At 45.3% G+C, this 115343-nt stretch carries 79 protein-coding genes and 1 riboswitch (2 of these 80 cut by a window edge); of the genes, 50 read left to right on the plus strand and 29 right to left on the minus strand.

The annotated features are described in order from the left end of the window. Nucleotides 1-294: the end of a gamma-glutamyltransferase family protein gene (locus AB4Z08_RS30225; RefSeq protein ID WP_441577522.1), read on the plus strand. It extends 1638 nt beyond the left edge of the window; the window shows 294 of its 1932 coding nt (coding positions 1639-1932); its start codon lies off the left edge, out of view; its stop codon occupies nucleotides 292-294. Between the two features lie 121 nt (nucleotides 295-415). Here AB4Z08_RS30225 and AB4Z08_RS30230 read toward each other — a convergent pair whose 3' ends face one another. Continuing rightward, entirely contained in the window at nucleotides 416-1129 is a 714-nt protein-coding gene (locus AB4Z08_RS30230) for a hypothetical protein (protein ID WP_441577523.1), read from the minus strand. A gap of 135 nt (nucleotides 1130-1264) precedes the next feature. Between AB4Z08_RS30230 and AB4Z08_RS30235 the strand changes: the two genes are divergently transcribed. Then, the gene (locus tag AB4Z08_RS30235; RefSeq protein WP_441577524.1) at nucleotides 1265-2338 is read left to right on the plus strand and encodes a saccharopine dehydrogenase family protein; all 1074 of its coding nucleotides are present in this window, start codon (nucleotides 1265-1267) and stop codon (nucleotides 2336-2338) included. 47 nt (nucleotides 2339-2385) lie between these two features. Here AB4Z08_RS30235 and AB4Z08_RS30240 read toward each other — a convergent pair whose 3' ends face one another. Next, entirely contained in the window at nucleotides 2386-3033 is a 648-nt protein-coding gene (locus AB4Z08_RS30240; protein ID WP_441577525.1) for a hypothetical protein, read from the minus strand. 91 nt (nucleotides 3034-3124) lie between these two features. Further along, nucleotides 3125-3490, minus strand: coding sequence for a winged helix-turn-helix transcriptional regulator (locus AB4Z08_RS30245; RefSeq protein WP_441577526.1), 366 nt, complete (start codon nucleotides 3488-3490; stop codon nucleotides 3125-3127). A gap of 159 nt (nucleotides 3491-3649) precedes the next feature. Here AB4Z08_RS30245 and AB4Z08_RS30250 point away from each other — a divergent pair, with 159 nt between their 5' ends. Continuing rightward, nucleotides 3650-3976 (plus strand): antibiotic biosynthesis monooxygenase family protein, encoded by a 327-nt coding sequence (locus AB4Z08_RS30250; RefSeq protein ID WP_441577527.1) that lies wholly within the window; start codon nucleotides 3650-3652, stop codon nucleotides 3974-3976. Between the two features lie 37 nt (nucleotides 3977-4013). On the opposite strand, the gene AB4Z08_RS30255 is transcribed toward AB4Z08_RS30250, so the two are convergent. The 3 genes from AB4Z08_RS30255 to AB4Z08_RS30265 all read right to left on the minus strand — a co-directional run bounded on the left by AB4Z08_RS30255 (nucleotide 4014) and on the right by AB4Z08_RS30265 (nucleotide 5352). Beyond that, nucleotides 4014-4529, minus strand: coding sequence for a hypothetical protein (locus tag AB4Z08_RS30255; protein ID WP_441577528.1), 516 nt, complete (start codon nucleotides 4527-4529; stop codon nucleotides 4014-4016). Between the two features lie 10 nt (nucleotides 4530-4539). Next, complete coding sequence (locus tag AB4Z08_RS30260; RefSeq protein WP_441577529.1) at nucleotides 4540-5031, minus strand: DUF4240 domain-containing protein; 492 nt, start codon at nucleotides 5029-5031, stop codon at nucleotides 4540-4542. A 75-nt stretch (nucleotides 5032-5106) separates the two neighbouring features. Then, nucleotides 5107-5352 (minus strand): hypothetical protein, encoded by a 246-nt coding sequence (locus AB4Z08_RS30265; protein ID WP_441577530.1) that lies wholly within the window; start codon nucleotides 5350-5352, stop codon nucleotides 5107-5109. A gap of 142 nt (nucleotides 5353-5494) precedes the next feature. On the opposite strand from AB4Z08_RS30265, the gene AB4Z08_RS30270 reads away from it, so the two are divergent. The 5 genes from AB4Z08_RS30270 (at nucleotide 5495) to AB4Z08_RS30290 (ending at nucleotide 13686) form a co-directional block, all read left to right on the plus strand. Next, nucleotides 5495-6094, plus strand: coding sequence for an RNA polymerase sigma factor (locus tag AB4Z08_RS30270; RefSeq protein WP_441577531.1), 600 nt, complete (start codon nucleotides 5495-5497; stop codon nucleotides 6092-6094). Nucleotides 6095-6184: 90 nt separating this feature from the next. Continuing rightward, complete coding sequence (locus AB4Z08_RS30275; RefSeq protein WP_441577532.1) at nucleotides 6185-7360, plus strand: FecR family protein; 1176 nt, start codon at nucleotides 6185-6187, stop codon at nucleotides 7358-7360. Between the two features lie 253 nt (nucleotides 7361-7613). Beyond that, complete coding sequence (locus AB4Z08_RS30280; protein ID WP_441577533.1) at nucleotides 7614-10889, plus strand: SusC/RagA family TonB-linked outer membrane protein; 3276 nt, start codon at nucleotides 7614-7616, stop codon at nucleotides 10887-10889. A gap of 27 nt (nucleotides 10890-10916) precedes the next feature. Further along, nucleotides 10917-12557 carry a SusD/RagB family nutrient-binding outer membrane lipoprotein gene (locus AB4Z08_RS30285; RefSeq protein ID WP_441577534.1) on the plus strand — a complete coding sequence of 547 codons (1641 nt, stop codon included), beginning with the start codon at nucleotides 10917-10919 and terminating at the stop codon, nucleotides 12555-12557. Nucleotides 12558-12723: 166 nt separating this feature from the next. Further along, a complete protein-coding gene (locus tag AB4Z08_RS30290) occupies nucleotides 12724-13686 on the plus strand; it encodes an endo-beta-N-acetylglucosaminidase H (protein ID WP_441577535.1) in 963 nt (320 codons plus the stop codon). Between the two features lie 279 nt (nucleotides 13687-13965). Here the strand turns inward: AB4Z08_RS30290 and zwf are convergent, their stop codons facing one another. Next, nucleotides 13966-15471, minus strand: coding sequence for a glucose-6-phosphate dehydrogenase (zwf, locus tag AB4Z08_RS30295; protein ID WP_441577536.1), 1506 nt, complete (start codon nucleotides 15469-15471; stop codon nucleotides 13966-13968). A gap of 155 nt (nucleotides 15472-15626) precedes the next feature. Further along, nucleotides 15627-17402, minus strand: a complete 1776-nt coding sequence (locus AB4Z08_RS30300) for a glycoside hydrolase family 9 protein (RefSeq protein WP_441577537.1) — start codon at nucleotides 17400-17402, stop codon at nucleotides 15627-15629. A gap of 159 nt (nucleotides 17403-17561) precedes the next feature. Here AB4Z08_RS30300 and AB4Z08_RS30305 point away from each other — a divergent pair, with 159 nt between their 5' ends. From AB4Z08_RS30305 to AB4Z08_RS30325, 5 genes are all read left to right on the plus strand, one after another. Further along, nucleotides 17562-18164 carry a Crp/Fnr family transcriptional regulator gene (locus AB4Z08_RS30305; protein WP_441577538.1) on the plus strand — a complete coding sequence of 201 codons (603 nt, stop codon included), beginning with the start codon at nucleotides 17562-17564 and terminating at the stop codon, nucleotides 18162-18164. An 84-nt stretch (nucleotides 18165-18248) separates the two neighbouring features. After that, complete coding sequence (locus AB4Z08_RS30310; protein ID WP_441577539.1) at nucleotides 18249-19028, plus strand: sterol desaturase family protein; 780 nt, start codon at nucleotides 18249-18251, stop codon at nucleotides 19026-19028. A gap of 234 nt (nucleotides 19029-19262) precedes the next feature. After that, entirely contained in the window at nucleotides 19263-21263 is a 2001-nt protein-coding gene (locus AB4Z08_RS30315; RefSeq protein WP_441577540.1) for a TonB-dependent receptor plug domain-containing protein, read from the plus strand. A gap of 4 nt (nucleotides 21264-21267) precedes the next feature. Continuing rightward, complete coding sequence (locus tag AB4Z08_RS30320) at nucleotides 21268-22341, plus strand: cytochrome-c peroxidase (protein WP_441577541.1); 1074 nt, start codon at nucleotides 21268-21270, stop codon at nucleotides 22339-22341. Nucleotides 22342-22346: 5 nt separating this feature from the next. Further along, on the plus strand, nucleotides 22347-22829 hold the full coding sequence (locus tag AB4Z08_RS30325; protein WP_441577542.1) for a molybdopterin-dependent oxidoreductase: 483 nt from the start codon (nucleotides 22347-22349) through the stop codon (nucleotides 22827-22829). A 19-nt stretch (nucleotides 22830-22848) separates the two neighbouring features. Here the strand turns inward: AB4Z08_RS30325 and AB4Z08_RS30330 are convergent, their stop codons facing one another. Then, nucleotides 22849-23184, minus strand: coding sequence for a winged helix-turn-helix domain-containing protein (locus AB4Z08_RS30330; protein ID WP_441577543.1), 336 nt, complete (start codon nucleotides 23182-23184; stop codon nucleotides 22849-22851). Between the two features lie 125 nt (nucleotides 23185-23309). Here AB4Z08_RS30330 and eat point away from each other — a divergent pair, with 125 nt between their 5' ends. The 5 genes from eat to AB4Z08_RS30355 are packed head-to-tail and all read left to right on the plus strand — an operon-like array spanning nucleotide 23310 to nucleotide 29202. Continuing rightward, the gene (gene eat / locus AB4Z08_RS30335) at nucleotides 23310-24626 is read left to right on the plus strand and encodes an ethanolamine permease (RefSeq protein ID WP_441577544.1); all 1317 of its coding nucleotides are present in this window, start codon (nucleotides 23310-23312) and stop codon (nucleotides 24624-24626) included. Next, the gene (locus AB4Z08_RS30340) at nucleotides 24623-25981 is read left to right on the plus strand and encodes a glutamine synthetase family protein (RefSeq protein ID WP_441577545.1); all 1359 of its coding nucleotides are present in this window, start codon (nucleotides 24623-24625) and stop codon (nucleotides 25979-25981) included. Before eat ends, AB4Z08_RS30340 begins: the two co-directional genes overlap by 4 nt. Nucleotides 25982-25991: 10 nt before the next feature. Then, a complete protein-coding gene (locus tag AB4Z08_RS30345; protein ID WP_441577546.1) occupies nucleotides 25992-27128 on the plus strand; it encodes an iron-containing alcohol dehydrogenase in 1137 nt (378 codons plus the stop codon). 2 nt (nucleotides 27129-27130) lie between these two features. After that, a complete protein-coding gene (locus AB4Z08_RS30350) occupies nucleotides 27131-27841 on the plus strand; it encodes a gamma-glutamyl-gamma-aminobutyrate hydrolase family protein (protein ID WP_441577547.1) in 711 nt (236 codons plus the stop codon). Next, nucleotides 27838-29202, plus strand: a complete 1365-nt coding sequence (locus tag AB4Z08_RS30355; protein ID WP_441577548.1) for an aldehyde dehydrogenase family protein — start codon at nucleotides 27838-27840, stop codon at nucleotides 29200-29202. Before AB4Z08_RS30350 ends, AB4Z08_RS30355 begins: the two co-directional genes overlap by 4 nt. Before the next feature lie 109 nt (nucleotides 29203-29311). Here AB4Z08_RS30355 and AB4Z08_RS30360 read toward each other — a convergent pair whose 3' ends face one another. Continuing rightward, complete coding sequence (locus AB4Z08_RS30360; protein ID WP_441577549.1) at nucleotides 29312-29596, minus strand: hypothetical protein; 285 nt, start codon at nucleotides 29594-29596, stop codon at nucleotides 29312-29314. A gap of 358 nt (nucleotides 29597-29954) precedes the next feature. Beyond that, nucleotides 29955-30164: riboswitch (cobalamin riboswitch) on the plus strand. A gap of 180 nt (nucleotides 30165-30344) precedes the next feature. On the opposite strand from AB4Z08_RS30360, the gene AB4Z08_RS30365 reads away from it, so the two are divergent. The 16 genes from AB4Z08_RS30365 to AB4Z08_RS30440 all read left to right on the plus strand — a co-directional run bounded on the left by AB4Z08_RS30365 (nucleotide 30345) and on the right by AB4Z08_RS30440 (nucleotide 60941). Next, nucleotides 30345-31475: a DUF5074 domain-containing protein gene (locus AB4Z08_RS30365; RefSeq protein ID WP_441577550.1), complete on the plus strand. Its 1131-nt coding sequence runs from the start codon at nucleotides 30345-30347 to the stop codon at nucleotides 31473-31475. Nucleotides 31476-31622: 147 nt separating this feature from the next. Further along, on the plus strand, nucleotides 31623-32081 hold the full coding sequence (locus AB4Z08_RS30370) for a hypothetical protein (protein WP_441577551.1): 459 nt from the start codon (nucleotides 31623-31625) through the stop codon (nucleotides 32079-32081). A 388-nt stretch (nucleotides 32082-32469) separates the two neighbouring features. Continuing rightward, nucleotides 32470-33063 (plus strand): RNA polymerase sigma factor, encoded by a 594-nt coding sequence (locus AB4Z08_RS30375; RefSeq protein ID WP_441577552.1) that lies wholly within the window; start codon nucleotides 32470-32472, stop codon nucleotides 33061-33063. Between the two features lie 115 nt (nucleotides 33064-33178). Continuing rightward, nucleotides 33179-34186: a FecR family protein gene (locus AB4Z08_RS30380; protein ID WP_441577553.1), complete on the plus strand. Its 1008-nt coding sequence runs from the start codon at nucleotides 33179-33181 to the stop codon at nucleotides 34184-34186. A 423-nt stretch (nucleotides 34187-34609) separates the two neighbouring features. Beyond that, entirely contained in the window at nucleotides 34610-38251 is a 3642-nt protein-coding gene (locus AB4Z08_RS30385; protein ID WP_441577554.1) for a SusC/RagA family TonB-linked outer membrane protein, read from the plus strand. Between the two features lie 10 nt (nucleotides 38252-38261). Then, nucleotides 38262-39749, plus strand: a complete 1488-nt coding sequence (locus tag AB4Z08_RS30390; RefSeq protein ID WP_441577555.1) for a RagB/SusD family nutrient uptake outer membrane protein — start codon at nucleotides 38262-38264, stop codon at nucleotides 39747-39749. Nucleotides 39750-39786: 37 nt separating this feature from the next. After that, the gene (locus AB4Z08_RS30395; protein ID WP_441577556.1) at nucleotides 39787-40686 is read left to right on the plus strand and encodes a zinc-binding metallopeptidase; all 900 of its coding nucleotides are present in this window, start codon (nucleotides 39787-39789) and stop codon (nucleotides 40684-40686) included. Between the two features lie 33 nt (nucleotides 40687-40719). Further along, nucleotides 40720-42018: a DUF4302 domain-containing protein gene (locus AB4Z08_RS30400; protein WP_441577557.1), complete on the plus strand. Its 1299-nt coding sequence runs from the start codon at nucleotides 40720-40722 to the stop codon at nucleotides 42016-42018. A 28-nt stretch (nucleotides 42019-42046) separates the two neighbouring features. Further along, nucleotides 42047-50968, plus strand: a complete 8922-nt coding sequence (locus tag AB4Z08_RS30405) for a gliding motility-associated C-terminal domain-containing protein (protein WP_441577558.1) — start codon at nucleotides 42047-42049, stop codon at nucleotides 50966-50968. An 11-nt stretch (nucleotides 50969-50979) separates the two neighbouring features. Then, nucleotides 50980-51336: a T9SS type A sorting domain-containing protein gene (locus tag AB4Z08_RS30410; protein WP_441577559.1), complete on the plus strand. Its 357-nt coding sequence runs from the start codon at nucleotides 50980-50982 to the stop codon at nucleotides 51334-51336. A 27-nt stretch (nucleotides 51337-51363) separates the two neighbouring features. After that, nucleotides 51364-55497: a PKD domain-containing protein gene (locus tag AB4Z08_RS30415; protein ID WP_441577560.1), complete on the plus strand. Its 4134-nt coding sequence runs from the start codon at nucleotides 51364-51366 to the stop codon at nucleotides 55495-55497. Between the two features lie 31 nt (nucleotides 55498-55528). Next, nucleotides 55529-56533 (plus strand): PorP/SprF family type IX secretion system membrane protein, encoded by a 1005-nt coding sequence (locus AB4Z08_RS30420; protein ID WP_441577561.1) that lies wholly within the window; start codon nucleotides 55529-55531, stop codon nucleotides 56531-56533. 27 nt (nucleotides 56534-56560) lie between these two features. Beyond that, nucleotides 56561-58558, plus strand: a complete 1998-nt coding sequence (locus tag AB4Z08_RS30425) for an OmpA family protein (protein WP_441577562.1) — start codon at nucleotides 56561-56563, stop codon at nucleotides 58556-58558. A gap of 33 nt (nucleotides 58559-58591) precedes the next feature. Beyond that, nucleotides 58592-59623 (plus strand): PorP/SprF family type IX secretion system membrane protein, encoded by a 1032-nt coding sequence (locus AB4Z08_RS30430; protein ID WP_441577563.1) that lies wholly within the window; start codon nucleotides 58592-58594, stop codon nucleotides 59621-59623. 56 nt (nucleotides 59624-59679) lie between these two features. Continuing rightward, nucleotides 59680-60267: a hypothetical protein gene (locus AB4Z08_RS30435; protein ID WP_441577564.1), complete on the plus strand. Its 588-nt coding sequence runs from the start codon at nucleotides 59680-59682 to the stop codon at nucleotides 60265-60267. A 98-nt stretch (nucleotides 60268-60365) separates the two neighbouring features. Next, nucleotides 60366-60941, plus strand: a complete 576-nt coding sequence (locus AB4Z08_RS30440) for an RNA polymerase sigma factor (RefSeq protein WP_441577565.1) — start codon at nucleotides 60366-60368, stop codon at nucleotides 60939-60941. Nucleotides 60942-60987: 46 nt separating this feature from the next. On the opposite strand, the gene AB4Z08_RS30445 is transcribed toward AB4Z08_RS30440, so the two are convergent. Both AB4Z08_RS30445 and AB4Z08_RS30450 read right to left on the minus strand, forming a co-directional pair. Beyond that, nucleotides 60988-62613, minus strand: a complete 1626-nt coding sequence (locus tag AB4Z08_RS30445; RefSeq protein ID WP_441577566.1) for a hypothetical protein — start codon at nucleotides 62611-62613, stop codon at nucleotides 60988-60990. 61 nt (nucleotides 62614-62674) lie between these two features. Then, the gene (locus AB4Z08_RS30450) at nucleotides 62675-64024 is read right to left on the minus strand and encodes a GDSL-type esterase/lipase family protein (protein WP_441577567.1); all 1350 of its coding nucleotides are present in this window, start codon (nucleotides 64022-64024) and stop codon (nucleotides 62675-62677) included. A gap of 177 nt (nucleotides 64025-64201) precedes the next feature. Here AB4Z08_RS30450 and AB4Z08_RS30455 point away from each other — a divergent pair, with 177 nt between their 5' ends. From AB4Z08_RS30455 to AB4Z08_RS30510, 12 genes are all read left to right on the plus strand, one after another. After that, entirely contained in the window at nucleotides 64202-64828 is a 627-nt protein-coding gene (locus AB4Z08_RS30455; RefSeq protein ID WP_441577568.1) for a sigma-70 family RNA polymerase sigma factor, read from the plus strand. 52 nt (nucleotides 64829-64880) lie between these two features. Continuing rightward, nucleotides 64881-65813 carry a FecR family protein gene (locus AB4Z08_RS30460; RefSeq protein ID WP_441577569.1) on the plus strand — a complete coding sequence of 311 codons (933 nt, stop codon included), beginning with the start codon at nucleotides 64881-64883 and terminating at the stop codon, nucleotides 65811-65813. A gap of 71 nt (nucleotides 65814-65884) precedes the next feature. After that, nucleotides 65885-69121, plus strand: coding sequence for a TonB-dependent receptor domain-containing protein (locus AB4Z08_RS30465; RefSeq protein ID WP_441577570.1), 3237 nt, complete (start codon nucleotides 65885-65887; stop codon nucleotides 69119-69121). A 16-nt stretch (nucleotides 69122-69137) separates the two neighbouring features. Beyond that, a complete protein-coding gene (locus AB4Z08_RS30470; RefSeq protein WP_441577571.1) occupies nucleotides 69138-69938 on the plus strand; it encodes a hypothetical protein in 801 nt (266 codons plus the stop codon). 744 nt (nucleotides 69939-70682) lie between these two features. Then, nucleotides 70683-70883, plus strand: a complete 201-nt coding sequence (locus AB4Z08_RS30475; protein WP_441577572.1) for a hypothetical protein — start codon at nucleotides 70683-70685, stop codon at nucleotides 70881-70883. A gap of 86 nt (nucleotides 70884-70969) precedes the next feature. Then, nucleotides 70970-72175, plus strand: a complete 1206-nt coding sequence (locus tag AB4Z08_RS30480; protein ID WP_441577573.1) for a hypothetical protein — start codon at nucleotides 70970-70972, stop codon at nucleotides 72173-72175. After that, nucleotides 72165-72584: a DUF1573 domain-containing protein gene (locus tag AB4Z08_RS30485; protein WP_441577574.1), complete on the plus strand. Its 420-nt coding sequence runs from the start codon at nucleotides 72165-72167 to the stop codon at nucleotides 72582-72584. Before AB4Z08_RS30480 ends, AB4Z08_RS30485 begins: the two co-directional genes overlap by 11 nt. After that, complete coding sequence (locus tag AB4Z08_RS30490; RefSeq protein WP_441577575.1) at nucleotides 72574-74916, plus strand: outer membrane beta-barrel protein; 2343 nt, start codon at nucleotides 72574-72576, stop codon at nucleotides 74914-74916. Before AB4Z08_RS30485 ends, AB4Z08_RS30490 begins: the two co-directional genes overlap by 11 nt. Nucleotides 74917-74976: 60 nt before the next feature. Beyond that, nucleotides 74977-76062 (plus strand): hypothetical protein, encoded by a 1086-nt coding sequence (locus AB4Z08_RS30495; protein WP_441577576.1) that lies wholly within the window; start codon nucleotides 74977-74979, stop codon nucleotides 76060-76062. A gap of 6 nt (nucleotides 76063-76068) precedes the next feature. After that, on the plus strand, nucleotides 76069-76887 hold the full coding sequence (locus tag AB4Z08_RS30500) for a galactosyltransferase-related protein (RefSeq protein ID WP_441577577.1): 819 nt from the start codon (nucleotides 76069-76071) through the stop codon (nucleotides 76885-76887). After that, on the plus strand, nucleotides 76877-77464 hold the full coding sequence (locus AB4Z08_RS30505) for a class I SAM-dependent methyltransferase (RefSeq protein ID WP_441577578.1): 588 nt from the start codon (nucleotides 76877-76879) through the stop codon (nucleotides 77462-77464). The genes AB4Z08_RS30500 and AB4Z08_RS30505 overlap by 11 nt, the downstream gene beginning before the upstream one ends. Before the next feature lie 21 nt (nucleotides 77465-77485). Next, a complete protein-coding gene (locus tag AB4Z08_RS30510; RefSeq protein ID WP_441577579.1) occupies nucleotides 77486-78742 on the plus strand; it encodes a glycosyltransferase in 1257 nt (418 codons plus the stop codon). A gap of 77 nt (nucleotides 78743-78819) precedes the next feature. On the opposite strand, the gene AB4Z08_RS30515 is transcribed toward AB4Z08_RS30510, so the two are convergent. The 5 genes from AB4Z08_RS30515 to AB4Z08_RS30535 all read right to left on the minus strand — a co-directional run bounded on the left by AB4Z08_RS30515 (nucleotide 78820) and on the right by AB4Z08_RS30535 (nucleotide 88114). Next, on the minus strand, nucleotides 78820-79836 hold the full coding sequence (locus AB4Z08_RS30515; RefSeq protein ID WP_441577580.1) for a GntR family transcriptional regulator: 1017 nt from the start codon (nucleotides 79834-79836) through the stop codon (nucleotides 78820-78822). Nucleotides 79837-79949: 113 nt separating this feature from the next. After that, on the minus strand, nucleotides 79950-81020 hold the full coding sequence (locus AB4Z08_RS30520) for a UDP-glucose--hexose-1-phosphate uridylyltransferase (protein WP_441577581.1): 1071 nt from the start codon (nucleotides 81018-81020) through the stop codon (nucleotides 79950-79952). A gap of 8 nt (nucleotides 81021-81028) precedes the next feature. Continuing rightward, nucleotides 81029-83236: an alpha-galactosidase gene (locus tag AB4Z08_RS30525; protein WP_441577582.1), complete on the minus strand. Its 2208-nt coding sequence runs from the start codon at nucleotides 83234-83236 to the stop codon at nucleotides 81029-81031. Between the two features lie 92 nt (nucleotides 83237-83328). Further along, on the minus strand, nucleotides 83329-84984 hold the full coding sequence (locus AB4Z08_RS30530; protein ID WP_441577583.1) for a RagB/SusD family nutrient uptake outer membrane protein: 1656 nt from the start codon (nucleotides 84982-84984) through the stop codon (nucleotides 83329-83331). A 40-nt stretch (nucleotides 84985-85024) separates the two neighbouring features. Next, nucleotides 85025-88114 carry a SusC/RagA family TonB-linked outer membrane protein gene (locus tag AB4Z08_RS30535; protein ID WP_441577584.1) on the minus strand — a complete coding sequence of 1030 codons (3090 nt, stop codon included), beginning with the start codon at nucleotides 88112-88114 and terminating at the stop codon, nucleotides 85025-85027. A 303-nt stretch (nucleotides 88115-88417) separates the two neighbouring features. On the opposite strand from AB4Z08_RS30535, the gene AB4Z08_RS30540 reads away from it, so the two are divergent. From AB4Z08_RS30540 to AB4Z08_RS30555, 4 genes are all read left to right on the plus strand, one after another. Then, on the plus strand, nucleotides 88418-89548 hold the full coding sequence (locus AB4Z08_RS30540) for a helix-turn-helix domain-containing protein (protein WP_441577585.1): 1131 nt from the start codon (nucleotides 88418-88420) through the stop codon (nucleotides 89546-89548). Nucleotides 89549-89736: 188 nt separating this feature from the next. After that, nucleotides 89737-93045: a SusC/RagA family TonB-linked outer membrane protein gene (locus tag AB4Z08_RS30545; protein WP_441577586.1), complete on the plus strand. Its 3309-nt coding sequence runs from the start codon at nucleotides 89737-89739 to the stop codon at nucleotides 93043-93045. Between the two features lie 17 nt (nucleotides 93046-93062). After that, a complete protein-coding gene (locus AB4Z08_RS30550) occupies nucleotides 93063-94649 on the plus strand; it encodes a SusD/RagB family nutrient-binding outer membrane lipoprotein (protein WP_441577587.1) in 1587 nt (528 codons plus the stop codon). Nucleotides 94650-94709: 60 nt separating this feature from the next. Further along, nucleotides 94710-95237: a DUF6886 family protein gene (locus AB4Z08_RS30555; protein ID WP_441577588.1), complete on the plus strand. Its 528-nt coding sequence runs from the start codon at nucleotides 94710-94712 to the stop codon at nucleotides 95235-95237. Nucleotides 95238-95308: 71 nt separating this feature from the next. On the opposite strand, the gene AB4Z08_RS30560 is transcribed toward AB4Z08_RS30555, so the two are convergent. The 12 genes from AB4Z08_RS30560 to AB4Z08_RS30615 form a co-directional block, all read right to left on the minus strand. Further along, nucleotides 95309-98107, minus strand: a complete 2799-nt coding sequence (locus tag AB4Z08_RS30560; protein ID WP_441577589.1) for a M16 family metallopeptidase — start codon at nucleotides 98105-98107, stop codon at nucleotides 95309-95311. A 58-nt stretch (nucleotides 98108-98165) separates the two neighbouring features. Next, nucleotides 98166-99479 (minus strand): MutS-related protein, encoded by a 1314-nt coding sequence (locus tag AB4Z08_RS30565; protein WP_441577590.1) that lies wholly within the window; start codon nucleotides 99477-99479, stop codon nucleotides 98166-98168. Further along, a complete protein-coding gene (locus AB4Z08_RS30570) occupies nucleotides 99476-100825 on the minus strand; it encodes a MutS-related protein (protein WP_441577591.1) in 1350 nt (449 codons plus the stop codon). Before AB4Z08_RS30570 ends, AB4Z08_RS30565 begins: the two co-directional genes overlap by 4 nt. A 12-nt stretch (nucleotides 100826-100837) precedes the next feature. Beyond that, nucleotides 100838-103138, minus strand: a complete 2301-nt coding sequence (locus AB4Z08_RS30575) for a Gldg family protein (protein ID WP_441577592.1) — start codon at nucleotides 103136-103138, stop codon at nucleotides 100838-100840. Nucleotides 103139-103160: 22 nt separating this feature from the next. Beyond that, entirely contained in the window at nucleotides 103161-104090 is a 930-nt protein-coding gene (locus AB4Z08_RS30580) for an ATP-binding cassette domain-containing protein (RefSeq protein ID WP_441577593.1), read from the minus strand. A 142-nt stretch (nucleotides 104091-104232) separates the two neighbouring features. Then, nucleotides 104233-105156, minus strand: a complete 924-nt coding sequence (locus AB4Z08_RS30585; protein ID WP_441577594.1) for a hypothetical protein — start codon at nucleotides 105154-105156, stop codon at nucleotides 104233-104235. A gap of 27 nt (nucleotides 105157-105183) precedes the next feature. After that, the gene (locus tag AB4Z08_RS30590) at nucleotides 105184-106605 is read right to left on the minus strand and encodes a RagB/SusD family nutrient uptake outer membrane protein (protein ID WP_441577595.1); all 1422 of its coding nucleotides are present in this window, start codon (nucleotides 106603-106605) and stop codon (nucleotides 105184-105186) included. Between the two features lie 11 nt (nucleotides 106606-106616). Next, nucleotides 106617-110204 carry a SusC/RagA family TonB-linked outer membrane protein gene (locus tag AB4Z08_RS30595; RefSeq protein WP_441577596.1) on the minus strand — a complete coding sequence of 1196 codons (3588 nt, stop codon included), beginning with the start codon at nucleotides 110202-110204 and terminating at the stop codon, nucleotides 106617-106619. Between the two features lie 258 nt (nucleotides 110205-110462). Further along, on the minus strand, nucleotides 110463-111680 hold the full coding sequence (locus tag AB4Z08_RS30600) for a FecR domain-containing protein (RefSeq protein WP_441577597.1): 1218 nt from the start codon (nucleotides 111678-111680) through the stop codon (nucleotides 110463-110465). 55 nt (nucleotides 111681-111735) lie between these two features. Further along, nucleotides 111736-112338: an RNA polymerase sigma factor gene (locus AB4Z08_RS30605; protein ID WP_441577598.1), complete on the minus strand. Its 603-nt coding sequence runs from the start codon at nucleotides 112336-112338 to the stop codon at nucleotides 111736-111738. 509 nt (nucleotides 112339-112847) lie between these two features. Beyond that, nucleotides 112848-113351 carry a hypothetical protein gene (locus tag AB4Z08_RS30610; protein ID WP_441577599.1) on the minus strand — a complete coding sequence of 168 codons (504 nt, stop codon included), beginning with the start codon at nucleotides 113349-113351 and terminating at the stop codon, nucleotides 112848-112850. After that, a protein-coding gene (locus tag AB4Z08_RS30615; protein WP_441577600.1) for a DUF6443 domain-containing protein crosses the window boundary here: on the minus strand, nucleotides 113352-115343 show its final stretch. It continues 6303 nt past the right edge of the window; only the last 1992 of its 8295 coding nucleotides appear in the window; its start codon lies off the right edge, out of view; it ends in the stop codon at nucleotides 113352-113354.

The following is a 115343-nucleotide window of genomic DNA, read 5'->3' on the forward strand; positions in this document are numbered from 1 at the left end:
GAATTTGGGATGACGGTACAACAGGCCACAGAAGCCGCCAACATTAATACCAACCAGTTGTGGTTATCACTTGGTGGCACTACAATAAAAGACAGGGAACCCCGTCCGGGAAGTATCCTTCTCAATAATAATACAACGGAAAAAACGCGTAACGCCCTGGAGCAGATGGGTTATCATCTCAGCTTCGGAGATCGTACCAGCGGGCCGGTAAATGCGATTTATATAGATCGGGTACATGGCAGCTTATGGGGCGGCAGCAGTAATCACGGAGAAGATTACGGAATAGGGTGGTAATAGTGAAAGAATTACGAATTACGAATTATGAATTACGAATTACGGATTTGTGGGTAGATCATAGCGATTGATCTTCTCACAAATCCGTAATTCGTAATTCATAATTCGTAATTCTCTTTTCTTATGGTTGATCTCTGCTCCATACTTCATGAATAGGTGCTCCTTTGGAACTGAGACCGCTATGATCCCAGTCTTTACCGGTTACTTTCCCTTTAAAGGAAAGCACGGCGCCTACCCGTGAACTATCGCGGGAGAAGAATTCTATTTTTTCTGTGTAAGTACCATTTTCAAAAGTATAGGTACCACCACCCGAGCCAAAAAACTCACCTGAGTCGAGATTGATGGCTATCCATTGAAAGCGGGTGCCTGTCAGAATTTTAAATGTTTGTCTGGGGCCGTTGGGAATGGGATTCATTTTTCCTTCGTTTTCCCGTGCGGTGATCTGCCAGTTGCCGGCCAGCGCGCCGGTGCCATCATCCAACCGGGTCCACTCCTGTTTGCCACCGCCGGCAGTGCCGGTTACGAGGTGTTCATTTTCCATTCCTACTGGTATATCTGCACTTTTTCCGGCCTGTGAAGGATTGGCTGTATTATAATAAACTGTCACCGTCACCAGGTTTCCGCCCGCAGTGCCGGCATCTTTCCAGGTGCCGCCATAACTGGCAACAAAATTTTTTGCGCCGTAGTCGGTCACGGTAAACCAGGTAGGTGTAATCAGTAATACACTGGTGACTTCACCGGATACAGATTTCCAGGCCCCTACTGCCGGGCTTTGTGCTTTCACAATACCAACGAAAGAAAGGAATAACGTGAAAAATATCAGGAGTCTTTTCATAACATAGGTTTTTGTCTATAAGATAATGTATCAACAGGAGAAAGGAAAGCTTTTTCCTGCCGCCTGCGCATGAAAATTAGCAGTTATTTCTTTAGGATCAGTGCGTTTGCATCGCGTTTCTTCGTACTTTCCAGCATGCAACAAAATTCTTTCCTGCTCTATGGCGCTAATGGATATACTGGTGAATTGATTGCCAGATATGCTGCTCAGTATCAACTTCAGCCTGTTCTTGCAGGTAGAAATGAAGCTGCGTTGCGTGCACTGGCATCCCGTCTGCAGTTACCCTACAAGGTAATTTCGCTGGAAGATACTGCTGCATTAGTGCAGGCATTGAAAGAAGTAAAATTTGTGATCCATGCTGCCGGACCGTTTCACTTAACGGCGCAACCCATGGTAGAAGCCTGTATACAGGCAGGTGCGCATTACCTGGATATCAACGGAGACATTACTGTTTTTGAAATGCTGCAACAATACGATCAGGCGGCTAAAAACGCGGGGATTATGGTTTTACCTGGTGCTGGCTTTGATGTGGTGCCTACAGACTGCATAGCAGTATTATTAAAAACATTATTACCCGATGCCAGTGACCTGAAACTTGCCTTTGCTACCACCGGTGGTGGTGTATCTCACGGCACAGCAATGTCCATGGCGTATAAATTAGGCGAAGGTGGTGCCGTGAGAAGAGCAGGACGGATCGTGCGTACGGCGCTTGGTCATCATGGGCGGTGGATAGACTTTGGGCCTAAAAAACTTTTCACCATGAGTATTCCCTGGGGAGATGTGGCCACCGCGTACGTCAGTACCGGTATTCCCAATATTACCGCTTACACCGGGATCCCGTTAAATATATATCGTTTACTGAAATTGCAGGGTTTATTTAACTGGTTGTTACGCACAACCATTGTCCGGAATTTTATTAAAAAGAAAATCGGTCAACGGCCTTCCGGTCCTACAGATGAAATGCGCAGCAGCGCTTACAGCCTGGTATGGGGGGAGGTATACAACACTGCCGGCAGAAAAGCCACTGTGAGATTAAAGAGTCCGGATGGATACACGCTCACGATGTACAGCTGTTTGCTGATGGCACAAAAAATCTGCAACGGTGAGTGGAAGGTGGGATATCAAACACCCGGCACTGCCTACGGTGCGGAGTTTGTAATGGAAATACCGGGTGTAGAACGGGAAATTATGATGGCAAATCATGCTTAATTACCGGGATTATGCCCATACACAAGCGCTGTTGTATCATAGATCATCTACCGGTAAAAGTTATCATGAAATTTTCGCGCCTGCTCCAGAGAAAAGCAATCAGTGATTAAACTATCCAATGTATGAATTGCTGTGCTCACGCCATTCAACTGAAAATCAGCAGGAGGCTCTTTCCAGGAAATATTTTTCAATGAACTGATGAACGCTTTTTTCTGTGAAGGATGGAATGGGGTGTTCTTCCAAGGCTGCTGCAACTCATATTCAGCATAGGCCTCAATCCGCCAGTACATATGTCCGAAATAGGTTCCTCCAAGTGCCTTAAAGGCTTCAAGACTATTCACTGCACGCATGATCTTTATAAGTCGGATTCTTGCTTCCTGCAACGGTGCAATTCCATTTTGCTGACGAAGGAAATAGGCGTAAAAACGGTAAAATTCGTCCTGTCCGGCTTCTGAGGAAAATCGTGATGAAGCAAAAGTACTGCTATCGGGAGGAGGATAAACGGATAATCCGAATGCCGGTTGTTCTTTAAGCAGGGTATCCAGGTATCCGGCAGTTACAAATATGGTGTCGTTTGCATCTGGTTCATAGATCACAGGTGCAATTGCTACTAAAGATTCCCGGGGTACCGGCTGCCGAGATACCTGCGCCTGGCAACCGAAGATGAATAGGAGACAACAAATGTATCTTGTCATAAGTAAGTTAAAGATACTTTTTACCTCAATAAGAGGAAGATTATATGTCACACAATGACCTGCAATTATCAACACGTTACACTATCCCTGTCTACTTATATAAATGCTGATCCTGCAGATAGTCGATGCCATTTGTTTTTAAATAGGCGATGCCCCATTCACTTGTAAACTCATACAATGGCGCCAGGCTTTTTCCGGCAGCGGCTAAAGCGTATTCTACTCTATAGGGCTTTTTTGACAGCACTTTTTTTTCGATGAGCAGGTCTCGTTCCAGTTCTTTCAATTGCTGGCTAAGCATTTTTTCTGAAACGCCCGGGAGGTTATCCCTGATTTCCGCATAACTTTTTTTGTCGAAGTGATGAAGTTGGGAAAGGATGAGCAGTTTCCATTTGCCTCCAATAAAGCCCAGGGTAACATCCACCGGGCAGGTATATACTTTATTGTTAAGTGTGATCATAAACAGGTCGTGAAATGACACTACAAGTTAACAAGTTTTAGTATTCCCACCCTACTTTTTGGTAAGGTATTTCCGGGCTAAAAGCAGGGCCCTACATTTGTATTCACGGGAAAGATGTATTATTCCCATCTCACAAAAAAATGCAAAAACTTAACAACGATGAGTGCGAACAAAAATTACACAGTAGAAATTATCAGGTACAACATCCGGGAAAACGATCAACAAAATTTTGAAACGGCGTACGTGGCTGCCGGTAAGCTGTTGCAGGCTTCGCCTTATTGTCTTGCTTACGAGGTAATACATGGAATAGAAGAACCTCACCATTACATCGTTACTATTCATTGGACATCCAAAGAAGATCATTTGAATGGGTTTCGTAAGGAAGCGGAGTTCCCTCCTTTCTTTGAGCTGGTAAAACCTTTTTACAATAGTATTGAAGAAATGAAACATTATGAAGTAACCAGTAATCAATGGCAGCGGTCATAAATATTACAGGGCATGATGCAGGGGAATCCTATTGCCCTTATGCGTCTTCCAGTGCGCGTTTCATGATATTCAGATAACCTATATGCTGTTCTGCATAGGACAAGCTTTCCGATAACAAAGCCCAGGCAATTTGTCGTTCCAAAGCAATGCTGATAATGGGTTTTGTTTCCGCATCCATCACACCTTCATCTACCAGTTGACCAAATCCGGTGGCAATGACAGCTGCGTCCAGTGCAAAAATAGAATGCCGGTAATCATATGCAGGATCTTCTATTAAATGCTTCATCAAATCCCTGTCGAGCAGGTCTTCATTGTATGCGTTGATGTCCATTTTCCCCACTGTTTCCATCACCCATTTCAAACAGTCTATTAGCGGGGCATCCGGGTTGGTTTTACGCCAAAGCCGGAATTTCACTAACGCCTGTTCCCCTTCGTCGGAGCCAAAAGGAGCCAATCCATCTAAGTCATCCCAGAAAAAATCTTCCGGAATCAATTCGATAGCCCGTGGATGTGCATGATCTTTATCAATACCATATATTTCCTCTTCGTCCATATATTTTATTTTATTCATTTTCCCACCCCCGCGCGTTTGAACAGGTTTCGGTACAATGCACAGTAAATCTTTCAAATTCTTCGCCAAATAATTCCTTATATACCATATACCCAATAAAACCTACAATCTCTGCTTCTGCATCACAGGTGGCTTTGGATGGATTTTCCTCAATCATTTCATAATATGTCCTGCCCATCCCAACAATAAAACATCTGCAATAAAGAAACCCATCATCGGAGCCATCAGTATATCTATGAATATCTTCCCGGTCTATCCGGAATAACATTTCCTCCATGATATGATTAAAAGCGGTCAGTTCTTCCTTATTCAGTCCCAGCAACAAATCCCTGATATTATTGGTAACAGGACCATACACCTCACCAGTCAGATCCTCTATCAATGCAGCATCGTTGGTTTTCAACGCAGTATTCCGCATTTCAAGTAAAGCAGGCGAGGCTGCCCAGGCATCTTCGATAATATGCCAGAATTTGAATTCATTCATAAGGTAGCAGTTAGTATTATGAGTGTAAGATATGCATACAAAACGCAGTGTAAATGCGTAGTGGTTAAACGCGTACTATTGGGAAACATTTACAAACCAGGCCGATACTGCGGCTACAATGGCACCCACATCTGCTTTGTAAAATCCGGCTGCATTCATACATCCGCATTCTACAGTCAACGAAGACGAAAAAGGAATGATATCAATTCCCTGGAAACTTACCCCCGCCGCTTCACAGGATAGTTGCAAACTTTCCAGATCTGTTTTACTGGTCAGGTTTCTCTGAACAACCCATTGTATTCCCGGATAGAGGCTTGACATGTGCTGAAATTACATAATTATTTTCTTAATTTAAAAACCGCTGCCTGCCCCATCTGCCTATATAAATTATTTTATTATTAATTTCGGGTCCCCTAAATTTACTTTGTTTATAGATTTTGTAAGGGCACATAAACCACCAACTTTGTCAAATTTCTCCTTACCAGATGAACATGAGCTACTGGAACAGGTTGCCACCGGCGACGGGGACGCCTATACCATTTTGTTCCGGCATTACAGTCAGCAGGTATTTGATGTAGCCATGCTTTACCTGAAGGATAATAGTCTGGCCAGGGAAATTGTGCAGGAGGTATTTATGAAGATCTGGTTGAAAAGAGCAGACATGCACCAGGTAAAGAATTTCAAAGACTATCTCTTTATCCTTACCCGCAACCATATTTATGATGGCTTTAAAAAACAGCTGGTACGACTAAAGGTCTATGATCTGCTTGGAAAAAACCAGCCTGCCACGCAAAACGATACGGACCACCTCTTACTGCAACGGGAGTACGATGCCATCCTCGACAAAGCTGTATCCGGGCTCCCTCCGGAACGTAAAAAAGTATATTTAGCCAGAAAACAGGGCTGGAGCAATGAAGAGATCTCCCTGCAACTGAATATTTCAGTACACACCGTTAAAAAGCAAATGAGCCTGGCGATGCACGCTGTACGCACTTTTGTTAAAGCCCGGATTCAGAATGATATTTTCCCGCTGCTGTTGATCCTCCTCACCTTACGCAAGTAATTTACCTGTTGAAAAAATATTTTTCCCTGGGATACTCCTTTTTTATTTGTCGCTCGTCTTTACCCACATCACCCTTCCTAAACTTTGTATATGTCCACGATGGAAGTGCAGTTACTGCTTGAAAAATATAAGCATGGCCGGATCAGCCAGGAGGAGCTGCAGCGTTTAAAAACGCTGGTAGCGACCAACGATTATGAGCCGGAAATCAAAGCAGATATCCTGTCTGCCTTATATGGACAGGTACCTGACAGTGGCTGGCAAAAGGAAGATGAAGCCGTTATTCTCCAACATATTTTACAATCCGCACCAGTAAAAACAACCGGCAGGATCCGGATCCTGCAATATGCTGCCGCAGCGGCCCTGCTGGGTGCCGTGTTCTTTGCAGGCAACCATTACTTAAAACGGTCCGTGCCGGTGGCTCCGATCGCCGCCACTACCATCGCTCCGCTTGCACCAGGCAGCAATAAAGCCATGCTGGTACTCGCAGATGGCAAAACAATTCCGCTTGACAGCGCCAACATTGGTGCGCTGGCAAAGCAGGGCAACACCAGCATTATGAATACCCAGCAGGGCCTTGCCTATAAAGCAGAAGGCATCCCTGCAGAGGTGGTATACAATACAGTAGTCACTCCCCGCGGAGGGCAATACCAGCTGACCCTCTCTGATGGTAGTAAAGTATGGCTGAATGCCGCCAGCAGTATCCGTTTCCCTACAGCTTTTACCGGAAAAGAAAGACTGGTAGAGATAACGGGAGAAGGTTATTTCCAGATTGCCGCCAATGCGCAACAACCTTTCCGGGTGAAAGTGAAAGGCACTCCGGACATGGAAGTGAATGTATTAGGCACCAGCTTCAATATCATGGCCTATCCGGATGAACAAACCATTACCACTACCCTGGAAGATGGCGCCGTACAACTGGTACATGGCAGCAGCAAAAGTTTGCTGAAACCCGGATTCGGGGGCACCCTGTCTGCCGGCGATAAAGATTTTGTCATTGAAAAAGCGGACCTGGAACAAACACTGGCCTGGAAAGAAGGCAAATTCCGTTTCCGTAATACCAGCATACAAACCATCATGCGCCAGATGGCCAGATGGTACAATATAGAAGTTACCTACCAGGGTGACCTCTCAGATGTACGTTTAACAGGGATTATTTCCCGGAGAGAGAATGCCTCCTCCTTATTCAAAATTTTATCAACAACGAAACGCGTTCACTTTGATATTAACGACAACCGGATCCTGGTAAGACCATACGATCCACAGTAACAGCTAGCTATTTGTCCACTTATGAATTCATCATTTTAAAATTATTGTAAGTTATGAAGACGTGAATAATTCCACTACCGGTTGTAAAAAAACCGGAAGCACTGCAATGCTCCCGGCGATAGATGGCAACCCAACTCCCTGAATCATTTAGAAAATTGAATTATTAAGCCAACAACACAAAAGTATGGAACTACTTGGTACCTTCAAAGTCCCCTGTAAAGGAGGGCGTATGCAAAGAAAATTACTGTTAATTATGCGATTAACTGCAATACTGACACTGGTATTCACCCTTCAGCTGAGCGCTAAAACCTACTCTCAGTCTGTTACCATCAAAGGAAAGCACCTCCCGCTTTACGATGTGTTTAACAGCATTAGCCGCCAGACGGGTTATGAATTTATCTATGATGAAAAGTTACTGGAGAAGGCAGCTCCCGTAAATCTGAATATGAGCCAGGCCTCCCTTACAGAAGTCCTGAATGCCTGTCTGAATAGTAAATTGTTTAACTACAACATTGTAGATAAAACGATTGTCATCAGCCCCAGGGCAAAAGCCGTGGAGCCTATTGCTGTACAACCTATACAAGGTAAGGTAACAGATGCCAAAGGAGCGCCGCTCATCGGCGTGTCTATCCAGGTAAAAGGTACCACCAAAGGCACCATGACCAATGTGGAAGGTGGTTTCACCCTGGCTGTTAATCCGGGCGATGTTTTGATTATCAGCTTCATTGGGTATGAAAGCAAACAAATAACAGTAGGTAATGACACCAATATCCAGGTAACACTGGCTATCCAGGATAGTCAGCTGGGTGCTGTAGTAGTAACGGCCCTGGGTATTAAAAGATCTGATAAATCCATTACTTATTCCACCCAGCAACTGGATGGACTGGAACTGACCAAAGCGAAAGATCCTAACCTCGTGAATACCCTGAATGGTAAAGTAGCAGGTTTAACTATCTCTTCCAGCGGTTCCGGTGTAGGTGGTTCTGCCAAAGTAATCCTGCGTGGTAATAAATCAGGCCTTGGAAGCAACCAGGCGTTGTATGTGATCGATGGGGTGCCCATGAACAATACCCTCACCAATCAGCCTACCAGCGTTTATGGTGGTAACCTCGCCTACGATGGTGGTGATCCGATCTCTAATCTGAACCCGGAAGACATTGAAAATATTTCCGTATTGAAAGGTGCTTCCGCCGCAGCACTGTATGGTAGCCAGGGCGCCAATGGTGTGATCATTGTTACTACTAAAAGTGGTAAAGCGGGTCGTACCCTGATTAATTTCTCTTCCGGCTTCAATATTACACAGGCAGCGTACAAACCGGAATTTCAGGACCATTACGGCTCCACCAGCCAGGGAGCTGCACAAAGCTGGGGCAACAAGATTACCAGTGCTCCCAATAACCTCTCTCCCTTTTTCCAAAATGGCACCAACTTTACCAACGCCATCAGCCTGTCTTCCGGTTCCGAGAAAATGCAAACCTATTTCTCTTACGCCAACACGTCTGCCAAAGGCATTGAAGCGGGCAATAAACTGGGACGTCATAACCTGGATTTCAAAGAAACAGGGCATTTCCTGAATGATAAACTGACTGCTTCCGCAGATATAAACTATATGACACAGAAGATTGACAATACACCGCTTTCCGGTTTGTACTACAATCCTCTCACCGGTTTATATCTTTTCCCACGCGGCCAGGATATCAGACCATACAAAGACCAGTTTGAAAAACCAGATCCTTCGAGGAACTTTCTGAATGTACAGAACTGGCCTTTCGACGAAGATGTACAGCAGAATCCGTGGTGGATCCTTAACCGCAATACCAACAGTCTTACCCGCAACAGGATACTGGCGAATGCTAATCTGAAATACGATATCAATTCCTGGTTGAATGTACAGGCAAGAGGAAGTATTGACCGGATCGCCGATGTATACGAGCAGAAGATATATGCCAGCTCACAAAAGGCGGTAGCGCCTGCGAATGGTTTGTATAATTACAACAACAGCACTACTACGCAGCAATATGGTGATCTGATTGCCAACTTCAACATTCCTGTAAACGATTTCAAAATTACAGGTGTTGTAGGGGGTAGTATCCGCGATGTAAAAACCACCGGTGTTTTCCTGAACTCTGGACAGGATGGTTTGTATATACCAAATGTTTTCACTGTTCAGAATATTAAAACACTGAATGGCCGTAATTCCGGCACACAGCTGGAAAATCACGGGCAGTGGCAATCTGTTTTTGCCAGCGCCAACATCTCTTATAAAGAGTGGTTATTCCTGGATCTGACGGCGCGTAATGACTGGGCCTCCAACCTGGCGTTTACACCACAGATGTCTTACTTCTACCCTTCTGCAGGGTTGAATGTATTACTGAGTCAACTGGTAAAACTACCGGAGCAGATTACCTATGCCAAAATACGTGGCTCCTACGCGATAGTGGGTAATTCCCCCTTAGTTTACCAGAGTAACCCTGCACCTAATACATTAGGGACCGGTGGTACTCCCATTGTTAGTATAGCAGAACCCTTCCGTTCACTGAAACCGGAAAAAACAAAATCACTGGAATTAGGTACTGAATGGCGCTTTTTTGACAGCAGGCTGAGTATAGATCTCACCTACTATAAAACAAATACAACCAATCAAACCCTGCAAATTAAATCACCGACTGCTACCTTCTTTGATACCTATTTTATTAATGCAGGTAACATACAAAACCAGGGTGTGGAAGCAGTATTGCGATATGATGTATTACGTCATACCAAACTGCAATGGAACACGGGAATTAATTTCGCTACCAATGATAATAAAATCATAGAATTATCGCCATTGTCAGACCGTTTCACTTTAAGCGGTGCCTCCGGTGCCAACTATGCTTCCCAATTTAAAGTAGGTGGTTCCTTTGGTGATATTTACGGTACTGTGTTAAAGCATGATGATCAGGGTCGTGTGATGATTGATGCAAGCGGCAAGCCTATTAAGCAGGGCGGAGATATGGTGTATCTGGGCAATGCCAATACCAAATGGCAGTTAGGCTGGAATAACAATTTTGTGTTTAACAATTTCACTTTGTCATTCCTGATCGATGGTAAATTTGGTGGTAAAGTGATGTCAGTTACCCAGGCGATGATGGACTACTATGGCGTTTCAAAAGTCAGTGGTGACGCACGTGATAACGGCGGCGTTCAGGTGAATGGAGTAGATCCGACCGGCAAAGCAGTGACCACCGTGAAAGCACAGGATTGGTATTCTGTTGTTGGTGGCAGAGAAGGTGTTTCATCAGAATATTTATACAGTGCTACTACCGTAAGATTAAGAGAAGCATCACTGGGCTATACTGTACCGGTAGCCAACTCATTCCTGAAAACGCTGAAGTTTTCGCTGACTGGTCGTAACCTGTTTTATTTCTCCAAGAAAGCGCCATTTGATCCTGAGCAAACCATGTCTACTGCAAATGGACTGGGAGGTGTAGATGTGTTTATGTTACCAGCTACCCGTAGTTATGGTCTTACATTAAATGCTTCTTTCTAAAATCATTCACGCAAAAACTGACAAAAGATGAAATTTCCAAATAAAATGCATGGCTACAAATCCCGTTTATGGGTAGCAGTAGCATTGCTGGTGGCTGGCCTGAGTGCATGTACAAAAAACTTTGAAAGATACAACACCAACAATACCGGTATAACGGAAGACCAGCTGGCGGCGGATTTTAACAACCTCGGTTTATATCTGAAGTCTGCCCAGATGTCTATTTACAATTTCTCCGGTGGTGGAGATCCGAACTCTTACCAGGTGCAGCAAAACCTGAATGCAGACTGTTTTTCCGGTTATTTAATGTCGCCCAATCCTTTTGGTGGCAATACCAATATGAACTACGGGCTGGTAAGTGGCTGGAATGAAGAAGCTTATAAAGTAGGTTATCTGAACATCATGTCGCCTATTGCCCGGCTCCGGAAAACAGGTATTGAAAAAACTTACCCGGCCGTATGGGCGGTAGCGCAAATTGTACAGGTGACAGGTATGAGCCGCGTAACAGATATCTATGGCCCTATTCCGTATAGCCATGCCGGTGAGTCCGGTACTGCTGCCTACGATAGCCAACAGGATATTTACAAACGTTTCTTCCTGGAACTGGATAGTGCCAGCAAAGCGTTGCGCACCCAGATCAGCAGTGGTGCTACGCTGCCATTTAATTTTGGGAGCTTCGACCTGGTATATGGCGGCAACTTTACACAATGGCTGCGTTTTGCCAACTCCCTTCGTTTGCGTCTGGCCATGCATATTTCCAATATTGATAAAACAACGGCAAAAACAGAAGGTGAAAAAGCACTGGACCCTGCGAATGGCGGCGTGCTGGCAGATAATGCAGATAACATGACTGTAAAGGTGACCGGTGATTTCACCAATCCACTGGTATTTGTTGCCCAGAACTGGGCAGACACCCGTGTGAGCGCCACCCTGCAATGCTTCCTTACCGGCTTCAATGATCCGCGTGTAGGTAAGTATATGGATAAATCAACTGATCCAGCTTTCCCACCAAGGTACATCGGTATCCGTATGGGCAGCATTACCGGCGCTAACGACAAAAAGGATTATGTTGGCTATTCTTCTATTAATACCAATGATGGAACTACACCATCTTTTAATTTAAAAACACCTGTACAGTTAATGACTGCCGCAGAAGTATATTTCCTGCGGGCAGAAGCCGCGCTCAACAGCTGGGCCAATGCCGGCGGAACAGCGCAACAATTGTATGAACAAGGAGTGAATATGTCTATGGCACAGTGGAAAGTGGACCCGGCAGGCTATCTTAACAATGATAGCAGCCGTCCTGCTCCTTCTGTGGATCCCAAAAAGCCGGGAGATACTATTGTCAATCCGTCTGTCATCACTATCAAATGGAATAGTGGCGTAAACGAGAACATACAACGTGAACGCATCGCCACACAGAAATGGCTGGCGATGTTCCCGGAAGGACAGGAAGCCTGGACTGAATTCCGTCGGACCGGTTATCCTAAGTTATTCAAGGTGGTTCATAACAATAGTGGTGGTACCATTTCTTCGGATGTACAAATCAGAAGGCTGCCTTATCCGCAAAATGAATACAACACGAACCCTGCTACAGTAGCGAAAGGCGTTCAACTGCTGGGCGGACAAGATAATGGCGGTACCCGTCTCTGGTGGGATAACGGCAAATAAAATAATACCCAATTCCCCGGTGGCTGGCTATTTCGTCAGCCACCGGTTATATATCATTCAACGTTAGCCTGAGTATAGTCTCCAACATATCTGTCGTTAGATCCGTTAGCCTGGAAACCCATAACCAAAACTGAACCCGGATTATTTAAACATCTAAAATGTTGTTATGAAAACAAAATTCCACTCCTGGCGGCTGATAGTCGCAGGTACCGCTACTGCTGTAACCCTACTCTTCGCAGTTGCCTGTAAGAAAGAAAGTCAAAAAAGTGTCGCCCCTCCTGATGCAAAAAATGACGGCAGAAAAGTCAGCACAGAATCTGTCACCAAAACCGGTGGCAAGTCTGTTTGCTATGTAGAAGTCAACAGTAACAGTTTACTGAACACCGGCAAATACACCCTAACCACCGGTGGGCAACAACTGTTTGATATTGCGATCATCTTTGCAGCCAACATTAATTACAATACCACCACCCATAAAGCGGTATTGTACAACAACCCTAATGTGTCCAATGTGCTGACTAACAAGGCCACACAAATTGTGCCCCTGCAAAACAAAGGCATGAAGGTATTGCTGTCTATTCTTGGCAATCACCAGGGCGCCGGTTTCTGTAATTTTACGAGCAGAACTTCTGCCCATGCTTTTGCACAACAACTCAGCGACACGGTGACGTATTATGGTCTGGATGGAATTGATTTTGATGATGAGTATGCCGATTATGGTAACAATGGCACCACACAGCCCAACGACAGTTCTTTCGTGATGCTGGTAGATGAACTGCGGAAAATAATGCCTTCCAAAATCATCTCTTTCTACTACTATGGCCCGGCTGCTTCCCGCTTATCATGGGGAGGTAAAAAAGTAGGTGACTTTGTTAACTACAGCTGGAATGCTATTTACGGCTCTTATTCTGTGCCCAACGTAGCAGGGCTGGCGAAGAGTCAGTTAGCTCCTGCTGCAGTAGATATACAGAGTACCAGTCAGAGCACTGCCAACTCCCTGGCTACCCAAACAAAGAACAATGGCTATGGCGTGTACTTATGGTATAACCTCACCAGCACCGACAAGCACACTTATTTCTCCGGCGTATCCAATATACTGTATGGCAGCAGTGTAACGTATACTCCGTAAATACGGAAGTTCATAAACGAACAAAGCCGTTTCCGATATGGAAACGGCTTTGTTCGTACTTCATTACTACTTCTCGTATACTTCTCCGGTACTTAGGACTCGTCTATCTATTACATTCCCCCTATATTGCTATTACTGTCCCACTGCACTCTTACTACTGTTACATTACTCTTTTACTACACTCTTACTACACTCTTACTACTCTTTCACCGCACTATGAGCTTTATAATCATTCCAATTCTCTCGTAACACACTGTAAATCAACCTGATTAATGCGTTTTACTTTATGCTTTCTTCCCTTGCAGACAACCGGAACCAATCCTTTGCATAAGGCTTCAGTAAAGCAGTGGCAGCGGTAGGTCCCCAGGTACCTGCTTTATACAAATGCAGTTCTTTTGCCGGGTATTTCTTCCAGGTATCTACAATCGGCATCACTACTTTCCAGGCAGCTTCTACCTGGTCGGCACGCATGAACAAAGTAGGGTTGCCATCCAGCACATCCAGCAACAATGCTTCGTATGCTTCGGGAATTGTTTCGGTGTAAGATTCCTGGTAAGTGAAGTCCATTTCTACCGGTTTCAGTTTCATTTTTAAACCGGGGACTTTACTTTCAAACAACAAACTTATTTCCAGTTCCGGTTGGATACTGATGATAAGCCTGTTCGGTGTAAGGTCATCTTTAAAAATTTTATGGGGAGAATCTTTAAACTGTACGACTATGACGGATGACTGTACCGGCATGGATTTACCCGTACGCAAAAAGAAAGGTACTCCTTTCCACCTGTCGTTGTCAATAAATAAACGTGCGGCTACAAAGGTTTCTGTATTGGAGGCAGATTGTACATGCTCTTCTTTACGATAAGGCAGACGTGGGGCGCCATGTACGTTACCAGCGGTATACTGTCCGCGGATCACATTTTTAAGCACCTGTGCCGGCGTGTATGGACGGATGGCTTTCAGTACTTTTACTTTGGCATCACGGATCAGTTCTGATTTATAAAACTCCGGGGAGTCCATAGCCACGATACACATTAACTGCAGCAAGTGATTCTGTATCATATCACGTAAAGCGCCGGCGCCATCATAATAACCGCCGCGTTTGCCTACGCCTACTTCTTCCGCCACACTGATCTGTACATGATCAATATATTTTTTATTCCATAGTGGTTCAAATACATAGTTGGCAAAGCGGAACGCCATGATATTCTGTACCGCTTCTTTACCCAGGTAATGATCTATGCGATAGATCTGTTTTTCAGCAAACCGTTTCGTTAAAAAACGATTGAGTTTTTTTGCAGTATCCAGGTCGGTACCGAAAGGCTTTTCTACTACGATGCGATCGAGGGCATCGCGGTTGCAGAGGGTATGTTTATATAAGCCATCTGCAATAATTTCGATAAAGCGGGGCGCCACCGCGAAATAAAAGATCCGGGTAGCATGCTTTTTCTGCTTCTTCTCAAAAGCATCCAGCTTTCCTTTCAGGCCGGTGTAGGTTTCTGTTTTCAGGAAATCGCCCTGCAGATAATGAATGTTTTCAGCAAATCCTTCCCATTCTTTTTCATCGGCCTTTCCGTTCCTGCTAAACTCGTTGATACCTGCCAGCAGGTCGAGTTTAAAGGCGGCTTCATCTTCTGCCAGGAAGTCCACACAATAGATGGTAAATACAGGCGGAAGATGCTTGTCTGTATACAAATTATAAAGAGCCGGAATCAGTTTTCTTTTTGTCAGATCCCCTTTAGCGCCGAAGATGGTAATAGCGGCGGGGATTATTTTTCCAGGTTTCATCTAAGCATCGGTTTATAGTGCTGTAATTTAAGCATCAATTCCCGGAATATGGCAATACAATTTTGTCAGCGACGGGTACCACCACCTCAACCGGCACTGACTGGGAAGATAGCACCCCGCGCTGTAACTATTTTTTTTACAATATGAACCGGTCATCAATGTTTACGGACGTATCCGGCGGGTAGCTTTAATGCTTCTATAGCATTGGCCAGGTATACCATGGGGGCATTCCAGTTGATCGCAATTTCGTTGGAAGCATAGGCCTGGTCGTGATCAATATAAGCAGTTTCCGGTGCTGTAAATTCGTACCGGACTTTATCCTGCATACCCGGATTAGGTCCCGCTACGAGTAAACCAGGTACCGGGTCTGTTATTCCATCTGCGATGGAAGGGCGATGGTGCGGATGCATAGGCGACTGTGTACCTGTTCCCGTTAAAAAAGAATAGTGGGTAGCATTGCGGCCCAGTAAATAATCCAGGTTAGTCAATGCACCATCTATATACTTCCTGTCACGGGTAAGCCTATACGCATTCAGCAACAGAACGCCCTCATTGGCGGCCACGGAATTACTGCCCCATATAAAATCGCGGGCGGTTTGTCCCATTACTGTCCGGAAAGCACTGCTGCCAGCCCTTTCTATATATGTATTGGCCAGCTCCAATACGCGTGTACGCATGAGCGTTACTGTGCCACTGGTATTGGCTGGTAAATCTTTACTGCGTAAAAAAGAATAATACCCCAGCATGGATACTTCCGCCCAGTCGGGCAATTTTATTTTATCGCTCATATGCTGCTGCACCACCTCAAAGTATTGAGGATCGCGGGTGGTAAGATATAGTTCTGATGCCGCCCATAACCATTCATCGCTAAAATATCTATCTCCATAAGGACCTGTGGTCACGGCCGGTGCATACATTTTATTCAGCTTATCCTGGTCATATGCCAGCGCGGGAAACTGTTTGGCCCAGGCCCATGCTTTGGCCGCAGCCTTGCTGCAACTATCTGCCAGCTGTGGGGCAAACGGTTTCAATACCCGTGCTGCCTGTGCTGCCACGGCCGCAAAGTCCAGCGTGGCAGTGGTACCTTTTGCCACTACATAGCGTGGTGCTTTGGTAACACCTGGCATCACCATACCATCAAAGGCCGCATTGGTGCATTTGTTATACACCCCACCATCGGCAGGGTCCTGCATAGTCAGCATCCAGCGGAGATTGTACATCACCTCATTCAGGATATCCGGTATGGCATCAGTGCTTTCCGGGATATTCGTCTTCAGCTGTTTAAAGTAATCAGGATAGTCCTCATAGGCAGAGAGCAAGGTCCCCATGGTGATACCGGAATTAACGATGTATTTGTTATAATCGCCTGCATCATACCAGCCTCCCGGAGTGGCGATCACGGTTCCCACAGGGCGTGACGAGCTGGCGGCACCGGCATGCACCAACACCTGCATATCCGGATGCCCGGCCGGCCGATGCCATTTGCCTGCGAAACGCTCTTCCAGTGGCATGTCGGAACGTTGATAATAATATCCTTTCAGACTGGCTATGCCAACGGCATGATGTATCTCGTTGCCAATAATAAAATTCCGGGAATCTCCCAAAGAGGCGGAATTCACCGGTTGTACACCGGATACGTATATGCGATAGCTTCCGGGTCTGGTCCACGCTGAAAAGTCGGCGATCCTTGTTTTGGTGGCAGACCAGGCAGACGTTTTCTCTTCACTTAACATACCCCGGAAAACAGTATCCCGGTCCTTAATAATATAAAAATGCGGGTCTGAAACAGGCACCGTCACCACCGCCACTTTCGGTGCGTAAGGATAAAACCCTGACTGATTTAACTGAATAGTAGTAACAGTTTGTTGTGCATGCCCGGAGAGTGCCGCCAATAATAGCAGGAAAGGGAGTGCCGCCTTATTTTTTAACATGGAATTTTATTTTAAAACAGACTGTTAATATAATCGATTTTTCAGCATTATTCCGGGCAATTACAATCTCCCCGAAATATATCCGTAAAAACATACCAGGCAGCAGTTTCGGGGAATTAAACTTACATTAGCAACTGGTTATTCCGGCGGTGATTTTATATGAGTACATCAAAAACAACCTTACAACAGCTATTATTTGAGTTATCAGGGGTATTGCCTGCTGACACTACCGCATTGTTTGCCATGACCAGGATGGTAAAGCTGGAGGCCAATGAGATATACATCCGCGAAGGAGATACAGAAAGACGCCTGGCATACATTGAACAAGGCATCATGCGGGCATATATCATCAAGGATAACGGTGACGAGGCTACGTTGTTTCTACGCTGGGAACATCAGTTCATTGCCTCTCACGACACCATTATAAACCGGCAGCCCTCCCGCTTCATTTACCGCGCGCTGGAACCCACCACTCTTTTGGAAATGGATTATGATGTACTGGAAGAAGTATTAAAAACACATCCTGAATATGAGCCTTTGCGGAATTTTTTCCTGATGCGCATGTTATCTGAATCCCTGAAGATGATGGAATCCTTTGTAACGTTGTCTCCGGAGGAGCGTTACCGTGCCCTGCTGACAGAACGTTTCGACCTGGTAAACCGGGTGCCTGATAAATATATTGCTTCCATGCTGGGCATTACGCCCGTATCACTCAGCCGCATCAGGAAGCGTATGCATACCAAAGGGAAAGCTGGAAATTAACCTTTGTTAAGACCGGAAGTTATCCTTTGTTAACCACATCTGCCGCGCCCCTGCGCTAATTTTGGGACATAAAACTCATGGCTTATGGACCCGATAGTAACGGCTGCAGGTAAGATTTTCGTCTTTTCCGCGCTCAGGTATTTTGCACTGGCAGGCATCCCCTTCGTATTATTTTACCTGTTGATGCCCACCAAACTTAACCGTTTTAAGATACAGCAGAAACTGGCTTCCAAAAAGGATTTTCTCCGGGAAATATGGTACTCCATGCAAAGCACCCTGGTATTTACCATCATTACGATTGTATTGTTATTTACACCGCTGCGACAGTATACCATGATTTATAGTCAGCTGTCAGATTTCCCGCTGTGGTATATAGGCGTGAGCGTGGTGTTGAGTCTTATTGTACATGATACCTATTTCTACTGGATGCATCGGATCATGCATCATAAAAAACTGTTTAAACTGACGCATGTGGTGCATCATGAAAGTACCAATCCTTCTCCCTGGACGTCTTATAGTTTTCATTTTGCCGAAGCTATTATCGAAGGTGGTGTGCTGGTGGTGATTGCCTGCCTGATGCCATTACATCCCTTATCTATATTGTTGTTTACGATCAGCGGCTTTGTCATTAATGTATATGGACATCTGGGTTATGAAATCATGCCCCGTTGGTTCCGCCATTCCTGGGCATTTGAGGTATTCAATACTTCCGTACACCACAACCTGCATCATAAAAAGTTCAGGGGCAACTATGGTCTTTACTTCCGGGTATGGGACCGGACTATGGGTACGGAGCATCCTGATTATGTAAAAGAATTTGACCGCTTACAGGCCGCCCGCTTTGGTGAGCCGGTGAGCGCATGAGCAATAAATAGCGATGGCAACTATCCGGTAATTCCGGATAGTTGCCGTTTAATAATTCCACATCATTGACTTTTCCCCATTTTCTCCCTATCATTGTACCCAATTCCTATCATACACCCTGACACTTCATTTTTTTCAAGCTTCCCTTTCTGGTCCCCGTGTTCATGTAATAGCAGTAGCGGAAAGCATTTTTTCATCGTTATTCAAAAAAATGAATAACGCCAAAGCAGGTACATGCAAAAAGCATTGATGACCGCCATTATCCTGATAGGCGGTATTACACAAGTCGGCGCACAGTCTAAACAGGACAGCAGCAAAGTATTTTCCCTGGGTGAAGTGGTGGCCTATGGCAGCCGGCATGATTCTGCCTGCACGATCAGCATGGAGCAAATCCGGCAGTTCCACCGCCTGAATGTAGCCACCACATTAAATCTCCTGCCCGGCATCAGTCAGTCCAACGTAGGACCCCGTAATGAATCCATGATTTACGTGAGGGGATTTGATCTCCGTCAAACACCCGTCTTTATTGATGGCGTGCCGGTATACGTACCTTATGACGGTTATGTAGACCTGGCCAGGTTTACCACTTTTAATCTCTCTAAGATAGTAGTGGAAAAAGGAGGCGCCTCCGTATTATATGGTCCCAATACCATGGGGGGCGTTATTAATCTCATCTCCCAAAAACCGGTACATGCACTGGAAATAAATGCTTCTGCCGGATGGCTGACTGGTGGGCACGAAGAAGCCATCAACATTGGCAGCCGCATGAAAAAATTCTACCTGCAGGGCGACCTGTCCCGCTATCAGCGTGATTATTATAACCTCTCCAATGATTTCAAATCTTCCAAAACAGAAGATGGCAATAAAAGAGATAACTCGTATAATAACGACTGGCGGTATGGATTCAAACTAGGCTTTACCCCCAATGAAAAAAATGAACTGGCCATCGGCTACTCTCATCAGGAAGGATCCAAGGGATCGCCGGTATATACGGGAACGGATACACTGAATTCACAGTACAAAAGCCCGCGTTACTGGCAATGGCCCAAATGGAATAAAGAAAGTATTTACTTCCTTTCCAATAGCAGTCTGAGTGCAAAGAGCAACCTCAAAACAAGGTTGTTCTATGATCGCTTTGTGAACCTGCTAAAAAGTTTTGATGATGCAACTTACAGCACACAGAAGAAACCCTATGCTTTCAGCAGCTACTACAACGACTATACGTTTGGTGGCAATATTGAATACGGGCAGGTGTTATCTGCTGCCAACAACTTAAAAGCAGCGGTGCATTTTAAGCAGGATGTGCACCGGGAACACAACGAAGGTGAACCGGAAAGAAAAGTGGCTGATAATAATTTTTCTGCCGGCATCACCGACCAACATACCTTTGATCAACACTGGACTTTGCAGGGCGGTGCAGCTTTTAACTATCGTCAAAGCCTGGAAGCACAAAATTATAACAGTCAGACGAAAACGATTACCGACTTCCCTTCCAATAACAGCCACGCCGTAAATGCACAGGCGAAGTTAATGTATGCCTTTATCACCGGGCGTATGCTCACCTTTTCGGTAGATCGGATGACACGTTTTGCCACCATCAAAGACCGCTATTCGTATAAGTTGGGCACCGCAATACCCAATCCTGATCTGCAACCGGAAAACACGTTAAATTTTGCTTTGCAGTATACCGATACGCGGATTAAAAATGTGAGCCTGGATGGTTCGATATTTTACAACCGCATTCAAAACGTGATTCAGAATGTGAATAATGTGATGTATGATACGACAAAGCGTCAATGGTTATCACAATCGCAGAACAAGGGTAAAGCGGTGTACTATAGTGCAGAAGCAGCTATCACCTGGAATGTATCGGCTGATTTTATTACTGGATTGAATTATACCTATATCAAACGGAAAAACGTTGATAACCCAAACATTCATTTTACAGATGTACCGGAGCACAAAGCGATAGGCTGGCTGCAGTACAATATTTCCCGCTTCGGCTTTTTATTGAACGGGGAGTATGATTCCGACCGCTACAGCAGCAGCTACGGCACCACTGCACCGGGCTTTTTCCTGTTGCATGGCAGTGCATTGATAAAAGTAACCAACTGGTTGAAAGTGCAGGGTGGGGTGAACAATATTTTTGATAAAAATTATATGCTCACAGAAGGTTATCCTGAGCAGGGAAGAAATTATTTTGCCAGGGTGCTTTTCAATTATTCCTATTTTTAGGGAGATGAATATGCGCTGGCTACTTATTTTACTGGGACTTGCTGCCCTTCCTTTCCTGGGCAGCAGGATGGCTTTTGTAACAGCGCCATATACTCCCGTGTACCCGGCTTATTTCGGCAACAGAACAAATATCCCGGCAGATAATCCGCTTACCCGTGAAGGCGTTTATTTAGGACGGCAGTTGTTTTATGAAACACAACTTTCTGCCGGCAATAAAATTTCCTGTGGCAGTTGTCACCAGCAAAAGTTGGCCTTTACAGATGGTAAGGCTTTCAGCACCGGTGTGGATAGTATCCGGACGGACCGCAGTGCCATGTCGCTGGCCAACCTGTTATGGGTACGGAACTTTTTCTGGGATGGCAGGGCGGGCAGTCTGGAGCAACAGGCTGTGACGCCGCTGACGGCTCCCCATGAAATGGGACAATCGCTGGAGCAATCGGTCAAAAAATTACGTCATACGAAGGGATATCCGGCCCTTTTCCGGGCCGCCTTTGGTGTGGACAGCCTCACCGGTGATCAGATCGTAAAAGCCCTGTCGCAATTCGAAAGAACGCTGATATCAGCTAACGCTCCATACGACCGTTACCTGGAAGGGAAATATCAACCGGATGCTGCTGCCATGAGAGGGATGCAACTATTTATGTCTGCTCCCGTGCCGGAAAGAAATATCCGGGGCGCCAACTGCGGGCACTGTCATGGTAGCCCGAAGCTATATATGGAGCTGTTTCATAACAACGGGCTGGATAGCCTCCCACCGGATGCCGGCAGAGAAAAGCTGACTGGCCTGGCTGCAGACAGGGGCCGGTTCCGGGTACCTACCCTTCGCAACATCGCCTTGACCGCGCCTTATATGCACGATGGGCGTTTTCAAACGCTGGAACAGGTACTGGATCATTACAGTGAGCATATTATCAGCAGCCCTTCCCTGAGTCCGGTGCTGCGTAATACCTCCAACGCTATTGGCGGCAATTCCCTTCAGCTTAGTAATAGTGAAAAGAAAGATATCATTGCCTTTTTACACCTGCTGACAGATTCTGCATTTATCAGCAATCCACAATTTTCAAATCCTTTTAATTAATCAGCATGACCTGTAAACACGTCGCTTTTTTTGTAACCGCTATGCTTCTTTCTGCTATGGTACGGGCACAGTCTATTTCCGTAGAAGGGGAAGTAACACATCCTTTAAAGCTGAGTGCAGCAGATATCAGCGCGATGAAAAAAGTAGAAGTGGTGGCAGCAGACCGGGATGGGAAAGCGCATCATTACTCCGGTGTGCCGGTATATGAAATCCTGCAACAGGCGGGTGTTACATTAGGGCCACAATTACGCGGTGAAAATATGTCCAAGTACCTGCTGGTAAAATCCGGCGATGGATATGAAGTATTGTTTTCCCTGCCGGAACTGGACAGCACATTTGCTAACCGGGTGATTATATTGGCAGATAAAATGGATGGCAACCCGCTCCCTGCAGGGAAAGGGCCTTTTCGTATAGTGGTGCCCGGTGAAAAGAAACCTGCCCGCTGGATCTGGGAGGTAACGACCATGACTGTACGATTTGCAAAATAAAGCGATGGCTATGCGGAAATTATTTATTCATCCTGGCCACTGCGGTGGCCAGGAACTCCTGGAAAGCCTGGTTCAGTTCATGAAATAACCGGATGGCCTGCTCTCCTTCCTTTGTCAGCAAAGCGCCTCCCCCATTTTTTCCTCCTCTTTCAAATATCACCAGCGGTTGGCTGGTCCGCTTATTCATCTGATCTACAAAATCCCAGGCTTGCCGGTAGGAAATCTTCATGGCTGTTGCCGCCTTTCTCAATGAACCCAGTTCGCTGATTTTTTCCAGCAACTCAATTCTGCCATAGCCCAGAAAAGGGCCCTGTTCCGTTTCAATCCATATGCGCCCGTTTGCAATCAGTTTCATGTTGTAATGTGTGGGTATGCGCCTAAAGATAGACGACCCTATCTTAAAATTCTCCATCAAAATACTTACTGAAATAATATTTTATTTTATGTTATATTACGGTACACACAATCGAGATCTTTCTAATGACACAAAACAAGGGCTTAAAGAAAACACTGACTCCCTTTATGCTGTGGGGGCTTGGAGTAGGGTATGTTATTTCAGGTATGTACTTTGGTTGGAATCTTGGACTTGAAAAAGGTGGCACCGGAGGTATGGCCATTGCCACCCTTGTGATCATGGTGATGTATGTAACCTTTACATTCAGTTATGCAGAACTGGCCTGCGCGATCCCAAAAGCAGGCGGCGTATTTGATTATGCCAACAGGGCCATGGGCAAAAATGTCGGCTTTATTGCGGGCATCGCCCAGGTAGTTGAATTTATATTGGCGCCTCCCGCCATTGCCTTTGCCATCGGCGCCTACTTCAATGCTTTTTTTCCACAGGTCCCCGTATTAGTCAGTGCTATTGCCATCTATTTTGTGTTTACCGCATTAAATGTATATGGTGTAAAAGCAGCTGCTTCGTTTGAAGTGATTGTCACCATTTTTGCCGTAGGAGAGTTACTGCTTTTTTCGGGACTGTCGCTACCAAAATTCCAGGTAACGAATCTTACCAGCAACGCCTTCCCGAACGGGTGGGGCGGCGCCTTTGCTGCTATCCCTTTTGCCATCTGGTTTTTCCTGGGCATCGAAGGCATTGCCAACGTAGCCGAAGAAACAAAAAATCCGCAGCGGGATATCAGCAAAGGTTTTGGATGGGCCATCCTCACCCTTGCCATATTATGTATACTCATATTTGTGGCGGCCACCGGTATTGCCGGCTGGGAAGCCATCGTATATAAAAACGGTATCAGCGGAGAAACCTCCGACTCGCCCCTGCCATTGGCGCTCGCCAAAATAACCGGCGCCAACCACCTCATGTATCACCTGCTGATTACGGTAGGCTTATTCGGGCTGGTGGCCTCCTTTCACGGACTTATCCTGGCAGCGGGACGATCTACCTATGAAATGGGCAGGGTGCATAATTTGCCATCTTTGCTGGGCAAAATATCGCCCCGTTTTCATACCCCCGCCAATGCGTTGATTGGTAACATGGTAATTGGTATTTTAGCGTTACTTTCCGGTAAAACGGCCGAGATCATTATCGTGTCGGTTTTTGGCGCACTCACGCTTTATATCATTTCTATGGTGTCAATTATCATATTGAGAAAACGGGAGCCAGCATTACCAAGGCCATTCAAAGTGGCTTTCTACCCGGCATTCCCGGTGATATCGCTGGTCATTGCCACCGTATCCATCATTGCCATGTTCCTCTACAATCCATTGCTGGGGGGCATCTATTTTTCCATATTGGCCATCGCCTTTTTGTTGTACAAAATATTTAAACCCGCCAATACATGACTACATCAGAAATATTAGCGTACGTAAAACAACACCCCTCCGGTAAAGTAAAAGTAGCGGTGACAGATATCGATGGCGTACTGAGAGGTAAATACATAGCGGCAGAGAAGTTTGCCTCTGTTGTAGAAAGCAGGCTCGGATTCTGCGATGTGACCTTTGGCTGGGACATGAGCGACGTGGTATATGATAATGTGAAGTTCACCGGCTGGCATACCGGCTACCCAGATGCACAAGTAAAAATAGATCTCAGCACCTTCCGTAAAATTCCCTGGGAAAATGATGTTCCTTTTTTCCTGGGAGATTTTGTACAGGAAGATAATACCGCTACCTATACCTGTCCGAGACAGCTGTTGCGCAAGGTAATGGCAGACGCCACAGCAAGTGGTTTTGTACCTTATTTTTCGCAGGAATTTGAATGGTTCAATTTTACAGAAACACCAGATACCGCGCATCAGAAGCAATTCCGGGACCTTACCCCTTTAACACCAGGTATGTTTGGTTACTCCATTTTACGGAGTGCGTTGAAGAATGAGTACATGAGCAGCTTATTTGAACAACTGGTAAAATTTGACATACCGATAGAAGGTTTGCATACCGAAACCGGACCAGGCGTATATGAAGCAGCCATTAAATACGCCACCATATTACAGGCCGCCGATCAGGCCGTGCTGTTTAAAACGGCCGTAAAAGAAATTGCCTATAAGCATGGAGTAATGGCTACTTTCATGGCCAAGATCAATGAAAACCTGCCCGGCTGCAGCGGGCATGTACACCAGAGCTTATGGGATAAGGATAGTAAACACAATTTATTTTATGAGGAGAAAGATGCCCTCAAAATGAGTGCACTGATGAAAAGCTATATAGCCGGACAGCTGCACTGTTTGCCGCAGATACTCCCCATGATCGCACCTACTATCAACAGCTATAAACGCCTCGTAGAAGGCGCCTGGGCACCTACTACACTCACCTGGGGTATCGACAACAGAACAGTGGCCCTAAGGGCATTACCCGGCAATATAAAAGCCACCCGCCTGGAAACAAGAGTAGTAGGATCGGATACCAATCCGTACCTGGCCTTGGCGGCTTGTCTCGCTGCAGGCCTGTATGGCATCAGAAACAACCTTACCCTGGAAAAAGAAGCCACTATCGGCAATGGGTACAAAGACACCTCAAATGGTGTATTACCTCAGAACCTTCATATTGCCACGCAGCAAATGAAGCAGTCGGCGCTGGCGAAAGAATTGTTCGGAGCCTCCTTCGTAGAACATTTTACGGCAACGCGGGAGTGGGAATGGAAACAATACGCTAAAGCAGTCACCGACTGGGAATTGAAAAGATATTTCGAAATCATCTAAGCATCAGCATATGGCATTTCAATACAATTTTCCAACGACCATCCGTTTTGGCGCAGGCGCGATCAAAGAACTGCCGGCCTATTTACAAAAGAACGGACTCAAACGACCCATGATAGTCACAGATCCTACCGTAGCAAGTCTCTCCTTTTTCAAAGGCATTGTGGCAGACCTGCACGCACATCAGTTTTCGGTAGAAGTATTCAGTGACATTCATAAAAACCCGGTCAAGAGCGATGTATACAAAGGCACGGAACTATGGGATGAAACTAACCGCGACAGCATCATCGGTATAGGAGGCGGCGCCGCCATAGATGTAGCCAGGGCCATTGTGTTACGGGTAAATCACCGCGAAGATCTCTTTAAATACGATGACCTCATTGGTGGTGACATCTTTGTCACCAATGATGTTCCGCATTTCATCACAGTTCCCACTACCGCCGGCACCGGCAGCGAAGTAGGCAGAAGCGCCATCATTGCGGATGATGAAACCCACCAGAAAAAAATACTCTTCTCGCCCAAACTCATGGCAAAAATAGTGTTTGCCGATCCCGAGCTGACGATGGAATTACCACCCTTTATCACGGCAGCCACCGGCATGGATGCACTCACACATAATATGGAAGCATTCCTCGCAAAAAATCCCCATCCGTTATGTGATGGCATTGCGCTGGAAGGTATCTATCTTATCAACAAATCACTGATAAAGGCCACCAATCGTCCGGACATCGAAAGCAGGAGCAATATGCTGATGGCCTCTATGATGGGCGCCATCGCCTTTCAGAAAGGACTGGGTGTGGTACATTCGCTGGCACATCCCCTGTCCTCCCTCCTGGATACCCATCATGGACTGGCCAATGCTGTTAATATTCCATACGGGATGCAGTTTAATATTGCCGGATTTGAAGACAAATTCCGCCGCATCGCCAGAACACTGGAGCTGAAAGAAGAAACCGGCGAAGCTGTGGTGCAGTACCTGTTTGAACTGAATTCAGAAGTCAACATCCCTCACCATCTCCGGGAAATTGGTGTGAAGGAAGCACATATCGAAACACTGGCAGACCTGGCCCTGGCCGACTTTGCCCATCCTAATAATCCTAAACCGGTGTCCAGGGAAGACTTCAAACAGTTGTACCTAAATGCGCTATAGACATGAAGAAAAAGATAGGGATCAGTCTTACAGAAGCCAGTGCTCCCAATTATGAAAACTGGTTTACGCCTGCTGACCTGGGCGATGACCTGGAACTGGTGATTCTCTCCTACCTCCGTAACAACGTAGCAGACATCTCCACCTGCGATGGATTTGTATTAACAGGTGGGGTGGATGTATTACCATCTTACTATGGTGGTGCAGAAAATTATCCGCACCAGCCAGCTCACTTTTTACCGGAAAGAGATGCGTTTGAAAAAGTGATCTACGAATATTCACAACAACAACGCATTCCCATACTGGGCATTTGCAGAGGGCTGCAATACATCAATATCCTGGAAGGTGGTAAAGTATATGAAGACATAGGAGAAGCGGCCAACAAAATACATAAAAAGGGAGATGTGGATAAAATACACGAGGTCCATATCCGGAAAGATACGCTGCTCCATACCATCACAGAAGTGGAAGCCGGGCAGGTAAACAGCGCACATCACCAGGCCATTCATCCGGAGCATCTGGGCCATAACCTGATGGTGAGTGCCACTTCCGGCGACAACATCATTGAAGGCATTGAGTTCGAAGATAAAACAGACAAAGCGTTTATGCTTTGCGTACAATGGCATCCGGAAAGAATGCCAGAAAAAGAGGAGAATCCCCTCTCTCAAAAAATCAAAATACAATTTATTCAAGCAGTAAGAAACCATCAAAAATGAAAATCATAAATCCGGCTACAGGCGCAACTATTAAAACTATCCGGGATGACATGGATACGAAGTTGATAGACAAGTATATGTTCCTCCGGGTAGGACAGGAATACTGGGTAAAGGTGAGCCTGGCTGACCGCATAAAAATCATTGAAAAGTTTAGTGTGTTGCTGGAAAAAAACATTGAAAAACTGGCTGCCATACTTACGTCTGAAACAGGGAAACCATTGCAACAGTCCCGCAATGAAATCAATGGCGCCAGAACACGGATACAGTGGATGCTGGAGAATGCAGAAAAATACCTGGCAGATGAATGGGTCACCAATACCGATGCACTCAAGGAAAAAATATCCTACGAGCCACTGGGCGTTATCTGCAATATTTCTGCCTGGAATTATCCTTATCTCGTAGGCGTAAATGTGTTTATCCCCGCGTTGTTAGCAGGTAATGCGGTGTTATACAAACCTTCTGAATACGCCACGCTGACGGCAATTGAAATAGATAACTTACTCAAGAAAGCCGGCGTGGAGGAAAATGCATTTAAAGTAGGTATCGGTGGCAAGTATGCAGGAGAACATCTGTTGGGTTTAAGATTTGACGGCTTCTTTTTTACTGGCTCCTATAAAACCGGCAAATACATCTATGAAAAAGTAGCGAAGAAAATGGTGCCTTGTCAGCTGGAACTGGGCGGCAAAGATCCGCTCTACGTAGCAGACGACATCACCGACATTGCCGCGGTAGCTGAAGCCACCGCCGATGGCGCCTTTTATAACAACGGACAAAGCTGTTGTGCAGTAGAACGTATATACGTACACGAAAATGTATACGATGAATATGTAGCAGCCTTTGTAAAAGCAGTACGCTCCTGGAAGCTGGGGTTACCTACAGACGAAGGCGTATACTTCGGTGCCTTAACAAGGTATGAACAACTGGAAGTACTGGAAGAACAGGTGAAAGATGCCAAAGCAAACGGCGCGACGGTATTGCTCGGTGGCAAACGTATTGTGCATGATGGAAATTTCTTTGAACCCACCATTATCGTAGATGTCAACAACAAGATGAAGGTGATGCAGGAAGAAAGCTTTGGCCCCATCATCGGTATTATGAAAGTAAAGACCGACAAAGAAGCCATACAATTCATGAATGATACCGACTACGGACTCACCGCTTCCGTATATTCCAGCAGCCAGGAGAGAGCCGAAACCATTCTCTCACAGGTAAACAGTGGCACCGGCTACTGGAACTGTTGCGACAGGGTTACAGCAGGATTACCCTGGGCCGGCAGAAAGCATTCCGGTATCGGCGCTACCCTATCACATCAGGGCCTACGGGCTTTTACAAAAACAAAATCGTGGCAAATGAAGGGCTGATCATTTTTTCACCACCACATAACAACCATCCAGTGCATGTTTGTCGGAGGTATCGAATCCGGCTGTCAACAGCTGAAAAGGTAATTGCGGGCGGCAGAAAAAATTGAGATTACTCTTGTAATAAGGCCCGGGAATACGCGGACTTACGATCCGGGTAATAATTCACCGGGTATTTAAAATACCACGTATTATCCGGGAATGATAAGCCGTAGTACACGGTCCCTCCCCAGCGGGATGGCCGCATCAACTGATCTGGTATCAGGATGAGAGGATACTGTCTGCCATTGTACGATGCTTTCGGAAAATAATTGCTCTGCATAAAGCTGCCAGGATTCGGCATAGCGCTTAAATTATCAGGTGCCAGGTCATAAAACGCCTTCCTCTTGTCCTTCATCAGTGCCCATCTTATACTATCTAACTTGCTACCATCATATAAAGAGTCTGGTAACTGCCTTCCAGCGGCGCTTATAAGATCTGCCCTGGTAAATTTTTCCGCTGGAACTAACCTCATGCAGGCATCGGAACGGGTAATTTGTGTAAAAGCGCACATGGGATTAAGTATACAAAACAATACTTTTAAAAACGTTCTCAATGTATAAAGGAATTAAGTTGGAACTATTGTGAAAGTAGTGTTTAAAAGGTTAATAAAATGTTGTCGGCGACAACACTGGAAAAGATGCGTTGATATTTTTCGATGGTGATGCTGCGCATTGCGCCATTCTTTCATTTTGGATTTTACTAATACTTCACGTACGTTTGCATCCACAATTGGTTCCGCCTGCGGGCGGATTAAAAGGGAATCCGGTGCAATACCGGAGCTATCCCCGTAGCTGTGATCCTGCATTCATTTTTGAATGAATTGATTTTCCGGATACTCCATACCACTGTCTGTATGTCCGCAGATGGGAAGGTTCCCGGAAAAGCAGGAGAGCCAGAAGACCTGCCAGATGTTATCAATCATTCAGCGCTTTCGGGTGAAAGGCCAGGAATGTAAGCCTAACGGCATATATTCTATTGTGTAAATATTATTTACCCCTGGGCGCATTATGCAGGTGTGATATCACCGGCTTTTGAGTTTTGTTTTTTTCCGGATACGGTATCCGGACAGGGAAAGGTATGTCATCAATCCAAATATCTATTATATGAAAAAACAGTTATTATCCTCCTTGTTTCTGGCTTTTGCCTTGTTGGTGGCTTCCTGTAAAAAAGAAGATGCACTGCAGTCATCACAGTTACAAAAGTTGGACGCCAATAACAAAACCGGCGTTACAACATCATTGATTACCGGTAAATATGCAGATGGTTTCTTTATTGCCAATGAAGGATGGTTCGGTCATGGCACCGGCGATCTGCACTTCTATTCGTATAGTGGTGACAGTTTGGTGCAGGACGTGTATCACCTGGAAAACCCAACCGGTGCATTAGGCGGGTCATCCAACACATTGCAGTTTGCGACTTTCTTCAACAATAAGCTGTACATCGTAGTGAAAGCTGGTGGACCGCTGGTGGTAACAGATGGTGGCAGCATGGTGGAAACCGGCCGTATTACTACCTTACCGGGCAACGATGGGCATGCCTTCCTGGGTGTTGATGCCACGCACGGACTGTTGAGCGCCAGCGATGGTGTATATCCTATTACACTGCCATCTCTGGTGGTAGGCACTAAAATCAGCGGGGTTGCTGGTTATACCGGCGACATGCTTAAAATTGGCAGTTATGTTTTTGTATTATCTCAAACAGATGGTATCGTAGCACTGAATAGCAGCACTTATGCAGTAGTGAAAAAGTTCGGCGCTGCTAACCTCGCTTTTGCTGCGGGTAAAGATGGAGCGGTATATGCGACCAATTCAGATTCACTGATTCGCATTGTTCCGTCTACCCTGGCACGTACTGCGATCAAACTGCCGTTTACCGTACCTTCTCCATGGGGAGCATGGCGTCATGCAGGTATTACTGCGTCTACACAGGACAGTGCTATTTTCATTGTGCGTAACAACGGTTTTGCTGGTGGTACACAATTATACCGCTACGTAATTGGCAACGCTGCTTCATTAACTACGCCATTTATCACCCTGCCAACGGGTCAGTATTTCTATGGTGCAGGAGCGGCATATAACAAGGAAAAGAATGAATTAGTAGTAACTACGCTGAATGGATCATTCACCGGCAGTATCAACCGGGTGCTGATTTATGATGCCACCACTACTACCCTGAAAAAAACGCTGACCTACAACGGATGGTATTTCCCGGCCATGCCAGTGTTTCACGAATAAAGAACTATAAAATAAAGAAATCCCCCGCTTGCCAATGGCAGGCGGGGGATTTTTTTATCCCGATACTTCACTAGGATATTCAGGATTTTCTGGTTATTTTAATACGATATTTTTTTTCCACGTATTTCACTCTTAAACCATTGTAAAATGAGCGTTAAACTCACTCAGGTATCCACGTTTTTTTGTGCCCTGCTATTGCTGTTATGTTTGGGCGGTAGCAAAGTTGTTGCCCAGGTAGGACCCGTTAGTATTTCAGGACCCACTACTGTGACGCCCGGCAGCGTTGGCATTTATTCACTGGTACCCACCGTTAGTGGCAGCACGTATGTTGCCTGGAATGTCACCGGAGATGGACAGATTATTTCTGCACCACCTAATACCGGTCTGGAAGGCTATGGCATCAACACCTGCTATGTCACCTGGGGGCCCAACATTCAAACCGTTTATCTGACGGTAACACTGGCCCGGAATACTCCGATACAACAGTACACGCTGCGGATAACACGGGGAACGGGACTGAATGGTGCAGATAGTTATGAGGTGGTGAAGCAGATACCTGCTGCGGAAAAAACAGCGGCGGCCAGGGAAACACCGTTAAAACGGTAAGGGCGGAAATTTTCAGCGTATATCCATTGGTGTTGTTATGCGGCATCAATGGATATATGTCATTATTCTTCTTAAAAACTGTGCTCTTTCAATACCGGATTCCCTGCTTAAGTATAAATTCATACTATTTCTTCTGCCTTATACACATATACATAATTAATAATACAAATGCCATTGTGCGGCTACGCTGCTTTTCCCACTTACGCTGATCCTTCTGTATATGCTTATAACAATTAATAATTATAGTTAATACGAATTTATTTATTAAATAATAATATTTGTTACTAATTTATGCAGCAGAATAGATGGCCATTGCCTTTGGGAAACCTGGCTTTTTTCTAGCCATATAAATTGTATTCCACGATATGATTTATATAAAAGAAGAAATATGAATATACTAGATGCTGAATTGGTAGTACGGTTACAAAACCACGAAGTAGACGCCTTTGATACCTTATACTGGAAATATCACGAGGCGGTGTACCGGAATATTTTCAAGTTTGTGAAGGATGAAGTGGTAACAGAAGATATCCTGCAGGACGTGTTTGCACGCCTATGGGAAAAACGACAGGATATCCAGCCAGATCAATCGGTCAGTGGATGGTTGTTTGTTATCAGCTTTAATATGTGCGTATCCTTCGTCAGGAAGAAGCTCAGGGAACAGGCTTTTCACAAAAACATCTTCCAGTCGGACGAGGATGATCCGGTAGCTATTGAACGTAAGAACATAGACGAAGAGCAATATCATTTGCTGGAACAGGCGATTTCAAAATTATCTCCCAAAAAAAGAACTATTGTTACCCGCTGTAAACTGGAAGGGAAAACCTATGAGGAAGTGGCACACGAACTGAATATTTCCCGAAATACTGTAAAAGAACATTTATCAGCCGCGATGATCAAACTCAATGACTATATACAACGCAACGGAGATCACAAGTATATTGTGTTGCTGTTGCTCTTCTTAAATTATCACGATTCATAATCACCAATCATTTTCATATTATATTTAAATTAATATTTTTATTTTCCAAAAAAAGTTCAAAAAGGACCCACCCGTTTTTATCAACTGCGCGTATTTAGATTAAACCATCACGCTAGTGCCCAACAGAAAGGAATATCTCAAACAACTGTTAAATAAAGACAACTGGACTGCCGCAGAGCAGGAGTGGATGATGGAATACCTCGATGCCAATGACTTTGCTGAGCTGGAAATGGTAGCCGCAGAATATTTTGAAGCTGATATCATAACGGTAAAGCATATATTAGATAAACGCCTGTCCGACAGAATGCTGAAAAACATTCATCAACGTATAGGCATAAAGGATAGTTCTTTCAAAGGTATTTTCAGGCTCTACAAACAGAAGATCGCTGCTGCCGCCGTGGTACTACTGCTGGCGGGAGCCGCAGGGTACATGCTGTTACAGCACCGGGTAAAACAAAAGGTATTTGCCACAACTTCAGAAAGACAAACAGTGAAATTGCCGGATGGGTCAGTGGTATATCTTGAAAAGAATTCCAGTATTACTTTTCCGGAGATATTTGATAAAAAAAACCGCGAAGTAACATTGAAAGGAGAAGCTTTTTTTGAAATCAACCATGACGCCCAACATCCTTTCATTATTTCTTCTTCGTTAATAAATACAACCGTATTAGGAACCTCCTTTAATATGGAAGTACATGAAGGAAACATTGCCAGAGTGGTAGTGGTATCAGGAATGGTACAGGTAAATACCAGGGAAAGTCAACCACATAAAAATGAAGCACTGGTACTGACCGCCAACAAAAGCGCCGTGTATAATCCGGCTTCGGACGACCTGCAGTTACAGGATGCCACTGATGACGCCAGGTTTTTCGCACAAAAAATGAGTGGTAAATTTATCTATAAGGGAGATCCTTTAGCCAAAGTAGCAGCCGACCTGCAGAGATATTACAATGTGCCGGTAGTAACCGATCAACGGTCCGCTCAGTGCAGGTTTTACGGATCATTTAACACCGTGGACGATTTGGAAAAAGCGCTTTCATTAATTGCCTTTTCTTTAGATGCCCGCGTGAAAAAAGACAATGCCAACAGCGGGTATATCATTGTTGGTGGGAATTGTAAATAAGAACAGATGACCGCGATATCGTTAACCAAACTATATTCAAGATGATGATGAATAGAAACTGCTATCAACAAAGCTGAACCAAAATTTAAAGAAAGAACGAAACCATTTAAGTCTGGTATACTATCCTGGTGACCTTTAGCCTGAATGACATTCATGCTGGTTAACTAATTGATCAAATGCAAACCATTTGATCATACGGCCACCTATTGCCCATACTTACCGAATCAATAATCCGTAGCAATCACTCAACCAAACTGAATCGTCCATGAAACAGCATACATCCTTATTGTCCGGCTAGTGTATTGCCATTATATGACTGATTAAAAAACACCCTGCATATGCAGAAGGCCTTCTATTGCCCGGTTTTGTCCAGAAACCGGAACGGAGATCCTATGCCCAGAACGAAACCAATAAACTATAACTATGTTCAAAAGAAAACTATCATTTATTTATTGTTTACTGCTCCTGCTGGCAGTGACGCAGGCCCAAGCCGGCAACAGTTTGCAGGATGCTCTCGACAAAAAAATATCCATCGAACTAAAGAATGTCATTCTGAAAGACGCATTGGAAAAGATCAGTAACCTCGCCGAAGTATCTTTCGTGTATGTAGGCAATGAAGTACTGGATGCCAACAAAGTAAGTGTGAATGCACATAATGAGAAAGTCGGCGATCTGCTGAACAAATTACTTACCCCCTACTCCCTTTCCTATAGCGTGATGTATGACCGTGTAGTCATTAAACACGATAACGGAAAAAAGCCGGCACTACTCACTGTAACGAATACACTATTACGTATTACCGTTCCCGTTACCGATGTAAAAGGAATTGTTACCAATGAAAAGAAAGAACCGTTGCCAGGTGTAAACATCATCATTAAAGGCACCTCCCGCGGCGTCACCACCAACGATAAAGGCGCATTTGAACTGAAAAAGATAGCCAACGATGCCATCCTTGTATTCAATTTCACCGGCTACAAAACAGAAGAAGTCAGCGTAGCCCAATTCAGAAGCGGCGCCATCACCATCGTAATGAAAGAAAAACCCACCCGCCTGCAGGAAGTGGTGGTAACAGGCTTTCAGAGCATCGACAAAACTAAATTCTCCGGCGCAGCTACCAGGCTGAAAGGAGAAGATGTAAAAATAGACGGGCTTACAGATGTGAGCCGTATGCTGGAAGGAAGAGTAGCCGGCGTTGCCATTCAAAATGTATCCGGCACATTTGGTACGGCCCCTAAAGTACGTATCCGCGGTGCTACCTCTATCAACGGTGATAACAAGCCGCTATGGGTAGTGGATGGTGTTGTACTGGAAGATGTGGTGAATATCTCCAACGACCAGCTTTCCAGCGGCGACCCTACCACCCTGCTGGGATCCGCCGTAGCAGGACTGAACTCCAATGATATTGAAAGCTTCGACATCCTGAAAGATGCTGCGGCAGCGGCCTTATACGGTGCCCGCGCCATGAACGGCGTAGTGGTCATCACTACTAAAAAAGGGCGTGCAGGCAAGCCCGTTATTGCCTACAGCGGCAACTTCAGCACGCAGCTGAAACCCAACTACAACAATTTCAATATCATGAACTCCGGCCAGCAAATGTCTGTGCTGGCGGAACTGGAAAGAAAAGGAATCCTCAACTCCGACATCCTTTCACAGGGTGATATCGGCGTTTTCGGCAAGTTGTACGAAAAACTGGATGCAGATAAAAACGGCAACTTCCCTGTGGAAAACGATCCGGAACACCGCAAAGCATTTCTACTCCGCTACGCCAAAGCCAACACCGATTGGTTTGGCCTGCTGTTCCGTAACAACTTTGTACAGGAACATTCCCTCAGCATTTCATCCGGTACCGATAAATCACAATCTTATTTCTCTACCAGCTTCTACAGCGATAACGGCTGGACGCTGGCTGACAAAGTAACCCGTTATACACTTAACTATCGCAATACCTATAAATTTTCAGACAGACTTACTGCAGGCTTCTCTACGCTGGCTTCCGTACGCCGGCAGAAAGCTCCGGGAGCACTGACCCGCAGCAGCAACCCTGTAGAAGGGCAATACGACCGCGATTTCGATATCAATCCATTCAGCTACTCCCTCAATACCAGCCGTACACTCACCGCCTATGATGAGGATGGCAAGCTGGAATACTTCCGGAGAAATTATGCACCATTCAACATCATCAACGAACTGGAAAACAATTACCTGGACCTGAATATGATGGATTTACGTTTACAGGGAGATCTCGGCTGGAAGCTGACAAAGCATCTCCGTTACGAATTCACCGGCGCTATCAGGTATGTAAAGTCTTCCCGTGAACACCAGATCACAGAAAATGCCAACATGGCCAATGCCTATCGCTCCGCAGGAAATGCTACCATCGCAGAAAGAAACAAATTTCTTTACCGCGATCCGGAAAATCCGGATGCACCACCAGTGATTGTATTACCTGCCGGCGGTTTCTACAATCGTACAGAAGATCAGCTCTTGAATTATGACTTCCGCAATGGTCTTAACTATACCGACACTTTTGCGCAAAAACATAACGTCAACATACTGGTAGGTCAACAGGTAAAGTATGCTGACCGCCAAAATGCGTCCAACACCGGATACGGCTACCAGTACGACAATGGCGGCGCCAATTTCACCGATTATCGTATACTCAAACAAACAATTGAAAGCAACTTCCCTTACTTCGGCATGGGCAGAGATTACGATCGCTTTGCAGCCTTTTATGCTACCGGTACCTACGCCTATAACAACAAATATAACTTTACCGCTACCGGACGTTATGATGGCTCCAACCGTTTAGGACAGTCGCGCAAAGCACGCTGGCTGCCCACCTGGAGCGTAGCAGGATCCTGGAATATAGACCGTGAAGATTTTGCGGCCCGCATCAAACAACTGGATTATCTCACCCTGCGCGTGAGCTATGGGCTCACTGCCAGCATGGGGCCTGCTACAAATTCCAACATTGTTTATCAAACTGTAAATACCAACCGGCCGCACCAGACAGAAGTGGAATCAGTGATCAGGTTATCACACCTGCAAAACGATGAACTCACCTGGGAAAAATTATATACTACCAACATAGGATTGGACGGTGGATTCTTCAACGGACGTCTGAACTTCAGCCTGGATGCATATACCCGCAAAAGCTTTGACCTCATCAGCCGCATCAAAACTTCCGGCATCGGTGGCGAAATGTACAAAGCGGCCAACTATGCTGACATGGACTCAAAAGGATTGGAAGTAATGATAGGCGGAGATGTCATCCGCAGTAAAACGTGGGGTTGGAAATCTAATGTCACCTTTGGTTACAGCGTTAACAAAATCACCAACGCAAAAAATATTCCCGGCATTTTTGACCTGGTAGTAGCAGAAGGCGGCAACACAGAAGGCTATCCCGTACATAGCCTGTTCTCACTGCAATACACCGGGCTGGATGGCAAATCAGGCGCACCCTCATTCATCAATCAGGATGGCGCCAACAGTGGTGATGTGAATCTCCAGTCATTGAACACCAGCCACCTGGTATATGAAGGTCCGGTAGATCCACCTGTTACCGGTGGCTTCTCCAATACATTCCGCTATAAAGCTTTATCACTGAACATATTTTTTACTTATCAGTTTGGCAACAAGATCCGCCTCTATCCTGCTTTCAAAACTACCTACTCTGATCTCGATGCCATGCCCAAAGAGTTTTACGACCGCTGGGTAATGCCGGGAGATGAAAGCAAAACATCCGTGCCTTCTATGCTGGATGCCTTTGAACAATTGCTGATAAGAGGTGCACACCCTTACAACAATTACAACTTCTCCACAGAAAGAGTGGCAAAAGGCGATTTCATTCGCCTCAAAACCATCTCTCTCACCTACCAGTTACCAGGTGAGTTAAGCAAACGTGCAGGGCTCAGCAACATCGCGGTAAGCGCGGCTGCTATTAATCCCTGGTTGATTTATGCAGATAAAAAATTACAGGGACAGGATCCTGAATTCTTTAATGCAGGTGGGGTGGCACAGCCTATTCAAAAGCAATTCACTTTTTCATTAAAAGTTGGTATTTAAAAAAGGAACTATGTCAATCTACCATATAACATCTACCCATACACGCAAAATGAAACCCGTATTTATCGGGGCATTTGCATTGATGACCCTTCTGGCAGGCGGCTGTAAAAAATACCTGGAGCAGGTACCTGACAGCACCTGGACAGACCTGAGTTCACCGGCCAAGGTGAGTAAATTACTGGGCACTGCCTATCCGCAATCCAGCTACATTACTATGTGCGAAGCCATGTCGGATAATGTTGGCGACAAAGGAGTGGGCGCATACTACCGCCCTAACGAAGACGCCTATTTGTTCAACGACATTCAATCAATAGATGAAGACTCGCCGGAAGATTACTGGAAGGCTTGTTATACCGCCATTGCCGCAACCAACCAGGCCCTGCAGGCATGTAACAATGCAGCCGATCCGACATTGTATGCACACCAGCGTGGCGAAGCACTGGTAGCCAGAGCCTATGCACATTTTATGCTGGTCAATATTTTCGCTAAAAGTTACGATGCCACTACTGCCGCCAATGATCCCGGTATTCCTTATGTAACGGAACCTGAAACAGTGGTGATGAAACAATACGACCGCAAAACCGTGGCCTATGTGTATGAGATGGTGGAGAAAGATCTGCTGGCAGGACTGCCGCTAATCAGCGATGATGCGTATAGTGTTCCCCGTTTTCATTTTAACCGCAGTGCTGCCTATGCATTTGCCACACGTTTCTATCTGTTCAAAAAAGATTACGCCAAAGTAGTAGCCTATGCCGACAATACATTTTCCAATAATGATGTGGCCAACAACATGCGCGAATGGAATACCGTGTATGGTAGTATGTCACCTGCTCAAATCTTTGACCTCTATGCCAATGCCAACGAAAGAGCCAACCTCCTGATTGCTGAAGCTCCTTCTCTCTGGGGACGCAATGTAGGCAGATTACGCTATGATCTCGATTACGCACATGAAGCCCAGATCATAGGCCGTAATGTAACCGGCGGCACATGGGTGTATCCGATCTATTACTATGGTTCACAGGATTACTTTGTTCCCAAGCTGACTGAATATTTTGTGAAGAACTCCGTCAACGCCACTATTGGCCAACCCTATGTGATGGTGCCACTGTTTACCACAGAAGAAGTATTGTTTAACCGCGCGGAAGCCAATACTTATCTCAATAACACCAGTGCAGTAGTTAAAGATCTCAACCTTTTCGCCAGCAAACGTATCAGGAATTACAATCCCTCCCAGCATAATATTTCTCTCTCCGACATGCAGAACTTTTACGGCATCAGCGATGTCAAAAACGCCTGCATCCGCACCATCCTTGATTTTAAGCGGGCAGAGTATTTACAGGAAGGACAACGCTGGTTTGATTTGCAACGATACAAAATACCAGTTGTACATAAAACCCGGGAAGGACAAACACTGGAGCTGAAAGCAGATGATAAACGCCGCCTGTTCCAGATACCGGCATCTGCTACTACCTCCGGCTTATCATTAAATCCAAGATAACAATACAGCGATCGTATCAACATAAATACCTATTCAAATGAAAGCATTCTTACTCATCATTCCCTTATGCTTGCTGATGGCTTGCAGCAAGAAAGAAGACCTGGGCAATGTAGAAGATATACCCGGTCTGGGTGGAGACACCTGGGCAGCTTCTCCGTTGGACAAATGGCTGCATGACACGCTTACCGTGCCTTTTAACATTGCAGTAAAATACAAATGGGATCAATTCGAATTTGAATTGAATAAAACACTCGTACCACCTAAAGAAGAAAAAATAATCCCAGTGATGTCGGCCATCCGGAAAGTATGGATGAATACCTATATCGCCGAAGCCGGCAACCTCTTCTTTAAGAAGTACTGTCCCAAGTACTTCATTCTTTCCGGTAGCGCCAGCTGGAATGAAAACGGCACCATTACCCTTGGCACCGCAGAAGGTGGACGCAAAGTAGTGTTGTACCTGGTAAATGATTTCTTAACGAAATCTATGGATGGCTACAAACTCTCTGACTCTGCCAATGTGAAACAGATGTTTCATGTAATAGAACATGAGTTCGGACATATCCTGCATCAAACAGTGATGTACCCGGTAGCATTCAAGCGGATCTGCGCAGGCTTTTATACCGGTAACTGGAACAACATTTCCGATATGGAAGCACGCCAGGATGGTTTTGTAACACCCTATGCGATGTCTGCTTTTGATGAAGACTTTGTGGAAATGGTATCTACCATGCTGGTAGAAGGTAAGAGCGGATTTGATGCGATCGTCAACAGCATTCCGGAAGGAACCAGTATCAATGGGGTGACAAAAGCAGTAGCACAGTCCCGTTTACGCCAGAAAGAAGCCATGGTGGTCAGCTATTTTTTAACAGTTTGGAATATCAATTTCTATAGTCTACAAACACGCACCAGGAAAGAAATTAATCAGTTACTCTATTAAATGCAAGGTTTCGCAAGGCGTAAAAATAATAGTATGAAAAATAATCTGATCTGTTTATTATTCATCATGACCGGGATGTTTGCCTGTAAAAAGGAAACGGATCCCGTTTTTGATAAGTCACCCGATGAACGTATCAATGAAGCGTTGTCACACTATCAGCAGGTACTCACCAGCGCGCCATATGGCTGGAGAGCGCTGGTATATCCCGCAGGTGTACCCGGCAGCGTATACGGCTTCTATTTCAGTTTCTCTGATGCCAACCGGGTACAGATGTTTTCTGATTTCACGGCAACCAGCACCAATGCTGTAAAAGAAAGCAGCTGGCGCCTGAAAGCATTACAGCAGCCCTGTCTCCTGTTCGACACTTATTCCTATCTCCATGTACTATGCGATCCGGATGCCAGTCATAATGGCGGACAGGATGGTCAGGGACTGGGATCTGACTTCGAATTTGCTATCAATGGCGCCGCTGGTGATTCTGTTTGGCTCACCGGTCGTTTCAACAAGAGTAAAGCTGTTTTGATAAAGGCTACCCAGCAGGAAAAAACAGCCTATTACCAGCAGCAAATCAACCGCTCTATCGATAGCATTGGGGCGATACTCACCTACTTTCACCGGCTGACAGTAGGCTCCAGTAGCTATGACATCAGCATCAATAATTTCCTGCATCAAATAACTTTTACCTGGATAGCCGATGGGAAAGTAAAAACGAAAACTACCGGTTACACCTATACGTCCACCGGCATTTCATTATCACCGGCGTTTAACGACAACGGCATTACCATCAGCAGTTTTGATCAGGTAAAATGGGAAAACGGTGCCATCAACTTTACCGCTGGCGGTAAAACAGCCAGTATCACGGAAACGGTTACACCGGTTGCAATTGACTATGCTGCCCCGAAAAGATGGTACGAGTATGCCGTGCAAAACGAAAAGTATTGGGCCACTGACGGCGGCTTTCATGTAAACGGTCAGGACAATGCGTTCCATCTTAATTCATTACCCGGTTATGCTTTTCTCACCTACTATCCGCAGATAAATGGTCCGGGTACAGACCTGGATTTGCTGGGTTTTGTATTGAGGGGAGATGACGGAAACATCATCGCTTATGGCCCCGGTTACAGCGCACCTACCTACACCTCCGATGGCAGGATCATCTTTAATGATATCGGTTTTTCCGGTAGCATGCCTGCCAATAAAACCCCGGTAGAAAAAACAAGATCATTGATGGCGGACCCAATGGGGTATTACCTCGTACAACTCCGCCCACTTACCTATGCCATGGTAAGCGCCAGGGATGGAAAATCCTGGATCACCTGGCAAAGCTTTTAATCGCATCAACCAAATTTAAATACCTCATATGAGAAATTGTACTGTTCATTATCTATATAAAACGACATTACTTGTAGGAGTACTGCTGATGCTGGCATGCCGGCTATCAGCACAAACAGATATCAGTGTTGGTCACGGTACTTCCGGTAATACTGATCTGGGCTATCCTTGTCCCCTGCAGGATTACTATGAAGGCACCAGGACACAATACCTGTATCGCGCTTCAGAACTCCATGCAGCAGGAATGAATGCCGGCGTTATCAACGGCCTTAAATACAAGGTGCTCAACCTCAATGCGACAGATACCATTGAGCAATACACCATTAAAATTGGTACTACTACAGATACCACCCTCAGCGATGCCACCTGGATCACGATCAGTAACCAGGTGTTTGGTCCTGTTAACTACCTGCCTGTGGTGGGTACCAATACGCTCAACTTCCTTTCAGGTTTCTTCTGGAATGGTTCAGATAACATTGTGATAGAAATCTGTAATGGCGCACCTGATTCAGATACCCGCCTTACCTACACCCATAACCCCGAAGTTCCCTGGACAACAGGACTTCCTTTTAATGGTTCACATACTTACCGTACGGATGGCATGAACTATTTATGTGGTACCACCTCCACCAGTAACTCTGGTACCATGACAACCCGCCCTGACGTTATATTTTCCTGGACGCCCGCAGTAGCCTGTACAGGAACACCTTCAGCAGGTACAGCTACTGCCAATCCTGCTACCGTTTGTATGAACGGGCAGGTAACAGTTACCCTCACTGGCGCGACCATTGCATCTGGTCTTAAATACCAGTGGCAATCATCTGCCGACAATACGAATTGGTCCAATATCGTTAATGATACTACCAACAGACTGGTGACTACTCAACCAGCCACCAGGTACTACCGTTGTAAAGTAACCTGTGTAACGACTAACCTCACAGCTACTTCCAACAGCGTTACCGTTACCTCACCGCCTGCAATATCAGGTACCTTCACCATCAACAAGGCGTTGCCTACCGGTGGTACCAACTTTGCCTCTTTTAATGATGCGTACAACTGGATCAAATGTGGTATCAATGGTCCTGTTATTTTCAATGTGGCACCCGGTGGTACCGCCTATAGTGAGCAACTGGTAATCACTCCTGTACCAGGTGCCTCTGCTACCAATACCATTACATTTAACGGTAACGGAGATACGCTCACCTATGCGGGTACATCGTCTTCTCCGGCAGTGATCAAACTGTCTGATGCGGACTATTTCACATTTAATAACCTGGTTATTAAAAACCCTGTCACCAACAATGGCTGGGGTGTACACCTGACAAATGATGCAGATTATAATGCGATCCGTAACTGTACATTTATCCTGGATACCACCAATACTTCCAGCAGCAATGCAGGTATAGTGATCAGCAGCAGTGCTACATCGGCTACTTCTACCGGTGAAGCAAAATGTGATTTTAACATCTTCTCTGATAATACCATCAACGGTGGTTATTATGGAATCGCATTAACCGGCAGCAATACTTTTGCCAATGGTAATAATAAACTAACCAATAACAAGATCAGTAACTTCTACAGTTATGGTATCTATGTAACCGGTTCCTTCAACACCCTGATAGAAAACAATATCATCAGCAGGCCCACACGTAGCAACGTCAGCACCTTCTATGGTATTTATTTTACCAATCTCAGTACAAAAGCAAACATCACCCGCAACACTATCCGCAATCCTTTTGGCGGTGCACCGAATAATACCAATGCTGCCTACGGCATTTACTTCAGCAGCACGGATGCATTGTCACAACTGGAAAATGTGGTGAGCAATAACCTCCTTTATAATTTTACAGGTAAGGGAGATGTTTATGGCCTCTACAATTCGAGCTCGGATAACGTTTGGTACTATCATAATACTATTGCGCTGGACGGAGCTTCCACTACCAGCGCTACTTATACTACCCGTGGATTTTATCAGACCTCCCAGGCAGATGGGGTTGAATTCCTCAATAATATTATTGCAGTAACACGCAGTGGCGGCGGCAATAAATATTGTATTTACTTCTCGTCTACCAGTGGTACTATTCATGCCAACAGGAATGACTACTATCTCGTTGCTAACGGCGGTACCAATAACATTGGTTACTATGGCGCTAACAACAGCAGTCTGCTCGACTGGCAAACCGCATCCCATCAGGATAGTAGTTCTGTCAGCTCCAATCCATTGTTCGTAGGAGTTGCCAGCGGCAACTATCAGCCTGCAAACGCTTCTATCGATAACAGGGGAGTTCCGGTGAATATTACGGTGGATATTAAAAACGCTACCAGAAGTACCACCACACCTGATATAGGCGCTTACGAATTTACACCCGGCCCCTGTACTGCGCCACCACTGGGAGGTAACGCACAGGTAAGTCCCGCAGTGATTTGCGTAAACAGGAAGGTGTCATTAACATTAACGGATAATTCCATTGGATTGGGACAAACCTACCAGTGGCAAAAGTCTGCTACCGCCAACGGTACCTATACCAACGTAGGTGGCATACTGACCAACCCGGATACAGTCATTACTTCGGTAATTACCTCCTGGTATCGTGTAGCCGTTACATGTAGTGGGAATACATCTTACTCACAACCCATACTGCTTACGGTTAACCAGGCTTTCCCGGCAGGTACTTATACCATTAATAAAAACGTACCGGCCAGTGCCACCAACTTTATCAGCTTCAACGCTGCCAAAGCTGCGATGGAATGTGGTATACAAGGTCCTATTGTACTGAATGTAGTATCCGGTTCCGGTCCTTACCTGGAGCAACTGGTACTCGATTCCATTGCAGGTACCTCCGCTGTCAATACCATTACTTTTAACGGTAACGGTAACAAGATAAAGTTTGCACCTACCGACAACAATGAAAGAGCAGTGATCAAACTGCGCGGTGCAGATCATATCACTTTTGATAGTCTTACCATAGATGCCACCAGCGATGACTATGGCTATGGTGTACAAATGCTCAATAATGCAGATAGTAATACCATTACCCGCTGTAACATTATTGCTGACCCCGAAGGCACTTATTCCGACTATGCCGGCATCGTGATTAACGGCAGTGAATCCAGTGCAACTACTGGTACCACCAATAATTGTGACGGCAATATCATCTCCAAAAACACCATCACCGGTGGCTACTACGGGGTGATCATCTACAGCCAGACCAATGGATCTGCTACCGGCAATATCATCAGTAACAATACCGTAAAAGATTATTATGAAACCGGTATTAATATAAGCTATGTTACCAATACCAAAATAGATCATAATGATGTTTCAAGACCTTCCCGCACAAATGGTAGTTGGTCTATCTACGGCATCAGCGTGGAAAACAAAGGAACGGACGTAGTAGTCAGCAATAACCGTATCCACAACCTGGCAGGCGGCATGCTAACCACCACCTCTTCTCTTTATGGCATGGAAATGTCTTATGCAGATGCTACCGCCACTAATCCAGCCAGGGTATTCAACAACGTAATATATGATATCCGTAATCAGAGCACACAATATGGATTCTCCAACTACAGCGCTGATTATGTTTACTACTACCACAACACCATCGTGCTGAACGATGCAAAGAATACTTCCAACAGCAGTACTACCGGTTTTTATCAGTCAGGTAGCGCCAGCGGTATTCAGTTCTTTGATAATATTCTTGATATCAGCAGAGCAGGCAGAGGAAGCAGAACAGGTATAACAATTGGTAACGGTACCGTACTCACTTCCAATTATAATGACCTCTATGTAAAGAGCAGCTTCAATACCGCCTTTGTAGGTGGCAACTCCCCTACCCTGGCGGCATGGACAACGGCTACCAAACTGGATAGCAACTCCCTGTTCATTTCACCGGTATTTGCAGATCCGGTAGCCGGCAACTTTGCCCCCGTTATTTCTCCATTGGATAATACAGGTAAAGCAGTAGGTATCACCAACGATATCCTGGGCGTTACCAGAAGTACCACCAAACCAGATATGGGCGCTTATGAAGTAAGTGTTCCCAACTGCAGTAAACCGGTAGTACCAGGTACATCCAGCGTATTCCCGCTTACACCGGTATGTATGGGTACCGACATCAAACTGGACCTCACCGGCAACAGCACGGGTGGTACACAAACCTATCAGTGGCAACGTTCCAAATCGGCCACCGGCCCTTGGGTAAATGCCAGCGACACCCAGTTTGTGAGTGCATTTAATACTACCATCAGCATCGAAAACTACTATCGTTGCTTAGTGGTGTGTGGCGGCACAGACAGTGCTTATTCTACTACGGTAATGGCTAACCTGAACCCGCCCCTGCTGGCAGGTACCTATACCATTAACCCGGCATTGCCGAGCAGCCTCACCAACTTCCAGTCATTCAGCAGCGCTGTTTCCAAACTGGAATGCGGTATAGCCGGTCCCGTTACCTTCCTCGCCAAAGCAGGTACCTATACTGAGCAGATCACCATGCATCATATACCTGGTGCATCTGATGTAAACAGGGTTACCTTCCGCAGCGAAACAAACAGTGCTGCAGCGGTTACGCTGACCTACACCGGCACTTCCGCTTTAAACTATGTATTGAAGCTGGACAGCGTAGATTATGTTACCTGGAAAGCGATCACTATTAAACCAGCGGGTACCACCAATGCAAGAGGTGTGGTGTATACCAAAGGATCTTCTTACGACAGCATTGCTGCATGTACTATTCCATTACCAGCTACTACCAGCACCGGCTCTTCCTTGAGTGGTATTTACGGTGATGACTGTATAGGTACCGGCAACGTGATCACCGGTAACACCATCACCAATGGATCAAATGGTATTTACTGGGATGGCTCTTATAATGCAGTTACACCAGGATTGGTGCTGGATAGCAATATTGTGGAAACACCGTATGCGAAAGGTATCTATGCTACCTACACAGACAGCGTGATGATACTCCGCAACCGGGTGAACCTGAGTGGCAATCTGGCCGCTGATGCTTATGGTATTTATACCGATAACACTAACGGCTACTCGATTTCACATAACAACGTTCACGCTACCAATACCACGGATGATGTACACGGCATATATCTCTATTATGCAGAAGCAAATGCCGGTGTAAAAGGTATCGTGTCCGGCAATACTATTGTGGCCAGAAAAAATCTCACCGGAGAAATACGTGCACTCGAGCTTTACCAGACGGATGCGGCCACCATTTCCAATAACGTAATCAGCGTACAAGCCACCGGCAGTGCTGCTTATGGCATTTACAGTGAAAGCAGTCTTAATCTTAACTACTATAACAACTCCGTACTGAACAGTTCTGTCACCACCGGTGATAACTATGCCGCTTACTTCCGGCATACTGCTTCTTACTACGGAAATGTTAAAATCAAAAACAACATCTTCGCATCAGATACCAGTGGCGTGGCCATGTACGTGGCAGATCCGCTTTACCTGAAAAGCGATTACAATACCCTGTATACAAAAGGTACTGTACTGGTGAAACAATTAACACCGGCAGGTTCCTATGCTACGCTGCATGATTACATCGCAGCAGACACACTGGATATAAATTCCATTGTATACAAACCTGCCTTTACTAATGACACTACCCTGCAACCTGCTATCGCAAATCCGGAAGTTTGGGCGATCCATGGTCGTGGTGTGCAGATAGAAGGCAATGATAAGGATATCAACGGCGCAGCCAGACCGGTTAGACTCACTGAAGGAGTACCGGATATGGGTGCCTATGAATTCCTCCCTACGTCTGTACCTCCGGTACTGCCTGCATTCCCTGCTGTAGCAGCACCAGGTGTTACCCAAACATTTATGTTTGGTACGGATACGGTTACAAAAATTACCTGGAACCCCGGTACCGCTATACCCAATAATATAGCTGTAAGACGCTACTCCGGTATTAAGCCGCCTAACCTGGCTACCGGTGCCGCCTATATGTATTTTTATACAGATGTAGATGTTACGCCTGCAAATGGCACCTATAATTTTAACATCGATCAGTTCTACCTGGATCCATGGCAGGGCTTTATCAAACGCCAGAAAGACATCCGTTTGGCGCGTACAGATGCTGCCAATGCATGGATGGTGGATTCACTCAGCCACGTGTATGATATCCCGAATGTGATCAGGGATAGCTCACTGCACTTCCTGGATAAATTCACCGGTCTTAATGGTGGCGGTACTAATACACAATTACTGCAGCCTTCAGACAGCTCCAACAGGGGTACCCGCTTCTGGGTGGGTTATGGTCACCACCAGTTCTTCCCGGGCAACAACTCGCAGAACATGGTATTGTACCTGAATGCACAGGATTCTTCCAACGTAACAGTACGTATTAATGGTACCAGCTGGGAACGTGTATATCACATTCCTGCCAATAAAACCATCACTACCGAAATAATACCAAAGAGCGGACTGAATGACGCCCGCCTCATAGAAGAAGGATTCTCTGATAAAGGCATCAGCATAGAAAGTGATGTGCCCATTGTTGCCTACGCACATATTTATGGCAGTGCCTCTTCCGGTGCTACCATGCTATTGCCGGTAGGTACTTACGGCTATGAATATGCTACGCTGTCATCCAGACAGAATTACAGCACCGATACTTATTCCTGGTTCTATGTAATAGCCGACTATGATAATACCAAAGTAGAAATCACCCCTTCTGTACCAACCCTTGGCGGTAAACCGGCAAATACAACGTTTACGGTTACACTGAATAAAGGAGAAGTATACCAGGTACTCGGTGCTATGATGCCGGGTGGCGGCAGCGAAGGATACGATTTATCCGGCAGCCATGTGAGATCCATCATCAACGAAGATGGAAAATGTTACCCGATGGCGGTGTTTTCCGGCAGTAGCCGTACAGGCATCGGTTGCGGCGGAGATGTCGGCAGTTCAGGAGATAACCTGATTCAGCAAAACTTCCCGTCACAGGCATGGGGTAAAAAATATCTCACAGCACCTACTTCCAACAGTTCAGCTGCGAGCTCACTGATGACGAACATCTACCGTGTGCTGGTGAAAGATCCTGCCACTGTGGTAAAAGTAAATGGCTTCAAGTTAACAGGTTTAGTCAATAACCGGTTCTATCAGTTTGAAAGTAATACGGCTGATAAAATTGAGGCAGACCAGCCAATCATGGTAGCCCAGTACATGGCATCCAGCGGTAGCTGCGCTAATACAAACGGCGATGGCGACCCTGAAATGATTTACATCAGTCCTGTAGAACAGGGTATCAAAAGAGTAGGCCTGTATCGTAATACACGGGAGTCTATCAACGTCAACTATCTGACCCTCATAATACCAACAGGAGGTCTGTCCTCCCTGCTGATCGATGGTAGTGGTACCTTCGACCATACTTATCCCCATCCTAACGCCAGTGGTTACACGGTAGTGGTAAAACGTTGGGCAGCGGCGCCTGCACAGTGTACCGTTACCAGCGACTCCGCCTTTACTGCGGTAACCTATGGTTTGGGTAGCGTGGAAAGCTATGGCTACAATGCCGGTACCCTGGTGAAAAATCTGAATATCCTGCCTGCATTCAACAACGTGTTGAATAATACAGGACAGAACAACACCTATACCTGCGCCAATACACCGTTCCGGTTCTCGATGCTGATACCGGTGAAACCAACGGCTATCACCTGGAAATTCAGCCAGGTAGCAAACCTTGCGCCTAAAGCAGATATCCTGCAAACCAACCCGGTACCACTGGACTCTGTGATCCGCAACGACCGGAAGTATTACCGCTTCGTGTTACCAAACGACTATGTGTTCAGCAAACCAGGTATCTATTATGTACCCATCCTGCTCACACATCCTGATATAGAAAGTTGCAGCAACAGTTTTGAAAGCATCCTGGAAATAAAAGTAATCCCGGCGCCGGTGGTGAACTTCACCGTTGATTATACCGGCTGTGTGAATGATGCTGCATTGTTCAAAGGCACTGCAACTACCAGCAACGGTGTGGGTATCAGCAGCTGGAAATGGAATTTCGCTGACTCTACAGGTTCGTCCGCAAAAGATACCACGAAGTATTTCAAATACCCAGGTATCAAACAGGTGAAATTAAGCATCGTGGCAGCTGAAGGTTGCGTGGGTGATACGACCAAAGAAGTGGAAGTATATGCACCTGCTGTGGCACAGATCGTGAAAGACTCTTTCACCGTGTGCAACGGATCTGATGTGACGCTCTCTGCTAAAAATCCTGAACCAGGTGTATTATACAACTGGTATGACGCACCAGTAGGAGGTAATCTCCTGCATACCGGCAACGACTACACGATTAACAACATCGCTGCCGATGGCACTTATTATCTCGAAACACTTACGCACGGATGCCCCGGCCTGTCACGCGCCAAGGCGATTGTATATGTACTGCCTGTACTCACCACACCAGTGGTAACAGTAGACAGTGTAGGAGTGAATATGATCCGCTTCAAATGGAAGGCGATCGCCAATGCTACGGGATATGAAGTATCTGTAGATGGTGGTACTACCTGGACATTGCCGTCTTCCGGCAGAGAAGGGCTGGTACATATTATCACAGGCTTACAACCGGTGCAAACCGTGAAACTGATCGTACGTGCCAAGGGTTGTGAAGACAAAGTATCGCTGCCAGCTGAAGGTAAAACCTTACCAGACGGCATTTACATCCCGAATACATTCACGCCTAACAATGATGGCAAGAACGATGTGTTGCTGGTATATGGTTATATCATCAAACAACTACACCTCACCATTTTTGATCAGTGGGGCGAAAAAGTATTCGAATCCAATACCCAGGCAACAGGCTGGGATGGCAACTACAAAGGAAAAGCATTGCCTTCCGGCGTATACATCTATGTATGTCATCTTACCCTCATGGATGGAAGTAAAACAGAAAAGAAAGGAGTTATTAACCTGATCCGTTAAAAAGCAGTTCTATGAAAAAAATCAGCATAGTGAAGTCGTTACTGTTTGTCATCGGATGTTTAATGTTGCATTGGCCTACGGCCAATGCAACCATCCGACCGACACGACAGGGAATAGACAGTATAATGATGGACAGAAGATCTGTACTCGTATATCCTAACCCGGTAATTGCTGCACTGAATATAAAGTCCCGCCAACCCATTCAACAACTGGTACTCTATACCATGGATGGCAAACCCATTAAAAAGATGACAGCTACCGGAAAAAATAACCAGATGTATGTGCGGGATATACAACGCGGCGCTTATATGCTGAACACCATTTTTGAAGATGGAACCAGGACGTCGAAGATGATCATCAAACAATAATCATTTCAATATGAAAAATTGAAAAAGATGTCAACCAAACTAACATATTATAAGGCTTGCATGTCGGCAAAACAACTTTGCATTGCCATATCCCTTATCTTGATTTCCTCCGTAGCCAATGTTGCATACGCCCAGAATCTTTCCAACAAGGGGAAAGATTTCTGGGTGGGCTACGGACACCATCAGTTTATGGAAATGGGACAGAGCAACAGCCAGGAAATGATCCTGTACCTCAGTGCAGAACAGCCGGCTACCGTAACTGTCAGCATTACCGGCACCAGCTGGACGCGTACCTATAGTATTCCCGCTAATACTGTTATCGCTTCTGACCTGATTCCGAAATCAGGTGGTATAGATGCAAGATTGTATTCCCTGCCTCCCTCCTTTGGTGGTACCGGTGGAGAGGGCGTATTCACAGGTAAGTCTATACACATACAGAGTAATGTGCCCATTGTAGCTTATGCACATATTTATGGCAGTGCCTCTTCGGGTGCTACCATGCTGATGCCGGAAGAAACCTGGGGATACTCCTATATCTCCGTCAACAGTATGCAGAACTATGCAGACGACTGTTTCTCCTGGATGTTTGTGATTGCCAATCAGAATAATACCGTGGTAGAAATCACGCCATCGGTATTAACGCGCAATGGACGGCCGGCAGGTGTGCCTTTCACCGTTACGTTGAACCGCGGCGATATCTACCAGCTGGTAGGCGCTTCACTCGGCAGCGGCGTTGGGCGGCAACTCACCGGTACTACTATTAAATCTATCGGTAATCCGGCGGGGCAATGTTATCCCGTAGCGGTATTCTCCGGCAGCAGCCGCACCGCTATCACCTGTAATAACAGTGGCAGCAGCGGAGATAATAATATTCAACAGATCTTCCCTTTCCAGGCATGGGGCAAACGTTATCTCACAGCGCCTACTTCTGAAGATGATGTAGCATCCAGTCTACAATTTAATATCTATAAAGTGGCGGTGAAAGATCCAACCACAGTGGTAAAAAGAAACGGCGTGATCCTGCCAGCCGCCAGCCTGATTGCCAACTCCTACTATGAATTTGTGAGTAATACCGCCGATTATATTGAATCGGATAAACCGGTACTGGTGGCGCAGTTTATGTCTTCATCAGGCGCCTGTGGCAATACCGGTGGTCTCGGTGATCCGGAAATGATATACCTGAGCCCTGTGGAACAGGCCATCAAACGGATTGGATTTTACCGCAACAACCGGGAGTTTATTGAAACCAACTATCTAACAATGATCATACCTACGTTAGGTGTTCCTTCCCTGTTGATAGATGGCAGTCCTTTGTATGACTTCTCTTACCCGCATCCTAACCTCCCCGGCTATACGGTAGTCATTAAGAGATGGGCGGCAGCACCGGCACAATGTATTGTAAAAAGTGACTCTGCCTTTACCGCCGTTACTTATGGCCTTGGAAGCGTAGAAAGCTATGGCTACAATGCTGGTACCCTGATCAACAACCTGAATGCCGTAGGGTCTATTCATAACAGTTACGATACTTCAAAAAGTTCCAATGATTTTACCTGTACCAATACTCCTGTGCAGCTCTCCATTTTAATGGCCTATCAGCCTACCAAAATGGTATGGAAGCTCAGCGCACTCGGCACGGCAGTTACGCCGAATGCCGATGTAACAGATAACGCACCGGTAAGTGCCGGCACCGTATCGATCAATGGTATTACTTACTATAAATATACTTTACCAGGCACCTACCAGTTTAGTGCCATCGGAGAATATGACGTGCCGGTGCTAACCACACATCCAAGTATTGAGAACTGTACGCACACAGAAAAGGTAGGATTCACGGTCAGCGTAAAAGGTAAGCCCCGTGCGGTGATGACCTATACCTACACCGGTTGTACCCTGGATACGGTTTATTTTAAAGGCGACAGCAGTTTAAAAGATCCTTTGATTGATCGCTGGCAATGGGAATTTCCCGGCGCAGTAAAAGATAGTGGCGTAAGAGTAGGTAAAGTATTTCCGGTTGGCAATGCTGCAGTAAAACTCACCGTTATTTCAAGAGATGGCTGCGTAGGAGATACTTCCTTCACCGTAGCAGCAGTAGCGAAACCCGTGGCCACCTTTACCACTGATATGGCCGCCATATGCGAAACAGGTGCATTAAAAATTACGGATCAGTCGACCTATGGAGGTACTGCTCCATTAAAATCCTGGTACTGGAATTTCGGCAACGACTCCGTATTAAATGCGACTACCGGTGCCGTACAAACGATTACTTACAAAGATCACAACTCTTATACCATCAAACATGTGGTAAAAGTAAGTGACCTGTGTATAAGTGATACCGTAACAAAGGTGGTGACCGTATATGCCAAGCCCACTCCACTGTTTGCTTACCCGGGCGATTGTTTGCCTGTAGGTGGCCTGGTACAGTTTACCAGTGGCGCCGTGGTGCCTGATGCACAAACCATCAGCACCCATGCCTGGAACTTCGGAGACGCCAACGCAACAGGCGCCAATCCCAATACTTCTGTACTAAAAGATCCTACGCATAACTATACAAAGTTTGGAACGTATAGTATTAAATATAGTGTGACTACCGATAAAGGCTGTACGAAAGATACAACCGTTACGGCCACGTTTAAACTGAAACCACAACTGGCTTACGCTGCATTAACCGGTGTTTGTGTAAATGTACCTGGCACCATCGCAGTAGGCAAAGCCACTGTACAAAACGGCGTGGCGGGTAAAGGTTTCTACCGTGGCCCGGCAACGGATTCCGCTGGTAACTTCACACCTGCCACCGCCGGCACCGGTACACATACGATCTGGTATGTATTTAATACAGACAGTGGTTGTACCGATTCCATTTCCACTACCATGGTGGTATATCCTAAACCTGCAGCTGCTTTTACCGCAGCAGCCAATCTGTGCCTGGGACAGAATACTGTTTTCACTGACCAATCCACTATTTCAGCTGGTAACATCACCAACTGGAAATGGGACCTGGCTGATGGCACCTTAAAAAACAACACCAACAACAATCCGTTTACCATCACCTATCAGAAAGACAGCAACTACCTCGTGAAGCTGGTGGCCGTGAGTGATCATAACTGTATCAGTGACACCGCCCAAGCTATAGTAGCTGTACATCCTTTACCAGCAACAGATTTCAGTTTGCCGGCTAAAGTATGTATGCCTGATGGCACTGCTGTTTTTGCCAACCTGACCACGGTGAAAGATAAATCAACACTCACCTACCAATGGAACTTTGGCGATGGTGGTACCGGCTCAGCCGCTAAAGATCCCACCTGGCAGTACAAAGCCTTTGGTCCGTTTAACGTGAAACTGATCGCCACCACTGCCAGTGGTTGTAAGGATTCTGCTACGAAAACATTAAGCGCCTTCTTTGGTCAGCCGGTAGCTTCCTTTAAAGTAACACCGGATACCCTTTGCCAGGGCGCCGATAACGTGTTTACTGATCTGAGTACAGATCCTACCAGCACCATTAATAAATGGCAATGGAGTTTTGGTGATGGCACCACTTCCACAGAGCAGCATCCGGTAAAAAAATATACTGCCCCTGGTGAATACAGTGTGCAGTTGCAAGTAGCAAATCAGTCGGGTTGCGGTTCTTCTGCTTATAGCAGCAAGGTAATCGTATACCTGCAACCCATCATCGATGCAGGGCCATCCTTTGTAGTTGCGCAGGGCACCATCATCAGCTTCAAACCAGTTGCCAATGATTCGGTTAACCTGCGCTTCAACTGGGATCCCCCGGCAGACTTCCCGGACCCTACCCTGCTGTCGCCCGTAATACCTGCGATGCACGATGCTACCTATACGCTGACAGCTATCGGCAAACACAGTTGCATGGCGCGTGATGCCATGACCGTAAAAGTATTGAAACCCGTGGCGCCACCCAATGCGTTTTCGCCCAATGGTGATAATATCAACGATACCTGGATCATCACCAACCTGGCTGATTATGCAGAAAGTACCGTGGAAATATTCAACCGGTATGGCGCAAGAGTGTATCGCTCCACCGGCTACAACGTCCCCTGGGATGGCCGGTTCAAAGGGAATCCGCTGCCGATGGCCACGTATTACTATGTCATCCGGCTCAGAGCAGGCATGGCACCCATTACAGGTTATGTAACTATTATCAGGTAAAGTAAATCATTCACATAAAAATATATTGTAAATGAGAACAATCATTGCAACCCTAGTCCTCTCTGCAGCTGCTTTATGTACCGGTACCCGGTTAATGGCACAGACAGATCCGCATTTTTCGCAGTATTACGTATATCCGTCATGGTTAAATCCTGCACTCACAGGCGTATTTGACGGCGACTACCGCGTAGCAGCTATTTACCGCACCCAGTGGGGAAATATCAGTCCCTTTAAAACATACGGGGTAAGCGGGGAAATACCTACTGCAAAGAACATTAACATCGGTGCCAGCGTATTAAATCAAACTGCCGGCGATGGTGGATACAACTATACCACTGCTTACGTAAGCGCTGCCTATACCGGTGTAAAGCTGGATGCTCATCATTATCATCAGCTGAACTTCGGGTTACAGTTGGGTTTTATTCAACGCAAATTTGACCCTTCCAAGCTGACCTACGGTGAGCAATGGAATCCCGTTACCGGTTACAATCCCGGCAATCCTATATCTGATGGGCTTACCCGCAACTCAGCGGCTTCTTTTGATGCCGGTGCTGGTGCCTTGTACTATGATGCTACCCCCGGGAAAAATTTCAATATCTATGGAGGCTTCTCTGTTATGCATCTCACAAAACCACAGGATCAGTTCAGCGCCAAAGGGGATGCCCGGTTTCCAATGCGCTTCAATGTACATGGAGGAGTGAAACTAACGTTGTCGGATAAACTCAGTATTACGCCCAATTTCCTTTACATGCTGCAGGGACCTGCCCAGGAAAAAATGATCGGCGCCTACGGCCAGCTGAATGCTGCTCCGGGTACAGATTTCCTCCTTGGTTTGAACTACCGGTATAAAGATGCGATTACTACCCACGCAGGATTTATTTATAAAAATATGATGCTGGGCGCCAGCTATGATATCAACACTTCTGATCTCAGCAAAATGGCACATGGGTCCAACAGCTTTGAAATATCGCTGACGTTCATTGGCCGCAGATCTGTCAGAACACCGGACGTAGAATTTGTTTGTCCAAGATTGTAATCAACTTTTAAACGCAACAGGTATCTCATGAAAAAAATATTTTTTACCTCCGCAGTGTTGTTATCGGGTATGGTGTCGTATGCACAATTTACGTACAACTACCTGAAAGCTGCAGATCAGTACTATAGTAAGGAAGACTACAACTCCGCCGCTACCTATTACGAAAAGTACCTGGGCTCCCGCACTAAAACCGTGAAGCCGGATACTTACAAGCCTTATGCAGCAGTGTCTGTACCGAAAAATAAAACGGTAAAAGTTAGCAGCGAACAGCAGGCCGTGTACAAACTGGCTGAAAGTTACCGCAACCTGCATAACTATGGCAAGGCAGCCCCTTACTACGAATCTGCCATGGAAATGGATAAAACCAGTTTTCCGCTGGCTGCCTACTATTATGCTGTTTCCCTGCGGGCACTGGCTAAATATGAAGACGCCGCACAAGCCTTCCGCAATTTCCTGAATAACTATACCAGCAATGATAAATTCTCAGAAGCGGCGAAAAGAGAATTGCAAAACCTGGAATTTATTACGGCACAGTTAAATAAAAAAGACCTATCGGAGTATAAGGTAAGTAAAGCACCGGCAGCGCTAAATACCACCGGCGCCAGCTATGCACCGGTGTGGAACAGCGGCAGCAATCTCATATTTACATCTACCAGGCCGGATAGCTCTTTCCAGAAAAATCATACTTACATCAACCGTTTATATACGGGCGATTATGAAGCGGGACAAATATCCAATATCCGGCTGCTGAAGCTGAATCAGCCGGAAGGACTGCATCAGGGGGCCGCTTGTTTATCGCCGGATGGACAATTATTATTCCTTACCCGCTGGCATATAGATCACGGCAAAAAAACTTCTGCTATTTATATTGCCCGCAAAAACGGCGATGGCTGGAATGAGCCGGTATTAATGGATGCCCTGGTAAACACTGCAGGAAATAATACCCAGCAACCTTATCTTCTGGGAGATGGCAAAACATTATTGTATGCCAGTGACAGAGCCGATGGATACGGTGGTTTCGACTTATGGTATGCAACGCTCGATGAAACCGGTAAGCCATTACAGGCGGCCAATCTGGGTAACGTTATTAATACTCCCGGCAACGAGCAATCACCGTTTTATCATGCAGCCACCGGCACACTAATATTCTCTGCCGATAACCGTATCGGCATGGGAGGCTATGACTTTTTTTCCAGCAAAGGAAACATTGGCAGCTGGAAAGCCCCGGTGAATATGGGATACCCGGTAAACTCCGTAAAAGATGATATCTATTTCGCCAGCAGAAGCAATAATAAAAACCTGTTGGATGAAGTATTGCTGGGAACAGACCGTGCAGCAGCCTGTTGCCTGGAACTATTTTTTGTGCATAAAAACCGTCCGTTAAAACAACTCAGCGGCATTGTTATCTCCTGCGACAACCAGACCCCGCTGGCCGGCGCCGCTATCAATATTATTGATACGGTCAACAATAAGGTCATATTCACGCAGCAAACCAACACTGATGGCAGCTATGCTTTTACAGTAGAAGATTATTTGCCGTTAAAAGCAATAGCTAACGCCAATGGATATACGACCAATTCACAACAAATCACTGTTCCCCTGAATGAAGATACCGCAGCTATCACCGCGCCGGTATTATGCCTTACCAAAATCGTCACACCGGAAGCGCCGGTAGTACTGGAGAACGTGTATTACGATTTCAACAAGGCTACGTTGCAGGAAGCTTCTTTTGCATCACTCGACAAACTGGCGGACCTGCTGGCTGCTAATCCGTCCATGCACATAGAACTCAGCGCACATACCGATAGTAAAGGTAAAGCAGCATTTAACCAACGACTGTCTGAAGCCCGTGCAAAAAGTTGCGTCGAGTATCTCGTGAGCAAAGGCATTGAATCATCCAGACTTACTTATATCGGTTATGGCGCTACACAACCAGTAGCTCCCAATACGCTGGAAGATGGCAGTGATAATCCGGAAGGAAGACAAAAGAACAGGAGAACGGCATTTACCATTATTAAAAAGTAACAGCCCGGCTGTTTAATCCAAAATCGCTGATCCATGAAAAACATTGTGCTCACAGGTTTGCTTGTTTTGCTGGTGCATTTTACCCATGCACAGCAACAGCCACATTACACGCAGTATATCATGAATCCTTTTATTATCAATCCGGCGTTGGCAGGTATTGAAAATTACTGGGACCTGCGCCTGAGTCACCGGCATCAGTGGGTAGGTATGAAAGGAGCACCGGTCACTACGTACCTGACCCTGCAGGGGCCACTGCGTAAATCGGATTACAATACCGCCTCTCCTACCGGTTTTGATCCGGAAGGAAACAATCCAAGAGGTAAAGCGTACTGGCAGGATTATACCACTCCGCCCCCACATCCGGGTGTAGGGCTCACGATCCTGAACGACAGAACCGGTCCGCTGAATCGTTTCTCTGTTACGGGTGCATATGCACATCATATTAACCTGTCGCCCAGAACCAGCATCAGTGCAGGCATAGGTATAGGTATGCAACAGGTGAGTCTCGATGCCAGCAAAGTATCATTCTTTGATCCCTCCGATCCCGTGTTGGGCAGTAGCTCCGGCGTATTGAACAAATGGAAACCGGAAGTAAATGCAGGATTGTGGCTGTACTCAGCCGATTTTTTTGCAGGCTTATCAGCCCAGAATATTATACCGCAGCAAATCGGATTTGATAACGGTAAACTGGTTGGCGACTCTGTATACAGTGGTAAACTGGTGCCGCATTTATTCTTTACTACAGGCTATCGTTTATGGATAAACGATGACCTGAATGTAATGCCATCAGTGATGCTGAAAATGATTACCGCCATGCCACTAAGCGTAGATGTGAATGCCAGGTTCATGTATCGCGACCGGCTCTGGCTGGGTGCTTCCTATCGGCTGCACGACGGCGTAGCGGCCATGTTTGGGCTGAATATCAGTTCACAGTTTAACATCGGTTACTCCTACGACTATACGGCATCATCTTTAAATACGGTGAGCAAAGGATCACATGAAATCATGATTGGTTTTCTGCTGGGCAACAAGTATGGAGATACCTGCCCACGTAACGTCTGGTAGTATTTTTTAATTGATTCATTCTTTCATTAATAAATAAAAACAAAACAATTGTCATTATGAAACAGGTTACACGTTTTATGCCCTATGCATTGATCACTGCTGTTGTACTATTTTTTGCTGCCTGCTCCAAAGACGGCGCCACTGGCCCTGCAGGCCCAGCGGGTCCTGCCGGCCCTGGGGGTATACCGGGTGCCACTGGTCCTAAGGGCGATTCAGGTGCCGCTGGTAGCGCGAACGTTATCTATTCCACCTGGCAGGATGTAAAATTTGCACCGGCAGATACCATCTTTAATCAGAATGGTACTATCAACACCATCATTTACGGTGCTACGCTGACCGCTGCAAAATTAAATGCTGCTTTGCTCGCCAATGCGTCTATCAATGTATACATCAATCTCGGTACTGCTGCCACTCCTTTCGTACAGGCATTACCGTATGTAGATGAATATGGTTACCTGGTGAGGTTTGTAGCCTACCTGGGTAAAATTGATCTGATCGGCAATGCTCCTATCAGTACCACTACTGACAAACGTTACCAATACAGATATGTAATTATTCCAGGCGGTGTTACCGCCAGAAGTGCTGCCGGCATTGACTGGAATGACTACAACCAGGTAAAAAAATATTTAAACTTAAAGGACTAGGTTGGCTATACCAGCCACCAATATGTGTCAGGGCTGCCCTATTCAGGGTGGCCCCATTTCAAAAAACATTCATTGACCAACAATACACGATCACGCGCATGAACCCATATAGCAACCTGACGGATCAGGAATTAATCCGCCTCTATATTTCAGGAAATAACCCGGCCTTTACCACCCTGGTACATCGCCATAAAAACAGGATCTTTACCACCATCGTTCTATTGGTAAGAGATAGAAACCTGGCAGAAGATATTTTCCAGGAAGTGTTTATCAAAATTGTGAATGCACTGAAATCCGGCCACTATGTGGATAACAGCCGTTTCCTTGCCTGGGCAGTAAGAATAGCCCACAACGCCTGTATCAGTCATTTCAGAAAAGCACATACCATGGTCATCTCCTACAATGATGCACTGGGCGATAGCATGGAGTTGTCTGAACACAGCCAGGAACATCTTATTATCAAAGCAGAAGTGAGTGAGGAAATCAACAGGATGCTCGATCGTTTGCCCGGCTTACAACGCGAAGCATTGATACTCCGGTATTATGCTGACCTGAGTTATAAAGAAATGGCGCAAACCATTGGTATCAGCATTAATACTGCATTGGGAAGAGTAAGATATGCACTGATGAATTTAAGGAAACAGGAAGGTGTGGAGAGCCTGGTATCCGTGTAGCCCGGTAAAGTAACCGACCCGGATCTGCATCCAGGCCGGCCACCTGCTATTGAACTTTTACAGAAGATACCTGGTCATTGGCACTTGGACTCAGGGTAAGGAAACTAGGTGTATCACTGGTGCTTGTCCAGGAGGTACCCGTAAAATTATCCCCCGCATACATGATCACGGTCCGGCCGGAAGGCACCTTAACAGAAGAAGCCCAGTCGTTGGTGATGCCAAGTGCTGTCAGCTGCGCCGTTGTATAGTTACCCACTGCCAGCGGCTGACCGGCAGCACCACCATAATTAATGTCCGCATAAAAAACAATGCCGCTGCTCCCACCGCTGTTTACATGCGGTGTAGGATGCGACCATACCAGTCCGGTTTGTCCCTTTATCATTTTAGCACCATCGCTGGTGAGACGGAGATAGAAGTCTGCTGAAACAGCTACGCCATCTGCATCCAGCGATAGAAAATACTGATTCGTTGGTTTCATGGACGCGTTTTCTGCAGCTTTGGCAATGGCCGTGGCTTCATCATATTCATCAAACATACCCACATATACGCTGGGCACACCCGCATTACGGATATTGGCAAACTGCTGCCACATAAAATCACCGTGTAATCTTGGTATTAAGTTCTGCGCACCACCTTTCCAGTTAGACCATGCAAAGCCGGGGAAGGCTTCTGCCTGGTAATCGATGTTATGGGAATTGCAATAGGCAAAATCAGCAGCTACTACGCTGGCATAATTATTAGCCCCTGTAATGTTTGAAAACGTGCCGGTAGCCCAGGGCATAATCATATTACTGGCATCGAAAGCCGGCAGATTGGCGGTTTGTGTGCGCCAGTCTCTCGGACCACCCACAATTACATAACAGCCCTGGTTCTTGAAATAGTTAATGACATCCAGCCAGGAAGTAGCATTGCCCGGCCGGTTGCTGACACCTACTCCCCAGATACAGATCACCGGTTTACCATTCTGTTTGGCATAGGCAGAAGATGCCGTCAGCTGCAGCGTGTTTACGATCACGTTAGTCCAGTCCGTTTTTATTTCCGTCTGGAAATTTGTCCAGCCGGAGATGTCATACATCACGTAAAACTTCCTGTTGTACGTTTGCGCGGCGTCCCTTACTCTTTGTGCAATGCCATCTTTCTGCGCATCACTTTTCCCAAAACGCTGCATGGCAGCACAGTCAATTCCATACTCCTGCATCCAGCGGAAATGGGTGTTCACCGTTTGCGGTGTCCAGGAAGAAAACAGGTTGGCCGGCTGCCCGTTGCCCAGATTAGCATAACCCGTAGCAAAGGTGGTAGTGTACTCTCTTGTATCCGGCCACAGCTCAAAGGTCTGATTGCCGGGAGAAGGTGCATTGCCGCCAGGACTGCTGCCCCAGTGTACCCAGCTATTGCGTGGAGAGCCATCATTTTTGCAGGCAAACCAGCCCTGGTAACCTACCACCAGCTTACCCACCACATCGCCGGCAGGAGACACCGGAAAAGCTGCTGCGCTCACATTGGCAACAGCCCCGTCTTTCGCCGTATCTACTTCCGGCGTCATCTTTTTTGTGCAACTCATAACAATGGGGAGCAACAGCCCATAACAGCTCACGAGGTTAAAGCTCCGGAAAATAATCTGCCACCTGGAACGGGCAACAACAGAGCTATCATTTTTTGATAGTGCTTTCATAAAAACGTGGTTTGAGATGGTTAAAAAAAGAGCAGTTCATTCGGGTCGGGAATGAATGATGCTACTGGATACGTACAGAAGATATTTTATCGTTTGCGTTGGGCGACAAAGTGGTAAAATCCGGTGTGTCGGCGGTTCGGGTCCAGGAGGCGCCGCTGAAGTTATCATCTCCATAAAGTATTACCGTGCGCCCTGCAGGCACCTTTATGGAGGAAGCCCAGTCGTTGGGCACACCCACTGCCGCCAACTGCGATAGGGTATAGTTACCTGGCTGCAACGGCTGACTGGCAGCACCACCATAGTTGGTATTTTGGTAGAAGACAACACCGCTGGCAGTTCCTCCGCTCAGGTAAGGTGCCAGGATGGGTTTTATCAGGTTAGCTGCTTTGATGTTACCACTTACACTGGGATGCAGACCATCGGTATAGTCAGCAGTAGTGAGCCAGCCGTTGGTATCCACATAGTGTAATTTATTATCCCCCCCTGCTATCCTTGCGTTTACAGCAGCTACGGTAGGCGCGGTTTTTACGCCTATAAATGTTCTCAACACAAAGATTTCGGCTTGAGGAAATTTACTACGCACATTAGTCAGAAAAGAAATATAGGTCGTTTGAAATTGCGCATCTGGCACCTGCTTATTGTTATCGTTGGTACCGAGATTAATTACAATGATCTTTGGCGTATACCGTGTAAAGTCCCAATCAGGAGAATTGGCATACGATGAATTCTGCAGTTTAAAATATTGTACCTCCATACTTCCCTGCATAGCAAAACCACTTACCAGCGTAATACCCGGATAGGCGATCTGTGTATGCTCTGTACCCAACAGTTCCGCACATACCCACGGATACCCGGATACATTTGCCTGCGCATCCGTGTAGCCGGCAGTGATAGAGTCTCCGATCCATTCAATCAGGTTGGTGGCCACTGCCGGTGCGCTGGTAGTAGCACCTGGGTCGAGTACAAATCCCTGGAAGCTGAACAGATAGTTATAGTCTTTCCCCTGCGCCACGCTGACAGTATGTGTTCCGGCCGGCAACGGTGTGGGTGTAAGATTGATGGTACCACTGGCATTGAGGTAACTTACCCAGGGACCGTTATCAATCTTTGCAAAATAATTGGTGGCATTCCCTACTTTAATTTTCACCGTGGTACCGGTAAATTTCATCCGGAGGTAACCACCTCCCCAGTAATTCATATACTGACTGGTATTACTGAAATCCCAGCGACCAAAATACCGGATATTGGGATCGCCCAATTCTCCGGGCAACGCCGCAATGGCGGCATTTGCTTTTACACTCACTGCATCGGCAGCAGAACGGGGTGATGATTCTTTTAAATACGATTTGCTACAGGCCCCCGACAGACAGGCCGTGAGCAATAGTACAAACAGATAGATGCTCGTTTTCATATACGCGGAATTTGGTGAACGGTTTATTAAAAGCAAAGAAAGACGGGCACGATTAACAAATAGCTTAACAGATCCGTTAACATCCCGGCTAACATCCTTTTTTCTTCAAAAAAGCCCTGTAATATCTTAATGGTTTGGTAACATTGCCCGATTACATTTGCAGAGATATATCAACACATGAACGCGAACTTCGGGGAGGATATGGAATTGTTGCAGGGTATCCGTCAAAATGATGCCGGAGCTTTCAGGCTGCTATTTGACCGGTACTGGCAGCTGCTATTTCAGCTCGCCGCCCGTAAAACAGCCGATGCGCAGGACGCGGAAGATATCGTACAGGAACTTTTTATAGAATTATGGCGCAAAAAGGAACCATTGGTACTGAGTGTAAGCCTTCAAAGCTACCTGGTATCCTGTGTCTACCTGAAAATATTTCAATACTTCAGGAAAAAAGGGTTCCAGGAAAAACACTATGAAGACTTTGCCCGTTATGAGGCACAGATCAAAGGGGCACCGGAAGCAGCAGATCTCCCCCATGCTTCTTTTGAAACAGAATATGGCAAACTGCAGGATATTATTACGCAGACCATCGCCATGATGCCACCGCAAATGCAAACTGTATTTTCCCTGAAGCATTACCGCGGCATGACAACCAATGACATTGCGACCGAATTGAATATTTCCCCGGAATCGGTAAAAACGCACCTGAAGCTCGGCATGATCCGCCTGCGTAAAGCCGGAGAACAATACCCTGCCGGCATCATCCTGTTGCCTGCTTTTTTAACCATCCTGGAGAGTTCATATTAAGTTAACATAGAAAGCTTCCCCCATTATTCCGGTTTGCGCAATTACTACCTGTATGGCGCAACATAAAAAACGATTAGACCTGCTGCTGCATAAATTCCTGCACCGGCGCAGTAGTCCAAAGGAAACATCTTTACTATGGCAATGGCTCTGGCAACTGGATATCCCGGAAGAGCATATCGCAACAGGGCAACAAGAGCGCCTCTGGCAAGCCATTTCCCGGGAAACAATCTCGGCGGCGCCTAAACAAACGCACCGGTACCGTCGGCCTCTTTTAGCCGTAGCCGCCCTGCTGCTTTGCCTGATAGCCATCGGCTGGCTGCTGCTAAAACCAACCACCCAACCCATCCAACAATATGTGGTAAACAGTGACGACCAGCATATGAAGTCTATCGGTTTACCCGATGGTAGTACCGTCATACTCAACCGCTCTTCTACCCTCACCTGGTCTTCTGACTATAATCATAAAGTACGGCAGGTAATACTTACGGGAGAAGGATACTTTAAAGTCGCCACCGATGATAAGCGACCTTTTATCGTGCAGTCAGCCGGGCTGGAAACCCACGTACTCGGCACGGCATTTAACATTGAAGCGCACAAAGGCGCCGCACAAATACGGGTAGCACTCACGGCAGGCAAAATAGCGGTGTATCCGGCAGGTAGGCCGGAGCAGCAAAGTCTGCTGGAACCAGGACAGCTACTGCGTTATGAGCCAGCCACCGGCAAATTATCTACCAGCACCTTTACCAATGATGTAGTCTGCTGGACCACCGGCGGGCTTTCTTTTAACGGCATCCCACTATCGGAAGCACTTCAGCAACTGGAAACACATTATCATATCCGGATACAGTATCACCCACAGCAGCTCGCACATAAAACGGTGACCGCTTCTATGGGAAAAACCAGCTGGCAGAAAGCATTGTCGGCCATCCTGTTTCCGCACGATTTAAAGTATAAAGTAAAAGACAGCATCGTCATTATCCAATAAGCGCAAAAAAAGGAGGTGCGACCAACACCCCCTTTTGTAATACCTGCATTTAAAAAAACACAAGTACCAGTATGAACTACAATTTTACCCAAAAAAGGGGGAAGTACAAAAGTCACAAAAAACAGGGCCGGTTATTTTATTGTTTCCTGCTCACTTTAACATTGCTCCAGCTATCCGCAAGAGCACAACTTAATCAGTTAACAGAAAAAATAACCATTCACCTGCAGGCCACTACCGGCTTAAAGGTCATTGAGGCACTCGACAAACAAAGCAGTTACGGATTCACTTTCGCTGCAGAACAATTAAATGCAGTGACCATTTCCGCCTTTCATGCCGCCAATATTACGCTGGGAGAAGCGTTGCATCAGCTGCAGCAACAATATGGACTGCAGTTTTCCCTGCAGGATAAAAACATATCTGTAAAAGCAGGACGGACGGCAGCAGGCAAACAACAACAGGGAAAAGTAACGGGCAGGATCCTGGATGATGAAAATGGCAAACCTGTTATTGGTGCTACTATCCGGATCGCCGACAAAGGAGCAGTTACCGATGCTGATGGCGCCTTCACCATATTACTTTCGCCGGGCAAATATGAAGCCATGATCAGCTCTATCGGGTATGGCACCAAAGCCATCACCGATGTTGACGTAAAAGATAATCCGCCTTTTATACTCAATGCCTCACTTAAAAGAAGCAAAGGACAATTGCAAAGCGTGGTAGTTACCGCCAATGCCCGCAAAGAAAGCGTGAACGCCCTCCTGCTGCAGCAAAAGAAAGCAGCAGAAATTACGAACGGCATCAGTGCAGAAGAAATTTCCCGTACCCCGGATAAAAATATCGGCGAAAGCTTAAAGCGTATCAGTGGGGTAAGCACCAACGAAAATAAATACGTAGTTGTACGCGGTATCGGAGAACGCTACAACACCGCTATGCTCGATGGCATTACGCTACCCAGCACAGAAGCACAAACCAGGAATTTTTCCTTCGACCTCATTCCCTCCAACCTGGTGGATAATGTAGTGGTGAGTAAAACCATCACACCGGATATGAATGCCAGCTTTGGTGGTGGCCTGATCCAAATCAACACCAAAGATATTCCTGCCTCCAATTTCACTTCCATTAGTGTGGGTACCTCCTACAATGATCAAACCACCGGAAAGGATTTTTATAGCCGGCCCAGAGGGAAATATGATTTCCTGGCATTCGATGATGGCCACAGAGGACACTATCCTGCCAACCTGCGACCAACAGAAGAAATATATTACGAGGCACATAAATTACCATTTGATATTTTCGAGCAAAGCCGACAGTTTAAGAACAACGACAATTTCAACACCTATCGTTACAAAGCGATGCCCTCGCAGAATTATCAGTTTACGATCGGCAGGGCGATAAAGCTGGATACCACCGGGCACAATAAACTGGGATATACCGGTTCCCTCAGCTATCGCAATACACAAACAACTACAGAACACCAGGACCTGCGACGCGGCTCCTGGCTGGCTACCGACAGCAGTGTAAATAATTATGGCGCCACTTATAGTTTTGTGACAACCATTGGTGCGCTATTAAATGTTGGCTGGCAAACAGGCAACAACCGTTTTAGTTTCCGTAACACCTATACCCGGATGTTCGATAACGCACTGGTAAGAACCTTTGGTTATGATAGAGATAATGGCAGACCATATAAGGATGATCCTCCAATACTACGGGAAACAGATGATCCCACCTTCCTTGATCTGCTACAGAATAAACTGAGTGGGCAACACCTTGCAGGAAAAGTGAAAATAGAGTGGAACCTCGCCAGAACCGCCATACACCGGAATGAAAAAGATGTGATCTACACGGCAGCCGGACCTGAAAAAGTAGGGGATACCTACATTTATGTTTACGGTCCGGGCAGTAGCACTGAACCTAAAGAACTACCAATATCCCGGTCGTATTTCCGGAATAATGAAACACATTACAACTGGGCTGCCAGCGCCTCCATCCCTTTTCGTGTAGGCAGTATTTTCAGCACCGTCAAAACAGGATATGCCGGGAACTCAAAAAAGAGCCGGTTTCGCTGGCAAATAGCACCGCTTGCGGCCACCACCAAATTTGCGGACAGCCTGCACTACCTGCCTGTTGGTGAATGGGGCAATCATATGTACGACTCCACCGGTTTTCTGTATGCATTCACTCCCTATGGTCTGGACTACTACGAAGGTAAAAGTGAATCCCACGCAGGCTTTGTGATGTTTGATCACCAATTACTCAGCAACCTGCGACTGGTATGGGGCCTGCGTGCAGAATATTACGCATATACGGAGCTCAACAACCCCACCAATACCAAGTTAAGTTTTTATGTGCCAAAAGATGATCCGAAATGGCAATGGATGCCATCGGCCAATCTTACCTGGAGCGTTACCCAACAGATCAATCTCCGGGCTTCCTGGAGCAATACCACCGTACGCCCGGAACTGATGGACAACGGCCGGTTTAACCGCTATAGTCCTTACTACGATGGACAACTGATGACAGGAGGTATTACCTCCACCCGCATTGCCAGCTACGATTTTAAAGCAGAATGGTATCCCGGCGCCGGAGAAGTACTCTCCGCAGGTGTTTTCCATAAATATTTTGATAAACCGGTGGAATTGGTCATCAATGCTAATTCCGGCAATCCTGCCTATGTATTGCAAAACTCAGAATGGGCCAAAGTGTATGGACTCGAATTTGAAGCCAGGAAAAACCTGGGCTTCATTGCACCGGCAGTATGGCTGGAAAACATTACCTTATTCGGTAACCTCACGTTACAAAAATCTACCGTACAAAGTCAATACTCTATGACGGATCCTGATACCAAAAAAGAAATCACTTATATATATAGTAGCAAGCGGGAATTATACGGACAGGTACCTTTTCTGTTAAATGCCGGTATCACGTATAGCGGTAAGCATGTGGGGGTTAATATCGCCTATAATAAAGCCGGTTATAAAACCAACCTGGTATCCGACGATCCTCAATTAATGGAACGTGAAATGCCCCGGGAGCAACTGGATGCACAGATCAGCTACAGAATGCTGCATGACAAACTGCAATTAAAATTCAACATGGGTAATTTATTAAATGGTCCGTTCCAGTTCTATAAAAACCTGCACTGGAGACAAAAAGCCGACTTCGTGGCACCCGATCACCGGTATGAATGGAGCGATCGGTTTGAATGGTTGCCTGGATACAGCGAAAAATATGAAGCAGGCGATACCCGTACCTTCACCCGCTTCATGGGTCGTACCTATAGCTTATCTGTTTCCTATAATTTCTAAATAAAAAAATAAAATCATGAAACGCATCTGCAGATCATTTATATACATGTTCACCATTGCTTCTTTTCTTACCGCCTGCAACAAAAAAGAGCTAGCCATCCCCCCGGTATCCGTGGTAAAAATGATGCTTCAAGGCTATAATGCTGATGATACGCTGGAAGTAGTAAAAGGTAATGAAGTACTGACTATATTGAAAGCCAACAGTACATTTCAATCCATCGCCCTGGTAGTCATCCGGAACGATAAAGAACAAATTGGCCTGCGTAAAAAAAGAACAAAGGAAATTATCAGCACGATTGACGTAAACAGGACGCCTTTCGAACAAAAGAAAAAAATATTTTTCGATGGCAAAACCATTACCGATAAGATGGAAGTGACGCCTGTCACCAACCCGGAAAATATAGGCTTCCGCCTGTGGTTCACCACTGATTTCCCTTATTTCTACGGCGGTCCGGTAGATTTTGCTATTTCGAAATTGACCTATGATAATATTACTTATGACTTCTCTTTTACACCAGTAAAAACAATAAAAAACGTTGGCAACACCTTCAGTGAGTTTATAGAATTACCCCCGCTCACCAGCACTGAGCAGGAAACAAGTTTGTATATAGTAAGAATATTCAAAGCCGGCACTACGGAACTGCCTTATAAAGAAGGGGTGGACCTGTCTGCCGTACCGGAGCCTCAATTTTACTATTGTCCCATTGATGGGCTGAAAGCAGGGCAGAGCGCCTTATTCAAGGTGAGTCCGTACTATTCGGAAAAGCAATTGGGCGAAAGCTTCGCGCTGGAAGATATTGCTTACTTCTTTCGTTAAATTTATTTATCCTTATAAAAACCGGAAGCCGTTTCTATTTGGAAACGGCTTCTTTATTTTTATTAACCAGGAGCCAAAGGAAGGGTACGTTATGCCTTGATAATAACGGTGTGACGCAGCAGTATCCGGGCATATTATCAATCTTACCATTAACTAGAAAAAAATTAGCATAATTAAAGATCTTTCTTAAAAAAAAAGATATATCTTAGACATACAACCAGTGTAAACCCGACTATGTGTAACCCGATATAAGAAGAGAGCTTCAGATAAACCCGAAGAATTATTTACGATAGACACAATGAAAAAACAATAATTCCAGTGAACATATAATCATTAAATTATGACCTGTAAAACCGCTACCTGTTTGCGTAAAAGAGCATGTTGTAAAGCCAGCTCAGGAGTTTTCAGAAATCAATAAAATTGTGAGCACGTCGAGGAATCTGAAAAACAGCCTTGTAATTCTTAAACCCTTACTCTTATGTTTAACCAGTCAATAAATCAACTAATATGTCATAGGTGATTTCTTCCTGATTTTTATTAGCGCTTTATACACCTACCCCTGGGGTAGTTGAGGGTATTCTTTTTCCATATTTATTGCATGTCACACTGCAACTAACTATAGTGGATACGGTCTTTCTATGCGCTATACTTTCACCGTGGGGTACCCCTCATCGGATCGGGAAGCTATTGTCTACACGCGATAAAATCTTTTTTTCTTTTTCTTAATCATTTAAAACTTCACGTATGTTGAAACAAAAAAATGCCCTGAAAAAAATCAGCATGGCAACAGCTGTTACTGCAATGGCAGTAGGTCTGGTATCTTCTTTCTCTTTTGAATCACAAGCTATTGCTACCACCGCCAAAAAACCGGGTGCAATTGTAGTGGGTATTCCTCCTGCATGTGATTGCACAGCGCCTGCAAGCACTTGCTATTGCATCAGCTAACTATGATGAAGGAATGCTTCCCATAATACCGGGAAGCATTCCTCATTTTAAGAACGCCCACCTCAGCATGAATAATATATTATAAAATGAAAGGGAACTTGCTTAGAAATCTTTTTTTTACATTAACGATCACTGGTTCAATCTTCTCCTGCAAGAGCGGCTGGGATACAAAACAAGGTGCTGTTGACGGCACTGGAACAGATACAAAATCTGCACTTAATATAGTGGACTCCTTTGTATTAAAAGATAAAGTAACCGGCTTCAATGAATATATCCCCGTAGCGCTGTCAGACAATAAACAGCAACTATTAATTATGCCGGCAAGAGGGTCTAAAACAGTGATTGTATATGACCTGGTTTCCCGTTCTGTTTCAAACAAAATTGACTTTTCCCAATACCTGAATCCTTTAGATAGTAAAGAAGGTCTGTATAATGTGGCCTTATTTCACGACAACATCTACGTTACATATAGAAATGAAATACTTGTATACAATCTCGACAATAAGAAGCTGATAAACAGATTTTTCTGTGGAAAGATTTCGGGGGTTTATTCAGCTTATAACAAAGCTGGTATGGTTTACACAGATGGGCCCGATACCGCTATGCTATCTCAGCTTTTTTCCAAAAACAAACCTGCCTACAACTCAGAAACAGATGCAGTTGCCGAATTATCTCCCTTATCGCTGTATTTATTTCATGATAAGAAATATGCCACCTGCAAGTTGCCCGATATATCCTGCTTCTCGCGTAAAAATATGGGGCAATCATCTGTATACTTTGATTATGACAGAAAAAAGAATACAGGTATAATGGCGGTTTCTCCTGATACCCTGCTGTACTTTTTTTCATTGAAAAATCACGCCATATCGAGGGATTCCGTCTGGAGTCTCCGGCATCTCTTTAATACTACAGTGAATGGATTAGACCGCAGCAACAAAGTAAAAGATATCATCGCATTAACCAGCTACAATCCACAGATAACAGGCATGCAGATGACAAATCAGGGAATTTTCCTCTCCTATGCCCGGGGCCTCGATTCCATGCAGTATAACAAACTATACGATTATACCGTAAGTACGGTGGATAGAGGAAAGTTATTTGCAGGATACCGGAAATGTTACCTGATGGTAATTGACAACAATATGAACTGCCGCGGGTCAATGCCATTGCAGGAGGAAATAGAGGGGGTTTCGTTGCCGTTGGATGATACGAAGTTTATTTGCAAGCCCAAAGCCTCCGCTTACTTTAACCAGGATTCTATAAAATTTTACATCGTAAAATATGAGAGATAAACTATTTTTCGTGACTTCATTCGTCATGCTTCTGGCCAGCATTGGATACTTTTTCCACAAGAAATCAGTCAGCGAAAGAATAAAAGCAGCCTCCTTTAACCCGGTTATTTTTTCTTCCAGAGAATATAACCTCGGCTCTGTAAAAAGCGATTCATTGTATCCGGTAAATTTCTTTTTTAAAGGTGATGAGCGAATGCAAACATCCCGGACAATCAACTTTGAGCCATCATGTGGTTGCACATTATTAACCGGCAACAAAACAAAGTTATTGCAAAGGAATGTGGCAGATACACTAAAAGTAATTTTAAATACCCAGGGCAAAAAAGGCGCATTTATAGTGGAAATTGCGGTAAGAGACACTGCATCCAATATAATAGATAACTTAAAAATTCTCGGGAATGCGAATTAGCCTATTGGTAATTTTTTTGATGCTGGTCAGCAAGGTCGATTATGCCCAGATAGTTGTAAAAGGAAGAGTTGTTGACAGCAATAAAAAACCGATAGCAGGTTGTAACATCTGCGCCAGGACAGCTGGTGCTGACACATTGTGGAATTGCCATATCACTGATTCATCCGGATACTATACGTTTCGGCTAAACGCAACCAAAGAAGACCTTATTACTTTAAAAGCAACACATCTTTCGGCAGAAGCATATGTGAAAACAATGCCAATTCCTGTAAACGAAAATATTGAAGACATTATTTTAAGTCCTAAATCCACCTATTTGAATACCGTTACCGTAAACGCAGTCACGAAATCAAGCATCAGAAAAGTGGGCGACCTGCTGGAATTCATACCGGGCAAATCCCTCCTGGCGCCACAACTCAAAGCCGCCAGCATTATCCGCTCTATACCAGAGGTATATGTACAGGACGATAACATCTCCGTCAGAGGCAACGCTATCCGTTATCTTTATCTGCATGCTTCAGATACGTCTGCCGGCATTCCGATAGACAAAGCAAAATTATTACGGTTACCAGCCAAAAATATTGGACGGGTAACCATTCAATACAACTCCTCTGAAATGCATGTATTCCTCAGGTCCAGAAGTACACCAGGCTATATTATTGCAGCAGATGGAAGCGTAACAATCGGAAAAATGATGTTTGGCTCTATCAACCCCTCCTTTAAATTACAAAGCAACCACTCCAGCTTACAGATCTATACAGAAGCAGGAACAGACAACCGTAAACCCGACACGGAGAGTAGCTTCTATTCTAAACGGGACGAAGTTGCTGAGAAATTCGACAACAATGCCAGGTATAAATCCGAAAAAAAATATGCGGGATCTTATGCCTTATTTGAGCAGTCACTTTCCGGTACCACCACCATTGGCATTCAGCAGGAATTAAAGATGGAACATAATACCAATTCAGGTACTTCAACATCTTCCGGCACCCATGAACAGATCAATAGTAGCAGCTTTGACAAAAGCAGGCTATTCCTTATCACACACAATCTCTACCTGGCTAAATCAATTGACTCCGGTAAACTGAATATAGATGTAAATGGTGGATTCACCTCCACCAATAGCACACTCAACAACACCAATCGTTACTCCTTTAATAATACTTCAGGAAACCAGTTAACAGATCAGGATAACAATTCTGCTTTTTATTTTGGTAAAATTGAAATCACCAACAGTAAGATAAAAAACCGGGTAATAACATTCCGGGCAGAATACAATCATTTATCAAACCCCGTAGGTACCCAGTATGCCTACCATCTACCTGGTATCGTCGCTATTGACTCCGCCTTTAACAACCGTATTATTCAGTCACAATTCAGAAGCTATCTCTCCCTGAATAATACTTTCCGCAATGGAAATATCCTGAACGCTTCGGTTGAAATAGTAAACTATAACTATAAAAACAACGACGATAATGGATATAGCCCAAATGCCTTCAATGCTACCAAAGTATTGCCTGCCATCACTTATTCCATTGCCACAAAAAGCCATCATTATGTGACGTTATTCTATAACAAAACTTTCCGTCCGCCATATGCCGGTTCGTTTGCATTTGCCAGCGATTCAAAAGACGGACTATCGGATAAAGTCAGCAATGCTGCGATAATGCCTTATTCCCCGCATCAACTGGGAATTTCCTATCCCGTCCTAAAGGATCTGACTACAAGTTTATACTGGACTCATACGAATGATAAGATTATGCATTATACGTTGTTTGATTCCGCGTACAACTTCGTTGGTGACCGCCTTATTAATTTAAAAACTGCCAATGAGATTTCATTAAGCGCATCCTACAATAAATCTTTCGGAGAAAGTATTTATACTGCTATCAATGCAGTAATGCAGTACCAGCACTGGAACAACAATGGCGGCAGCTACCCCTTCGATATCTCTTTTTTCTCAGAAGTTATTAACGGCGGTGTTTATTATACAAACACCGGGGGATGGTCCCTGAGTTCTGAGTTTTATTTTATCAGCGGGCAAAAGTTAACCGATGTTGTCCGCCTTCGGCCATATGGGCAACTGGAACTTGGGTTTTCTATGCCCGTACACAAAAGTATCAGCCTGTCTCTCAACTGGAGTGATGTACTATATACCAATAAATTTTCTCTTAAATCGGAAAGGAACGTTTTCAGATCCTATTCTGTTAACGATGTGATGAACATCCGCGCAGGTGTATCTTTTAATTTTGACAGGAAGTATGCGGATAGAAAAGTAAAGGGAAAATCAGCCTTGGAAGATGCCCGTAAATTTATTATCAACAAAAATTAAGCAGCAACATACTTACCATCTGCTGCCGATTGAATTTATTACCAGCATAATTATCGTACCATGAAAATTGATATCGATCTGGACCTTGCCTGCCGCCATCGCTTTATTAATTATCTTGTCCTGAATACGAGCTTCAGCGACACCATTGGTTTATTGGATGGTAAGTCTGCCGCCATATTATACCTGTATCTGAACAGGTCGAAGTTTGAAGCGGACTGGATTGATCATATTGCCTATACTCATCTGGAAGAGATGCTCGCGCAAACCAGTGTATTTACTCCACTTACTTTCGGCAATGGATTATCCGGACTGGGCGCAATGCTTGAATTTCTGTCCACCTCCGGATATCTCGAGGAAAACGTGTCAGACCTGCTGGAAGACGTGGAGCCTAAACTATTGGGACTGGTATATGGAGGCGCACTAAAACAGGCCGGCATTGCTGATGGCCTTAGCGGTCTGGGCCTCTATTTTATTCACAGGATCAGGTCTTCTTCTCCGGCTGCACCAATGATGAACCTAAGATATAAAGAAGCAGTGATTGCATGCGTAGAGCAAATAGGCATGCTGTACAAGGCTGGCCGGATGTCAGCCATGAGTACCGATTTTTTTTCCGGGCTGCCCGGCACCCTGTCTTTCCTATATAATGCAGCTGCTGAAAATATTTACGAGCCGGAAACAACCTCCTTAATAATTCAACTGGCCAATATACTGCTGGATAAACTGACTGAAAATGATAACCTGCTGTCGGCTGCTGCCGGCTATCTTATCCTTTCAGAAATTGCTGGTCACTACGGAGAACTGATCAGGAACGAAGAGTTGATGAACAACCAACGTGACTGGTTTAACAGGATGGAGTCTGCTGATTTCGGAATGCTTGGCGTGACCGCTCCGTTACAGCTTTTGTTTGTACGAAAACTTGCTACACGATATGAAAGGGAAACATCTATAACACAGTGTGATAAAATTTTCGAACAACTGTACGATAACATGAAAGACAGATCCCTGAAAGAGATATTTCCATTTGACCGAGGTGTAAATGCTATCCACACTGGTCTTGAAAACGGAGTCGTCTCGCTTGCATTGCCACTGCATAGCATTGAGTCCGGAGACTATTCCTGGCTATCCATTTTTGGTATTAATAACTGATCTTTTATGAATAATCATTTGATCAATTTACAGGATGTTGCCTTTCTCATTCCTGTTCGTATAGACAGTATCAGCAGACTGGAAAATCTAACGGGGGTGGTAAATTACCTGCAGTCACATTTTTCTACCACCATTTATCTATGTGAGAATGATCAGGTATCAAGACTGAACGATGCGCTGAAAACAGCTTGTACCTACGTTTTCCAACACAATAACAATAAGTTGTTTGCCCGTACAGCTATAAACAACCAGCTGATTAAAATGTCGGCCGCACCGATTTGTGTATTGTACGATGCCGACGTTATTATCCCACCCGCACAATTGCTTTCCGCTATTGACAATATCAGATCTGCTGCAGTACATTTCTCCCTACCGTATGATGGCACATTTACGGAATTGGATGTGTATAGCAAACGGTTATTTCTCCGTCACGGAGATTTAAATCTCCTGCAGGGTGGCAACAGCTATTATAATGTTAATACCAGGAACTCTGTGGGCGGTTGCTTTGTTTTCCGTAAGACAACATATCTCAAATGCGGTCTCGAAAACGAATATATAAAAGGCTGGGGCCATGATGATGCGGAAAGGATAAAAAGAATCAGAAAGCTGGGATACCAGGTGCATCGCCCTGATGGCAGGCTTTATCATCTATGGCATGAAAGGACGGACAATTCCTGGTTCCTGGATGATACACATGAATTAAACAGCTATACCCAATATTTAAAAGTTTGCGGCATGAACAGAGAACAGCTGGAAAAAGAAATCACCGGATGGGCATGGGCAGACGGATTAAGCTATCATAAACAACAACCATATGCCATTTAAAATAAATGAAACCGGATACTGGGAAAGCCCTGATCTTGAAGGCCATTGTTTTGACCACCGCCTGTGTGATAGCATTGGTGCACTGCTGAAACTTCAGCAATGTACCAATGTGATTGATCTGGGATGTGGCCCTGGCTGGTATGTCAGGGAGTTAAGAAAACAAAACTTTGAAATTGCGGGATTTGACGGAAATCCAAATACGGTAGCTATTTCCAGGGAAATACTGAATGATGGCACCACTTGTTCTGTATTGGATCTTACCATCCCCATGCTCCTGGAAACACCGGCAGATTGTATTCTCTGCCTGGAGGTAGGTGAGCATATTCCTGAACAGTTCGAAACCGTATTTATCGAAAACCTTGTCCATAACGCATCGGGAATGATTATCCTCAGCTGGGCGGTAGAAGGACAGGATGGAGACGGGCATGTGAACTGCCGCAATAATTCATATATCATCAACCGAATGAAAACATATGGATTCAGGGAAAATATCCGGGGCAAGAATAAACTGAGACTGGATGCGTACTATGAGTGGTTCTGTCAATCTTTAATGGTTTTTGAAAGAACTATTTTGTAAAAAATAATAAAGCTGATATAGATGGATAAGAAAATAAACCTGGTACTTTTTTACTGTGACAGAATGCAGGGCTTCTTCGGAATTGGCACCCATATGTTTGAACTCGTAAATTACCTGAAACATAGTTCTGACATCAACATAACAATTGTGTTTACCGAAACCGACAAGTACAGTGAATGCACCACTATGATGCAGGATGGAGTTGAAATGATTTACATTCCCTGCCCGGAAAACGGATTATTTCTCGCCAACGAGGATACAAAAATTAACCGGTCTTTAGCGCAAAGAGTCATTCAGCTGTCTTACCCCTATTTGAGAAATAAGGAAAATATGGTATGCTGGTTTAATTCTTTGGGGGAGCTGCAATTACTCCACCAGATCAGGGATTATTATCCTTGTAAAGTTATTTATGTTCACCATGGCTGGCTATGGAAGGATTACAGGAATGTTGCGGATGAAGTTTTTTCCAGCGAATGGCAAAACGGGAACGTCAGTTTCTCAAGAGAAGCTTTCAGAATCACCCTCGATCAACTCGAACTGGTAGATGGTTCGGATAAAACTATTACCGTAACCAATCATGCGAAAAACTTTTTTAGCCGGGATCTTGATGTACCATCGGATAAATTAACAACCATTTATAATGGAATAAAAATGCCCGACCTGACAAATATCGACAGGGAATCCATCAGGAAAGAACTTGGTATTGGCCGGCAGGAGAAAATTATCCTTTATTCGGGAAGAGTAGCCCCAAACAAAGGTATTATCCCCCTGGTAGAGGCATTTAAGAAACTGCTGGTAAAACATCCTGATGCCAGGCTGGTAATGGCAGGTACCGGCACGTTGAATGAGGTATTGAAAGCGGCCATGCCATATTGGTCAAAAGTAACATTGACCGACTATCTGACCAGGGAATGGGTAATGAAATGGTATGCCATTGCCGATATCGGGATACTACCCTCTTATATGGAACAATGCAGCTTCACAGCTATCGAAATGAGATCATGGAAAGTACCCCTGATAGTTAGCGGAGTAGATGGATTGGATGAAATGTTTGATGACCATGTGGATTGTTTGAAGGTGCCGGTAAAGTATAATGAAAAAGGCAACCGGTACCTGGATCCTGAAGACATATGCTCCGCAATGGACCTGTTATTAAGCAACGACCACCTCCGCTTACAGCTCACAGCGGCAGGCTACAACAGAGCCAGGGAGACCTTTTGTCTGGAGCAGATGGGAAATGCTTATATGGAAGTACTTAGTGAAATTATACAACAATAAACGGAATAGAGCTTACTTTGGCAGCAAAGAAAATTCTGATAAAACTACCAGGTGCCCTGGTAGTTTTACTATAAGCGTCACAGGGATTTCCTTCTTATCAACACCGTAGGCAGCACTTCCTGTACCTTTTCCCGCGTTAATACAAAAACAGCGGCCTTCTCTGCCATCAGTTTAAAGTCCGTAGAGTAAGTAGTGATACCGTTGCAGATAATTTCTTTTACTACATCATCATTGTGAGACAGGATGCCCACATCCTTTCCGGGTACCAGTTTCTTTTCCACACAATCTTTCAGGATGGCCCATAACTCTGTATTGTTAATGGTGTAATATACTTTCCCTTTGGCAACGGTACCGGGCACATATTCTGTTTTAATTACCCCGTTGATTTTATGATCTTTAATAAAGCGTTTAAATGCTTTCAGAATTTCTATCGGCGTATCGGTAGAAGGCCGGTAGTAGAAGATCATTTCATCAAACTTGCGGATAGTATCTTTTAAAGTGGTAAATGCATGGTACGATGAATCTCCAAACTCCTGAACAATGTAAGAGTAATCTGCCGTCAATGGCTCATACCGGTCTATCATCAGGAACTTATCCATGGGCAGGCCTTTCAGGATCTCACTTGTTTTGGGATGCGGAATCGGCGCTACCACATACATCCCGTACCGGCCTTTGATAGTAGCCACGATGCTTTCAAATACCTCGATGTTATTATGGTGGAAGAATACATCCAGCTGAATATTTTCACCGAGGTTAGCACGGAATGTTTTATAAAATGTTTCCTGGAAGGTATCAAATGCAAATAACAGCAATGCTACTTTCAGTTGCTGCCCGGTATCATCGCTACTTACAAAAAAGCCCTGCCGGTTGCGTGCCGTCACAATACCTCTTTCCACCAGCTCTTTATAGCCTTTGGCGATTGTTTCCCTTGCAAATCCAAGTTCACCGATCAGGTTATTCACGGAAGGCAATGCGTCCCCCCTCGATAACAATTTCGAATTGATGGCATTGATAATGCCCTGAACGAATTGTTCGTGTTTGGAAAGGCCTGGAATTCCTTCCAGTTCGTGTATCTGCTCGTATATGTCCTGCATGTAAGGAAAATTAATCAGGGCGCTGCCAGTAGGCCACTCTTTTATGGTTATCAATTGTTCACTGTAAAACGACAGCATAGCACGTTACTGTACTATGCTGTCCTACTAAGCTATCAACTTTTTTCTACACTTACAAGTTTTTGCAGGGAATAATGCTCTTCCGGCAGTGATTGCAATTTTTTTGCAGCCCATTCCGGTGTGATATCCCGTTGCGGACTCGCCAGCAGTTCATACCCTACCATGAACTTTTTCACGGCAGCAGAGCGCAGCAATGGCGGATAAAAATGCATGTGCCAATGCCATTCCGGATGTGCGCCGCTATTCACGGGTGCCTGGTGCATACCGGCAGAGTAAGGGAAAGATGTTTCAAAAAGATTATCATACCGGGTACTCAGTCTTTTTAAAATATCTGCCAGCGCCAGCTTTTCTTCTTCCGTGAAATGCGTCATATCCGGTACATGCCGCTTACTCACTACCATCGATTCAAACGGCCATACCGCCCAGAAAGGTACCAGCGCCACAAAATGTTCGTTCTCCACAACAATTCTCTCCTGCTTATCAAGTTCCAGTGCTACATAACTTTGCAGTAAGCTTTTCCCGGTACTTTCATAATATTTTTTCTGGTGAGATGTTTCCTTGATCAGTTCTGCCGGCAAATCGCTGGCGGCCCAGATCTGGCTGTGTGGATGGGGGTTGCTGCATCCCATAATCTCGCCTTTGTTTTCAAAAATCTGTACATACTTTATATCCGGATCTTTCGCCAAATCGCGGAACTCGTTCTCCCATAATCCAATCACTTTACGGATATCTGCCACTTCGAGCAATGGCAGGGTGAGATCATGCCGGGGCGAAAAACATACTACCCGGCAAATACCTTTCACGCCGCGCGCATGTAATAATTGATCTATCTGCTCTGCTCCGGCCGGCGTATCCGCCATCAGTGCCCCAAAATCATTGGTAAAAGCAAAAGGCTCCTTATAATCAGGATTCAGCTCTCCCCCCATCCGGGCGTTACCCGGACACAGGTAACAGGTAGCGTCATATTCAGGCAACGGATCTCTGTCTACTTTTTCTACTTTACCGTTCCATGGTCTTTTTGTACGATGTGGTGATACCAATACCCATTCACCCGTTAATATATTTAACCGTTGGTGTGGGTGTTCTTCTAACTGGAATACGCTCATAAAATGGTTTAGGGTGCTTCGTTAATCTGGATCACCACACTGGTCCTTTTAAGATTCAGTTGTGGATTAAATCCAATGGTCATTAAAAAATCTCCCGCAAAAGTAACATTATCTGGAATAGTGGAAACTTCTTCCGGATAAAGATTGATTTCTTTTAACTGGTATCGTTTGCAGGGATCCAGTCCTTTCAGCCGGATAGGTAATTTACTGCCTTCCCCGTAGCGGTAATTCACCAGGTAGTTGAACATCACGCCGCTGCTTTGTTTTTCATCCAGGTACATCACAGCAGCTACGCTGCCCTCGTGTGGATCTGCGAGGCGGTATTGGTCGCCATGCCAGATCACATCTTTCAAAGCACTATAATTCGTCAGCGCTTCTTTACAGAAGGTCCGCTCCTGCTCTTTCAGGTCTTTTACCACAATATCAAAGCCCAGCTTGCCCATCATGGCTACATCCACCCGGAACTTAATGGACTGCTTACCCCAGTCGGTAACATGATTGGCACTGGCAATAGCCGGATAGAAATAGGAATTTTCCCATTGAATAAAAATCCGTTCCAGCGGATCAGTGTTATCACTCGGCCAGTATTCTGTAAAATATTGTAAGGCGCCGTAATCCACCCGCCCGCCACCACCCGAGCAAAGCATCATCGGCACTGTAGGATATTTGGCGCGTATCCTCGCCAGCACTTTATACAGTCCTCTTACGTACTCTACATACAGCTGGGAAGACTGCTTCCCCTGGTAAGCAGACCATGCATTATAAATAACAGCATTGCAATCCCATTTGATATAAGATAATTTCGGTGCTTTGATAAACAGCGAATCCACGATCTGAAAAACAAAGTCCTGTACTTTAGGATTGCTTAAATCCAACACCAGCTGATGGCGGAAATAATGCTCCTCCCGACCGGGTTGCCTTAACACCCAATCCGGATGCTTCGCGTTCAGCTCACTTTGCGGACTCACCATTTCCGGCTCTATCCATATGCCAAATTTCACCCCATTGCGTTGTGCCATGCTATCCAGTGCCGCGATACCGTTGGGGAGCTTTTTGCGGTTCTCCTGCCAGTCGCCCAGCGCTGCATGATCACTGTTGCGCGGAAATTGATTACCAAACCAGCCATCATCCAGCAGGAAAAGGTCCACCCCCAACTCTTTGGTATCTTTTAATAAGCCTTTCAGTTTTGCTTCGTCAAAATCAAAATAAGTGGCTTCCCAGTTATTCAATAAGGTGAACCGCTCTCCTTTTCCATCCAGTATTTTATAGTTCCTGGCCCAGCGTTGCAGCTTGCGGCTGGCATCTCCTTTTCCTTTGTTAGAAAAGGTATACAGGAAAGGCGGTGTTTCAAATGCTGTGTTAGCGGGTAGTATATAGGGAGATGCATAATTATTGATACCGGCGATGATACGCAGGTTATCCAGATTGTCCAGCTCAAGATCTACCCTGAAATTACCACTCCATTCCACGGAACCATATAACACGCTGCCCTGGTCTTCTGTAGCCGGTTGATCCAGCGAAATCATAAATACTGATGGCTGAAATAAATTAGCACGGGTACCCAGTTTAGAATCCAATGTTTTAATACCATGCGTCAGCTGTGATTCTTCAGGTTGCATTTCCTGGACCCAGTCGCCATGATATTGCTTCAGCCAGTAACGGGATGCTTTTAAATACAGATTAGCAGACGCAAATTTCTGCAGGGTCACATTACCTTTTTCAGTGTGTCTGATCACCGACCATTGTTCTATTACATCTGCTGCTTTATACACTTTGTAATGCAGCGTTACTTCAAACGGATACAAGGGGTCCTTTAGCAAAATGCTGGTTTCTTCCACATCCGGGCCACGGGAAATCGTTTTATGACTTACATACCGCAGATCCAGCCCATTATTACCATCGGCATGGACCACCGCAATCGCTGGTTCGAAAAGATTTTTTGAACCGGCGGCAGTATACGCGGCATTGGCTACTCCGGAATAATCCACTGTTTGTTGGTAAGTAGCAGGGATCTGCTGATACGTGGCGCTGTTGGATAATTTAGTCCCGAAGTAGATGGTCGACAGTTGCCCTTTTGCATCTACCTGTAGAACCACTGCGTTTTGTTTTGATTCCACGGGTATAATCATTGGCCTGGAATCCTGTGCGGTGGCATATCCGCAACAGCCAATAACAAATAACCAGATACTGTGTCTTACATGGATGAATCGCCTCATGAACAAAAACCTTTTATTTAAACGATAGCTACAAGTATTAAATGCAGTACGGATAACGTTAACCCGTTATCTGTACTGCATTTAAAGAAATATTAATACCCGTCATTCTGACGGAGTTTTTTGCCGGAGGCATTAATTTCCGATTGAGGAATAGGCGCCCAGTAATTTTTTGCCGGATCAAAATTACGGGCCAGGGCAGTGATGATGCTGTAGGTAACAGACCCATCTGCCTGTTTGGTAGGGCGGATACCATAAATAGGCACCTTCTCTGTTACACTGGCAATCATCCACCTGCGTACATCATAGTACCGGTGTTCTTCAAAGGCCAGCTCTATACGGCGTTCATTACGGATACGGGTACGCATATCGGCTTTGGAAAGTCCCGCCGGCAATTCCGGCATACCTGCTCTGAGACGGATACTGTTCACCGCCTTATACACACTATCCACCGCTCCCGCAACTTCGTTCTTTGCTTCCGCATAGTTGAGCAGCACTTCTGCGTACCTTAAATATTTCCAGGGCTGGTAAGCCGTCTGGTTAGGATTTTCTACCGGATTACTTTCATTGATATATTTTCTTACGTAATAACCGGTAGGGCTGGTATTCCAGTTACCGTTACCATCTTTACTGTCTTTTCCCCCAGGCAAAAATGTTTCCACATTACGGGTTCTGTACGGCGCGCCATTATACAGGATGCTGGCATAAAAACGCGGATCCCTGTTTTCGTAGGGCTTTGCCTTTTGGGTGGCATTATTCCAGTCGAAACGGGTACCATCTTTCATTTCATAATCATCTACCAGGTTTTGCATCGGTGTATTGCCTCCCCAGCCACCATAGCCGTTAGGACCATTCACCAGCTCCAGGTTCGTATGTTCATTGGTAGGAGAATATACGCGTTCAAAAATATCTTCCGAAGTACCACTGATCGTAAATAATGTTTTGTAATCGTTGTACAGGGAAAACTTATTCAGCGCAATTACTGCCTGTGCAGCATTGGCGGCGGCGGTCCATTTGCTGGCGTTATCAACATTCTTAGTATATAAAGGACTGGCTGCATATAGCAACAGGCGTGCTTTCAGGGCCAGCGCTGCTTCATAGGAACCACGGCCAATAGGATACTTTTTATGCTGCATCAGGACTGCAGCGTTATCCAGTTCATTCACAGCATACTGGATACATTCCTGTACCGGTTTGCGGATAAACAGCGAATCGAAGTTGGTATCTTCCAATGTGTATACGCGGTCTCCCACCAACGGCACATCACCAAAATTGCGGATCAGGTCCTGGTAACGGTAAGCACGGATAAAGCGTAATTCCCCTTTCAGTCTGTCTTTGCCATAACCGCTCATCGGTACTTTGTCGATGTTGGCCAACGCATAGTTCACCTCTCTGATACTACGATAACTTCTGATCCAGGTATCACTGATCCAACCTGTTCTGTCGGGCGTAAGTGCGCCCTGTTGCACAAACCAGGTGTTGTTATCCCACACCACCATAGACTCATCAGTCACAGAGCTCATCCAGGCATCTTCGAAAGCCCTGCCAAATCCGGGTTTGCCGCCATCATTGTTACCGCCTACACCAATATATCTACCGGTTACGTAGGCCTCTGCCAGTGAGGAATCGCCCCACACCGCCGCATCGGTGATGATGCTGGTAGGTGTGGTATCCAGAAAATCCTTTTTACATGCTCCCAGTACTGCGAGGCCAGCTGCTGCCAGGATCAGTACTATATGTTTCGTTGTCATTTCTTTGCAATTGAAATAGTAAATGAATTGTTGCTCCCTCTTAAAAATTCACATTCACACCTACGTTAAATACCTTCTGCTGCGGATAAAAATATCCGCTGCCATCGGTGCCTTCCGGATCTATTTGTTTCACACGGGTAAAGGTGAGCAGGTTAAAGCCATTCAGATAGAAACGCGCCGCTTTAATAGATGCTTTGGATAATAAAGATGCTGGCAGGTTGTAGCCGATCTCTACGTTCTTAAGACGGATAAATGAGGTGTTCCAGTTCCAGAAAGTGCTGGGGTAGGAACCCAGGTTGCTGGAATTAGGTCTGGATACAGCACGTGGCCAGGAAGCATTGGTATTTTCAGGCGTCCAGCGGTTATCTGCCCACTCTTTCAGGAAGGAACCAAATTCACCGGATTCCCAGAGGAGGTATTGCGCTGAATTACCTTGTCCCTGCAGCAAAATATTTACATCAAAACTTTTCCAGGAGGCTCCTAACGTGATACCATATACGATTTGTGGAATATTGTTCTGATCTACTCTTACCCGGTCGTTAGCGGTGATTTTTTTATCGCCATCAAAATCTTCCAGGATCAGGTCTCCAGGCTGCGTGCCGGGCGCATGCGGTGTAGCATCAATTTGTGCCTGATCTTTGTAGATCCCTATACTGCGGTAATATAAACCTGCATTGATCGGATGGCCTTCCACTTTCTGGTGAAAGGGAGTGCTGGGAGCTTCATCCAGGAAGATGACTTTATTTTTGATAAAGCTGAAGTTACCACCAATGTTGAATTTCACTTCATTGAACTTCGTTTCATACATCACGGATGCTTCAATTCCCTTGTTGCTCACCTTACCGATATTTTCGTCCGGTATCTGGCTGCTGCTGATACCACTCACTCCCGGGATACTTAAGCTTCTTGCCGCGAGGATGTTATCCCTGGTTTCACGGAATACATCTACCGTTACATTGAAATGATTTAACAATGATAAGTCCACACCAATATTGGCTTTCTTCGCTGTTTCCCAGGTGATATTAGGGTTCGCCAGTTTAGCCCAGAAGATGGTAGGGATGTTGGCGCCATAAGGCTGCCCGGCATTATTCACGGTGCTGAGTGCGCCGGTTTGCAGATTCAGATTTTGCAGGTACTGATAACCTGGCGCCTGGTCTGGCGCAATATTTTCATTTCCCAGCAAGCCATAGGAAGCACGCAGCTTTAAGCTGTTCACCACATTTTTATTAAACCAGGACTCTTCCGAAATACGCCATGCGGCCATCGCGCTGGGGAAAAAGCCATATTGTTTTCCAGGTGCAAAAATGGAAGATCCATCTTCCCGCAACTGTACATCCAATAAATATTTTTCTGAGTAGTTATAACTGATACGACCAAAATAACTTCTGCGGGTAATGCTATAGCTGCTGCCGTAGTTACTGGCATCCGTTGGTAAAGCGCCACCCTGGCTCAGTTCCGGCAACTGCGTAGTGATGTAGTTCTGACGGCCGGCGCCAAAAGTTTCGTAAGTTGTTTTGGACTGCTGTACGGCCGCAAATGCGCTGAGTTGATGTTTGCCAAAGTGCTTATCATAGCTCAGGCGGAGAAAGGAGTTCAGGAGAGTATAGTTAATCTGGCTTTCAGACATAGAAGGATTATTCGGTCCGCCTTTCACCGGATCATAGGTCTTATCTCCTTTATCATACTGGTATACAATCCAGTTTTTAGCCAGCTGTTTATCAAATTCGAAACGTTTATCGATAGATACCATTCCATCTAAAGACAATCCTTTGGCCAGCTCGTAACTTGCTTTTCCAATCACGCTTCCGGTGGTAATGGGTCTTTTATCAGCACCTGACAACTGCGCCATGGCCAACGGGTTCTTTCCCATTTCCACGCCGGCGCCCATGAGTCCATTCGGGTAATACGCGGGGAGGGTAGGGTAAGTACGATATAAGAATTCGAACACGTTAGATGCCCCAAAACCTGCCAGTGCGGTTTTTTCTTCCTGGCGACCAGACACCTGTACCGTTGCCTTGAATTTAGGCGAGAAGTTGATATCAAAGTTCGCGCGGATATTATACTGTTTATAGTTAAGCGGACTATTACGATACAATCCATCCTGATTCAGGAAGCCACCGGAGATATAATAATTCAGTTTCTCGCTGCCGCCGGAGAAGGATAAATTCGCTGACGTTTGTGAAGACAATGGTTTAAACAGTTCCTTTTCCCAGTCTGTATTAGGATAGGAAACCGGATCTTTCCCATTTCTGAACAGTTCTATTTCTGCATCAGAATAGCGTTGATTTTTGCCTTGTGTAGGGCTGTTATAATAGGCTATTTCATTGAGGATGGTAGCATAGGTGGAAGCATCTACAAATTCCGGTAAGCGGGTAGGTTTAATAAACCCCTGGTTGAGGGTAAAATTGAAATTTGTTTTACCGGCTTCTCCTTTTTTGGTAGTAACGAGTATAACACCGTTTGCCGCCTGGGAGCCATAAATGGCCGCAGAGGCATCTTTCAGCACAGTAATACTTTCAATGTCGTTAGGATTTAACCGTGAAAATCCACCGAGTGCATTGGGTACACCATCAATTACTATCAGGGGAGCAGAGTTACCGGTGGTGGCCACGCCGCGGATCAACAGGCGGGCATCATCGTAACCTGGCTCTCCGCTGGTGTTAGGGGCGATGAGTCCGGGCATGCGGCCTACGAGTGAATTCGAAATATTTGGCTGTGGACTTTTTAAGAGTTCTGCACTTTTCACTGCCGTCACCGAACCGGTTAAAGTGGCTTTTTTAGCCGTACCATATCCTACTACCACCACATCACTGAGGTTTTCTATGGTAGATACCAGGGAGATGATGTTAATGTCGTCTGTCAGCACTACTTCCTGCTGCTGGAAGCCGATACCGGAAACCACCACCGTATTTTTACCGGCTGGTGCGGTAAGAAGAAATCTGCCTTCCTCGTCTGTTTTGGTGCCGGTGGTGGTGCCTTTCACTACTATATTGATAAAAGGTAGCGGTGATTTGTCTGTGGAATTGATGACTTTCCCTTTAAACGGTTTTTGCTGGGCGTATCCAGGTACACACAAACAAAACGCAGAAAGAAACGCTAGGACGCATTTCACCAAATGTCTGGCAATCATTTTTAAAAATTTAAAACGTAAATGGAATACGAACGGTGGAAAAAATGAATCGTGGATGGCGCGGTGCTCCAATATTCATAACGTGCTTGTTTTAGTTGACCTATACTATACTGTTCTATACTATACTATTCTATACTACAAATATAATTTCCGGGAGTGAAACCGCCAAAAAATAATTTCACAGTTTATTAACAAGGCAAAAGCGACCACTGGTAAAGCTAATTGACCACTATAAATAAATCGAATCCTTAAACTGCCGGTAACATTGTAATCCTACATTAGCGGAATAACTCTACCTGATATATGGTCAGCATTATACTTTTATCCTGCGTCAACTTTCAAACTGGCGTTGCACTTTATCTATTTAATATCCTGAGACCAAAAGATAAATTTGAGAAGGCACTCAACGCTTTTCTCATCATCCTGTTCATACACCTGGTCATCAAACTGTCACTGCTGGTCCTCTTAAAAAATAACTTCCTATATAACAACAACTCCAGCGGCTTCGGCGTAGCCTATGGTCCCCTACTCTATCTCACTACACTTTTTTTCCTCTCACCCAATACCGTAAAGCGCCGCACCATTGTGCTGCACATGGCTCCCCTTCCCTTGTTTACCCTCGTATTTTTTGTTAACAGCGCAGGATACCTGAGAGGAGTTATCTCACCGGGGTTTATTAATACCTACTCCCTTATCTATCAGTTATTCAGCTCAGTTTCACTGATCATCTATCCACTGGTATCCTGGCACCTGTTAAACAAAAGGGAAAGGAACGATGATCCACAAACTCTCCACAAACTAAAACTGCTCGATTCCATCATCCACATTCTCCTCACCGGTATCCTGCTGGGACTTTTTTTTATTATTTCCTATTACGCGCAAACGGGTAAGTGGGATCTTAATCCGTGGATATTGACTTATATCTGTTTCCTCGTATTATTGGTGCTGATTCTCCGGTATAAAATGGAAACAGTGCCCTCTTTTCAAAAGGCCCAGGAAACGGTGACTCCCCAGGCTGTTGTTGATGGACCGCCTGATCGCCACTACAAAAAATCGGCGCTGGATGAAACGAAACTGGATGCCTATGAAGCAAGTATCCGCGCCTTCATGGAAAAAAGTAAAATATACCTGGAACCGGAAATCTCTTTGGAAGATCTTTCCGAAAGCGCTAAAATCCCCAAACATCATATCACACAATTACTCAATGAGCGCTTCCATAAAAACTTCTACACCTTTATTAATGAATACAGGATACAGGAAGCTGTGACCAAACTAAAAGATCCCGGGCTGGACATAAATATTTTATCCCTCGCCTACGATTGTGGGTTCAATTCAAAATCTTCTTTCAATAGCTATTTCAAAAAAATAACGGGTCTGACCCCTTCCGGCTATCGCAAAAAAGTACAGGAAAACATTCCGGTAACAATTCAGTAAGAATTAGGTAACATCGCCTTTCTCCTCTAATCAATTGATTTTAAACACCCTGAGAATAAGTAATCGTGCTAACCACATGGCGCGTACCTATTTCTGACCTTCCCGCGTGGCGCTGTCGTAATAGTTTGCCAGCCTGCCCATTTTTGCGGGCAATACCTATTCAAACTATTACTTAAACCAAAATGAAAATGAGATTATCTACTTTACGCAGGACATTTATCCCGCTATGGCTGGCCCTCGTCCTGATCGCAGGCAATGCCATTGCGCAGGAAAGAATAGTAAAAGGGAAAGTATCAGGAGCTGACGGCATCGGTATTCCGGGTGTAAGCATCCGTGAAAAAGGAAAAACCGGCGGCGCCTTTACCAATGATGGTGGAGAATTTTCCATCAAAACCAGCGGTACTTATGCTATCCTTACTTTCTCTTATGTAGGTTATTTATCCCAGGAAGTAAATACAGGAAGTGAAACCACTTTTAATATCACATTAAAGGAAGATAACAAACATCTTGATGAGGTAGTAGTCACCGCCATGGGTATCCGGAAAGAAACAAAAAGACTGGGCTACTCCGTACAGGAAGTAAAAGGAGCCGACCTGGTGAAAGCCCGTGACCCTAATCCCATCAACTCACTGGCAGGTAAGGTAGCCGGTCTCACCGTAGGCGCCAATCCGGAAATGTTGGGACGGCCGGAAATGGTGCTCCGTGGCAGCAAAGACCTGCTGTTTGTAGTTGATGGCGTGCCTATTAACTCCGATACCTGGAATATCAACCCCGATGATGTAGAGTCCTACACTGTACTGAAAGGTGCCAATGCCGCAGCACTGTATGGCTTCAGGGGTATCAACGGCGCGATTGTCATCACCACCAAAAAAGGAACGAAAAACAGTAAAGGATGGCAGGTAGATGTGAATAGCAGCGCCATGCGGGAAAAAGGATTTCTCGCCCTCCCAAAAACCCAGACAGAATACGGCCGCGGAACCACTTTTAAATACAGTTACGGCGACCAGCTATATGATAACGGTCAACGCCTGCCGGAATGGGGACCACGCTTCGAGGGGCAGCCGGTAAAACAATATGACAGTCCATATGATCCGTTAACGCACGTGAGAACCGCAACTCCCTGGACAGCTCGTGGGAAAGACAACTTCAGCAACTTTATGGAAGCCGGACTCGTGAACACCAATAACGTATCACTCTCCACTACCACCGATCGCTCGGATATCAGGATCTCCCTCTCTAATATGAACCAGAAGGGCATGAACCCCAATACCAAACTGCATACCTACGCACTGGCCATCAATGCAGGATATAAAATTACCGACAAACTGAAAGTTGAAGCCAGCGCCAATATCAACAAACAATCTTCACCTAATATCCCTGACGTAAACTACGGTCCCAATTCCTATATCTATATGTTCCAGGTGTACGGCTCTGCGGATTATGATATTAATGACCTGAAAGATATCTATAAAGGTCCCCAGGGAGTTCCCGACCTGATCCCGTATGCACAGGAATACGGACGGGAAAACAGCGCCTGGTTTATCGCTAAAAAATGGCTGCGTTCCCACGACAAAACAGATATCAACGCCTATGCAAAAGCCACGTATCAATTCAGTGATGCGCTGAACCTCAGTCTCCGCTCACAGATTACTACCTGGAACCAGTTAAGAACAGAACAGGTACCTGCCGGTACTAACCTTAACACCTATACGCCCTGGTATTACTTCGGATGGTATGGTGACTATCGTGAAGACCGTCGTAACCTGTTCGAAAACAACACCGACCTGCTCCTCAACTATGATAAAAAGGTAGGTAAGTTCAATATCTCCGCACTCGCCGGTACCAGTATGCGTTCCTTCAGCTACAACTCTACCTGGGCTACTACCAAAGCATTGGCGGTTCCCAATATCTATATACTTACGAACTCCAAAGAACAGTATTCCACCTATTCCTGGAACTCTAAAATGCAGGTATACAGCGGATTTTACTCTTTTGACATTACCTACGGCAATTTCCTGACTTTATCTCATACAGGACGGGTAGATCATGTATCTACACTGGCGAGTGGTTATAACACATTCTATTATCCATCCGTTTCCCTAAGTTCTGTGATCAGTGATTATGTAGATCTGCCTAAAGCAATCTCCCTGTTGAAAGTGCGCGCTTCTTATGCAAATGTAAAAGGAGCACTCACCTCTCCCACAGTAGCATCTGCTTTCACACAATCCACCGGCAAAAGTACTAACAGTGGTTTATTGGGATACGGTACCGATCTGTACACATCGTACGACGGCCCAACCTATGCCAACCAGATGACTTATACGCTGGCCAACTATTACAATAACCAGCCTTCTGTTGACTTTTCCAGCACTATCAGCAACCCTACACTGAAGCCTTTCAGCGTCACCTCCTATGAAGCTGGTATGGACCTGAGATTACTCAACAACCGCCTGGGTGTTGACTTTACATATTTTTCCAGTTTGAACGGACCCCAGATCTTTGCGCTACAGGTGGCACCTTCTACCAGTTACAGTGCACATAACGTAAATGCTATCACTTCAAAAAAGAATGGTTTTGAAATTGCATTAAACGCCAGCCCCCTGAGAAATCCCAAAGGACTCAACTGGGATCTGTCGCTGAACTATGCTACTTATAAAGAAACGCTTAATAAGATCTACGGCAATGAGCAGGCAATCACTTTAAACAACCATAACTACAAAGTAGGAGAACGCCTCGATGCGATTTACGGTCCGGGCTTCGTACGCGATGGATCCGGCAACATTGTATACAGTGGTGGGTTACCACTGAGAGCCCCTTCCGATATCAATAACAACGTTTTCCTCGGACATGCCAACCCCGATTTCACCTTCGGTTTCAGCAACCGCTTCTCTTACCACAACTTCACTTTCAGCTTCCAGATAGATGGACGCATTGGCGGTAAAATATATGACGAAGTATACAAAGACGGTATGAACGGTGGAACGGCCTGGGAAAGTGCTAACGGAGACTTTGGCGTTGCCCGTTTGGCTGACTGGCAGTCTACCAACAATGGTACTGTTGCTCCCGGCAGACATTATGTTGCTCCCGGTGTGAAAATCATTTCCGGCACACCGGCATACGCGGGAGGCCAGATAACAAACCTGAAAGATATCCAATTCGGAAAGAATGACGAAGCTACCACCGTACAAAGCTTCATTTCATCGGGTATCGGTAACGTGAATGAATACTGGATGACCGACCGCTCCTTTGCCAAACTGCGTGAAGTAACTATTGGATATAGTCTCCCTGCAAAATTACTGGCTAACGGAAAGTTTATCAAAGCGGCTACTTTTTCACTGGTAGGCAGAAATCTGTTGTACTGGGCCAAACGTAAAGACATAGACCTTGACCAGTTTGCCTCCGGCTACAACGATACAGACCGTTCACTGGGCAATGGCGGCATCCTGCAAAGTATGACTGCCAGAAGAATGGGCTTCAACATCAATCTTAGTTTCTAATTATTCAAATCATTTGTATGAAGATTTCTTTCCAATACATCATCATCTTACTGATAACCTTGTCTGTTATCAGTGGCTGCCAGAAAGGCGATCTGTTGTCTAACCCGAATGCGGGGTCAGACAACTCCACCGTACCGGTATCGTTACTGCTTAATCACCTCACCACCAACCTGATGCGGGAAGAGGAACCCGTGATATCTCCAGTGTACCGGTTTAATCAGAATATCGTCTCCAATTATTCTTATTATTTCGGTAGCAACACCTATAACTGGTCCAATACCAATCATACCTACGATATGATTCGCTATTGCAGCAAGATGGAATCACAGGCCATCAAACAATATGGTAATTCCACCAATGTGTACTTTGCCTTGAGTAAATTTTTTAAAGCTTATGCATTCCTCTGGTTGTCGCAACGGGTGGGTGATATTCCCATGTCTGATGCCGGTGATATCAATAAGCTCACACCTGTTTATGACAAGCAGCATGATGTTTACAAAAACTGTCTCCTGTTGCTGGATTCCGCCAATACCATGTTTGGCAACCTCACCACTCCATTAAATGCCGGCACCAAAGTAGATGCTACCGGTGATATATTCGGGCTCACCTACCTGCAGTGGCGCAAGGTGATCAATACTTACAGACTGCGCATACTGATCAGCATGAGCAAAAGAGCAGATGATAACGCTGACCTGAACATAAAGCAACAGTTTGCGGCCATCATCAATGACCCCGTAAAATACCCGGTGATGACTTCTAAAGATGATAATATGGTATACCGTTATACCGCTATCACGCTCTATCCTCCTAACCGCTCCGGTAATGCGCCTTATAACAACTGTGAAAATATCAGTCAGACTTTTCTCAACGTAACAGCTGCCTACCAGGATCCCCGCGTATTCGCACTAACCATTCCCGCACCGGCGCAACTGGCTGCTGGCAAGCAGGTAAGCGATTTCACCGCATACGTTGGAGAAGACAATGGCAGATCACAGGGCCTCATGTCTAACTTCTCCGCCGATGGCAAGTACTCCTCTCTTAGCTACAACCGGTACATGTCGTCTTCGTCAGGCGCCAATGCAGAACCTTATATCCTGATCGGCTACACGGAAATGTGTTTCAATATCGCAGAAGCAGCCTTCAGAGGCTGGACTACCGGTGTAAATGCATCTGATTGGTACCTGAAAGGTATTAACGCCTCCATGGACTGGTATGGCTTAAAGCAAGGACAAACTATTACCATTGGTAACGTAGACGGGTCCAAGCCCAACATCGGCAGCGCGACAATAGATATCAACGCCTTCCTCGCCGGCCCCAATGTAGCCTATGATCCGTCCAAAGGATTAACCCAGATCCTCACTCAGAAATTTGTAGGATTTTTCATGAACTCCGGATTTGAATCTTACTACAACTGGCGCAGAACAGGTATTCCTGCCTTCAGCCAGGGTGGCGTGGGCATTGGCACTGCTAATAACCTGATTCCACTCCGCTGGGAATATCCACAGGATGAGATGACATATAACAAAGAAAATTACAATTCAGCTATCACCAGCCAATATGCTGGTACTGATGATGTAAACGGAAAAATGTGGCTGATTAAATAACTTTAAAATTTATGAGAGAAGGCAAACCGGGCGGTTGCCTTCTCTCATAAAATAACCAATATGGAAAAACTTTACCACATCAGCGAAGACCCAAGAATTAAAATATTTGAACCACGCCCTGCCTCCTTCTACCCGAAGCATGTATTACGTCATGCCGTATTCGCCATATCCGGACAGCTACTGCATAACTACCTGCTTCCCAGAAATTGTCCGCGGGTTACTTTCTACGCAGGACCCGACACCACTGAAAAAGATAGAATACGGTTCATGGGTAACAGCACCGCCACCTATGTGGTGGCCGTTGAATCGGCCTGGTTACGGCATATACAACAGGCCATTATCTACTGCTATGAATTTCCTCCCGATACCTTTTCCCTGTTCGACCAATGCGCCGGTTACTATGTTTCCCTGGTGCCGGTAACACCTGTTTCAGTAAGACCGATATATAATGTGATGGCAGAAATGCTGCAACAAAATGTGGAGCTACGGTTCATGCCATCACTTACAGGATTGGCAGATGCCGTGAAATATTCTACGCTCAATTTTTCACTGATCCGGATGCAGTATGCAAAAACAGGTGGCACATAAGAGGAGCTGTAATAATATAAAAACCGCCTCCCTTTTGAGGAGACGGTCTTTGTATAATCCATCAAAAACAACTACTTTTTTTTCTCCGGTAAGGATACAAACCGAATTACATTTTTACCACTCAGGTAGTTCTTTGAAGCTGCCTTGATGGTAGCTCCATTGATTTGCCCCAGCAATTTCTCCATATCAGGTACTGGTTTCAGCGGCTCCTTACTTTCCAGTTTACTGGTGAGATATTGCAACCAGAATTCATTACTTTTTATCTCCAGTTCAAACTGTTTCATATAGCCGATTTTAAACTTTTGCAGTTCATCCGCCGTAGCGCCGGCCTGCTGTAAATTCGCTATATCCTGCTGCACCAGGCCTACGAGGTGCTCCACATGTTCAGGCGCACAGCCGAATGATACATTGATGGCAAAACGTTGATCAGGTTCTTTTGCCATGCTGCCCTGTACGGAGGGCGTATATACTTCTCCTGCATTTTCCCGCAGACTGGTCAGCAACCGGTATTGCAGTATCTCTGACAACGCCTGCAGCTGCAGCTTATTCATGGTATTGTAAACACATTCTCCATTATACACCAATAATACCGTTGCTTTATCTTCTTTGCCTTTGGCAACGGTTTTAACCAGGTTCCCTTTAGGCATTTCTGCACGCAGCTTAACGCCCTGTTCATTCCGTTTCAGAGATGGCAACGCTCCCAGGTACTGTTCCAGCAAAGGTTTTATACTATCTGTATTGAAGTTACCCACAAATACAAAGTTAGCATGGGAAGCATCTGCAAACCGGTCCCTGTAAATATCGTAGGCCTTATCCAGACTGATACTATCCAGTCTTTCCTGTGTAGCAGGACTGGTACGGTAATGATACCCACTCAGCACATTGCTTACGGTATCTTTAAATACATTTCCCGGATCATCATAACGATTTTTGATCTGCTCCCTGGAACGCGCTATGGCATTGTCAAAGAGCACCGTATCTTTACGTGGTGCGGTATAACGCAGGTATACCAGCTGCAGCGCTGTTTCCAGATCCTTTATATTACTACCACCGTTTATGCCCTGCCCGCGTCCACCGATATAAGCACCTACGGACACTGCTTTTCCATTCAACATCTTTGCCAGCTGAACCGGTGAGAAATCTGCCAGACCGGAACCGCCGATGATGCCAACAGCGCTGGAAGCACTTGGAAAATCTGCATTGGAATATTTATTGATGCCTCCCGGCGCAAAAGAAATGAACTGGATCTGATCATTTTTATAAGTGGTAGGCTTCAGCCATACCTGCACACCATTACTCAGCGTCAGTTGTTCTACGCCCACTTCAGCAATGGTTTTGCGCGCCACTACTTTTCCCGGCGCAGGCATATTTTTCAGCAGCACAGCATCTGTAACTGTTTCCTTATACTGCTCCAGAGCAGTACCAGCTATTGCCTCGAACCATCCCTGTACCGTAGCGGAATCAGGAAGACTACTTTTATCTTTTTCCGCAGCCATAAGGAATATATCCCGGTTATTCTCTTTTAAATATTCGTCGGCCACGGATTTCAGGTCATCCAGGCTGATACCTGGCAATACCTTTTTTACAAAATTATATTCCCAGTCAAATCCCGGCGCAGGCGTGCCCTGAAGGAATAATTGCTGATATTCTGCCACATAACTGCTGGAAGGTGTTTTACTCTTTTCGTGCAAAGCAGCTTCCATACCAGTCAGGTAACTCAGCTTGGCGCGGTCCAGTTCAGCTTGCGTAAAACCGTTACGTTTTACCTGTTCCACTATTGACCAGGTAGCAGTAAAGGCTTCTTTCAGTTTTCCTGGCTTTGCAGAAACAGAGAAGGAAAACTGATCCAATCCTCCGATTAAATTTCCGATGCCTGCATTCGCGCCCAGGAAGGGAGGATTAGACTGCTGACTTAACTCATTCATGCGGAAAGAGAGCAATTGATTAAACAGGCCCCTCTTCATGGAATTGAGATAGTCCTCAGTAGTAATCAGTTTGGAAGCGGTATGCTTGATCAGCAGTTCCAGTTGGGTACCACTTACTTCCAGATCTGTTAATGACAGGAATTGATTTTTTCCGGTCAGTGCAATTTTATAGTCAGGTCTGGGTTTTTCGTTGGAGGGATTTTTCAGATCTGCAAATTGTTTGCGGATCTGTTGTTCCACCTGGTTTACATCCACATCTCCCACCACAATGAGGGCTTGCAGATCAGGACGATACCAGTCGCGGTGAAAACGGCGGATGGCATCAGCAGGGAAATGCGTTAATATACTGTCCGTGCCGATAGGCTGCCGCATGGTATAGCGCGAATAATTCAGGGTCAGCGGAAATGTTTGCTGTTGCAAACGCTCCCCTACCCCTTTTCGCAGTCTTTTTTCTTCCAGTACCACGCCTCTTTCCTTATCAATAGCATCTGTTTCCAACAGTGCTTCATGCGCCCAGTCGCGCATAATATCCAGGCCACGACTCACCATGGCAGGATCATCTGTAGGAATCGGCAACTGGTAAACAGTTTCATCAAATGACGTATAGGCGTTGAGGTCAGCTCCAAACCGTACACCTGCTTTCTGCAGATAATTGATCAGCTCATTTTTAGGAAAATGCGTAGTACCATTAAAGTTCATGTGCTCCATGAAATGGGCCAGCCCCTGCTGGTCATCATCTTCCAGAATAGAACCTACTTTGTTCACCAGGTAAAATAATGCCCTCTTCGCCGGCTCATTATTTTTGCGGATATAGTAGGTAAATCCATTTGATAGCTGCCCCGTGCGAACAGCCGTATCCAGCGGGATCGATTGGCCCGGAGCCTGCGAACTTCCGGCTATGGAAAGGCATAGCAGTCCTGCTGTAGCCAAATAACGATAGTACATAGTTGTTTCTCTTTTGCTATTTTTTTGTTGTAACAAGATCACACTTTTTTAAAAAAAGCTACAGCATGTCCAGTATGCCTTCATTTTCAATAATAATCATGCCCTGCCGGTCTGATGTAATACCTTTCTGCAACCGGTAGGTATACCTGGGCACCGTTCCTTCCATAATAGTAGGCAGGAATTCAAACTGAATATGATCTCCTTCAGATTTCAGCGCATCTCCCACTTCAAAAATATGGGTGGAGATAATAAAGAAGCAATCCGTGAATGCTGTAAAAGCCGCTGTTACCGCCAGGGTGGCATCATACGCATCTTTTACATTAGTACCTTTAAACAGTTCATCAAAGATGACAAAAAGATGCTTGCCTGCATCTACTTCTTCTGCCACCTTTTTCACCCGGAGTACTTCTGCATAAAAATGACTGTATCCCCTGTTCAGGTCATCCGGTACATTCACAGACGAATAGATGCCATCCAGCACAGAGAACTGCAAATCCACCGCCGCCACAGGAAATCCCATATGAGCAAGGTACATCATGATCCCGGTTGATTTCATCAGGGTAGACTTACCAGCCATATTGGCACCAGTCAGGAATAACACATTGCTGTTGCCCCTGAAGGAAAGTGTGTTGGAAACAGCTTTCTCCAAACCAGGATGTCTTACCCCTGTTGCTACCAGCATATTCTTTTCTTTCGGAAAAGCGGTGCCGTAGGCAAATCCTTTTTTCTTACCGATGCGGGATACGGTGATAAACACTTCTATCTCATAGGTCAGGTTCAGCAATGTTTTCAACGACTGTTGGAATACACTCGCCACCAGGTAATGTAGCCGCGCGTTTTGCAGCAAAGATCTTTTTGTGGTGGTCAGCTCTCTGAGCCGCTTATCCCGGAGGATATGGCGGGCGGTGGCCACCCATTTTTCCCAGGGCGTATTTTTATCGCGACCCTCCTGTTCCAGCTGATCCAATAATACAGCAAAGCCTTTCAATAAGGCGATGCAGGTATCAATTCCGGCCAGTTGCAGTTGATACGTTTCCTCCTTCACCAGCACTGCCATTAATTTTTTCCGGCTCATCCCCCAGATCGCCATGGGCAGATTACCAGCACTTCCTTCGTCCAGGAAGGCTTCCATGTTCCCCAGCAACGCTTCATCAAAAGGGAAAGTAGTGGGATGGTCTCCAAAATAACGAAAAGCAGCACTCCTGTTATTGATCTGCTCTGCATCTGTTAGTGGATGCAGGAATAGCTCATTCAGCAGTTTTTCGGCGCCCCTGGTTTTTACCTGGTTAAAAATATGGAAGATGGAATGTGTGTTATACTTTCCCAGCAACGATAAATCATCCAGTGTTTGTTTGTCGGCAATAAAGCTCATGTGGTCTTCTTTATTGATTTTTTCCTGGCTAATATATCCAGGATACCTTCATTTTTAATAATCACCATGCCATGCCTGTCGGAAGTAACGCCGGATGCCAGTTTATGTGTATAAACGGGCTTATTGCCTTCCATTAACGTTGGCAGATATACGAAGTTGATATTGTCACATTTTTCCCTGAGTACTTCACCTGCTTCAATGATGTGTGTAGATACTACGAACATACAGTTTTGCCTGCGGGCAATCGCAGCAGTGATAGCAATGGTCGCTTCGTATGCATCTTTAACATTGGTACCGCGGAACAGTTCATCAAAGATGACGAACAGGTATTTATCCCGGCTTAATTCCCGGGCGATGGTTTTGATGCGCAATACTTCTGCATAAAAGTGGCTGGCTCCCTGACTCAGACTGTCCGGCAGGTTGATGGTAGTGAAAATACCATCCCGCACGGAGAACTCCATTTTCGAAGCCGGCACCGGAAATCCCATCTGTGCCAGGAACATCGCAATGCCCAACGCTTTCATGAAAGTAGATTTCCCTGCCATATTTGCCCCTGTCAGGAAAATGATATTACTCGATGGGGTAATGGTCAAAGAATTGGCTACCGGTTTCGTTAAAGACGGATGATAAAAATTCTCCAGCACCACCGTTTGTGCCTGTGGGGGCAAGGCTAACGGGAAACAAAACTGGTGTTCGTTAGCAGTGCGGGCAACAGATAGATATACATCGGCAAGGTAAATATGCCGTAGTAGCTGCTGGATCTTTTCCCGTTGCCGGAAGCGGAGTACTTTATCGTACTCCGCTACTTTGGCAAAAGGAAATTTATGTTTCGTTTGCTCCTGCATCATCGGCCGCAGCTCTTCCAGGCGCAATAGCTGGTCAATAGCGGCCAGTTCCTGGCTGTAGGGAATGTTGTCCACCTGCAGCCGGATACTGTCTGAAAACAGCCTCGTAGCCTGTAAAATATTGATCAGGCTTAATACGCCTTTTTCAATGGCTTTATATTCCGTGTCGGCTGCAATGAACTGGTTGAATTTTCTACTCAATGTATCTTCCTCTTCATTCAGCCGGCTGCGCTCATCTGTATTTTCCAGGTGCTGTTCCCCGGCATCAAACCATTCACTTTCATAAGGGAAAGGAATCGCCTTTTCAGCGAAAGAACGGATAGTGGTGCTGCGTGCATTGATCACCGCTGCATCAGAAAGCGGCTCGTGGAACATTTCCTCCAGCAACTCAGATCCACCACGGGTAAAGGTTCGGTTAAATATCGCGTAAATACAATCCCCTCCTCCTTTCCCGAAAATATTCAGATCATTCAGCGTTTGTTTATCAGTCATTAGGCTCATACCTGCTCAGTTTTACTTTCTTCTTCTCCTGATGAGTAAAATGGTGCTTCCTATCAGCAATAATCCCGGGATAACACCCATTAATCCGTATTTCACCACTTTCAGGCTTTCTTTGGTGAGCGTTGTTTCATTGTCAGAACCACGGGGACGGCTTACATCCACAGGCACTGTGCCGTAAGATAACCAATGGAACATACCAGGAATCATGGAAAAGTTAGCAGCACCGTAATATCTGATTGGTGGTTTCATTCCACCATTGCTGATACAGTCGGCGTCTCCTATAATCATGATACGTTGCTCTTTATTGCCTATCTTTCTTGTCATGGCCATGGCGGTCACAAAGCTGTCCACCTTTTCTCCGGCTGCAATGTCTACAGTGGCAGAATCATTCACAAAGTCGATGGTTTGGGTTTCGTTCCAGGTTTTAGCTGTATCGGTTTGCAAAACAGGGATCGCTTTGAAACCTTTGTCTTCAGCCATCACCAGCCCTGCCGATTTTACCATACCCACATATTTGTGTTGCTGACTCATCACTTCAAAGATCTCTGCAATCCCTTTAGCTGCCGGTGTAGGCCTGCATATCACTGCGTTGGCGGCTACATCCTGCTTGGGTTGTACCAGCTGACCAGGAACCGTTTTTACACCAAATTGTGCAATAAATGATTCCATTGCTGCTGATCCTGGTTTAAGCGTAACCGCCAGATTTCCACCATTGGCGATGTAGACATCCAGTTTCTTTTTAGCAACAGCATCCATTGCCTGCTGCATATCGGAGATCACAATGATATCTACTTCTTTCGGAATCTGTTTATCGCCGGAAAGATCCAGTGTTTCCACATCACATCCCTGGTTAGTCAGTGCATAGCGGAATGTTTTAACAGAAGAAAACAGGGTATAGTCCTTAATCCTTTCCCCTTCTATTTTCCGCTCGCCCTCTCCCTGCAGGAAAGCAATCCTGGGCAGCTTCATTACCATGCGTTTGAATACGGCAGAAACTTCCGCTTCACTGGGAAACTTCTCCATATCTTCATAGATCCTCAGGAATGTCTTCTGTCCGTTTTCCCGCTCTACCACGCGAACAAAAGTGTTTCCTTCATCGGTGAGATCAATTTTCTTCTTTATTTCTGCCGGCGTCAAAAAGAGGTCAAGGTCCAGTTCTTTGATTTCTGCTTCTTTCCGGGCCTGTTCTGCCAGGGTTTTATTTTTATAAATGATGTCCAGACGAGGGTTATTGCTGGGCTTATCGTAATAGTAAACGTATTTCATTTTCGTTTCCGGCTTGAAACGGATGTATTGTTTTAACCGTTGTTTGTCTTCATTCACCATCGAAGGAATACCATTATAATATTCCCTGTCCAACAGGTTAACGTAGGTGGTGATGGTCATGCCACCATCCAGTTTGGCCATGATGGCCTGACTGTTTGGGGTCAGCGTATTACGTTTTGTTTCAGTGGCATCATAATAGGCCATGAGCATAGGCCTGGAGGTAGCGTATCCCAGCATCATGGCGGCTACTACTACCAGTACATATTTCCCCCACACCTTAGAGAAGGAAGCATGCGTGCGGTTGGCCTGTAGTTTCTGGATACTCAGGGTCAGGAACAGGCATACCACGATAACAAAGTAGAGTACGTCTTCGGTGCATATCAACCCGCTGATCATTTCATTACAACGTCCGGAGATCGATAACCAGTAAGTGATGTCGCGAACAAAGCCGATATCCTGCCATACTTTATCCATATAACTGAGAGTGGCCAGTAATACGAGCGTACCCAATGCCGCCACTACCTGGTAAGAAGTAAGGCTGGACATAAACAGCCCTATAGCCGAATAGGCACACATCAGCAGGTAGATCGCCAGCAATCCGGATGCAACAGAGGAAAGCTCAAAATGATCTATTGTAAATATCCCGATCACCACATACACCAGTAAAACACCGATGAGCAGGAAGCTGTAAGTCATCATAGCGAGGAACTTACCGCGGATGATCTGGGAAGAAGTTACGGGAGATGAATATAACAATTTGATAGATCCGCTGCTCAGCTCTCTGCTCATCAGCCCCATGGTAAGCAATGGCATATAAAGATACAGGTAGCCCTGTACCGTGGATAACAAACCACGCTGGCCGGAAAAGATGTTGGCGGTAATAAATGCATTTCCCCAACCGGTGCGCTGCGCCTGGAGTACTTCGTGAAGATGTTCCACAAAAGCCATCCCAGTCTGAAAGGTAAATACGATTAGGATCATCCAGGCGATCGGCGAATAAAACAAGGTGAATAACTCCGCCTTGGCGATCTTATAAATTCGTCTCATTGAATATTTTTTTATCAGCTTTTTATTTGATGTTTTTTTTCGACAACCGGGCAAATACTGCATCCAGTGAACTCTTTTCAATGATCAGTTCCATCAGTCCCCAACCTTTGGTTACACTGATTTCCGCTATGCGCTGTGCTGTTTTCTTTTCTCCATCGTATCCCAGTCTGAAACGGGAAGGCGCCAGCTGTTCAATAGACCTGATGCCTTCCAGCTTCAGGAGCTCATCATGGGCGGGAGGCGTGTCCAGCACAACTACCAGCGTATTGGGTTCAATGTAATTGTCAAACATTTCCAGGGTACCGGAAAACACCATCTGTCCCTCTTCTATCATCTTAATCTCCCGACAGGTAGCCTGTACTTCGGTGAGGATGTGGGTAGACAGCAATACAGAACGGTCCAGCGCAATATGTTTGATCAGGTTACGTACTTCCACGATCTGGTTAGGATCCAGTCCATTGGTGGGTTCATCCAGTACTACAAACTTCGGGTTGTGTACAATGGCCTGAGCAATGCCTACGCGCTGCTGATAACCACCAGACAGGTTGCGGAGCAAACGATCCCTGAAATGCGCTACTCCACATCTTTCCAGCGCTTCCTGTACCGCTTTTTTTACCTGTTTCTTTTCTACCATCCGCAGGTCCGCGCAATAGGTGAGATATTCCTCTACGGTAAAATCCTGGTACAGCGGCAGTTTCTGCGGCATAAATCCGATATTGCGCTTAGCTTCTACCGGATTATCTTTCAGGTTAACTCCGTTAATAAAAACTTCTCCTTTCGATTGCTTCAGCACCCCACAAATAATGTTCATGGTGGTGGATTTACCAGCCCCGTTGGAACCCAGCAGGCCAACAACACCCTGACTATGGATCTCAAGATTTATATCTCTGACCGCCCACTGGGAAGCATAACGGTGAGACAGATTTTCAACTTTTACGATGGCGTTTTCCATTCATTACGGATTGTTTATTAAATAAAATAGCTGGTGTAAGCTTTTGCTTACACGATGATTGCGTTTGAATACGATGTATGAAGAGGACTACTGAAATTCCTTTCGTCCGGGGGCCAGCCCCGGGCGAAAGGAAGGGTTAGGATCAGTAGGTAGCATTGGCGATGGCGCGCACGTCTATATTATATTTTGTTTTGTAAAAATTTACCAGGATATCGAACTTCTGCTTAATCAACGGATATGCCAGATAAGGCTGCATTTGCGCATCTGTTCTTGTAAGCACATTCACGATAAAGGAGCTGATGTCATTTGATTTGGCACTGGGCCAGTTATAGGTACCGAAATACCATTCAGAAGCAGAAGTGGCCGTATAAGAAGACGGTAAAAAACCTCTTGTTCTGAAAGCCGCCTGGTTCACCGGGTTGGTAGCATTAACAGGTACTGCCGGTGCAGCTGCCGCATAATCACTGACTGTATAAAATTCCGCAGGCACCTGTATGATGCTGTTCGCGATGTAATAATTCCAGATCGGTACAATCAGTAAGTTCCTTTTATCTACCTTTTGTGCAGACGTCATGGTACGGAGACTACTATTCATCCCCGCGAAAGTGATGGATTTTCCCACTACTTTATAATCAAAGTAGAGGTATTCCCGGCCGGGAGGAAATCCCACCCTGTATTGCTTGATGGTATCTGCCATCAGCACACGATAGGGAATACCCTGGCTTTTCTTAAAGCCTTCCGGCAGAAACTTCAACCAGATATCATTCAGGAAAGTCAGCATATCACCTGCATAAGCAGGATTACCTAATACCGCCGTATCGATCTTGGAAGAACCGCCACCAGTGGATTGTACCCACTCATAATCCTTCTGCGTAAAATTATAGAGGAAGTATGAGCCGTAGGTATCATACAGTTGCTGGATTTTATCATTTGCTTCCTTAGGCGCATTTCCCTGCGGCAAAACATAATCGGGGCCCACCGGAACCGGAGGTCCGATCGCAACGTCCTTTTTGCAGGAGAATAACAATATGCTGGAAATGCAGCCAATAATAAATAGATGCTTCATTGTATTGTTGTATTGCTTGTTAAACAATTATTGCCCGTCCCTGTCGGCCATGGTGCCAGAAGGATTCTGTTTCAACGCCGGATTTCTCATCAGCAAACTGGAAGGAAAGGGCAGCGTATACATCGGATCTTTTTCTTTCAATGTGTAATGCAGTATCGCTTCTCCCAACGCCGCCTGATAACGGTGAGTGATGGAAGGCATACCATAACGGCGCAGGTCAAACCAGCGGAACCCCTCCATACAGAATTCCTTACGGCGTTCGTCCCGCACTGCTTTCAGCAATACGGCCTTATCACTGATATTTTCATCCGTGTAACCTATGATACGCTTGCGGCGCAGGTCATTCAGGTCTTTCAGCCCGTCAGACAGCTTTCCGAGTTGCACACTTGCTTCCGCCCTGTTTAATACCGCTTCTCCGGTACGAAGACATTGCTCCAGTTCCTGGTCTACGTTCGTGTACTTGGTTACGATCTGTGTACCTCCGTTTGATTCCGTAAAACCATATTTGAGGCGAACGTCATTGGCTCCATATATGGACCGGAGCTCAGGAGAAGGGCTGTAAGCGGTCTGATCACCCGCCTGTGCTCTGCCGCCGAACATCCATTCTATTTCCGGATTGGTATACGTGATCCAGTAACCGGTGCTGATGCCTGTCAGGTTCGTCACCACTCCTCCCTGCTCAAACACCTTATTGGCTTCTGCTACACAGTCTTCCCACTTTTCCATATAGAGATATACCCTGGATAAAAGGATATGGATAGCCGGTTGATTGATATGAAAATCTCTGCGGGCAATAGGCAGCGGATCCATCAGCGTGGCCGCTTCTTTCAAATCAGCTACCACCTGTGCATATATTTCCGCCACGGTGGCCTGTGGCATGTATTCAGCCGTGACACCTGAATTCAGTTTTAATGGTACTGATAGCGATGTGGGATTACTGTTGTATGGTTCTCCATAAAGATTTACCAACCGGAAATAATACATAGCCCGTACTGCCAGTGCTTCAGCTTTTACCCGGTCCTTATCAGCCTGACTACCAATGGCGGTATTGATATTATCCAGCACTGCATTGCATCCCTTTATCAGCTCATAATAGCGGTAATAGGCAGTAGTGGAGGGATCTGTATTGATCACATTTCCTAAACCATTCATGTCTCCGAGTTTGGGCTGCCAGGTATAAAAGAGATAATTCTCTTTAGCTGCATTGGAGCCCACCACTGTTGTTCCATCTCCCCACTCAATAAACAGGTCTACATCATCATCCATAAAGTAAACGAAGTTGGATGGATCTTCATCCCTCATGTAACCCGATCCTATCAATAGCTCCMGGAAGTCAGTGGCTGTTTTTGGAATCACATCACTCTGGGATTTTTCCTCCAGGAATTTTTTGCAACCGCTGAGTGTCAGCAGGCTGGTGATAAAAAAAACGGTTAATAATTTATATTTCATGCGTTTCAATATTAGAAGGTCATATTAAAAGATAATGACGTTACCCTGCGGGCTGGCCACCCTGCTGTTTCCGGATCATAACCTCTCCATGCATCATCAAATGTTACCAGGAACGGATTGGTCAGGCTAAACGATGTACTTAAACGTTTGATGTGTACCTTTTTCAGCAGGTCCTGCGAAAATTCGTATCCTATTGACAATTGACGACAACGGATAAAATCAGCATTTGCCACCATATAATCGGATTGATTATATAGTTGATAAGGTGTTTGCGTGTAGTTAGTCATTATTGGCAGCGGAACCTCTATTCTGCGGGGATTTCCGGGAGGAATAGCCGGAACGTTGGTATGCAGCTCATCTCCTGGTTTCTTCCAGCGGTCAAGCAGTATCCTTGGTACATTTTGCTCTGGGGTAGGTGCTCCATTGGCATTATAGAACGGAGGCAGGCGTTTTTGATTGCCGAATGCCATCGCAAATTGTGTACTCAATGAAATATTTTTATACCTCAGCATTGTACTAAATCCACCAGAAAAATCAGGATCCAGCTTACCCGATTTTACCAGGTAGTCCAGATCATTCGAAGTGGGTTTAATATCCAGTTTGTTGAAAGTAGGGATACCCGTCTTTCCATTTAAACCAGCATAGGAATAAGAGTAGAAGGTAGAATAGGCCTCTCCGTTCACAATAGCGTTTCCACTCAGATAATCTTCCCTGGTATTGATCCGTTGATTTTGCGCCAGTTTATTCCGTGCAAGACCAGTATTCACAGAAAACTGCCACAGGAAGTCTTTGGTACGTATGGGTATCACGCTGATGATCAGGTCATAGCCGGTGTTGTCCATCCGGGAACCAAATACTGTAGCGGAATTCATCCCGTTTTCCACAGGTACATCCCTCGATGCCAGGATATTACTGGTTTTCTTGTACCAGTTGGCAGTGGCATTCAGGCGCCCTCTCAACAGTGATATGTCCACGCCAAGATTCCATGTTTTTGTTTTTTCCCAACCCAGATCCGGATAAGGCAGCGATTTGATGTTGAGTGTATATTGCTTGAATACGGTACTGAGTCCTCCATCTGTAGCAATGAGGTAAGGAGATACGGCTTCCACCGCATTTCCCTGGTAACCGTAAGTAGCAGACAGATCTAGTCCGTTCAGCCACCGCAGGGAGCGCAGGAACTTTTCATTGGCAACACGCCATTTTCCACCTACCGACCATGTTGGCTGGAACCTTTTGTTTTTGTCCTGCCCGAAACGGTTGGAGGCATCCAGTCTTGCATTGAAGTTGAATATATAGCGTTGATCAAAGCCGTATACCGCAGACACATATTCGCTGAGATAATTACTTTCCTGGTTTATAATCTTTGAATTCAAACGCATCGCTTCATAGAGACTGGAACCACTGGCACCAAGAAACACAGGGGCCAATGGCAGCGGAGCATAGCTTTCGCCGCGGTAGCGCAGGTAACCATAGCGTGTATCCATATTACTCTGGAGCAATCCGGAACGGGCTTCTATTCCCCCTTGCAGGGTCATGGTGTGCAGCTGACCAAATAACCGGTCATATACCAGGCTGTTTCTCCAGGTATATCCTTTGTTGGTAGCATTCKGTATTTGTACCAATCCTCCAAAAGGCAGGCGGCTGGCCAATTCCTGTGGTGAGTTGGACATTACGCTGCCAAATTCATATCCTCTTGTTTGCGTGATATAGAAAGATAATTCTGTAGCGTAGGATTTTATGTTGGTAGTAGCAACATTGTATGCCAGCAAACCCTGATACTGCAGCCCTTTCGCTAATTGCAGATTCACGTCAACAGTGGATGACAGGGTAGTGTTGGTATTTTTATTACCTGTATTATTAATTTCATTCTGAATGTTATACAAATAACCGGGAGCACCGGGAATAACGGTACTGGGCTCCCCTCTTTTTTCATGATAAAAGAGCGTGCCATCATCGTTATACATAGGAATCGTTCTGGCAGTATTATACGCATAGGTGAACGGATCTACCCCATAGGCATAACCGTTTGTTTCGCGCATACTTCCATTCAGCATCAGGTTTACCGTCAATGCTTTTCCAAAGCGGAGCGTGGTATTGGAGGCAGCAGAAAAGGTCTTCAGATCATTTCCTTTACCTTCTCCATTCTGCTGCTGCATACTGAAAGAGGTCCTGTTCGTGATTTTTTCGCTACCGCCGGAGATGCTCACGCTGTGATTCTGACTGAACGAATTGCGGAAAAGCAGGGCAAACCAGTCTGTATTCTGATTTTCCATCTTCCTGTATTTTTCCAGGTAGGTAGCGTAGTCAATCTCTTTTTTCTGCAATTGCTGTATCAATCCACCGTAGCCGATGGGCAATATATCAGCAGTATAGCTATCGCGTCCTTCATATACTTCTTTGGAGAACTGCATCAGTTGCTGTGAGTTCATCAGGTCATACTGGCTGTAGGAGGGTCTTTGACCAATAGAAAGATTATTGCTGTAGGACACGGCTAACTGTCCGGGGCGGCCTTTCTTCGTGGTGAGTACAATCACTCCGTTTGCTGCCTGCGAACCATAAATAGCAGTAGCAGAAGCATCTTTTAATACGGTGATAGATTCAATATCGTTGGGGTTCAGCCAGGAAATCGCGTTAGAAGCGATCAGGCGTAATTCTCCCATATCAGTGGCCAGCGATCCGCTACCTTCCGGAAGCGGCAAAGGATCACGCTGAATGACTCCATCTACTACCCATACCGGCTCCTGGTTGCCAAGAATGGTGGACGTACCGCGGATGCGGATTTTTGGCGTGGAACCTACCTGACCTGATTGCGTCAGTACAGACATTCCCGGCACAACACCCTGCAACATCTGGTCAATACTGGTTTCACCCGCTATTTTAATATCATCGGCCCTGACGGAGTAAACGGCACCTACATAATTTCCTTTATTCACATTCCGGTAGCCGGTCACCACCACATCGCTCATTTCAAAGTCCTTCCGGTTCAGCGTGATGTTCATGGTGATGTTGTTGCCATCAGTCACCAGCAGGGATTTGGACTGATCCTTATTCAATGTATAAGCAGTATAGCTTTGGGCCGTTTGACGGATACCGATTTCCAGGGTTTCATAACCCAGCATGGAAATCTGGATCACGGTATTTTCCGGCAGCTGGCGAAAATAAAATGTTCCATCGGTGGAGGTTACCGTGCCGGTAAATGTATTTTTAATGCGTACGGAAACACCTGGCAGCAGTTCCCCGGTAGCCGACCGGATCACACCCGAAATAGAGGTGGGGGGCGCCGGGATGTCCAGGAAGTTAATGGCGGGCTTACGCGACAACACAATGGTTTTATCCTTGATCAGGTAAGTGACCGGCAGATCTTTCAATATAATATCCAGCACTTCTTTCAGCGGCATATCCCTGGCAGACAGGGAGACACTGCGGGTGTCGCTGATAGTGTTGATATTGCTGAAAACAACATACCCGGTTTGCAGTTTAATTTCGGTAAATACTTTTTTAATAGGTATAGATTTACCCGATAGCGTAACGGTTTGTGCATGACCTGAGGCGCTTGCCTGCAGGATGGCGGCTGTTAATAAAATGACAGTAAGTCTCATAGCCAGGAAGATTTTGGTTAGGCCCTTGAATTTTCCCCTACGGTCGGGGGGCCAATAGCATTTTTTTTGCATAGATTGCATGAGATTTGGTTGTTAATAAATGTGAAACGAAGAAACCGTTTAGAACCGACCAGATTCATTCACCGTCATGGCTGCAATCCATGACGGTTTTTTAATGGTTGGTTGTTGATATATATAGTTATTCCCTGACTGGTTTATCCAGCCCTCCTTAATGCATTCGGTGAAGAATATTATTGGCTACTTATTATTTAATACAATCAGTGTACGTCCTTCTACTCTAAAGTCTACTTCCGTTTTCCTTAATATTACCAGCAGATCCGCCAATGCGATTTGTCTGCTCATTTCTCCCTTAAATTTTTCATCTGGTATACCATTCTCATATACCACATCTATATTATACCAGCGTTCCAGCTGTCGCATCACCTCTCCCAGGTCTGCGTTTTCGAAATTAAATAAGTTGTTTTTCCAGGCCATTATTTTTTCAAGATCCGGATTATTTAGCACCGTAACTTTTTCTTCCTGCATATGCAGGCCTGTTGTATGGCCGATGCTGGCTTGTTGACCAGGTTCCAGTATAACACTGTTAGCATGACTAACCGCCACTCTCACGCTTCCGTCCAGCAGCGTGGTGCGAATTGAGTTTTCGTTTTCGTAGGCATTTACATTAAACGATGTGCCCAGTACTTCGATGGTTCCTTTATTGTTGATGTTGACGAGGAAAGGTTTGTTGGCATCCTTCGCTACTTCAAAGTATACTTCTCCCGTTACCTCCACCCTTCGCTCCTGCCCTGTAAAAGCAGTAGGATAGCGGATAGAGCTGGCGGCATTTAACCACACTCTGGTGCCATCCGGTAAGGTCACCTGGAACTGTCGTCCCTTTGGCGTGGTCATTTTGTTATATTCTGTGCTGCTGGCACTTTCACCGGCAGCATCATATATCAGTTTCCCATTGGACATTACTACGGAAGCGCCGCTTTGATGAGTGACTACCCCATTGCCCATACTGTCGAGTGATACCTGCCGGCCATCTGCCAGTGTAAGAATCGCCCCTTCTTTTCCCGGCACAATAACTGCCTGATTGGACGCCTGTAAAGTGGTGGGGGCTGATGTATGATTGACCCAAAACCAGGTGGCTCCACCTAGCAACATTGCCACAGCAGCTGCTGCCCAACCCCATTTGCGTAAGGAATGAATATGGAAGATGGAAGTCCTGGGAGGCGTTGCAAATGCAGGAATCTGCGCACCGATTTTCCGGGCAATCCGGTCTCCATCATAAGCATAAAAGCGTTGAAGATGAGTCATCAACTGCTGTCCATCACTGAGCTCCGCAAAAAGATGGCGGTTATTATCGGATGCGTTGATCCATTCGTCTAATACGATTTGCTCATTGGCATCGAGACTACCATCCAGGTATTTGCCAATTAAAATGGCGATGTAATGATTCTTTTCTTCCATACTACACTACTAAAACAACTAACTCTCCATTTTATACCGGTCTTCTGAAAAAAAATTACTGTTGCAGTAATATTAGTGCAGAAAGCAGCATGGGCAAGGAAATCAATTCATTTTTCAATAAGTTGTTACGTAGCAATGCCACCCCTTTTGCCTTTTGGTTTAAGACGGTTTGGTAGGCCATATTCAGCTCGGCGGCAATTTCAGCCGCGCTTTTGCCATCTATAATGGCCATGCGGACCACTAACCTGCATTGTGGGGGTAACTTTTCAATTTCCGAAAAAATGATCTGCATCACTTCCGTCCTGATGTAAGCATTTTCTACATCTATCGCCAGTTTATCGGCAGACCTTTCCAGCAGGTGATGAATATCATGATGCCGCTTTTCCGACTTAATATAGTTAAGTGCCGCATTTTTGGCAGCGGTGAAAAGAAAGGACTTCAGGTGATTGAGGGAAGGAAAATCTTCTTTTTTTTGATAAGCACTGATAAAGCAGTCGGACACAATATCTTCCGCTGCCATAGTATTGGCAATGATTTGTTCCGTAAAAAAACAGAGCGGCCGCTGATATATAGCATATACCTGGTGCAGCGCTTTATGATCCCCTTGCTGAAAAGAATTGATCAGCTCCATTTCCCCTTTTGCTCCGTTGATTGACAATAGCTAGTTTTAAATTTCAGATGTTTCAGTTGAAAGCACAAACTATAGCAAAAAATTAAGAGATTATAGCGCGGAGTTTAAATTACTATTGTTTAATTATTTATACATGCAATAATTAAACAATTACTGTAATGGATTTGAATTATATATGATTTATTTATTTTAAGCCATATCATGGGATATTGAACTTTATTTTCAATAAGAAAAACATGTATCCGCAGGAGTCGCGTAAACTGGGTAAAGAGATACAGCGGGCTTTAAAGCTGAAATAATTTGGTATAAAAACGCATCTTCTGCACCATGGCATCCCTACATGGCGATAAAATAAACAATGATGCTACTTCTGTACACGAACGTTAGATAGCAGTGATTCCTGAATGGTTTACGCTGTTCGATATTGATGAATGGAAAAGCATGTAACAGGTCAAATAGATAATAATCCTGGTTAGACGGCCACTATGTTAAAAAGACCACCTTTCGGCTGGTCTTTTTAACAGTAATGTATTTTGCTAAATAATTTTTAACCATTGAAAAATATTTTTTGTCGAAGACAACAAAAGTATCCATACAATTAAAACACCGATTCTCATAAGAATAGTTTTTCGATCTATCATTTTCACTTTATTTCCAAAGCCCTTATACCCTCGTATTTTTTCATCAGGTTCAAAAACTCTTTCCTTAATGGCGAAGAAACTACTCACTACAAATTTCTGATGTTTCTCATTAATTACATAAAAATATTTCCTTTTCAGGTTAAAAAACTTACCCAACATGAATCCGGAGCTTTCTTTCCGGGAAGGCATAACCTCTATGACCGTAAAATATTGTTTCTTCCCGATAAGTATGCTAACGAGGTAGGTTGTCTGAAATAAGATGCCAAAAAGCAGCAAAATATTAATCACATTTACTATCCAGTTGCTGGTATAAATTTCAACGAACCCATTATTCATAGCTCCGATACCAAACAGCATTAACCATACTATTAACTTATAGTCTCTTTTAAATCGTTTCATTTAATCTTCAGTAAAATATTCTTTAATTATATTTGGCACTTTAAGCTGGAATCGTATCCCCGCATTAACTTCGGCCTTAACCTTAATTCCAAATACATGTACAGGATCGGTTTCAGCAACTCCTCTTACACCAACCTGCATATCCCTTAATGTAGTAACTGCATCTCCCTGGACCTTCCATTCTCCTATGGGGATAGGGATATCACCAACAGGTACAATTATCTTCCCTTTGGCCCCCGGAATAGGAACCAGCAACCGATACCCTGGATCATAATCGCCTGATAAGGAGCCTTTAAGTGGCATATATCTTATATCTGCTCCTCCCATTTTCCCATTTACATATGCCGAAGTAAAATCTATTTTTTCAATTTTTGGTTTACTCCATTGACCATCATATGATGTTTTCACCTGCCCTCCAATAATTGGTATTACGGTTTTAACGGGAAACGCTACATTTTTGTCATTACCTATTTCCTTCTTTATAACTGTTCCTACATAACCTTGAACAGATTTAACAGGATTCCAGTCTGATAGAAAATCCAATACCTGTCTGCCGAAATTACCAAAATAGCGATCTTCGCTATGAATCACTGAAGTAACATCAACAGAATAATTTCCGTCTGCATCTTTCTTGGATGTCGTTTTAGTTTCACTAAATACCCAGTCTTCCTGCTGCTTGCGGTAATAAACCTCTCCTACATCCAAACCGGCACGCTTCGAACGATCTCTCATCCTTTCCGCGCTCCTTTTCGAGCCATACAAACCGAGAGGATCTACGTAAAGTATCGGGTTATTATGAAAAGTGGCATAGAGAGATTCACTATTAGTGGTTACAGGATCCAGGTTCCATCTCCTTCCTATCCTTGGATCATACTCCCAAAACTGCGCTGTATAGCTATTCCCCTCTCCCTTGACCTCATCTGATTTCTCTTGTCCATTAAATCCATATCTATATCCAGCTACGTTAAATCCTCTACCAGTTAATCCCATTCCAAAAGGCGCATAATCCTGGGCAGACACGACTCTCGCTTCGTAATGATCAATAATATTGCCGTCGGAAGAAATTCCCAACTTTTCATCCGATACAGTAGCCAGAACGTTCCCTAGATGATTAGACAATTCAAAGAATTTAAGTCCGCGCATAAAGTTAACAAATCTACCGTCTCCAACTCCTGTTAATCTGATAGGTTGAATATTTAGATCCTCTTGCAAAGCAGTTACACGGGTATCAATCCCTAATCTGCTGATTCCATATAAATGCGTTTCAGTCTGGCTTAACAAGCCGTTATTAATAGCTGTATTTCCACTTACATACACACTCACTACATTACCTGTAACGTCCCTTACATACCTCGTTTCTATATTACCGGCGATCTTGCTTATCCGGTTGCCTGCAGCATCATACTTATAAGTAATCAGCGTGCCATCTGCCTTCCTGATCCTGCTGATTTTTCCATATAAACTCCAGACAATGCTATCCATTTTCCCTTCTTTGTCTGCAATCAAATTACCGATGGAATCGTATTTATAATTATTGGCTTCCTGAGTATCGATATCGGTGTTATATTCTCCAGGTGGTACAACATCTGCTATAGACGTCAGCTTGTTGGTACCTTCTAAATATTTATATGTGAGTCCATCCATTTTCCGGGGTTTATTAGCCCATGTTTCATTACCGTTGCGATTATAGGTCCGGATATTTCCATTAGGATCATAAGTGATATCCTCTTTAAAATCTTCCACTGCTATTGGAGACCATGTATTATCACTATTATTAAATCCACGACTTACGTTCATACCAGTGAGCCTGTTGAGCACATCATATTTATATGCAAAAAGCAAGGGTTCCCCCACTTTGGGCAGGTTCAGGGAAATGCCACTAACACTGCTGTTAAATAAAGGTTTTAGCACCTCCCCCGTGCCTGCAAATGGGCGACTGGCAGATATTGGCATATAATCATGATCTCCATAGTAATGCAAAGCATATCCAAA

This window comes from Chitinophaga sp. RAB17 (assembly GCF_052114225.1).
In the GTDB taxonomy this organism is placed as follows: domain Bacteria; phylum Bacteroidota; class Bacteroidia; order Chitinophagales; family Chitinophagaceae; genus Chitinophaga.

Bases quoted from the DNA above. Each gene is read 5' to 3' on its own strand.
- AB4Z08_RS30230 (WP_441577523.1), bottom strand. From the start codon at position 1,129: ATGAAAAGACTCCTGATATTTTTCACGTTATTCCTTTCTTTCGTTGGT.
- AB4Z08_RS30235 (WP_441577524.1), top strand. From the start codon at position 1,265: ATGCAACAAAATTCTTTCCTGCTCTATGGCGCTAATGGATATACTGGT.
- AB4Z08_RS30240 (WP_441577525.1), bottom strand. From the start codon at position 3,033: ATGACAAGATACATTTGTTGTCTCCTATTCATCTTCGGTTGCCAGGCG.
- AB4Z08_RS30245 (WP_441577526.1), bottom strand. From the start codon at position 3,490: ATGATCACACTTAACAATAAAGTATATACCTGCCCGGTGGATGTTACC.
- AB4Z08_RS30250 (WP_441577527.1), top strand. From the start codon at position 3,650: ATGAGTGCGAACAAAAATTACACAGTAGAAATTATCAGGTACAACATC.
- AB4Z08_RS30255 (WP_441577528.1), bottom strand. From the start codon at position 4,529: ATGGACGAAGAGGAAATATATGGTATTGATAAAGATCATGCACATCCA.
- AB4Z08_RS30260 (WP_441577529.1), bottom strand. From the start codon at position 5,031: ATGAATGAATTCAAATTCTGGCATATTATCGAAGATGCCTGGGCAGCC.
- AB4Z08_RS30265 (WP_441577530.1), bottom strand. From the start codon at position 5,352: ATGTCAAGCCTCTATCCGGGAATACAATGGGTTGTTCAGAGAAACCTG.
- AB4Z08_RS30275 (WP_441577532.1), top strand. From the start codon at position 6,185: ATGTCCACGATGGAAGTGCAGTTACTGCTTGAAAAATATAAGCATGGC.
- AB4Z08_RS30280 (WP_441577533.1), top strand. From the start codon at position 7,614: ATGCGATTAACTGCAATACTGACACTGGTATTCACCCTTCAGCTGAGC.
- AB4Z08_RS30285 (WP_441577534.1), top strand. From the start codon at position 10,917: ATGAAATTTCCAAATAAAATGCATGGCTACAAATCCCGTTTATGGGTA.
- AB4Z08_RS30290 (WP_441577535.1), top strand. From the start codon at position 12,724: ATGAAAACAAAATTCCACTCCTGGCGGCTGATAGTCGCAGGTACCGCT.
- zwf (WP_441577536.1), bottom strand. From the start codon at position 15,471: ATGAAACCTGGAAAAATAATCCCCGCCGCTATTACCATCTTCGGCGCT.
- AB4Z08_RS30300 (WP_441577537.1), bottom strand. From the start codon at position 17,402: ATGTTAAAAAATAAGGCGGCACTCCCTTTCCTGCTATTATTGGCGGCA.
- AB4Z08_RS30305 (WP_441577538.1), top strand. From the start codon at position 17,562: ATGAGTACATCAAAAACAACCTTACAACAGCTATTATTTGAGTTATCA.
- AB4Z08_RS30310 (WP_441577539.1), top strand. From the start codon at position 18,249: ATGGACCCGATAGTAACGGCTGCAGGTAAGATTTTCGTCTTTTCCGCG.
- AB4Z08_RS30315 (WP_441577540.1), top strand. From the start codon at position 19,263: ATGCAAAAAGCATTGATGACCGCCATTATCCTGATAGGCGGTATTACA.
- AB4Z08_RS30320 (WP_441577541.1), top strand. From the start codon at position 21,268: ATGAATATGCGCTGGCTACTTATTTTACTGGGACTTGCTGCCCTTCCT.
- AB4Z08_RS30325 (WP_441577542.1), top strand. From the start codon at position 22,347: ATGACCTGTAAACACGTCGCTTTTTTTGTAACCGCTATGCTTCTTTCT.
- AB4Z08_RS30330 (WP_441577543.1), bottom strand. From the start codon at position 23,184: ATGAAACTGATTGCAAACGGGCGCATATGGATTGAAACGGAACAGGGC.
- eat (WP_441577544.1), top strand. From the start codon at position 23,310: ATGACACAAAACAAGGGCTTAAAGAAAACACTGACTCCCTTTATGCTG.
- AB4Z08_RS30340 (WP_441577545.1), top strand. From the start codon at position 24,623: ATGACTACATCAGAAATATTAGCGTACGTAAAACAACACCCCTCCGGT.
- AB4Z08_RS30345 (WP_441577546.1), top strand. From the start codon at position 25,992: ATGGCATTTCAATACAATTTTCCAACGACCATCCGTTTTGGCGCAGGC.
- AB4Z08_RS30350 (WP_441577547.1), top strand. From the start codon at position 27,131: ATGAAGAAAAAGATAGGGATCAGTCTTACAGAAGCCAGTGCTCCCAAT.
- AB4Z08_RS30355 (WP_441577548.1), top strand. From the start codon at position 27,838: ATGAAAATCATAAATCCGGCTACAGGCGCAACTATTAAAACTATCCGG.
- AB4Z08_RS30360 (WP_441577549.1), bottom strand. From the start codon at position 29,596: ATGAAGGACAAGAGGAAGGCGTTTTATGACCTGGCACCTGATAATTTA.
- AB4Z08_RS30365 (WP_441577550.1), top strand. From the start codon at position 30,345: ATGAAAAAACAGTTATTATCCTCCTTGTTTCTGGCTTTTGCCTTGTTG.
- AB4Z08_RS30370 (WP_441577551.1), top strand. From the start codon at position 31,623: ATGAGCGTTAAACTCACTCAGGTATCCACGTTTTTTTGTGCCCTGCTA.
- AB4Z08_RS30375 (WP_441577552.1), top strand. From the start codon at position 32,470: ATGAATATACTAGATGCTGAATTGGTAGTACGGTTACAAAACCACGAA.
- AB4Z08_RS30385 (WP_441577554.1), top strand. From the start codon at position 34,610: ATGTTCAAAAGAAAACTATCATTTATTTATTGTTTACTGCTCCTGCTG.
- AB4Z08_RS30390 (WP_441577555.1), top strand. From the start codon at position 38,262: ATGTCAATCTACCATATAACATCTACCCATACACGCAAAATGAAACCC.
- AB4Z08_RS30395 (WP_441577556.1), top strand. From the start codon at position 39,787: ATGAAAGCATTCTTACTCATCATTCCCTTATGCTTGCTGATGGCTTGC.
- AB4Z08_RS30400 (WP_441577557.1), top strand. From the start codon at position 40,720: ATGAAAAATAATCTGATCTGTTTATTATTCATCATGACCGGGATGTTT.
- AB4Z08_RS30405 (WP_441577558.1), top strand. From the start codon at position 42,047: ATGAGAAATTGTACTGTTCATTATCTATATAAAACGACATTACTTGTA.
- AB4Z08_RS30410 (WP_441577559.1), top strand. From the start codon at position 50,980: ATGAAAAAAATCAGCATAGTGAAGTCGTTACTGTTTGTCATCGGATGT.
- AB4Z08_RS30415 (WP_441577560.1), top strand. From the start codon at position 51,364: ATGTCAACCAAACTAACATATTATAAGGCTTGCATGTCGGCAAAACAA.
- AB4Z08_RS30420 (WP_441577561.1), top strand. From the start codon at position 55,529: ATGAGAACAATCATTGCAACCCTAGTCCTCTCTGCAGCTGCTTTATGT.
- AB4Z08_RS30425 (WP_441577562.1), top strand. From the start codon at position 56,561: ATGAAAAAAATATTTTTTACCTCCGCAGTGTTGTTATCGGGTATGGTG.
- AB4Z08_RS30430 (WP_441577563.1), top strand. From the start codon at position 58,592: ATGAAAAACATTGTGCTCACAGGTTTGCTTGTTTTGCTGGTGCATTTT.
- AB4Z08_RS30435 (WP_441577564.1), top strand. From the start codon at position 59,680: ATGAAACAGGTTACACGTTTTATGCCCTATGCATTGATCACTGCTGTT.
- AB4Z08_RS30440 (WP_441577565.1), top strand. From the start codon at position 60,366: ATGAACCCATATAGCAACCTGACGGATCAGGAATTAATCCGCCTCTAT.
- AB4Z08_RS30445 (WP_441577566.1), bottom strand. From the start codon at position 62,613: ATGAAAGCACTATCAAAAAATGATAGCTCTGTTGTTGCCCGTTCCAGG.
- AB4Z08_RS30450 (WP_441577567.1), bottom strand. From the start codon at position 64,024: ATGAAAACGAGCATCTATCTGTTTGTACTATTGCTCACGGCCTGTCTG.
- AB4Z08_RS30455 (WP_441577568.1), top strand. From the start codon at position 64,202: ATGAACGCGAACTTCGGGGAGGATATGGAATTGTTGCAGGGTATCCGT.
- AB4Z08_RS30460 (WP_441577569.1), top strand. From the start codon at position 64,881: ATGGCGCAACATAAAAAACGATTAGACCTGCTGCTGCATAAATTCCTG.
- AB4Z08_RS30465 (WP_441577570.1), top strand. From the start codon at position 65,885: ATGAACTACAATTTTACCCAAAAAAGGGGGAAGTACAAAAGTCACAAA.
- AB4Z08_RS30470 (WP_441577571.1), top strand. From the start codon at position 69,138: ATGAAACGCATCTGCAGATCATTTATATACATGTTCACCATTGCTTCT.
- AB4Z08_RS30475 (WP_441577572.1), top strand. From the start codon at position 70,683: ATGTTGAAACAAAAAAATGCCCTGAAAAAAATCAGCATGGCAACAGCT.
- AB4Z08_RS30480 (WP_441577573.1), top strand. From the start codon at position 70,970: ATGAAAGGGAACTTGCTTAGAAATCTTTTTTTTACATTAACGATCACT.
- AB4Z08_RS30485 (WP_441577574.1), top strand. From the start codon at position 72,165: ATGAGAGATAAACTATTTTTCGTGACTTCATTCGTCATGCTTCTGGCC.
- AB4Z08_RS30490 (WP_441577575.1), top strand. From the start codon at position 72,574: ATGCGAATTAGCCTATTGGTAATTTTTTTGATGCTGGTCAGCAAGGTC.
- AB4Z08_RS30495 (WP_441577576.1), top strand. From the start codon at position 74,977: ATGAAAATTGATATCGATCTGGACCTTGCCTGCCGCCATCGCTTTATT.
- AB4Z08_RS30500 (WP_441577577.1), top strand. From the start codon at position 76,069: ATGAATAATCATTTGATCAATTTACAGGATGTTGCCTTTCTCATTCCT.
- AB4Z08_RS30505 (WP_441577578.1), top strand. From the start codon at position 76,877: ATGCCATTTAAAATAAATGAAACCGGATACTGGGAAAGCCCTGATCTT.
- AB4Z08_RS30510 (WP_441577579.1), top strand. From the start codon at position 77,486: ATGGATAAGAAAATAAACCTGGTACTTTTTTACTGTGACAGAATGCAG.
- AB4Z08_RS30515 (WP_441577580.1), bottom strand. From the start codon at position 79,836: ATGCAGGACATATACGAGCAGATACACGAACTGGAAGGAATTCCAGGC.
- AB4Z08_RS30520 (WP_441577581.1), bottom strand. From the start codon at position 81,020: ATGAGCGTATTCCAGTTAGAAGAACACCCACACCAACGGTTAAATATA.
- AB4Z08_RS30525 (WP_441577582.1), bottom strand. From the start codon at position 83,236: ATGAGGCGATTCATCCATGTAAGACACAGTATCTGGTTATTTGTTATT.
- AB4Z08_RS30530 (WP_441577583.1), bottom strand. From the start codon at position 84,984: ATGACAACGAAACATATAGTACTGATCCTGGCAGCAGCTGGCCTCGCA.
- AB4Z08_RS30535 (WP_441577584.1), bottom strand. From the start codon at position 88,114: ATGATTGCCAGACATTTGGTGAAATGCGTCCTAGCGTTTCTTTCTGCG.
- AB4Z08_RS30540 (WP_441577585.1), top strand. From the start codon at position 88,418: ATGGTCAGCATTATACTTTTATCCTGCGTCAACTTTCAAACTGGCGTT.
- AB4Z08_RS30545 (WP_441577586.1), top strand. From the start codon at position 89,737: ATGAGATTATCTACTTTACGCAGGACATTTATCCCGCTATGGCTGGCC.
- AB4Z08_RS30550 (WP_441577587.1), top strand. From the start codon at position 93,063: ATGAAGATTTCTTTCCAATACATCATCATCTTACTGATAACCTTGTCT.
- AB4Z08_RS30555 (WP_441577588.1), top strand. From the start codon at position 94,710: ATGGAAAAACTTTACCACATCAGCGAAGACCCAAGAATTAAAATATTT.
- AB4Z08_RS30560 (WP_441577589.1), bottom strand. From the start codon at position 98,107: ATGTACTATCGTTATTTGGCTACAGCAGGACTGCTATGCCTTTCCATA.
- AB4Z08_RS30565 (WP_441577590.1), bottom strand. From the start codon at position 99,479: ATGAGCTTTATTGCCGACAAACAAACACTGGATGATTTATCGTTGCTG.
- AB4Z08_RS30570 (WP_441577591.1), bottom strand. From the start codon at position 100,825: ATGAGCCTAATGACTGATAAACAAACGCTGAATGATCTGAATATTTTC.
- AB4Z08_RS30575 (WP_441577592.1), bottom strand. From the start codon at position 103,138: ATGAGACGAATTTATAAGATCGCCAAGGCGGAGTTATTCACCTTGTTT.
- AB4Z08_RS30580 (WP_441577593.1), bottom strand. From the start codon at position 104,090: ATGGAAAACGCCATCGTAAAAGTTGAAAATCTGTCTCACCGTTATGCT.
- AB4Z08_RS30585 (WP_441577594.1), bottom strand. From the start codon at position 105,156: ATGAAGCATCTATTTATTATTGGCTGCATTTCCAGCATATTGTTATTC.
- AB4Z08_RS30600 (WP_441577597.1), bottom strand. From the start codon at position 111,680: ATGGAAGAAAAGAATCATTACATCGCCATTTTAATTGGCAAATACCTG.
- AB4Z08_RS30610 (WP_441577599.1), bottom strand. From the start codon at position 113,351: ATGAAACGATTTAAAAGAGACTATAAGTTAATAGTATGGTTAATGCTG.